This window comes from Parabacteroides gordonii MS-1 = DSM 23371 (assembly GCF_000969825.1).
Classification (GTDB): domain Bacteria; phylum Bacteroidota; class Bacteroidia; order Bacteroidales; family Tannerellaceae; genus Parabacteroides; species Parabacteroides gordonii.
The window spans coordinates 1,397,844-1,513,186 of record NZ_KQ033919.1 but is presented as its reverse complement, the minus strand read 5'-3'; the positions used below and the strand labels follow the sequence as shown (position 1 = coordinate 1,513,186).

General features: G+C 44.9%; 82 protein-coding genes and 1 tRNA gene (2 of these 83 cut by a window edge). 35 read left to right on the top strand and 48 right to left on the bottom strand.

Features of this window, described 5'->3' with window-relative positions; translation table 11 throughout:
* The 3 genes from alaS to HMPREF1536_RS06105 form a co-directional block, all read left to right on the top strand.
* Positions 1-1,779 carry the 3' portion of an alanine--tRNA ligase gene (gene alaS, locus HMPREF1536_RS06115; protein WP_028727693.1) on the top strand. Its footprint begins 849 nt before the window's first position, so only the last 1,779 of its 2,628 coding nucleotides appear in the window; its start codon lies beyond the left edge, outside the window; the stop codon is at positions 1,777-1,779.
* A gap of 259 nt (positions 1,780-2,038) precedes the next feature.
* The gene (locus tag HMPREF1536_RS06110; RefSeq protein ID WP_028727694.1) at positions 2,039-5,668 is read left to right on the top strand and encodes a glycosyl hydrolase 2 galactose-binding domain-containing protein; all 3,630 of its coding nucleotides are present in this window, start codon (positions 2,039-2,041) and stop codon (positions 5,666-5,668) included.
* Positions 5,669-5,872: 204 nt separating this feature from the next.
* Entirely contained in the window at positions 5,873-6,436 is a 564-nt protein-coding gene (locus tag HMPREF1536_RS06105; RefSeq protein WP_028727695.1) for an ORF6N domain-containing protein, read from the top strand.
* Positions 6,437-6,543: 107 nt separating this feature from the next.
* On the opposite strand, the gene HMPREF1536_RS06100 is transcribed toward HMPREF1536_RS06105, so the two are convergent.
* The 4 genes from HMPREF1536_RS06100 to HMPREF1536_RS06085 all read right to left on the bottom strand — a co-directional run bounded on the left by HMPREF1536_RS06100 (position 6,544) and on the right by HMPREF1536_RS06085 (position 14,219).
* Positions 6,544-8,100 (bottom strand): M81 family metallopeptidase, encoded by a 1,557-nt coding sequence (locus tag HMPREF1536_RS06100; RefSeq protein ID WP_028727696.1) that lies wholly within the window; start codon positions 8,098-8,100, stop codon positions 6,544-6,546.
* A gap of 34 nt (positions 8,101-8,134) precedes the next feature.
* Positions 8,135-9,646 (bottom strand): RagB/SusD family nutrient uptake outer membrane protein, encoded by a 1,512-nt coding sequence (locus tag HMPREF1536_RS06095; RefSeq protein WP_028727697.1) that lies wholly within the window; start codon positions 9,644-9,646, stop codon positions 8,135-8,137.
* A gap of 12 nt (positions 9,647-9,658) precedes the next feature.
* Entirely contained in the window at positions 9,659-12,997 is a 3,339-nt protein-coding gene (locus HMPREF1536_RS06090) for a TonB-dependent receptor (protein ID WP_225607977.1), read from the bottom strand.
* 202 nt (positions 12,998-13,199) lie between these two features.
* A complete protein-coding gene (locus tag HMPREF1536_RS06085; RefSeq protein WP_028727699.1) occupies positions 13,200-14,219 on the bottom strand; it encodes a FecR family protein in 1,020 nt (339 codons plus the stop codon).
* A gap of 123 nt (positions 14,220-14,342) precedes the next feature.
* On the opposite strand from HMPREF1536_RS06085, the gene HMPREF1536_RS06080 reads away from it, so the two are divergent.
* Positions 14,343-14,933, top strand: coding sequence for an RNA polymerase sigma-70 factor (locus HMPREF1536_RS06080; RefSeq protein WP_028727700.1), 591 nt, complete (start codon positions 14,343-14,345; stop codon positions 14,931-14,933).
* A 787-nt stretch (positions 14,934-15,720) separates the two neighbouring features.
* On the opposite strand, the gene HMPREF1536_RS06075 is transcribed toward HMPREF1536_RS06080, so the two are convergent.
* The gene (locus HMPREF1536_RS06075) at positions 15,721-16,419 is read right to left on the bottom strand and encodes a response regulator transcription factor (RefSeq protein WP_028727701.1); all 699 of its coding nucleotides are present in this window, start codon (positions 16,417-16,419) and stop codon (positions 15,721-15,723) included.
* Positions 16,416-17,621, bottom strand: coding sequence for a sensor histidine kinase (locus HMPREF1536_RS06070; protein ID WP_028727702.1), 1,206 nt, complete (start codon positions 17,619-17,621; stop codon positions 16,416-16,418). Before HMPREF1536_RS06070 ends, HMPREF1536_RS06075 begins: the two co-directional genes overlap by 4 nt.
* 152 nt (positions 17,622-17,773) lie before the next feature.
* On the opposite strand from HMPREF1536_RS06070, the gene HMPREF1536_RS06065 reads away from it, so the two are divergent.
* The 3 genes from HMPREF1536_RS06065 (at position 17,774) to HMPREF1536_RS06055 (ending at position 19,660) form a co-directional block, all read left to right on the top strand.
* A complete protein-coding gene (locus HMPREF1536_RS06065) occupies positions 17,774-18,370 on the top strand; it encodes a DUF3267 domain-containing protein (RefSeq protein WP_028727703.1) in 597 nt (198 codons plus the stop codon).
* A gap of 115 nt (positions 18,371-18,485) precedes the next feature.
* Positions 18,486-19,550 carry a 3-dehydroquinate synthase gene (gene aroB, locus HMPREF1536_RS06060; protein ID WP_028727704.1) on the top strand — a complete coding sequence of 355 codons (1,065 nt, stop codon included), beginning with the start codon at positions 18,486-18,488 and terminating at the stop codon, positions 19,548-19,550.
* A 36-nt stretch (positions 19,551-19,586) separates the two neighbouring features.
* A tRNA-Pro gene (locus tag HMPREF1536_RS06055) sits at positions 19,587-19,660 on the top strand.
* Positions 19,661-19,681: 21 nt separating this feature from the next.
* Here HMPREF1536_RS06055 and HMPREF1536_RS06050 read toward each other — a convergent pair.
* The 3 genes from HMPREF1536_RS06050 to HMPREF1536_RS06040 all read right to left on the bottom strand — a co-directional run bounded on the left by HMPREF1536_RS06050 (position 19,682) and on the right by HMPREF1536_RS06040 (position 21,941).
* Positions 19,682-20,566 carry a hypothetical protein gene (locus HMPREF1536_RS06050; protein WP_044192139.1) on the bottom strand — a complete coding sequence of 295 codons (885 nt, stop codon included), beginning with the start codon at positions 20,564-20,566 and terminating at the stop codon, positions 19,682-19,684.
* A 173-nt stretch (positions 20,567-20,739) separates the two neighbouring features.
* Positions 20,740-21,021, bottom strand: coding sequence for an HU family DNA-binding protein (locus HMPREF1536_RS06045; RefSeq protein ID WP_028727705.1), 282 nt, complete (start codon positions 21,019-21,021; stop codon positions 20,740-20,742).
* 29 nt (positions 21,022-21,050) lie between these two features.
* On the bottom strand, positions 21,051-21,941 hold the full coding sequence (locus tag HMPREF1536_RS06040; RefSeq protein WP_028727706.1) for a helix-turn-helix domain-containing protein: 891 nt from the start codon (positions 21,939-21,941) through the stop codon (positions 21,051-21,053).
* A 469-nt stretch (positions 21,942-22,410) separates the two neighbouring features.
* Between HMPREF1536_RS06040 and HMPREF1536_RS06035 the strand changes: the two genes are divergently transcribed.
* Positions 22,411-22,683 (top strand): hypothetical protein, encoded by a 273-nt coding sequence (locus tag HMPREF1536_RS06035; RefSeq protein ID WP_028727707.1) that lies wholly within the window; start codon positions 22,411-22,413, stop codon positions 22,681-22,683.
* A 79-nt stretch (positions 22,684-22,762) separates the two neighbouring features.
* Here HMPREF1536_RS06035 and HMPREF1536_RS06030 read toward each other — a convergent pair whose 3' ends face one another.
* On the bottom strand, positions 22,763-23,152 hold the full coding sequence (locus HMPREF1536_RS06030; RefSeq protein ID WP_028727708.1) for a response regulator: 390 nt from the start codon (positions 23,150-23,152) through the stop codon (positions 22,763-22,765).
* A 195-nt stretch (positions 23,153-23,347) separates the two neighbouring features.
* Positions 23,348-25,144: a 30S ribosomal protein S1 gene (gene rpsA / locus HMPREF1536_RS06025; RefSeq protein ID WP_028727709.1), complete on the bottom strand. Its 1,797-nt coding sequence runs from the start codon at positions 25,142-25,144 to the stop codon at positions 23,348-23,350.
* Between the two features lie 220 nt (positions 25,145-25,364).
* On the opposite strand from rpsA, the gene HMPREF1536_RS06020 reads away from it, so the two are divergent.
* The 3 genes from HMPREF1536_RS06020 (at position 25,365) to HMPREF1536_RS06010 (ending at position 31,035) form a co-directional block, all read left to right on the top strand.
* Complete coding sequence (locus tag HMPREF1536_RS06020; RefSeq protein WP_028727710.1) at positions 25,365-27,440, top strand: tetratricopeptide repeat-containing sensor histidine kinase; 2,076 nt, start codon at positions 25,365-25,367, stop codon at positions 27,438-27,440.
* 124 nt (positions 27,441-27,564) lie between these two features.
* On the top strand, positions 27,565-28,884 hold the full coding sequence (locus HMPREF1536_RS06015) for a sensor histidine kinase (RefSeq protein ID WP_081693318.1): 1,320 nt from the start codon (positions 27,565-27,567) through the stop codon (positions 28,882-28,884).
* Positions 28,885-28,896: 12 nt separating this feature from the next.
* Positions 28,897-31,035 carry a sensor histidine kinase gene (locus tag HMPREF1536_RS06010; protein ID WP_122146889.1) on the top strand — a complete coding sequence of 713 codons (2,139 nt, stop codon included), beginning with the start codon at positions 28,897-28,899 and terminating at the stop codon, positions 31,033-31,035.
* Here the strand turns inward: HMPREF1536_RS06010 and HMPREF1536_RS06005 are convergent.
* A complete protein-coding gene (locus tag HMPREF1536_RS06005; protein WP_028727711.1) occupies positions 30,974-31,321 on the bottom strand; it encodes a hypothetical protein in 348 nt (115 codons plus the stop codon). The genes HMPREF1536_RS06010 and HMPREF1536_RS06005 overlap by 62 nt on opposite strands.
* A gap of 2 nt (positions 31,322-31,323) precedes the next feature.
* Entirely contained in the window at positions 31,324-31,881 is a 558-nt protein-coding gene (locus tag HMPREF1536_RS06000) for an RNA polymerase sigma factor (protein ID WP_028727712.1), read from the bottom strand.
* A gap of 183 nt (positions 31,882-32,064) precedes the next feature.
* On the opposite strand from HMPREF1536_RS06000, the gene HMPREF1536_RS05995 reads away from it, so the two are divergent.
* Positions 32,065-32,469, top strand: coding sequence for a DUF6249 domain-containing protein (locus HMPREF1536_RS05995; protein ID WP_028727713.1), 405 nt, complete (start codon positions 32,065-32,067; stop codon positions 32,467-32,469).
* Positions 32,470-32,524: 55 nt separating this feature from the next.
* Here the strand turns inward: HMPREF1536_RS05995 and HMPREF1536_RS05990 are convergent, their stop codons facing one another.
* The 8 genes from HMPREF1536_RS05990 to HMPREF1536_RS05955 form a co-directional block, all read right to left on the bottom strand.
* Positions 32,525-33,166 (bottom strand): carbohydrate-binding family 9-like protein, encoded by a 642-nt coding sequence (locus tag HMPREF1536_RS05990; protein ID WP_028727714.1) that lies wholly within the window; start codon positions 33,164-33,166, stop codon positions 32,525-32,527.
* A gap of 1 nt (position 33,167) precedes the next feature.
* Complete coding sequence (locus HMPREF1536_RS05985) at positions 33,168-33,827, bottom strand: LysE family translocator (RefSeq protein WP_028727715.1); 660 nt, start codon at positions 33,825-33,827, stop codon at positions 33,168-33,170.
* Between the two features lie 132 nt (positions 33,828-33,959).
* Positions 33,960-35,510 (bottom strand): sulfatase family protein, encoded by a 1,551-nt coding sequence (locus HMPREF1536_RS05980; RefSeq protein ID WP_028727716.1) that lies wholly within the window; start codon positions 35,508-35,510, stop codon positions 33,960-33,962.
* Between the two features lie 106 nt (positions 35,511-35,616).
* On the bottom strand, positions 35,617-37,575 hold the full coding sequence (locus HMPREF1536_RS05975) for an alpha-L-fucosidase (RefSeq protein WP_028727717.1): 1,959 nt from the start codon (positions 37,573-37,575) through the stop codon (positions 35,617-35,619).
* Positions 37,576-37,657: 82 nt separating this feature from the next.
* On the bottom strand, positions 37,658-39,280 hold the full coding sequence (locus HMPREF1536_RS05970) for a RagB/SusD family nutrient uptake outer membrane protein (RefSeq protein ID WP_028727718.1): 1,623 nt from the start codon (positions 39,278-39,280) through the stop codon (positions 37,658-37,660).
* Positions 39,281-39,285: 5 nt separating this feature from the next.
* Complete coding sequence (locus tag HMPREF1536_RS05965; protein WP_044192144.1) at positions 39,286-42,651, bottom strand: TonB-dependent receptor; 3,366 nt, start codon at positions 42,649-42,651, stop codon at positions 39,286-39,288.
* A 115-nt stretch (positions 42,652-42,766) separates the two neighbouring features.
* Complete coding sequence (locus HMPREF1536_RS05960) at positions 42,767-43,771, bottom strand: FecR family protein (RefSeq protein WP_028727720.1); 1,005 nt, start codon at positions 43,769-43,771, stop codon at positions 42,767-42,769.
* A 109-nt stretch (positions 43,772-43,880) separates the two neighbouring features.
* Complete coding sequence (locus tag HMPREF1536_RS05955; protein WP_028727721.1) at positions 43,881-44,444, bottom strand: RNA polymerase sigma-70 factor; 564 nt, start codon at positions 44,442-44,444, stop codon at positions 43,881-43,883.
* Positions 44,445-44,830: 386 nt separating this feature from the next.
* Here HMPREF1536_RS05955 and HMPREF1536_RS05950 point away from each other — a divergent pair, with 386 nt between their 5' ends.
* The 3 genes from HMPREF1536_RS05950 to purL all read left to right on the top strand — a co-directional run bounded on the left by HMPREF1536_RS05950 (position 44,831) and on the right by purL (position 49,798).
* A complete protein-coding gene (locus HMPREF1536_RS05950) occupies positions 44,831-45,271 on the top strand; it encodes a hypothetical protein (RefSeq protein ID WP_028727722.1) in 441 nt (146 codons plus the stop codon).
* Positions 45,272-45,430: 159 nt separating this feature from the next.
* The gene (locus HMPREF1536_RS05945) at positions 45,431-45,865 is read left to right on the top strand and encodes a DUF6078 family protein (RefSeq protein WP_028727723.1); all 435 of its coding nucleotides are present in this window, start codon (positions 45,431-45,433) and stop codon (positions 45,863-45,865) included.
* A gap of 240 nt (positions 45,866-46,105) precedes the next feature.
* Positions 46,106-49,798 (top strand): phosphoribosylformylglycinamidine synthase, encoded by a 3,693-nt coding sequence (purL, locus tag HMPREF1536_RS05940; RefSeq protein ID WP_028727724.1) that lies wholly within the window; start codon positions 46,106-46,108, stop codon positions 49,796-49,798.
* A gap of 146 nt (positions 49,799-49,944) precedes the next feature.
* On the opposite strand, the gene HMPREF1536_RS05935 is transcribed toward purL, so the two are convergent.
* Both HMPREF1536_RS05935 and HMPREF1536_RS05930 read right to left on the bottom strand, forming a co-directional pair.
* Positions 49,945-51,663, bottom strand: a complete 1,719-nt coding sequence (locus HMPREF1536_RS05935; protein WP_028727725.1) for a RagB/SusD family nutrient uptake outer membrane protein — start codon at positions 51,661-51,663, stop codon at positions 49,945-49,947.
* A gap of 17 nt (positions 51,664-51,680) precedes the next feature.
* Positions 51,681-54,677, bottom strand: a complete 2,997-nt coding sequence (locus HMPREF1536_RS05930; protein WP_028727726.1) for a SusC/RagA family TonB-linked outer membrane protein — start codon at positions 54,675-54,677, stop codon at positions 51,681-51,683.
* Between the two features lie 512 nt (positions 54,678-55,189).
* Between HMPREF1536_RS05930 and HMPREF1536_RS05925 the strand changes: the two genes are divergently transcribed.
* The 7 genes from HMPREF1536_RS05925 (at position 55,190) to HMPREF1536_RS05895 (ending at position 68,443) form a co-directional block, all read left to right on the top strand.
* Positions 55,190-55,810 carry a porin family protein gene (locus tag HMPREF1536_RS05925; RefSeq protein ID WP_028727727.1) on the top strand — a complete coding sequence of 207 codons (621 nt, stop codon included), beginning with the start codon at positions 55,190-55,192 and terminating at the stop codon, positions 55,808-55,810.
* Between the two features lie 106 nt (positions 55,811-55,916).
* The gene (locus HMPREF1536_RS05920; RefSeq protein WP_374938063.1) at positions 55,917-56,537 is read left to right on the top strand and encodes a hypothetical protein; all 621 of its coding nucleotides are present in this window, start codon (positions 55,917-55,919) and stop codon (positions 56,535-56,537) included.
* 181 nt (positions 56,538-56,718) lie between these two features.
* Positions 56,719-59,886, top strand: a complete 3,168-nt coding sequence (locus HMPREF1536_RS05915; RefSeq protein WP_028727729.1) for a TonB-dependent receptor — start codon at positions 56,719-56,721, stop codon at positions 59,884-59,886.
* 18 nt (positions 59,887-59,904) lie between these two features.
* Entirely contained in the window at positions 59,905-60,672 is a 768-nt protein-coding gene (locus HMPREF1536_RS05910; RefSeq protein ID WP_044192147.1) for a glycerophosphodiester phosphodiesterase, read from the top strand.
* 518 nt (positions 60,673-61,190) lie between these two features.
* Positions 61,191-64,934: a DUF6383 domain-containing protein gene (locus HMPREF1536_RS05905; protein WP_028727731.1), complete on the top strand. Its 3,744-nt coding sequence runs from the start codon at positions 61,191-61,193 to the stop codon at positions 64,932-64,934.
* Between the two features lie 149 nt (positions 64,935-65,083).
* Positions 65,084-67,003, top strand: a complete 1,920-nt coding sequence (locus HMPREF1536_RS05900) for a beta-N-acetylhexosaminidase (RefSeq protein ID WP_028727732.1) — start codon at positions 65,084-65,086, stop codon at positions 67,001-67,003.
* Positions 67,004-67,156: 153 nt separating this feature from the next.
* A complete protein-coding gene (locus HMPREF1536_RS05895; RefSeq protein WP_028727733.1) occupies positions 67,157-68,443 on the top strand; it encodes a hypothetical protein in 1,287 nt (428 codons plus the stop codon).
* A 67-nt stretch (positions 68,444-68,510) separates the two neighbouring features.
* Here HMPREF1536_RS05895 and HMPREF1536_RS05890 read toward each other — a convergent pair whose 3' ends face one another.
* Positions 68,511-68,852, bottom strand: a complete 342-nt coding sequence (locus tag HMPREF1536_RS05890) for a type II toxin-antitoxin system RelE/ParE family toxin (RefSeq protein ID WP_028727734.1) — start codon at positions 68,850-68,852, stop codon at positions 68,511-68,513.
* Complete coding sequence (locus tag HMPREF1536_RS05885) at positions 68,842-69,078, bottom strand: hypothetical protein (protein ID WP_028727735.1); 237 nt, start codon at positions 69,076-69,078, stop codon at positions 68,842-68,844. The genes HMPREF1536_RS05890 and HMPREF1536_RS05885 overlap by 11 nt, the downstream gene beginning before the upstream one ends.
* 300 nt (positions 69,079-69,378) lie before the next feature.
* On the opposite strand from HMPREF1536_RS05885, the gene HMPREF1536_RS05880 reads away from it, so the two are divergent.
* From HMPREF1536_RS05880 to HMPREF1536_RS27590, 3 genes are all read left to right on the top strand, one after another.
* Positions 69,379-69,615, top strand: a complete 237-nt coding sequence (locus HMPREF1536_RS05880; RefSeq protein WP_028727736.1) for a DUF4248 domain-containing protein — start codon at positions 69,379-69,381, stop codon at positions 69,613-69,615.
* A 26-nt stretch (positions 69,616-69,641) separates the two neighbouring features.
* Positions 69,642-72,008 (top strand): DUF3987 domain-containing protein, encoded by a 2,367-nt coding sequence (locus tag HMPREF1536_RS05875; protein WP_044192154.1) that lies wholly within the window; start codon positions 69,642-69,644, stop codon positions 72,006-72,008.
* Positions 72,009-72,502: 494 nt separating this feature from the next.
* Complete coding sequence (locus HMPREF1536_RS27590) at positions 72,503-76,747, top strand: DUF6383 domain-containing protein (protein WP_028727737.1); 4,245 nt, start codon at positions 72,503-72,505, stop codon at positions 76,745-76,747.
* A 220-nt stretch (positions 76,748-76,967) separates the two neighbouring features.
* On the opposite strand, the gene HMPREF1536_RS05865 is transcribed toward HMPREF1536_RS27590, so the two are convergent.
* Positions 76,968-77,534, bottom strand: coding sequence for an ORF6N domain-containing protein (locus HMPREF1536_RS05865; RefSeq protein WP_028727738.1), 567 nt, complete (start codon positions 77,532-77,534; stop codon positions 76,968-76,970).
* Between the two features lie 235 nt (positions 77,535-77,769).
* Here HMPREF1536_RS05865 and HMPREF1536_RS05860 point away from each other — a divergent pair, with 235 nt between their 5' ends.
* Complete coding sequence (locus HMPREF1536_RS05860; RefSeq protein WP_028727739.1) at positions 77,770-78,588, top strand: phosphate ABC transporter substrate-binding protein; 819 nt, start codon at positions 77,770-77,772, stop codon at positions 78,586-78,588.
* A gap of 77 nt (positions 78,589-78,665) precedes the next feature.
* Here the strand turns inward: HMPREF1536_RS05860 and HMPREF1536_RS05855 are convergent, their stop codons facing one another.
* Together HMPREF1536_RS05855 and HMPREF1536_RS05850 are read right to left on the bottom strand one after the other, a co-directional pair.
* Positions 78,666-79,028, bottom strand: a complete 363-nt coding sequence (locus tag HMPREF1536_RS05855; protein ID WP_028727740.1) for a type II toxin-antitoxin system RelE/ParE family toxin — start codon at positions 79,026-79,028, stop codon at positions 78,666-78,668.
* Positions 79,018-79,287, bottom strand: coding sequence for a hypothetical protein (locus HMPREF1536_RS05850; RefSeq protein WP_028727741.1), 270 nt, complete (start codon positions 79,285-79,287; stop codon positions 79,018-79,020). The genes HMPREF1536_RS05855 and HMPREF1536_RS05850 overlap by 11 nt, the downstream gene beginning before the upstream one ends.
* A 205-nt stretch (positions 79,288-79,492) precedes the next feature.
* Between HMPREF1536_RS05850 and HMPREF1536_RS05845 the strand changes: the two genes are divergently transcribed.
* Positions 79,493-80,560: an NAD(P)H-dependent flavin oxidoreductase gene (locus HMPREF1536_RS05845; RefSeq protein WP_028727742.1), complete on the top strand. Its 1,068-nt coding sequence runs from the start codon at positions 79,493-79,495 to the stop codon at positions 80,558-80,560.
* 104 nt (positions 80,561-80,664) lie between these two features.
* Here HMPREF1536_RS05845 and HMPREF1536_RS05840 read toward each other — a convergent pair whose 3' ends face one another.
* Together HMPREF1536_RS05840 and HMPREF1536_RS05835 are read right to left on the bottom strand one after the other, a co-directional pair.
* On the bottom strand, positions 80,665-82,113 hold the full coding sequence (locus tag HMPREF1536_RS05840; RefSeq protein ID WP_028727743.1) for a DUF3868 domain-containing protein: 1,449 nt from the start codon (positions 82,111-82,113) through the stop codon (positions 80,665-80,667).
* Between the two features lie 15 nt (positions 82,114-82,128).
* Complete coding sequence (locus HMPREF1536_RS05835) at positions 82,129-82,695, bottom strand: DUF3575 domain-containing protein (RefSeq protein WP_028727744.1); 567 nt, start codon at positions 82,693-82,695, stop codon at positions 82,129-82,131.
* Between the two features lie 465 nt (positions 82,696-83,160).
* Between HMPREF1536_RS05835 and HMPREF1536_RS05830 the strand changes: the two genes are divergently transcribed.
* The gene (locus tag HMPREF1536_RS05830) at positions 83,161-83,937 is read left to right on the top strand and encodes a DUF4469 domain-containing protein (RefSeq protein ID WP_028727745.1); all 777 of its coding nucleotides are present in this window, start codon (positions 83,161-83,163) and stop codon (positions 83,935-83,937) included.
* A gap of 127 nt (positions 83,938-84,064) precedes the next feature.
* Positions 84,065-87,454 (top strand): GLUG motif-containing protein, encoded by a 3,390-nt coding sequence (locus tag HMPREF1536_RS05825; RefSeq protein ID WP_028727746.1) that lies wholly within the window; start codon positions 84,065-84,067, stop codon positions 87,452-87,454.
* Between the two features lie 68 nt (positions 87,455-87,522).
* Here HMPREF1536_RS05825 and HMPREF1536_RS05820 read toward each other — a convergent pair whose 3' ends face one another.
* The 13 genes from HMPREF1536_RS05820 to HMPREF1536_RS05760 all read right to left on the bottom strand — a co-directional run bounded on the left by HMPREF1536_RS05820 (position 87,523) and on the right by HMPREF1536_RS05760 (position 99,343).
* On the bottom strand, positions 87,523-88,131 hold the full coding sequence (locus HMPREF1536_RS05820; RefSeq protein ID WP_028727747.1) for a response regulator transcription factor: 609 nt from the start codon (positions 88,129-88,131) through the stop codon (positions 87,523-87,525).
* A gap of 6 nt (positions 88,132-88,137) precedes the next feature.
* Entirely contained in the window at positions 88,138-88,830 is a 693-nt protein-coding gene (locus HMPREF1536_RS05815; protein ID WP_028727748.1) for a hemerythrin domain-containing protein, read from the bottom strand.
* Between the two features lie 85 nt (positions 88,831-88,915).
* Positions 88,916-89,302 (bottom strand): type II toxin-antitoxin system RelE/ParE family toxin, encoded by a 387-nt coding sequence (locus tag HMPREF1536_RS05810; protein ID WP_028727749.1) that lies wholly within the window; start codon positions 89,300-89,302, stop codon positions 88,916-88,918.
* Positions 89,281-89,553 carry a hypothetical protein gene (locus HMPREF1536_RS05805; protein ID WP_028727750.1) on the bottom strand — a complete coding sequence of 91 codons (273 nt, stop codon included), beginning with the start codon at positions 89,551-89,553 and terminating at the stop codon, positions 89,281-89,283. Before HMPREF1536_RS05805 ends, HMPREF1536_RS05810 begins: the two co-directional genes overlap by 22 nt.
* Positions 89,554-89,602: 49 nt before the next feature.
* On the bottom strand, positions 89,603-90,748 hold the full coding sequence (locus HMPREF1536_RS05800; protein WP_028727751.1) for a Rid family hydrolase: 1,146 nt from the start codon (positions 90,746-90,748) through the stop codon (positions 89,603-89,605).
* Between the two features lie 104 nt (positions 90,749-90,852).
* Positions 90,853-91,464, bottom strand: a complete 612-nt coding sequence (locus HMPREF1536_RS05795) for a response regulator transcription factor (protein WP_028727752.1) — start codon at positions 91,462-91,464, stop codon at positions 90,853-90,855.
* Between the two features lie 10 nt (positions 91,465-91,474).
* A complete protein-coding gene (locus tag HMPREF1536_RS05790; RefSeq protein ID WP_028727753.1) occupies positions 91,475-92,167 on the bottom strand; it encodes a hemerythrin domain-containing protein in 693 nt (230 codons plus the stop codon).
* A 25-nt stretch (positions 92,168-92,192) separates the two neighbouring features.
* Positions 92,193-93,341 (bottom strand): Rid family hydrolase, encoded by a 1,149-nt coding sequence (locus tag HMPREF1536_RS05785; RefSeq protein ID WP_028727754.1) that lies wholly within the window; start codon positions 93,339-93,341, stop codon positions 92,193-92,195.
* Positions 93,338-94,045, bottom strand: a complete 708-nt coding sequence (locus HMPREF1536_RS05780; protein WP_028727755.1) for a hypothetical protein — start codon at positions 94,043-94,045, stop codon at positions 93,338-93,340. The genes HMPREF1536_RS05785 and HMPREF1536_RS05780 overlap by 4 nt, the downstream gene beginning before the upstream one ends.
* A 10-nt stretch (positions 94,046-94,055) precedes the next feature.
* The gene (locus HMPREF1536_RS05775; protein WP_028727756.1) at positions 94,056-95,270 is read right to left on the bottom strand and encodes a porin; all 1,215 of its coding nucleotides are present in this window, start codon (positions 95,268-95,270) and stop codon (positions 94,056-94,058) included.
* A gap of 21 nt (positions 95,271-95,291) precedes the next feature.
* Positions 95,292-96,719, bottom strand: a complete 1,428-nt coding sequence (locus tag HMPREF1536_RS05770; RefSeq protein ID WP_028727757.1) for a di-heme oxidoredictase family protein — start codon at positions 96,717-96,719, stop codon at positions 95,292-95,294.
* Between the two features lie 96 nt (positions 96,720-96,815).
* Positions 96,816-97,985, bottom strand: a complete 1,170-nt coding sequence (locus HMPREF1536_RS05765; RefSeq protein WP_028727758.1) for an imelysin family protein — start codon at positions 97,983-97,985, stop codon at positions 96,816-96,818.
* 29 nt (positions 97,986-98,014) lie between these two features.
* Positions 98,015-99,343, bottom strand: a complete 1,329-nt coding sequence (locus HMPREF1536_RS05760) for a hypothetical protein (RefSeq protein ID WP_028727759.1) — start codon at positions 99,341-99,343, stop codon at positions 98,015-98,017.
* Positions 99,344-100,450: 1,107 nt separating this feature from the next.
* Between HMPREF1536_RS05760 and pflB the strand changes: the two genes are divergently transcribed.
* Positions 100,451-102,691, top strand: coding sequence for a formate C-acetyltransferase (gene pflB, locus HMPREF1536_RS05755; protein ID WP_028727760.1), 2,241 nt, complete (start codon positions 100,451-100,453; stop codon positions 102,689-102,691).
* Positions 102,691-103,413: a pyruvate formate-lyase-activating protein gene (gene pflA, locus HMPREF1536_RS05750; RefSeq protein WP_028727761.1), complete on the top strand. Its 723-nt coding sequence runs from the start codon at positions 102,691-102,693 to the stop codon at positions 103,411-103,413. Before pflB ends, pflA begins: the two co-directional genes overlap by 1 nt.
* Positions 103,414-103,415: 2 nt before the next feature.
* On the opposite strand, the gene HMPREF1536_RS05745 is transcribed toward pflA, so the two are convergent.
* Complete coding sequence (locus HMPREF1536_RS05745) at positions 103,416-103,721, bottom strand: DUF4884 domain-containing protein (RefSeq protein ID WP_028727762.1); 306 nt, start codon at positions 103,719-103,721, stop codon at positions 103,416-103,418.
* A 150-nt stretch (positions 103,722-103,871) separates the two neighbouring features.
* Between HMPREF1536_RS05745 and HMPREF1536_RS05740 the strand changes: the two genes are divergently transcribed.
* The 3 genes from HMPREF1536_RS05740 (at position 103,872) to ahpF (ending at position 107,124) form a co-directional block, all read left to right on the top strand.
* Entirely contained in the window at positions 103,872-104,777 is a 906-nt protein-coding gene (locus HMPREF1536_RS05740; protein ID WP_028727763.1) for a cation diffusion facilitator family transporter, read from the top strand.
* Between the two features lie 156 nt (positions 104,778-104,933).
* Positions 104,934-105,500: an alkyl hydroperoxide reductase subunit C gene (ahpC, locus tag HMPREF1536_RS05735; RefSeq protein WP_028727764.1), complete on the top strand. Its 567-nt coding sequence runs from the start codon at positions 104,934-104,936 to the stop codon at positions 105,498-105,500.
* A gap of 73 nt (positions 105,501-105,573) precedes the next feature.
* Positions 105,574-107,124 (top strand): alkyl hydroperoxide reductase subunit F, encoded by a 1,551-nt coding sequence (gene ahpF / locus HMPREF1536_RS05730; protein WP_028727765.1) that lies wholly within the window; start codon positions 105,574-105,576, stop codon positions 107,122-107,124.
* 93 nt (positions 107,125-107,217) lie between these two features.
* On the opposite strand, the gene HMPREF1536_RS05725 is transcribed toward ahpF, so the two are convergent.
* Together HMPREF1536_RS05725 and HMPREF1536_RS05720 are read right to left on the bottom strand one after the other, a co-directional pair.
* Positions 107,218-109,998, bottom strand: coding sequence for a DUF6383 domain-containing protein (locus HMPREF1536_RS05725; protein ID WP_150115605.1), 2,781 nt, complete (start codon positions 109,996-109,998; stop codon positions 107,218-107,220).
* A gap of 143 nt (positions 109,999-110,141) precedes the next feature.
* Positions 110,142-110,930, bottom strand: coding sequence for a DUF4469 domain-containing protein (locus HMPREF1536_RS05720; protein ID WP_028727767.1), 789 nt, complete (start codon positions 110,928-110,930; stop codon positions 110,142-110,144).
* A gap of 398 nt (positions 110,931-111,328) precedes the next feature.
* Between HMPREF1536_RS05720 and HMPREF1536_RS05715 the strand changes: the two genes are divergently transcribed.
* Entirely contained in the window at positions 111,329-112,681 is a 1,353-nt protein-coding gene (locus HMPREF1536_RS05715) for a hypothetical protein (protein ID WP_028727768.1), read from the top strand.
* A 66-nt stretch (positions 112,682-112,747) separates the two neighbouring features.
* On the opposite strand, the gene HMPREF1536_RS05710 is transcribed toward HMPREF1536_RS05715, so the two are convergent.
* Together HMPREF1536_RS05710 and HMPREF1536_RS05705 are read right to left on the bottom strand one after the other, a co-directional pair.
* A complete protein-coding gene (locus tag HMPREF1536_RS05710) occupies positions 112,748-115,228 on the bottom strand; it encodes a S9 family peptidase (protein ID WP_028727769.1) in 2,481 nt (826 codons plus the stop codon).
* 100 nt (positions 115,229-115,328) lie between these two features.
* On the bottom strand, positions 115,329-115,343 hold the final stretch of the coding sequence (locus tag HMPREF1536_RS05705) for a RagB/SusD family nutrient uptake outer membrane protein (protein ID WP_028727770.1). The gene runs 1,479 nt beyond the window's last position; 15 of the gene's 1,494 nt are visible here — the last part of the coding sequence; its start codon lies beyond the right edge, outside the window — the gene reads right to left on this strand; its stop codon occupies positions 115,329-115,331.

The following is a 115,343-nucleotide window of genomic DNA, read 5'->3' as shown; positions in this document are numbered from 1 at the left end:
ATGCGTGTGATTGCCGACCATATCCGTACGATTGCATTCTCTATCACAGACGGCCAGCTGCCGTCGAATGCCAAAGCCGGTTATGTGATCCGCCGTATCCTGCGCCGTGCCGTTCGTTACGGGTATACCTTCCTCGGACGCCGCGAAGCATTCATGTACGGCTTGCTTCCCGTGCTGATCGAAACGATGGGGGATGCTTATCCCGAACTGGTTGCCCAGAAGACATTGATCGAAAAGGTGATCAAGGAAGAAGAAGAGTCTTTCCTGCGCACGCTGGAAACAGGTATCCGTTTGCTGGATAAGAAGATTGAAGAAACAAAAGGAGCAGGCAAAACCGTTATCAGCGGGGTGGATGCCTTTACCTTATATGATACATACGGATTCCCGTTGGACTTGACCGAACTGATCCTGCGTGAAAACGGCATGGAAGTGAATATCGAGGAGTTCAACGCTGAAATGCAGAAACAGAAGGAACGTGCCCGCAACGCCGCCGCTATCGAAACAGGCGACTGGGTAGTCCTGAAAGAGGGCGAAGCCAAATTCGTAGGTTACGACCTTTTCGAGTGCGAAGCCGAAATCCTGCGTTACCGTAAGATCAAACAGAAGAATAAAGAACTCTTCCAGGTCGTGCTCGACCAGACTCCGTTCTACGCAGAAATGGGTGGACAGGTTGGTGATACCGGATGGTTGATCGCCGACGATGAAAAACTGGATGTGATAGATACAAAGCGCGAAAACAACCTGCCGGTTCATTTCGTGGCCCGTTTGCCGAAAGACGTAACGGCTACTTTCACAGCCAAGATCAACGAAAAGAAACGTATCCAGTGCGAATGCAACCACTCGGCTACCCACTTGCTGCACGAAGCGTTGCGTGAAGTATTGGGAACACACGTTGAGCAGAAAGGTTCTTTCGTTTCTCCGGAAGCCCTTCGCTTCGACTTCTCACACTTCCAGAAAGTGACCGACGAGGAGATCCGCCAGGTAGAAAAGCTGGTAAGCGAAAAGATCCGTGCCAACTTCCCGCTGGAAGAACATCGTAATATGCCGATCGCTCAGGCACAGGCCCTGGGTGCTATGGCGCTGTTTGGTGAAAAGTATGGCGATGAAGTACGCGTGGTTAAATACGGTTCTTCCATCGAGCTGTGCGGTGGTACGCATATCCCGGCAACCGGTATGATCGGTTCGCTGCGCGTGGTGGCCGAAAGCTCTATTGCTGCCGGTGTGCGCCGTATCGAAGCGGTGACGGCCGAAAGTGCTGAAGAATATACCTACCATTTGCAGGACTCTTTCCGCGAACTGCGTGCCATGTTCAATAATGTGCCGAACCTGGCTCAGACCATCCGCAAATCCATAGAGGAGAATGCCGAATTGAAAAAGCAGGTAGGCGATTATATCAAGGAAAAAGTGGCGTCGATGAAGAAAGACCTGATCGCTAAGGCGGTGGTACGCCACGGTGTTAAAGTGGTTGTCTTCCGGGGTGAAGCCAGTGTGGATGCCATCAAAGACCTGGCATTCCAGATCAAGGGTGAAAGCTGTACGGATGAGAAAGTGTTCTTCGTTGCCGGAATAAAAGACGGTGCCAAATGTGCTCTTATGGTGATGTTGAGCGAACCGTTGGTTGCCGACGGTATGGATGCCAGTAAGTTGGTTAAAGACGCAGCCAAGCTGATCCAGGGCGGTGGCGGTGGCCAGGCTCACTTCGCAACTGCCGGTGGTAAGAATCCGGATGGCTTGATCCAGGCTGTCGACCAGATCCTTGCAGCGGCTGACTTACAGTAAGAAGATATATATAGAAAATATCCGACTCGGGGTGGTTCCTTTCTAAAGGGAATCACCCTTTTTTTCGGTATTCTCTATACTACAGGCTTTACTTTGTTTAGAGACTATTTAGTAACTTATTATTTTCTAAACGTCCTCTATTCACTTAACTTAATAACATAGAGGTAAAAAAATTGGAGTTTTTGCTGTATATTTGCCTGGCTTTCTTTTAGAAAGGAATAATCATGCAAAAAATACAAATCAAGTAGACTTTCATCAAATGAGAAAATGTAATGAACAGCAAGCAGTTTCCCGTACCCTTACTCTTTGTGGCGCAATGGTAGCCTCATTGTTTCTCTGGGGATGTAGCGGAGCAGGTGCAACGGACAAATCATTCGAACGATCGGATTATTATACCCGTGGTATCGGGCAGTATCCCGGTAGTCCGAAGGAGGATTTCTCTCCTTCCCTGGTTCCGGATCAGGCGAATTATCGGAATATAGCTTTGTTGCGTTCCGCTTTCAATTCGTCCAGCCACGATTATAACCTGACGGCGCAGTTGGCTACCGACGGTATCGTGACGGATAAGCAACCGCAGTATCTGAACCTTTCAACTCCTGCCGGAGATGCTCCCCGACGCGAACGCGAATGGATGATCGACGAGGGGCCTTATTCGAGGAATACGATCGAAGGGGAGGATACCTGGTTTCAGTTCACTTTGAATGAGTATAGTAAATCTGTCGGGAAAGTACATCTGATAGGTAATCTTATTTATAACGACCAGTTGGCAAAAGGCGGTTTCGAGATCGTTTGCCAGGGTTCGAACGACGGACAGAACTGGACGGAAATAGGCAAGCTGAGCGGTAACGGAATGCCGGGCGAAGCGATGCGCCGCCGTGTTCCCGTGACCGACCCGAACAAGCAGACCGAACAGATCTCCATGCCGGTTCGCAAACTGGACGAAACGATCACTTTCAATACGGAAGAGGCTTTCTCCAATTACCGCGTATTGTTGAAAATGACCGGTGCCCACAGCTGGGTATTTACGGATGTCAACTTCTATAATAAAGACGGACTGGTGGAAATGAAACCGTCGCAATTCTTTACGAGTGCCTGGATGAGTGCCACTACGGGTGAAGAATGGCTGTATGTGGATCTGGGAAGCCGGTCTGAATTCGATAAAGTGATCCTTCACTGGATCAACAAAGCCGTAAAAGGTAAGGTGCAGGTGTCTGACGATGCCACGCAGTGGACGGATGTTGCCGACCTGCCGGGCGGTGACGGCCTGACGGATGAAATTACGCTGGGGGGTGGCAAGAAAGCCCGCTACGTGCGTATCCTGATGCAGGAGCCGGCTAACGACAGCCGTTATATCCTGAGCGAACTGGAGGTGATGGGTAAAGGGGGACTGGTTCCTCAATGTGCCGCTGCACCTGCTGTTTCGGATGGTGAGATTTATTTGTCGGGAGGAAACTGGCGGCTTCAGCGGGCTTCGGAAGTGAATGCCACAGGCGAACAGATTTCTACCCCGGACTTCAAGCCGGAGAACTGGATCATGGCTACCGTTCCGGGTACCGTATTGAGCAGTTACAAGAATATCGGTGCTATTGCCGATCCGAATTATGCGGATAACCAGTTGCAGATCTCCGAGTCGTTCTTCAATTCCGATTTCTGGTATCGCGACGAGTTCGAAGTGCCGTCCGGCTTTACCCAGGATCGTGTGTTCCTGAATTTCGACGGTATCAACTGGAAAGCGAATGTATATGTGAACGGTAAGCAGGCAGGTCGTATCGAAGGTGCCTTTATCCGTGGTAAGTTCGATGTGACGGACTTGATCGTGCCGGGTAAGAATGTGGTTGCCGTGGAGATCATCAAGAATCAGCATATCGGTGCCATCAAAGAGAAGAATGTACAGAGCACGGACTTCAACGGGGGTATCCTGGGGGCTGATAACCCGACTTTCCATGCCACGATCGGCTGGGACTGGATCCCGACGATGCGCGGACGTAATATAGGTATCTGGAATGATGTGTTCCTGACGACTACCGGTAAAGTAACGGTGGCCGATCCGCTGGTACAGACCGTGTTGCCGTTGCCCGATACGACTTCGGCTAAACTGACGGCGGAAGTGATCGTGAAGAACCATGACGCGAATGCGGTAAAAGGTACCCTCGAAGGTAAGATCGGTGATATCACTTTCCAGCAGCCGGTGGAACTGGCGGCAGGTGAGGAGAAAGCGGTTGTTTTCGACGCTAAGGACTTCCCGCAGCTGAATGTGCAGAACCCGCGTCTGTGGTGGCCTAAAGGGTATGGCGAACCTAACCTGTATGATGCCAACTTTACTTTCAAGATAGACGATAAGGTGTCGGATGCCAAAGACTTTAAAGTGGGTATCCGTCAGATGACCTTCAATGAAGATAACCAGATCCTGAGCCTGTTCGTTAACGGACGCCGTTTTATCGGTCGTGGCGGTAACTGGGGTTTCAGCGAGTCTAACCTGAATTATCGTGCCCGCGAATATGATATCGCCGTGGCTTATCATGCTGATATGAACTTTACGATCATCCGTAACTGGGTAGGTATGATTGGCGATGAGGAACTCTACGAAGCCTGCGACCGTCATGGTATTATGGTTTGGCAGGACTTCTGGCTGGCTAATCCGTCCGACGGCCCCGATCCTTACTATCCCGAAATGTTTATCGCCAATGCGGAAGATTACGTGAGACGTATCCGCAGCCATGCATCTATCGGTATCTATTGCGGACGTAACGAAGGTTTCCCGCCCGAACAGATCGACAAGGAGCTTCGCCGGATCGTGAAAGACGAGCATTCCGGTATTCATTATATATCCAGCTCGGCGGACGACGTAGTGAGCGGACATGGCCCGTACCGTATGCTTCCGGCAAAGGAATATTTCACGCTGAAGACCGGTAACGATAAGTTCCATAGTGAACGCGGTATGCCGAATGTGCTGACTTACGAAAGTATGCTCCGTACCTTCTCGCCGGAAGGACTCTGGCCGCAGGGCAACCAGTGGGGGATGCACGATTATACCCGCGAAGGGGCTCAGGGGGCTACTTCTTTCAACGAGATCATTGCAAAAGGATATGGCGAGCCGCGCAGTGCCAAAGAGTTCTCCGAACTGGCGCAGTGGGTGAATTATGATGGTCACCGTAGTTTATTCGAATCCCGCAGCCAGAACCGTAAAGGCTTGCTGATGTGGATGAGTCATTCTTGCTGGCCTTCTATGGTATGGCAGACGTACGATTATTATTTCGAGCCGACGGCTGCTTACTTCGCTATCAAGAAGGCGTCCGAACCGCTGCATATCCAGTGGAACCCGGTAACCGACGAGGTGGAAGTGGTGAATTACAGCGGTGGCAACCGTAAGGGCTTGACTGCAAAAGCGCAGGTGATGAATATGGATGCTTCCGTGGCCTGGGAAAAGGAAGTGGCTATCGACAGCAATGAAGATACGACTAACAAGTGCATCAAGCTGGAATTTCCGGAAAACCTGTCGAAGGTTCATTTCATCAAGATGGTATTGACGGAGAACGGTGAGGTTGTTTCTGAAAACTTCTATCACAGAAGCCTGGAAGAAAACAACTATCAGGAGCTGCGTAACCTTCCGAAAGTGGCTCTGAAGTCGGATGTCACGATCAACAAGGAAACAGACGGCAACTGGACTGCAACGGCTGTGATTGAGAACCCAACGTCTACTCCGGCCCTGATGGTTCGCCTCAATGTAGTGGGTGGTACGGACGGATTGCAGTTCCTGCCGATGTTCTACTCCGACAACTACTTCGCCCTTCTCCCCGGCGAAAAGAAAGAGGTTCGTTTCCATTGGAAAGACGAAGATACCAGAGGAAATACACCGAGGGTAGTGGTTTCAGGATATAATGTAGAGTAAAACAAAGTAAACCTGTTGTTATAGCAGGTGAATAACTCATATGAAAAAGGTGAGCGGCTACCATAGCCGTTCACCTTTTTCTGTTATGAAGTACGACTATCTGGGAAAATCCCGTCAGGTAATAAAAAATAAGGGTTTAAATATGCTGAAAACAAATAATCGTTATCTTTACTGCATTAAGATTAATCATATAATATTAAAACTATGAATGAATTACAATTAATCCAAAGCAAGATCTATGAAATAAGAGGTCAAAAGGTGATGCTGGATTTTGATTTAGCTGAAATGTACGGAACTGAAACAAAGTATTTGAAGCGTGCTGTTAAAAATAACATCAAAAGATTTCCTTCTGATTTTATGTTTGAACTAACAAAAGAGGAGTTAGAGAGTTTGAGGTGCAATTTTAGCACCTCAAAAAGAGGTGGAACCCGTTATATGCCCTTTGCATTTACTGAACATGGCGTTGCTCAACTTTCTTCTGTATTGAATAGTGACATAGCAATAGAGATAAATATACAAATAATCCGTGCTTTCATAACGGTTAGACAGTTGATATTGAATCCCCCGGCAGATATGGTTATAGAACTTAAGCAGGAAATAAAAGATTTGAAAGAATATATAGAAGAAACGTTCACAGACTACAATGACATCAACGAGGATACTCGGATACAGCTGGAATTGATTAATAAAACACTGGCTGAGTTGCAGGTGCAAAAGAAGCTGTCAGATAAGCCGCGCAACCCGGTCGGATTTGTGAAATCAAAGTAATAATATCTATTTATTGAAACACGGACAACGCGGAATATGCGGATTAGAAGTTGTATTTTTATCTTTATCCGTGATATTCCGCGATCCATGTTTAGTAACGGTAATTTTTATCTACCGTACAAGTGTTGTGCAGAAGGAACCATGATCACGTTCAATTCCGGATCAGCCATGTCTGGATCGATCGGGAACATCGGTCTCACGATATTTTTATATGGAAGCTTCTTGAAGTCCTGATCCACTCCGCCTCGTGTAAATGCCATCACCCAATCCGCTTGTATATTGTACCATTGGTTTACAAGGTAACCTTGTTTTACCATTACGATATCCATTTCTTTCGGATCGATTCCTGAACCTTCCAGGTTCGGAGTGGGAGACGATGTACCTACTACCACATAAATACTTCCGGTTTTTACGATAGCGATATCCCTTTTGCGTCTCCAGGATTCCGCATTCTTGTCATCTTCCGGGCTGACATAAACCACGGTACCCGACAATTTCACGGGGCCTTCGTAGGAATTATCTACCATAGCACCTACCATGCCTTCTACGTGTCCGCCTACGCCGACCTTACGTGCCTGCTTAACTACCTCTTCTCCGGGGATGGAACAATAAAGAACGCTCTTTCCTTTATCGCTCTGGAATTCCGGACGCTTCAAGAGTCTCGCCAAAGTCCAAGTGACTTCACCTGAGCCTCCTCCGCCAGGGTTATCTCCCATGTCACTGATAAAGAAAGGCTTCTTTTTACTTGCTACTGCCAAATCGATACATTCTTCGAGTGAATATCCCGGAGCTTCCAGTGAGAATTGCTTACGGACATCCCAGAATTTTTGGGCGAGTTTCTTCGCCCCGGCTTTCACCTGTTCTTCATCGTCACCGTAAACCATCACGACACCCTGGTTTCTCGGGTTGTCTCCCCAAACATAACCGATCCATATGCCCGCATCTATCACTCCGGGCATGGCTTCAACCTCGGGAACCAATGCGTACAGTGATTTTGCAGGCTCGACGCGGGTACTCGACCATTCACCGGATACCAAGACAGGAACAGCAACCCATGCCTTGTAGGCCGGACGTCCTTTCCCTGATTCAAGACGTTCCAACAAATTGACGACCCCTCGTCTGTGCGATTCGCGGGAATCATCGTGAGGAGCTTTGCGGTAAGTAGTAATCAGGTCGGAGTTGAGAGCCACCAACCAAGAAGGATTTCCATGAAGATCCATCGTGGTAGTAACCAAGACATCGTTTCCGATCAAACTACGCACCTTCTCCATAAATTCACCTTCAGGATCGGCCACGCCTTCCACGCTACAAGCTCCGTGGTTATAAAACCAGAAAGCATCATATGGCATATTGGCCTTGATCATCTCCAGTGATTTTTCCACAAACGCATCGTACGACTCTTTTGTCACGGGGCCTCTTCCACCGCCGTAGCCGATTTGGGTGGGAAACCAAGTGGCCGCCTGTCCCATAGCGGAGTCAGGACTGATATAGTCCGGCATTCTTACGGGGTGTCCTACGAGCGGTTGCCTATTCGGGACGAACACGCTGTTTTCTATCTGTATACCGGCAATACCGATACGCGGTTTTTTCTTCTGTCCAAAGGCCTCTCCGACGAACGATACGGCCAGAAGACAGATTCCGAGCAATAATAGATTTCTTTTCATACTGTTATGATTTATACAAGTTGTTGTTTCTTTATTAATTCTTTATTAAACCGCCACTTATGTCAATCTCGGTTTGAGGTATAGGCAATACTTCCGCACCGGCGGCGAAAGGAGTCTTAGCTCCAAATTCTGTCTTCTTGGTTCCGTTAAAGACTTTCTCGCCCCATCCTACTCGTACCACATCAAAGAACCGGAAACCTTCCAATCCGAACTCCAGATGACGCTCGTTCATGATGTCTTCAAATAATTTATCTCCTGTATTGTTCTTAGGAGCCAGGTTGACATGACTTCTCACCTCGTTCAGATACTTTTGCGCATTAGCGATATCACCACTGGAATAACAAGCCTCGGCATAGTTCAAATATACCTCTGCGAGGCGAATAAGCCTGAGGTTTGTCGGTTGGTTATTCCCTCTGTTCTCTTCTCTCTCCCCGGGGGCAAGATACAATTTGCGATTATACCAGCCGGTTCGGTCGTCCGTAACGGGTGCCACCTCGCCTTTAGCCGCAGTCTCGATCTCTATAGCCTCTTTCGTGGAGAGGAGTGTCGTATTCTTTCGTATGATATCCCCCTCGGCATCATAAGCGTCAGCCAGGGCCTGGGTAGGCTGTGCGCAACCAAAGCCGATCGTCATATTTCGGGGCATGGACATTAATACGTGACGGTTACCGTTATTTACATTATACGAGCTTTGAGTTGTGGAAGTATACATATTTATTTCCAGGATAGATGCGGAACAGTGTTCCCCTTTCAAGGAGAATTGCCAAGCGTATTCTTCCGGGCTCACCAGGCTATATTCGCTACCGCATTCCTTTTGGAAATTCTCGAATGCCTTTTTTACCTCATCGTACTTTTTCTGATAAAGATAAACACGTGTTTGCATGGCAATGGCTGCACCTTTGGTGATTCTTCCTGCGTAGTTTGCATCGTAGTTCGCGATCTCACTTTTCTTAGGCAAAGCACTAACCGCATCTTTCAAGTCTTGTTCGATAACAGCATATACTTCCTCGACGGTCGAACGTCCGAGCCTTTCATGGGCGAGATCCAGGACTTCCGTATAACAAGGAACACCGCCAAAGGTTTTCACGAGTTCGAAATAGGTATAGGCGCGGATAAACTTGGCCTCACCAATCATTTGTTCCTTATTGTACGTCGAGAAAATGGCATCGTCGGCCGTTTCCATGTCTTGTAAAAATAAATTAGCTTTATTGATACATTGGTAAGAATACCGGTATTTGTTCAAAATTTCGGTATGATCTGCCTGATACTGAAAATTCTCCATCAACGTGAAGGTCTGTGCATCGTTCGAAGAACCGCTATAAGTTGCGTCGTTCGACAATACGTCTCCGAAACATTGCATCGACCAGGTGTAACGGAAGTCTTTCATACCTGAATAGACAGCTGTCAAACGCAAGAATGCTTGCCGTTCTTCTGTTAGCTTTCCTGCCTCCGGGCTACCTAACGGGGCCAAATCCAAATCCGCGCAACTGCTGAATCCTGTTAATATCGCGAGTGCGATTCCTATGATATATTTGTTTTTAAACATAACCTTATAAATTTAAAAAGTAACATTAAAACCACCGGTGAATGATCTGTTCTGAGGATAGATACCGTAATCTATACCTCTGGATAAAGAGCTCGACTGACCTACTTCCGGATCCATACCCGAGTAACCGGATATCGTAAACAGGTTCTGACCGCTTACATAAAAACGCACCTTTTGAAGTTTTATCTTCTGCGTGAGAGAAGCGGGTAGGGTATAACCCAGCTGGGCGTTTCTCAATCGGAAATAAGTGCCGTTTTCCACGTACATGTCTGAGAAACGGTCATTATCGTTTACGTCCGTAGCCGTCAGGCGAGGGATGTCCGTATTTGTATTGGTAGGCGTCCAATAATTCATTAACGCTCTATCCTTGTTCGTTATATCGTTCGGGAAATAGGTGTAATAACGCATCGCGTTAAAGATCTCATTACCGATCGTTCCACCGAACTGCAAATTGAGGTCGAAGCCTTTCCACCCCATACCTACAGTGATACCGTATATGATATCCGGAATAGGGTTACCGATCATGCATCTGTCACTCGAGTTTAACTTGTTGTCGCCGTTCGTGTCCACAAACAATACATCACCCAATTCGGCATTAGGCTGGAAATCAGCCCGCTTAACGGCATCCAGCTGCTCCTGTGTTTGGATAAGCCCGTTTGTCTTATAGCCCCAGAATGCGCCGATAGGCATACCTTCATTCGTGTAGGTGAGGTACATGGTTCCGTTTCGGAATGGCCCGTCGGAAATAGGCGTACCACCGTTCAATTTCGTCATCCGGTTACGGATGGTCGACATATTCATTCCCACGTTGTATTCGAAGCCGCTTTCGGTCTTGTCTCTCCATTCGAGATTCAACTCGACACCGCGGTTGTTTGCCTCACCGATATTGGTGTAGGTATTATTCGCATATCCCATATAGATAGGCATAGGAGCCGCGAGCAACATATCCTTCGTTGTCTTGTAATAATACTCGAAGCTGAAAACCATCCGGCTGTTAAAGAAGCTCGCGTCGAGACCGATGTTAAGGGATTCCGTGGTTTCCCATTTAATATCCGAATTGCCTAATCTTGCCACAGCAATACCCTGATACAAGGTTTCATTCTCCCTTGCTCCGAATAAAGCACCGTATGACGCGTTTAATGACAGCAAACTGCGATCCACATAATCGGTAATATTCTGATTCCCGATCCGTCCCCAGCCCGCACGAAGTTTTAGGGAAGAAACCCAATCGGCGTTCAGACTCTGGAAGAACTTTTCGTTATCCATTCTCCAACCCAAAGCGAACGAGGGGAAGTTACCCCAGCGGTTCTTGGAAGAGAATTTAGAGGAACCGTCTCGACGGAAAGTGGCCGTGACGAGGTATTTGTTATCGTAATCGTAGTGTACGCGGCCCAGATAAGACATCAAACCATATTCCGTAGCGCTATTGCTTGCCGTGGTCTTGTTCTTATCCAGCGTAGCGTCTACATAGTGTAGGTTATCCGACTCACCGATAAGATCTCTTGCGTTTACGCTCAGGCTTTCCCGCTTACCCCATTCGTTGGTATAACCCACGAGAGCGGATATGGAGTGTTTCTTGGCAAACTTCTTCTCATATGAAAGGGTATTCTCAAATGTATAGTAGTATCCTTTGGTCTGCGACTTCGATAAACTACTTTCCAGATTTCTCTGGCTAGAGGATACCTGATAGACAGGCGAGAACGTTTTATTGTCGACTCTTCTGATTTCCGCTCCGAAGCTACTCTTGAACTTCAATCCTTTTATAATCTGCCATTCACCATACATATTGCCGATGAAAGCAAGTCTCTCCCGTTCATTGTCCCGGTACATGATGCTTGCTAACGGGTTATAGTAGTCAATATAAGGAGAGTAACCGTACGAACCGTCCGCATTTCGGGCAGGAGTTACCGGATCGAGGCGGAGTGCGTTACTTACGACACCATAGTCGGCGTCGTACACATTGCTACTGTTGCGCTCGCTGATACTCGCATCGGTAGATCTTGCGATCGACGCGTTGGTACCTACTACCAAATGATCCTTGATCACTGTTTTTTCCGTACTTTGACGGACACTGAACCGTTCATAATTGGATTTCTTGATCGTTCCATCTTGATTGATATAATTCAAGCCCAGATTGAATTTATAGTCATTCTCTTTACCGCCGCTTATGCCGACACTGTAGTTGTGCATAAAGGCTGTATGCGTGATCTCGTCCATCCAGTTGGTGGAGACGTTACGATTGACAAGGCTCAAGTCGATGGGAACACTTCTTACGCCGTTCAACTGTTCCTGATAGTCGTACCATTCCTGACCTGACATCAAATCGATGTTATTCAATATCTTGTTCATTGACCAATACGCGTCGAACGTGACGGTGGTTTTTCCTACGGCACCTTTTTTCGTAGTGATAAGGATTACGCCGTTTGCGCCACGGGAACCGTAAATAGCGGAAGCGGAAGCATCTTTAAGCACTTCCATAGACTGTATGTCTGACGTGTTCAGGTAGTTTATATCCGTCACGGGCATCCCGTCTACGACAAACAATGGTTCTGCATCGTTTACCGTACCGACACCTCTGATACGGATCGTGGCGGCGGAACCCGGAGATCCGGAACTGGAAGTAACGGATACGCCGGTAGCCAGGCCTTGCAATGCAGAAGAAACATTGGCCACAGCTTGGCGAGCGATTTTCTCCTCGCTCACGGATGAGATAGCTCCCGTGATATCGCTTTTTTTCATCGTACCGTAACCGACAACGACCACTTCGTCCAACGTCTGCAGGTCTTCCTTCAGGACGATTCTCAGCGACTGTTGCTGTCCGACGGGTACTTCTCTGGTTATATAACCGATATAGGAGACCACCAGGACAGCCGATTGAGGAATGTTGTTAAGAGCGAAGTCGCCGTTTATACTCGTGATAGAGCCGGTCGTTGTCCCTTTCACCATTACATTGGCACCGATGACCGGTTCGCCGTTTTGATCTACTACCACACCGCTCACATTTTTGTCCTGTTGGCTGATAGCCGGGCTTATGTTTGATGCAGTTTCCTTTTTTAAAGTCAGGATAATATTCTTATCCAATACTTCATATTTTATATCTGTATTCCTGAATAGATCGTCCAATACTTCAAATACATTTTTCTGGCTGGCACGGATAGATACCAGTTTATTTGTATTCACTTGCTTCGTATTGTAGAAGAATTTGAATTCCGACTGGGATTCAATATGGTCCAAAACCGTTTGTATGGTTTGATTCTTAGCCTCGACAGATAATGAGGTTGTCTGACTATACGTATTTGCCGCGTTTACTATAGTAAGGGTGGCGACTAGCAATAATGCAGTTATTTTCATACGTAAGAGTATTTTCGTTTTGATATTACTTCTTTTTCGCATAGATTTACAGTGTTTTTAATGGTAAACAAAAATGTAAGCTTGTTGCCTCAAGCGTCGTTTTTTTTCCACACGAATAGATACGCCAATATTTATTCGTGTGTTTTTTGTTTATGGATCTCTTGCTTTCATGATCGTTTTTGATTTAAAGATTAGACAATAGTTAATATAATTCTATCTGACTTTTGGTGATTTCTCCATCCTGATCGAGCTCGTGATTTATTTTATAACGTATACCGGATGATCGTTTGAAATGCTCCAATACGCGTTCGATCTGCTGGTTGGTGAAAACACCGGTAAAAGAATGCTTATAAAAAGCGGGGTCTTTTATTGTAAACTCCACGTTGAACCGTTTGCTCAGTATCCACAAGATTTCGGATAAGGGAGTCTCTTTTAAAATGATCTGACCGTTTTTCCAGGCAATATCTTTTGGGACATACGCTTCAGATACCTGGGTCTGACTGGTTTTCTTATCGAAATAAATCTGTTCATTCGGTTCTATGACTACGGAACCGGATGTGTCGTCTTCGTTTTGATAGTTGAATTGAATGGAACCGTTGACAAGGGTTGTCGCAATAAAACCGTTGCTGCTATACGCATCCATATTGAATTCAGTACCTAAAACTTTGACGGAAGAATTTCCCGAATGAACGATAAAAGGCTTTTTTGTGTTTTCTGTTACTTTGAAATAGGCTTCACCGTCAAGGGTCACTTCACGGGTCTGCCCGGAAAAAAGGTTGGGGTATCTAAGGTAAGAGGAGGAGTTAAGCCATACTTTTGTGCCGTCGGGCAATACGGTTGAACCGATCATCCCAGGTGTCATGCGCGCTTCCAGATAGAAAACAGGGGTCTTTTCCCGGGGCTGTAACAGGAGAAAACCGGAAAGGGTGAGCAAAGGCAACAGTAAAATTACCGCAACCCGTTGGACAAAGAGATACAATTTCCGGAATTGTTTTTCCTTTATCTGCTTATTGACGTTTTCCAGTGCTTTTTGCGGAGCGGAGCGTTTGATAAACTGCAGGGAAGTAACGGCAAAAGAGAGTTCATAATAATCTTTGGCAATCTTCCGGTTCTCTTCCGAAGCATTGATCCATTCTTCTACTTCGATATATTCCTGACCGCTTAGTTCGTTATTCATATATCGAAATAAATCCAATTCATTTATATTTTTCTTCTGCTCCATTCTTTCTGTTCTTTCTAATATGACAGTTCAGGAATGAAAGTTCCTAAACAGAATTGGGAAATAAGCCCTTTTTTTTTAATTTTGCTTTATAGATGCAAAATGCGTATCAGAATAAGTCGGCTCATGACCAAACAAATGTATCAGAACACAGAAGATGAAAGACTTTTTGATTCCCTTCAGCGGGGAAACAAAAAGGCCTTTAATACTTTCTTTTTAAGGTATTACCCTGTGTTGTGTGCCTATGCGACACAATTTGTCGGGATGAATGATGCGGAAGAGCTTATACAGGATATGATGGTTGGGATATGGGAACGTAGAAAGGAAATTGTGGTCGATTCTTCCTTGAACGGTTATCTTTTCCGTGCCGTGAAGAATAAATGTATCAATCATATAGAAAAACTTCGTTTGCATGAACAGGTTCACTCATTCATTGCCGGCAACTGGCAATCACAGTTTGAAGATCCTGACTTTTATATTGTGGAAGAGTTGACACAAAAAATAGAAGAGGCGCTGGCAAAACTTCCGGAAACATACCGGGAAGCTTTCGTAATGAACCGGATCGACGGTAAGACCTATAACGAAATAGCGGAAGCATTAGGTATGTCTTCCAAAACAATCGATTACCGTATACAGCAGGCCCTTAAAAGTCTTCGCGTCGAATTAAAGGATTATCTTCCGTTAGTACTGATTTTAATTGGAGATAATATAGTATAGTTATTACTAACCAGAAAAACCGCACCTAAATAAGCCGATTACGAAGAAATAATGTGCCAATTTAGGAAATATTGAACCAATTAGTGACGCAGCGTCCCTGGAAGGGGCGAATAATATTAACCCTTTGGGTCCGACTGCGACACTATAAACAGACTCATATCTGCCAAGAACTGAAACATTCGAACCTGTCAATAACTGACTCTGTTTTATGACCTGTATTATCATTTTCCTTTTACATGATAAAAATAGCATTCATACCATTCACCCTTCACTTGTAAGGATGTAGTTATATGTAAATCAGTATATAAAGCCTGCATTTTGAGGTGAAGGGTTGTTGGAAAAGGTGAAGGGTTTGTATAAACACTTCACCTTTATCTCTTTTAGATTACTTATTTTTATTGCTTATGCTATTGATCAGTAAATAAAAGGTCAGGGTTGATTAAGCCGGACATTACCACTCGTTCGCTTAACGATCTAGGTGGGTAACCTTAACAACGGAGCTCGTTAAGCTTAATGATGTAGGTCGCAAAGCTTAACGACGATGATGTCCGGATTTATAAGTAATAACTAAAGAGTTAGTAGGCCGTAGCTTTAGTGGTAATTGATAATAAGGGGAAAGATACTTTTTAAGGTGCCGTATGGATGCTTATATATAGGAAGGTGAAGGGGTCAAAGCAACCCTTCACCTTTTTACGAAACCATTCACCCTGTATATTCGCTATTAAGTGGGTTGTAATCAGTGTATTATCACATGAAAGGTGAAGGGTGAAGGGTATATTGCCTGATTTTACCTGGATATCGTAATCATCAGTCCGATACCTTTTACCGTTTTAATAGTGACGCTTTCGTCCTGCGCCAGTAGTTTACGGAGTTTGGTAACGAATACGTCCAGGCTACGGGAGGCAAAGTAATCGTCTTCCGTATTCCAGAACTTATCAAGAATGATTTCCCGACGTACAACTTCCTCCGGTTTTCGGAATAATAATTCCAGAATTCCTGTTTCGCGCGGAGTCAGCAACTGGCTACTTCCTGATGTATGTCGTAAAGTAGCTTGGGCGAGATTCAATGTATAACAGCCTACTGTCAGTGCCTGTGAATTATCCCTTTCTGCATTTCCCAGCTTCATGCGGAGAAGTGCCCGGATGTGGGCATCCAGTTCTTCTGGCAGGAAAGGTTTTTTGACGTAATTGTTTACTCCTAATTCATATCCTTTTACGACATCTTTCGGAGAGACACGGGCTGAGGAGAAAATGATAGGTGTTTCCTGATCCGTCATCCGAATACGGCGAACCATTTCATAACCGTCCATGACCGGCATTTCTATATCGGCGACGATCACATCCGGTTTTATTTGCCGGTATGTCTCCAATCCTTCTTTTCCATTGTATGCGATAGTAACTGCATAATCACCTATCATATCTTCCAGCCCCCCCTGAATGATATAACTTAGGTTGGTATCGTCTTCTACTAAAAGTAATCTGATCATATTGTTGTTTCTTCTGTGGATACTGGCAATGAGATTGTAAATTCGCTATATTTTTCTTCTTTGCTTTCGACACTGACATAGCCGCCATGCGAACGGGTGACGTTCATTACATAGTTAAGTCCCAGGCCAAATCCGGTGATACCCTTTGCTGTATTGTTACGGTAGGCAGAGACTCGTTCGAATTTATCGAATATATGATTTTGTGCAGCAAGAGAAATACCGACTCCGTTGTCTCTTACCTTGATTTGTGTGAATTGGTTGAACATACAGGAAATAATTTGTATATCAACCGGGTCTCCGGAGTATTTGATAGAGTTATCTATCAGGTTACTGACGGCCTCTTTCAGATATTCTTCATCAGCGAATATCTTTTCCGCTTCTATATTCAGTTGGAAGGTGACGGTTTTAGTGGTCTTTGCGGCAAACATTTGTGTTAACTCTTCTACCATTGGCCGGATAAATATCCAGGACTTTTCTAATAGAAGTTCACCATGTTCCAGTTTGGAAATGGTCAGAACCTTATTGGTTAACGCCAGTAGGTGTTGTGCCTCTTCTTCTAATATATCGAAGTATTTTTCTTTCTTTTCCGGCTTACTGTCCAGCTTCCCGCTTCGGAGGATGCGTGCTCCCATAAGGATTGAGCTGAGAGGTGTTTTCATGTCGTGGATCATGGCATAGGAAAAATCTTCCCGTATGTGTGCGATCTCGTCCTGTCGTTTGATAATATTGATTTGACGTCGGATACAAATCATAAGAACAGCCAGTGCAATCGTGGTACCGAAGAAAAAATAGAGCAGTTTGCCTATTGACCCGGCCCGGGGATTGTGAATGTATGCCTGTATCCCTTGTGTGTCATTGATCGGATAGACAAAGGTAAGTCGTTTGTCGAACAGGCGCTTGTAATCCTGATAATACCGGATATCGCTGCGCTGTACTGTGGCCGGGTTATCCAGCAATACCGTGTCTATACGGAATATAAGTTTGTCAAGATCCCTTTGGTTGAGCTCTTCTCTGAAGAGAGTTGGGAGAACGGTTGTTTTGTCAGCTTCGTACCGTTCCGTTGCATGGCAGAAAGACTCGTGTATCTGACGCGCCAATTGCTCTTTGGTCAGGGTGTAGCTTCGTCCGATCCATTGTCCTGTCAGGAAGAGAGCAATAATGGCCGCGAAGGCTGTTACTATAATGTAGTATGATTTTGCCATAATCTATTGATTGTACCGGCAAATATAAACATTTCCGTTTTTTCAACATTCTTCAATTGATGTATTAACGTAAAGATAACGTTTGGATAACCTTTTGCTTCTATCCTCTCCCGTATCTTTGCAGTATAGAAATCAACTGAAAATAATACGATATGAAAACAAAAGAAATGAATTTGGAAAAATACACTCATCCGGAAGGGGTAGAGGTAAAAGTGAGTGCTGCCCGGGTAAATGTAACAATGTTAGTAGCTCTGTTCTTTTTTGTCATAGGTGGAGTTGTTTTATTCAACTATATCTGGGGAGATGGCTCGAGTTATGATGCCGGACATAAACTGGGAAACATTGCCAGGCTTCAGGCGCTTTCAATAAAAGGTGCGATTATTATGGCTCTTTGTTGTGTGGTGTATATCTTGCTTCAATATGGTCTACTGTATTGGTTTACCGGAAAAGATTGCCAGGCGCTGCGTTGGAATACGGACTGGAAGTCATGGGGGTTTCTGGTTATAAAACCGTTACCATTGAGATATTACCGTATGACACTGCTGGCTCCATTTGTTCTGATAGGTTTACTGCCTTTTATACATGGTCTTTGTACAGGGAATGATGTATGTTTTTTTATCGGTGTATTTTGTATTATGGCTAGCGGTGCCGATTGCTACTACTATTGGAAGCTTCGTTCTTTTAGTGGCAATGATAAAATAGTGGATGGAAAGGAATCGCTGAGTGCAACTATACTAAAAGATATTTAAATCACATAGATACATTTTTTTATGAAAGAAGGCAAGAGAACTCTCTTGCCTTCTTCTTTGATAATCGAATAACAAATAATACCTTTGTAACCTAAGAAGCAAAATAATAAAATATATGGCTGATCAAAAAGTAGTGATCAGTAAGGATCTGAAAGCAGATTTGCAAGAGTTCCTTGCTGCACTGAATTACGATAAATTGTTTGTTCTCACAGATACGAATACTCAGGAGAAATGTTATCCTTTGATTCAGGATGTTCCGGCTATCAAGGGCGCTCCGGTTATAACCGTAGATGCGGGTGATACGCATAAAGGGCTGGAAGCTTTATCTACTATCTGGATGCGCCTTTCAAACGAAGGGGCTTCCCGCAACTCCTTGCTGGTAAACCTCGGAGGTGGTATGGTGACTGATATGGGTGGCTTTGCCGGTGCGACTTTCAAGCGCGGACTGAAAACGGTAAATATCCCTACTACGCTGATGGCTTCGGTGGATGCTGCCGTCGGAGGGAAAACGGGCATCAACTTCAATGGGCTGAAAAATGAGATCGGTTCTTTCTATCCTCCCGAATGTGTATTTATCGATTGCGAGTTCCTTCGTACGCTGGATCGTGATAACCTGTTGTCTGGTTATGCGGAAATGATTAAACATGCACTGATCAGTTCGATAGATACCTATGCGACTGTTATGTTGTTCGATCTCGACCAGAAGATGGATTATGCCTTCCTGAATAAGATGGTAGCCCAGTCGGTAGCTGTAAAAGAGCGTATCGTAGAGGAAGACCCGAAAGAACATGGTATCCGTAAGGCGCTGAACTTCGGTCATACGATCGGGCATGCTTACGAAAGCCTTTCGTTTAAGAAGAACCGTCCGTTGCTGCATGGTCATGCCGTTGCTGCCGGTATCGTGAGCGAATTGTATCTGTCTCACAAACTTTGCGGTTTTCCGATGGATAAGTTGAGCCAGGTCGTTTATTATATCAAGGAATATTATCCTGCATTTGTGTTCGATTGCAAGGATTACGATACTTTATATGAGCTGATGACACATGATAAGAAGAATGAGGCAGGTATAATCAATTTCACTTTGCTTTCGCAAATCGGTGATGTTCAGATAAATCAGCAGGTTACAAAAGAAAAAATACTGGAGTCTCTGGATTTTTACCGAGAAAGTTTTGGCGTATAACGGAAAAATCTTACCTTTGCAGCCGTAAAAGAAAAACGGGATGTAGCTCAGCCCGGTAGAGTACGCGTCTGGGGGGCGTGTGGTCGCAGGTTCAAATCCTGTCATCCCGACGGTTAATGAGCAGAAAGGAATTAAGTTGTAAACTTAGTTCCTTTTTTTGTTTTTCGATATTTTTCGCGAAATTCTTTACCTCGCCAGAGAGGTATAAACCAACGGGAAAGGGTAGGTTGGATTTTTCCATGAATGGTGATTACATCCCATTCGGGGATTAAGTTGAAACAGGAACGTAACTCCTGTATGAATAATTGTTGTCGTTCGGAAGAGATATCTTCTTTTCCGAAGGTTATATGATGAATAATCAGGCTGTCTATTTTTCCGTCCTTTTGCGGAATCAGGCTGAATAAACATCCTACTTTTATATCTTTAAGCTCCGGGAATAAATCTTTATTAAACTGTTGTATAATGAATTGCAAGGCCTCTTCCTTAGTAATACGAGCCTTTTGCAAAGAGTTTTCATAAAATGCCTGGGAGATGACTTTCCCTTGTTCTATTTTGTATATTCTTTCATGTTCATAATCGCGCAGAAATCCGTCATGTATATATGAAACACATTTTCCGGAGACAACTTTTAATTCGCCACTGAACCAAGAGGCTGTGATGCGGCTCTCTTTTTCTTTATATCTTCCAAAAATACTATCAATCTTTAGAAAGGTTTGTTCTCCTTCATGTCTATCCGGGTAAACTCTTATCTTTTCGAGATATAATGTGTTGTTTTCCAGTTGCCAGTATCCGATATATCTCCGGTAACATCCGGTGCTGAAGTGTTCATCAGATAAGAAGGTTCGTATTTGTTTTTGTACTTCTTCGCTTATCAATGAATCTGCTTCAATAGGGCAAGAAAGCATACTGAGGGTATCATGCCCGATAATAATTATTTCACCAACCTGCCCGGTTGCTTTGACTGAAATGGTAAAGCAACTCCATAGCAGATATATTAGTAGTAGTCTTTTGATCATAGTAGTATATCTTAGTTGCGTAAATATATGAAAAAGGTTCTGGATTTAATAAATCTTTGTAGGGAAAGTGTTTGTTAAGATTTAGTAATGATAGGGCTGGCCGATAGCTATCAGCCAGCCCTATTAATTCCATTATCCTGGTGGCTGGATTTAATTATCCGGAGGATAGTTCTTTACTCGGCAGCGTTTATTTGTTCGATCAGCTGAGAGGCACATTTGAAATGGACGATGGTTCGAGGCGTGAGCATAATGACATCTCCATTCTTGGGATTTCGTGCCGGACGACTTGTCTGTAAGCGAGGTTTGAATGCCCCGAAGCCAGGTATGAATACACGGTCGCCGGCTTTTGTCTGCTCAACGACCATCTCCGTAAATGCATCGAGTATTGTTGTAATATCTTTCTTGTTAACCTCTGTTCTTGCTGCTAGTTCGTTAATTAGTTGACTTCTGTTCATCGCTTTTTCTTTTTTAGTTAGAAATTTGTTTATAGGTTTGTATCCAATTTACCTTTTCTGAATTCAGAGGGAGACATGCCCGTATGTTTCCGGAAGAATCTCGCCAGAGAAGACTGATTGGCAAAATTTGTTTTAAGTACGATCTCCTGTATGTTTAATGAAGAGTCTCTCAATAAAGCTTTGATCTCTAATATAATATACTCTAATATCCAATCTTTGGCCGACTTGCCGCTTACCGCTTTGACAATTGTCGTTAAATACTTGGGAGTTATACATAACATCTTAGCATAAAAGGAAACCTCTCTGTTCTCTTTGTAATGTTGCATGATAAGAGAAAAGAATTTATCTGTCAATTCTTTTTTATGAGAATCCATTGTCGGTATATATGGCAATGAGTCGATTTTGTAACTGTTATAAAGGTCCAAGTAGAGAATTCGTAATATATGAATGACGGATTCTCTTGGATACAGGTTGGAAGGCGATTGGGCCTTTGTGCATACCATGTTATAATAATTACCGAAGTTCATCGATTCGCTATCTGTCAGTTCATAATAGAAATGACTTCGCATGTAGAAGAAGAAATGAGGGGAAAACCTGCAAATTCCACTTAATACATCATTGAATAACGATAGTGAAATGGAAAAAGCACTTATAGTAAAGTCCTTACTTATCTCATTTAAAGAGATAAGCTGACCTGGAAGAAGTATTATCAGCTCGTTTTTTGCCAATAAGTGTTCATATGTATGAACTTTGATCCTGGCATTGCCTTCGGTGCAAAGTATTACCATTCCGTATTCTATGTATGAAGGATACGGGGGAATAGGAATTTCTTTGACATCCTTATAGAATATTAATTCGTTATTTATAAAATTCGCGGTGTCATTATTTCCTACGTATAATCTGTTTTCTTCTAAAGACATCACCCTATAATTATATTCGTGTATAAAATTAAGACATCGTTCTTTATGATATTCAGGGTTGTGGAATTATGGTATGACAATGAAGAAATATGGTACGTTTCTTGACATTTTTTGTTACAGACTATTCACTAGTGAACCATATAAACCTTATTTCGAAGATATTTGTTCATTATTCTCATATTAAAAATTGTTGTTGTATCTTTTGAATGTTACCGTTTTCTTATATATGGTTACTATTCTACTGCGTATTGGATATGCAGAACCTGCTCCTTATTCAAAACGGAAAAGTATAGAAGAAGTATGCTGTTTGGAATAATTTTGACGAAAGTTTGAAATTAAAGGTATGAAATTGTGCAATAATAAGAAGATGTTTGTATATTTAAAGCTGTAAAGAATCAGCAAGCATAACAAACTTGTCTGCTCAGTGGTTATTAATAAAAAAGCAAGTATAACTTTAAAGTCAAACATCATGGGAAAGAATCAATTAATTCACAGTAATGAGTTACACCTCATCGAAAAAGCTGAAATTCATAATGCAGCAAAAAAAATGGTAGAGTCACTAAATCTTGCCGCAGGTTCGACAGGAGGTTTTGATATTTATAAAGTGGTAGAAGTCTATTTTACCGATTTAGAAAAAAGACATCAAATGAATCAGCTTTTAGGAATTCAGGAAGATTGTGCTTATTACGGTGCAAAAGAACAAGAGGCAGAATGTGCGAAAGCAGAAGCTGCCAATGAGTAACTAAGGCTGCAATACAAAAATAGAAAGGAGATACTTGTAGAAAGCATCTCCTTTTTATTTTATCTTTATCTTATTTGAACTACCAGGTCAACTCGGGCAGAAAGCTGGATAATGTTGCTTTTAGCTCCTTGATGTTGATCGGTTTCGTGATGAATCCGTTGCTTCCGGCCTGGCGTGCCGATTCCATATCATTCTCAAAAGCATAGGCCGATTGCATGATAACCGGGATTTCCGCATCGAATTTGCGGATTTCTTTCAGGGCATCTATACCGTTCATTTCAGGCATCTTGATGTCCATAAGTATCAGGTCGGCATGTTGCTCTTTATAAATTTCCAACAGTTCCTTTCCTGTTTTAGCATGCAAAATATTGCAGTGTCTTTTCAGGATTGTTTTCAGTAATAAGAAGTTACTTTCTTCATCTTCTGCGATGAGAATTGTAATGCTTTTGTTTGCTATATTTTCATCCATGATCTTAATATTGGATTAACATCAACAAATTTCAGCATTTAATTTAAGATACGCAAGCTTATAAGGCTTAAATCTTCATGAATATCAACAAATGTAGGGGAAAGTGTCAGAAGGGGGGATATAACGGGATAAGAACATAAAAAAAGGAGCTGCTTTTATAAGCGACTCCTTTTTGTCTTATATCAGTGTAACTGATTATTTTCCAGAAAGTTTTTCTTTCAAAGCAGCCAGTTCTTCAATGTCACCCAGTGTAGTTTTTTCTACCGGACCGGTTACCATTGCAGAAGCTTCTTCGTTTTTGTTGCGTCTTGCAGCCGGCTTTTTGTCACCTGCAGGAGCATCTTTCTTTGCACCCTTCTGTTCGTCTTCGAAAATACGGCTGTGAGAAAGGATGATACGTTTTGCTTCTTTGTTGAATTCGATTACCTTGAACTGAAGTTTTTCGTCAACTACAGCCTGAGAACCGTCTTCTTTTACCAGGTGTTTCGGAGTTGCGAAACCTTCTACACCGTAAGGCAGAGAAACTACAGCACCCTTGTCAAGTACTTCGATGATTGTTCCTTCGTGGATTGAACCTACTGTGAAGATAGTTTCAAATACATCCCAAGGATTTTCTTCCAGCTGTTTGTGCCCTAAGCTCAAACGACGGTTTTCTTTGTCGATTTCCAGAACCTGAACTTCGATTTCCGCACCGATCTGAGTGAATTCACTCGGGTGTTTGATCTTCTTAGTCCAAGAAAGGTCAGAGATGTGGATCAAGCCGTCTACGCCTTCTTCGATTTCTACGAATACACCGAAGTTAGTGAAGTTACGAACTTTTGCTGTGTGGCGTGAACCAACCGGGAAACGAGATTCGATATCTTCCCATGGGTCAGCTTTCAGCTGTTTGATACCCAGAGACATCTTACGTTCGTCACGATCCAAAGTCAGGATTACTGCTTCGATTTCGTCACCAACCTTCATGAAGTCCTGAGCAGAACGCAGGTGCTGAGTCCAGCTCATTTCTGATACGTGGATCAAACCTTCTACGCCCGGAGCGATTTCGATGAATGCACCGTAGTCAGCCATAACAACCACTTTACCTTTTACTTTGTCACCAACTTTCAGGTTAGTATCCAAAGCATCCCAAGGATGCGGAGTCAATTGTTTCAAGCCAAGAGCGATACGTTTCTTTTCGTCGTCGAAATCAAGGATAACAACATTGATCTTCTGATCAAGCTGAACGATTTCTTCCGGATGAGAAACACGGCCCCAAGAAAGATCTGTGATGTGGATCAAACCGTCTACGCCACCCAAGTCGATGAATACACCGTAAGAAGTGATGTTCTTAACAGTTCCTTCCAGAACCTGTCCTTTTTCCAGTTTAGAGATAATGTCTTTTTTCTGTGCTTCAAGCTCTGCTTCGATAAGAGCCTTGTGAGATACAACAACGTTCTTGAATTCCTGGTTGATCTTAACGATCTTGAATTCCATTGTCTTACCTACGAATACGTCATAGTCGCGGATAGGCTTAACGTCGATCTGAGAACCCGGTAAGAATGCTTCGATACCGAATACGTCAACGATCATACCGCCCTTCGTACGACATTTGATGTAACCTTTGATAATTTCGTCTTTTTCAAGAGCTTCGTTAACACGATCCCAAGAGCGTGTAGCGCGAGCTTTCTTGTGAGAAAGGATCAACTGTCCTTTTTTGTCTTCCTGGTTTTCGATGTAAACTTCTACTTCGTCACCAATTTTCAGATCCGGATTGTAACGGAATTCCGCCATTGATACAACACCGTCTGATTTGAAACCGATGTTCACTACAACTTCACGTTTGTTCATTGCAGTAACGGTTCCCATAACGACTTCCTTATCCTTTACAGTGTTCAGGGTTTCGTCATACGTTTTTACAAGGTCGTCCTTGCTTACGTCACCGTAAGATTCTCCCATTTCATAGGAGTCCCAGTTGAAATCTTCAACCGGCTGAATGTTCTTTAAATTTTCCATTCTCTAATTGTTAATACTTAAGTTTGTTTTAATTAGTAAGTTAGACATTATGTTGTCATCTCTCAAAAATCGGGGCAAAGGTAACGCTTTTTTTCTGATAGACAAGCGTTTTGCTTCGGAAAATAACTTTTGTCCTTTTTGCTTTTTTTGAACAAGGTGTATTGATTATTAATGAGTTTCGGTAAAAAGTGCTATCTTTGCGGCTTATCACTGGTATATCATGTATAAAGTTTTTATCCGCCACCCGCTAAAACAGAGCTTCCTCTGTCTCTTTTGTATACTTTGCATATCTATATGTATAAAGAGTACGGCAACAAACCGCACAACACGTTTAGATAGCCTGAAGACCATTCTGTCTGCCAATCCGTCGCCGGATGTTGCCATCGGAACATTAAAAGAATTGTCTGACCTTTACAGGCAGAAACCGGAAGAAGTGGATTATTTGCATCAGTTACTGGATATTGGAAACAGGGTCGACTCGGTGCAGGCTGTATATGCAGCGGCGGCAAATCTTGCCCGTTACTATTATGATGCCAATAAATCCGACAGTGTTGTTTATTGGGCTAAATATATCGATTCCATAGGTAAAAGCAGAGGGGAACTTTCGGATGGCTTGTTTGACGCATACAGTTATGTTTGTCTGGATCATTTATGGATGGAGAATTATGAACTGGCGATGAATGAAGCCGTTCGTCTTTATAATCTGGCATCTAACCGAGATCATACATACGGACAAATACGTTGCGGGGAGAATCTGGGGCATATTTACCAGGCCATACGCCGTGACAGTGATGCCGTTGTAGTCTTTCAGGCAGCCCTGGATAAGCAGGAAGAGGTTGGAGAGAATCTGACCTTCAGTATCCGCCTGGTTTCTTATCAACTGGAGTCGCTTTTGCGTATCAATAAGCTGGATAGTGCAGAAATGCTGCTGGCTAAATATAAGAAATTGCTGGACAGGCAGGAAAAAGTAAATAAGGATACCGGCACTATCTATCCGGTAGAGCGTTACCGCTGGATCATGCATTCTTTCTATGCGGAACTTTATTTGAAAAGGGAGAATTTAGTGAAGTCACGGCAGGCCCTTGATAGTGCGGCAACGTATGTAGGGAAAGAAACTATCAGCAATGATTATGCCGTATTCGCTTATCTTTATATACAAGCCCGTTATAATAAAGAGATCGGAAATTATGCTGCGGCACATAAATATATCGACAAACTGCTGGAAAGCTGGAAGACTCCGGATTGCCTGCAATTGAAAGCTGATATTCTATCGGAAGAAGGCGATACGAAAAATGCGATCCAGGCATATAAAGAGGTCATACTGGAGACTTCAAAAATCAACAATGAAGCCTTTACCCGGCAGATTAATCAGCTTCGTACCCTGTATGATCTGAATGATAAGAAAATGCACGAAAAGGAATTGGAAATCAGTCAGATGAATGTGAATATAAAAGAACATCAACTGATCTTGTCTATGTCGATATCCGTTATTCTGTTGTTGATATTATACATCCTGTATCTGTTTTTCCGCCGCACCCGCCGGTTGAAAGATGCATTACTGAAAGAAAGAGAAGCGTTGCTCGAGTCTGAAAAGAACTTGCGTATCGCTAAAGATAAAGCAGAAGAAGCCAATCAGGCGAAAACGACGTTTATAGCCAATATCAGTCATGAGGTGCGTACTCCGTTGAATGCCATTGTGGGTTTTGCCAGCCTGTTGTCTGATCCTTCCTGTACGGAAGAAGAAAAAAACGAATTCTCTTCTATCATCAGTAATAATACCGAATTATTATTGAACCTGGTGAATGATGTCTTGTGTTTGTCGCAAATGGAAACCGGAAACCTGAGCTTCTCTATCCGTCCGGTTAACCTGGTCGATTGCTGCCTGCATTCGATTGAAACTATTCGCCATCGGGTTGCCGAAGGGGTTTCTCTGACTTTTACGCCGGAAGTTCCTTCTCTGCAATTGAATACTGACCCGCTACGTTTGCAGCAGTTATTGGTAAATCTACTGATCAATGCCGCAAAGTTCACGGAAAAGGGAGAAATAAATCTCTCATTCCGTTTGGATCAAGAGAGAAGCAGGGTCGATATGATCGTGACGGATACCGGTTGCGGAATACCGGCTGATAAAGTAGCCTTGATATTTAATCGTTTTGAAAAAATAGACGAATATAAACAAGGTACCGGTTTGGGACTTCCTATTAGCCAGGCGATTGCCGAATCGTTAGGGGGAACTATCCGGGTGGATTCTACTTATGTGCAGGGAGCCAGATTCATTTTTACCCACCCTTGCTGACGGTTATGATGAGCTGTATGCAAAGGATTTGAAAATCAAAATGACCGAAGAGAAATAAATTGAAATATCCTATCCGGTATAAATATTTATTTGTAAGTTTGCCAAACGCTGTAAGATTATATGCATGAAGACGAAAAGTCTGTTTACAAGGGGTGTAAAAATAGTATATATTGTAGTTCTTCTACTTTACGCTGTATCGGCATCCTCCCAAAACGAGAGAGGGAGAATACGGACAGACAGTTTGCGTAATGTGCTGCAAAAAGCAAAGACGCCTGAAGAAAAACTTACTGTTTTGAAAGAGTTGACTACGATCAACCGACAACAAAAAGTAGACGTTTCTTTAGGCAAGGAGCTTGTGGATATGATGAGGGTGAAAATACAGACCCTGCGTCGTGACGGGGAATTGAAAGAAGCTATTCAGGTATATAAAAATATGCTGGAAACGAATGCGGCTATTAATGATAAAGCTTTCGACCGGCAGATGACCCAGATTCGCGTCCTGAACGATTTGAACGATACCGAGAAACGAGTCCGCGAACTGAACTATCAGAATGAACAGATCGCTTCCCGCCAACGGCAACTAATTCATATTTTGGTGACGATCGGTGTACTGCTGATCCTGTTATCTCTCTTATACCGCTTGTATCTCCGTGCCCGGCGTCTGAAGAATGAATTACTGCAAGAGAAATATTCACTGGTTGAGTCGGAAAAACAATTGCGAGTAATCAAAGAGGAGGCTGTAGAAGCAAACCGTTTGAAAACTGTTTTTATCTCGAATATCAGTCATGAAGTGCGTACGCCGCTTAATGCTATTGTCGGTTTTTCTGAATTGCTGGTCGACAATTCTTTTCAGGAAAAGGAGAAAAAAACTTTTGCCACTACGATCAAACACAGTTCAGGGTTATTGATGAACCTGATAAATGATGTTCTCGACCTGTCCCGGCTTGAGTCTGGTAATTATAGTTTTACGATCAAAGAATGGGATATAGTTGTGCTTTGCCGCGAGGTGGCAGCTTTTATGGAAAATAAAGCCAGGTCGGGTGTAAAGCTGAACAGTGTATTCCCCGTAGACTCTTTTCTTTTAAACACCGACCGGTTCCGTTTGCAGCAGTTGCTGGGACATTTGCTTTCAAATGCACTTAAGTTTACTCCGACAGGAGAGGTGAATCTGAGTTTTGAAATAGACCGGGAGAATAATACTGTCCGCTTTATCGTGTCTGATACCGGTTGTGGCGTTCCGGAAGAAATGGCCGAAAAAATATTTGAACGTTTTGAAAAACTGGATGACTTTAAGCAAGGTACGGGATTAGGGCTTACTATTTGCCGGAATATCGCCGACCGTTTTGGAGGCAGCTTGTATCTGGATACTTCTTCCGGAAAGGAAGCGAGAGGCGCGTGCTTTGTATTCATTCATCCCTGCGGTTTGGAAAATAGCAAAGATTAATCCGATAAAAGTATGAGAGCCTGCAATATATATACGAACAAATGCTTCCTGGTTACATTCATCCTGTATGTAATGTCGCAGTATTCTCTTTCTGCACAACCGGATTCTCTGTTGATCTCTCATAAAATCGACAGCTTGGAGTCTCTCTTGTCCGTATCTTCCGATCCCCATGTCAGGATACCGGTATTGACCAGGCTGGCAGATCTGAATAATCAGACACCTGTCGAGGTTGCATGGCTGGAACGTTGTTATGAAGAAGCTTGCCGGATCGATTCGATTCCTGCTGTTTATTTCGCACTGCTTAATCTGTCCCGTCATTATTATAATGAATACGGGCTACGGGACAGTATATTATATTGGGGAAGAAAGATCGATTCAATCAGCAAAAGCCGGAATGAATACCCCAATGCTTTGTTCGATGCGAAAAGCTATTCCTGTCAGGACTTGCTTTGGAGCGGTGAGTATGAGGCTGCCTTGAATGAAGCATTAAACGAATACCATTTGGCGAGTGAGATCGGACATCCGTATGGTTTGGTTAGGTGTACCGAGAGTTTAGGGTTGATTTATAAACGTTTGCGTCGTGATAGTGTTGCAGTGGTCGTGTTTCAGGAGGGTATCGATATGCTGGATGATATGGATTGCTCTGAAGTAAAGAGAAGGGAGACCCGCATGAGGATGTCAGCATATCAGGCGGAATGTGCAACTAGAGTTTGTCCTTTTGAACAGGCTCTAGGTATATTTAAACGTTATGAAGCTGCTGTCGATTCCATGGCTGTGATGACTATGCGGACGGAAACATTTGCTCATATAAAAAGGGAGTATTGGTTACTTTATTCTTCTTATGCAGATTTATATATCCGTGAGGATATGCTGGCAGAAGCAAGACAAATGCTGGCTAAAGCGAACAAATATGTCGGAAATGTAGTGGTCGAGGGTGATTATGTGGAAAATACTTATCGGGCGACCCTGGCACATTATTACAGAAAAACGGGTAATCTCTCCAAGGCGGCACAACTGATGGAGGAGATATTCAAAACGGAACGTATTCCCATCGACTTGCAGTTTCAGGCGGAAGTATTGGAAGAGCAGGGGAGGTTGTCGGAAGCGCTTGTTTTATATGATGAACTGAATGATATGAGCTTACAGCGCAACAAGAAAACATTCATTCGTCAGGTAAATCTGCTCCGAGCCTTGCACGAACTGAAAAACAAGGAAGAACAAGAACACGAGATGCAGGTAAATAAGGAACGCATGGCTGAGAAACAGCGGCAAATCCTTTTCTTGTCCGTCGTCTTTATTATCTTATTGTGTCTTTTGTATGTGTTGTTACTGTATTATCAGCGTGCCCGCCGGTTAAAGAACGAGTTACTGAAGGAGAAACATTCCCTGTTGGAGTCTGAAAACAACTTGAAATGCGAGAAAGCCAAAGCCGAAGAAGCCAGCCGGATGAAAAGTGCCTTTATAGCCAATATGAGCCATGAGATACGTACGCCGTTGAATGCCATTGTCGGTTTTTCCGATTTACTGGTCGATGGTTCTGGTGACCCGGATGAGGCTGATATGTATGCTTCCGTCATAAAGAACAATACCGAGCAGTTGCTGAATCTTGTTAACGACGTACTCGACCTGTCACGCATGGAAACCGGGGATCTGAATTTTAAGTTTGATGATTATTCGTTGACGGAATGTTGCCAAAGAGCACTCGACAGTGTCCGCCACAGGATACCGGAAGGGGTAGAGCTGACCTTTACTCCGGATATTATCCCTGTTACACTTCATACTGATAAATTGCGTCTGTTGCAGATACTGACCAATCTGCTCACGAACTCGGCCAAGTTCACACAAAAAGGAGAGATCAACCTGTCCTATAAAGTCGATGAAGATGGCAAACAGGTCCATATCTCTGTGACTGATACCGGTTGCGGTATCCCGAAGGAGAAACAGTCTTCTGTCTTTCAGCGTTTTGAAAAGCTGGATGATTATAAACCCGGTGCCGGCCTGGGACTTTCTATCTGCACACTGATTGCAGACCGTTTAAATGGCACTTTTGCTATCGATCCGACCTATGAGAATGGAGCCCGTTTTATCTTTACTCATCCTTGCGGAATGCCTTCCTCAACTTGTAATCGGCAAACAGGAGAAGTAAACTAAGTATCCCGATATAGAAATAGAAACTAAGGGCGGATAGATTTATTTTCGGCCAGCTTATCTGAGGTAATTCTATATAGAAGAAAGACACGGCAGCTATTGCCAGCATCAGCAACGAGGCTGCAATCACGGCAGCCAGTCCGAACCATTCATCCCGCTTTCTTACCTTAACGGCTTCTTTGGCTATCTGCTGCATCACGTTCAGGCGAAAGGACGCAGGCAGTTCTTCTTCCGGCATCTGCCTGAAGAGGTTTTCCAGTATATCCGGGTTCTTCTTGTTACTGTCCATATTTATTGTTCCTCCATTCCTTTAATTAATACAAATAACTTTTTTCGTATACGGTGCAATTTGACCTTGGCATTAGATGCACTCAGCCCCGTTATTACGGTCAGTTCCTCGATTGTCTTTTCCTTGTGGTAAAAGAGCAGGATCAAGGCCCTTTCGTCCGGCGGCAGTTGAGCGAGGGCGATCTCCAGTTTGTCGAGTTGCTCCGATACCGACGTATGTCCCAGTATCTCACTGATTTCTTCTTCAGATACGTTGTTGATCTGCGACTCTTCAATGGCGACAAACTCCTGCTTCTTTTTCCGTAGTTCGGAAATCGCCGTATTGTAAGCGATCCGGTAAATCCAGGTAGAGAAGCTGCAATCGCCTTTGAACGACGGCAAGTTACGAAAAACTTTCATAAATACATCCTGCGCCAGTTCTTCCGCATCCTCCTTATTCCGTACCGTCTTAAGGATTAACGAATGAACCGGACGGCTGTATTTATCGAGCAGGCAGGCGAAACAACCTGTATCTCCGGCCACAATCCTTTCTATGTAATATGCGTCGCTATACAACTCCATCCTACCTTATGGACGCAAGTTCGGTAATTAGGTTACAACTTGCAACAATAATAATATAAAAAATAGATTTCCGGCAACTAATCGGCAGGTGTCGGGATATTTTCTTTCTTTAGTTGTAACCTTTTCTGTGGCGCTGCGTCAAACTAGTAAATGAATTAGTAAAAACATTTAATACTTACTGCTATGATGGATTTTATAATGGTTCCGCTTATTGTCGGGATAGTGTGTGCCGGTATTTACGGCTTGTTCGAATTGTTCGTACGTAAAAAAGAACGATTGGCAATTATTGAGAAGATCGGAGATAAGTTGGATCCTTCCGCTTTCGATGTAAAAATTGGTTTGCCCCGCCTATCGGCTAATTTCTCTTTTAGCTCATTGAAGGCCGGTTGCTTATTGGCCGGTGTCGGATTAGGGTTGTTGGTAGGCTTTATAATCTCTGTATCTACCACTAACTATGATTTGAAAAATTGGGGAGAGCGGGAAATGGTCAGTTCTATTTACGGAGCCTCTGTTCTGTTGTTCGGTGGTATCGGGTTGATTATTGCCTTTCTTGTAGAGATGAAGATTACAAAGGATAAGGATAAATAATGGGTTTATCAGGCAACAAAAAAGGGTGAAGTTCTAAACTTCACCCTTTTTTGTTTTATAAATAAATCTCCCCGAAGAATTCCGGACGATGGAAGTCTGGTGTAGGAACATCGATCGGATTCCAACTTACGTAATGGGGGAACTCTGTGTCGTCGGCACATTTGTAGAAGTTTCCTAAAATCTTTTCCGGCAGATTTTCCGGATCGAGTCCCATCAACTGGAAAGGAATGGCAACGACCAACTCCCAGGAGTATACGCCCATCTTCTCCGTGAATGGTTTGTTTTCCAGTGAAGAATATCTCCGGATGGATGCATATTCGTCTGAGGTCAGCGATCGTTTGATCTCCCGTGATTGCCGGCGGGCGGCATCACACGTCCCGATACAATTGAATTCAAAATTCATGTAGTTGTGGTCTTCCACGGTCTTCATAAAAAACTCCACACAACTATCTGTATAAACGGGAGAACCGTCGACACCATGAAGTGCCTTTAATGAGTTGCCTTTTACAAAATAGCGAATGTATAAAAAAGCATCCGAACGTGCAATGTCGAATGCCACAATCGGTTTGTAAGAGTATTTCTCCCAATTGATTACATCAATATACTCTCTGTGAGCTTTGCTTTCCAGCAAATATCCTGCGGATGATAAATCCAATACATCCAGTGTTACTAAATACGGTACTTTTAGCTTCTTCATGTTAATTATAGATTTGGAGCAACGGCAAATGGAAATATGAGGTGAGGAGAACTGATAAGACTCCTACAATAGCCAAAATAATAATGACTGTCCCTACAATCCGATTTAACAACCATATTCCTCGTACATTAAACCACTTTTTTAATTTAGCAACTATATATGTGATACCGAACCACCAAAGAACGGCACCCAAACCAATACATGCGATCCCTCCTAATAACATCCAGACCGAATGATCCGGCAACACAAATCCAAAGCGTGCGAACAGGCCTATATACAGAAGCACGATCAAAACGTTGCTAAAGGTAAGAAGAAAAGCTGTAATAAAATCCTGTGTGAACGATAACTTTTTTTCACGTTGCTTTTTTAAGTTTTTTACAGGATTGGTTTGGTATATATAGTAACCGAAAAGTCCCAGAACAATGCTGCCCATCAACTGAAGCGGAGCCTGGTTGGCTTCCACGAAATTAACAACGACCCCCATTCCCAGGCAAGTAAGAGCTGCATATATAACATCCGATAAGGCTGCTCCCAGACCGGTAACGAAACCGTGCCAACGTCCTTTGTTCAATGTTCTTTGTATACACAGCATACCAATCGGACCCATCGGGGCTGATACGAGTATGCCTATCACAATTCCTTTACTAATAAGTCCCAGCATTATCCTTTTATTTTCTGCCAAATTGCCACAAAGATAATGTCTATTCCCTGATAAAAAAAGGTAAAAACAAAAAAATGGTCAGGAACTTTTGCTCCCGACCATTGAATTTTAATTGAAATACATTGTCTTAACTTATTGCGGCTTTACCGTATTCTGTCGTACACCTTTCAGTATAGACTGTAGCTGATAGACAATTTCCGGACGTTTTAATGCCAGGTTTTCCTGCTCACCTACTTTTGTCATATCATACAGTTGAGGTGTCTTGGAATAGCCTGTTTCGATTTTCGGGCCCCAGGGAACCATATTCGGTCCGTCGCTGGTTTCGATATATTTCCAGTCTTTTGTACGGACTGATAAGGTGTGGTCGGATGCCTGTTCGATCACCCAGGGACGTTCGCTGTTGTCTGTTCCCAATAAAGTGCCCAGATAATTATAACTGTCGGGAGCTGCTCCTTTCGGAAGAACCGAGCCAGTCAATGCTGCCAGTGAAGCAAACCAGTCGACCTGCGACATCAAAGCATCCGATACTTTGCCTTTTTTTATTTCTTTCGGCCAGCTTACAATTGCAGGAATGCGTGTTCCGGCTTCGAAAGCGCTATACTTGCCGCCACGTAACGGGCCGCCCGGCTTGTGATCGCCCAGCAATTCCTCTGCCTGGTCTGCATAACCGTCATCCACAACAGGACCGTTGTCGCTTGAAAGGATGATCAGCGTATTTTCTCTTAGTCCCAGTCTGTCCAGTTCATCCAGAATTTGTCCGACACTCCAGTCGAATTGCACGATAGCATCACCTCTCAACCCCATCGGGTTTTTACCTCTGAAGCGGTCGTGCGGGAAACGGGGAACATGTACGTCGTTGGTGGCGAAATACATGAAGAAAGGTTTGTCCTTGTTCGCTTTGATGAAATCGAGGGCATGTGTCGTGATAGAGTCTGCCAGGTTCTCGTCTTTCCATAAAGCTTTGCCGCCCCCTTTCATATAACCGATACGTCCGATGCCGTTTACGATAGCCATGTCATGGCCGTGGCTATGTTTCAGGTTATATAACAGTTCCGGATGGTCTTTTCCCAGCGGTTCGCCTTCGAAAGGTTTCTCATAACTGACTTCGATCGGTGCAGACGGGTCGTAATTGGCCACTTTACCGTTTTCGATAAATACACAAGGAACGCGGTCGGCAGTAGCAGCCATGATATAGGAATAGTCGAATCCCAGATCACCTAAAGCGGCGGGCAGCGGGGCATTCCAGTCCTGTTGGGCTGTCTTATCGCCTAGTCCCAGATGCCATTTACCCAGGGCAGCCGTTGTATAGCCTGCGTTCTTGAACATGTCGGCGATGGTATAACGTTCGGGGCGGATGATCATTCCGGCGTTACCGGCAGCGATGTCCGTACCCGGCCTGCGCCATGCATATTCTCCGGTAAGCAGGGAATAGCGGGATGGGGTACTGGTTGCAGCCGTTGCATGTGTATTCGTAAAGCGGATACCACTGTTTGCCAGTTTGTTTACGTTAGGCGTTTGTACGCGGGTAGCTCCGTAGCATTCCAGGTCGCCGTAACCGAGGTCGTCGGCATAGATAAAGATGACATTCGGCTTTTGTGGAGTAGGCTGCCCCTGTTGGGCTTTCAATAGGTTAGGGACAAACAGAGTGCCCAATCCAAGCCCGATCAATAAGTTTGATTTCATGATATTTAATATCTCAGGTGAATAATTATAAATTCAGATTACAAATATCTGTTTTTTATCTGATAAAAACAATTTACCGTTTGATAACGTCGCGGTAGCAGTGCTTTTATTGATAAAATACAAGCCCGGGTATCGAAATGGTATCGGAAGTCGCTTTTAGTATTTCCATTTTTACGAATTTCGTTTTGTGTCCATCAAAAGGAATGAACTGTTCTACCGGATTGTTAACGATGTTTCCGAAACGTCCCTGTATAACGGGGTTTCCCCAGTTTTGTCCGTCATTGCTGAAGTAGAGGGCATACTCCTCAATGTGTCCAGCATGTTCAGTTTTATCAGGGAGATATGAGAAGCCTTTCAGTATATATTCCTGGTTATTGAAATTAAAAAGAAATTTGGCCGGAAGTTTTCGTATGATTCCTTTGAAACAATCGGACTCATTATTGTCTACCAGATATTGCAGAGGCGTATCCTGTACATAGATGCCGGAAGAGCTAATGATCCAATTGTCGTCTGTCAACGCTTTCCGGTCATTTTTTCTTTCCGTTTCTTTCGGAATGGGAGCCAGATAATACATGGATATGTTACTTAAAGAAACAGATACTCTGCTATTCTGGATACGGATGCGGAACTGATCGGTTTCGACCGGTTCTTTCAGCCGGATCATTTTGCGGAAACCGATGGTTGTACTGGTTGCAACTTCCTTCCATTCTCCTTCGATCAAAGCATCTATAGCAAAAGACTCTACTCTTTGCCCGTAATCACGGATGTTCTCCTGTAGTTTGATGACATTGATCGGGGCGGCAGCTTTCAGTTCGATCCTTACTTCGGCTTGTGTCACTCCGTCCGGTGTTTGCCAGGAGGTAAAAGGATCATTGTCGGTCAGGACATTTTTTTCTGAAGAGTTATCCCAACCTGAAACGGGAATGGTTTTAGCTCCCAACGCATAGTCCGTTTGCTTCATGGCTGCAATTATTTTACCGAAGTCGATCAGTCGTTTTGCATCTTTCCCGGGGATGCGGCCTGTTTTATCCGGCGAGAGGTTAGGCAGGAGGTTGGAGTTTTGACCAACGGTAGAGAAATAGCTGTTTACGAGATACTCCAATGATTTGGTCGTTTGGTCGTCGTTCGGATTATAGAACCAACCTTTACGCAGTGGTAAGCCTCCCCGCGAGGGATACCATACCAGTCGTTTTTTATTCATTAATTCATCTATACTCCCCAGGTTTTTGGCCGTCGAAGCGTGCCCTTTGATCTCTCCGCCGAACAATACATTTTCATCATCGATCCCCTGAACGCTCCATTCCGTTTCGCGTCCCTGTCCGGCCTCGTTGCCTACCCAACGTATGTCAGGTGCTGCACCGGATAACAATACATCCGGCTGAAGTTTGCGCGCTCTTTTAAAGATACGTTCCCAGGCAAAATTCATTTCTTTACCGCTGGTTTTGCTGTTTACGCCGGCGCCATCGAACCAGAGAAGATAGACGGGGCCATAATTCGTTAACAATTCTTCCAGCTGATGGATATAATAATCATTGTATGCCTCTGTACCATAAGTCTCTTCATGCATATCCCAGGGGGAGAGGTAGAGACAGAGTTTCAGATCATATTTTTTACAGGCGTCGGCCACTTCTTTTACCATATCTCCTTGTCCGTTGCGCCAGGGAGAATGGGCTACAGTATGGTCGGTGTATTTACTGGGCCATACACAAAAACCGTCATGATGTTTAGTAACCAGGATAACGCCGGTGATCCCTGCATCTTTGAATGTCTTAACCCATTCCTCAGCATCCAGTTGATCCGGATTGAAGATAGAAGGATCTTCTTTTCCAGTTCCCCATTCCGCTCCGGTGAAAGTGTTCATCCCGATATGGATGAAACCTAACATTTCCCGTTGCTGGTAATCCAGTTGGCGGTAGGAGGGACGGACTTCGGTTGCCAGTTTGATGACATCTTCCCGGGATGCATTAGCGGGTACGGAGAAGGATTTTCCTTCCTGGCGATTGTCAGACTGATTGGATGAACAGGCGCTTAGTAATAATATGATGAAAGCTAGTAAATTTCTCATGATCTTACTTTATTAAAATGAGACTGGAGAAAGATATTACTTCCTATAGGTTATCTTTCTCCAGCCCTTCGTTAAAAAAATATTATCTCAGATTCGGATTGATGTTTTGTTCCGATTGCGGTATCGGCCATACATAATCTTGCTGGCGGAAATTCCATTTGTTAACGTACCAACGGCCGTATGGATCCTGATTATTGTCACCGTCAACCTTTTCTCGTCCGGGGAAAGGAGCTCCGTATATTTTGCCTTGCAAAACTTCGTGAGCGATTCCCCAACGGCGCAGGTCCCAGTATCGGATTCCTTCCATCGCCAGTTCAACACGACGTTCATTGCGAAGAATAGTACGCAGTTTCTCCGGATTAGTTTCGGTAATAGGAGGCATCTGTACGGAGGCACGGCCTCGTACGGCATTAATCGTTTGATCCAATAACGAACGTGTAATCGCTTCTCCTCCTTCCAGTTTGGCTTCCAGATAACTTAACAAAACTTCCGGATACCGGATGATTGGGATATTAACCCCATATTTTCGAAGGTCACCATTATAAGACTCATCGAAATATTTGCGCATCATAAAACCTGTCTGGGTGGTTTGTCCACTTTGAGTAGCATCGACGCTACCACCGTCTGGGTGCGAATTGTACACTGTATTTTTAAATGTTGCACCATTATAATAGATGGTATAATCCAGACGTGGATCTCTGTTTTTTCCTAAGTTATCTTTATTGTATAACGGACTGTCGAAACTGAAGTCCGATCCGTCTGTAAACTGATAAGCTTCAAACAAACTGCCTAAAGGGTTGATGATACTCCAACCGCGATCTTTTACAGGATAGGCGTGCTGAGGTAATCCGCAACCAGCCAGGTCTGTCAGGTATTGAGATCCGATAATGATTTCTGGAGATCCTTTTTTTGCAGGATAGAATACTTCGCTATAATTATCTTCTATGCTGTTATCTCCTAGAGAAATGATTTGGTTGTATGCGTCTGCAGCTTCTTTATACTTTTTTTCGGCTAAGCAGGTTCTTCCCAGAAAAGCATAGGCTGCCTGTTTGGAGGCACGTCCGATTTCAGAAGTAGCCAGTTCTTTCCAACGAGGTAATCCTTCTGCTGCTTCATTGAACTCTTGAATAATGAAAGTGGTGATCTCTTCTTTCGTACTTTTTTTGACAGTATTTGCCTCGTTTTTTGTTAATACGGTAGTAACCAAAGGCACATTATGGAAAAACTGTGACAAATAAAAATATTGAACAGCTCTGATGAAACGGGCCTCTGATTTTAGCCTGTTTATTACTTCAGGAGATGCAGGAACCTGATCGACACCTGTCAAAAAGCGGTTGCACCGGGCTATTTTAGAGTAGGCATTCGCCCAATAATCTTTAATGAAATTAGTATTTGCTGTTAAATTACCATTTACCATCTGAAAGAATCCGGAGTTGTTACCTCTGCGGTCATAAGCATTATCACTGGCAAATTCAAGAAACATAATGCCGCTATATGACCAGAAGTCTGAAGGATTGTATTCTTCAGCATTGAACGTTATATTCCCCCTGTAAATTCCGGTTAGTGCGATCAATGCATTTTCTTCGCTTGTCCAGAATTCGTTTTCTGCAAAGTTATCCAGCGGGTTACGGTCGAGACTGCATGACGTACTGAATAGCAATGATACCAGTACACAACATACTATATAATATTTACAATGTTTCATGTTTGTTAGAATTTAAGATTTACACCAAATGTATAAGTCGAGAGGATTGGATAATAAACACCATTCCCATTGATTTCCGGATCCCAACCTTTTCTGTATTTATTCCAGCTGCAAGGATTCTCGGCGGTAATATAAAAACGTAGACGGGATATTCCGGCTTTTTTCATTACTGATGAGGGCAAAGTGTATCCTACCTGGATGTTTTTTAGACGGATGTAGGAAGCATCTAGTATCCAGAAATCAGATGTGAGTGTATTGAATCCTTCTGATCCGGTAACTTCCTGTATTCTCGGATAACTGGGATAGCGTTGAGGATTAGCCGGATCAAAACGTCCTTCATCCTGCCAGGTTTGTACATTCCCTTCTCCACAAAGAGCCCATCCTGCGAAACCGGAAAGCAATCCTTTTACACCGGCTACTCCCTGGAGTTGGAGGGCCAGATCAAATCCTTTATACTCAGCTCCCAGACTTAAACCAAATGTGAATTTAGGAATACGTGACCCCAAATATACCCGGTCGTAGTTAGGATCGACTTTTCCATCGGGAACCCCGTCTGGTCCACTTATATCTTTATAACGGACATCCCCTTTTTGTGCCTGTGGTAGTAACTGTGAAACGTCTGCCCACTCTTTTACTTCTTGATCGCTCAGGTATACACCGTCAGTTAGATAACCGTAGTACATTTCCATCGGATAATCAATGAACAGATCGCTACCATTACCTACCATTCCATTTAATTGCTCAACATTACCAAGCCCCAGACTGATGACTTTATTATTGATAATACTTAAATTACCGTTGACATTATAGGATACATCTCCGATTTTATTCTGGTGTCCTACCTCGAATTCCCATCCGGTATTTCTTAGTTTTCCAGTATTCATAACAGATATTTGTTGTCCGAGTACACTGGATACACTACCGCTGGGCTTATAAAGAATATCGTAAGTATTCCGGTAAAAGTAACTAGCATTGACACTTAACAATCCGTTCCAGAAAATACTTTCGAAACCGGCATCATACGTTTGTGTTTCTTCCCATTTGATTGTCGGGTCTGTTGCTGTAACAACCGCTGCCCCTAGTGCAAAATTATCACCAAAAGGATAATCTCTTCCTAAATTAAATACGGTTTGCCAGGGGTAGTTACCGATGTTTTGGTTTCCTAATTTACCCCAGGATATCTTTAATTTCAAATTAGATATCCATTCCAGTTTTTCATTTTCCTTGAAAAAATTTTCTTCTGAAATTCTCCATCCGGCGGCTACCGATGGGAAGAAACCATATTTCTGATTGGTCGGAAAACGGGAAGAACCGTCGTAGCGCAAGGTTGATTCAAAGAGATAACGTTCTGCATAATTATATCTTATACGACCGAATAAAGATTGAATCGCCCAGTCATATCCTCCTCCACTGGATTGCTGATTATCGGGTGAGCCTGCATTCAGATAAGGTAGGTCGTTACCAGGGAATTTGTCCCGAAAACCAGTTAACGTTCTGTATGACTGGTCTTCCCACGAATAGCCGGCCAAAACTCCGAATGAATGCTGTCCGAATGTCTTATTATATTCAGCAGTCGCTTGAAATGTTTTATAAATAGTTTTCAGCATTTCATGTTTTAATGAAGAAGTCCCGACATTCTTTCCTTCCAGTACCCAGGAGGCCTGATAGGTTCGTTGTTCCTGATTTTGATAGTTGAAACCTCCGATTGCGGACAATTTAAGATCTTTTATCGGACTATAATCCATACGGAGATTAGCATTGACTTTAAAATCTGGTGCTTCAAAGAATGAATTGGTATAAAGTGGAGTCGCTGGTGTCCCATTCGACTTATTCCCTAGTCCCAGTTCTCCATTAGAAAGCCGGGTTGCCCATAATCCGGGTGTACGTATAGCTGATCCTACCATATCCAGCATACTAGATCCTCCATCTGCAAGAGGTTCTTTTCTTGTGGCATAAACTCCTGATAAACGGGTTGTGATTGTCAGATTAGGCAGAATGTCTGTAACAAGATTCAAACGTGTATTAAAGCGTTCAAAATTATTCTTTTTGATAATTCCGTCTTCATGGAGATATCCCAGGGACAGCAAATAGCGATTACTGGATGTTCCTCCGTTCAATGTTAAATCATGTCCGGTCTGTATCCCTTTCCTACTAAATACTTCATCTAAATATCTGTGATTACCAAACTTGTCGGGATCGCTACCATCTTTCATTTTCTGTATCTCGCTTTGAGTATAGAATTCTGTCCCTTTCGCTTCATTCAACAGCTCGGCATATCGCCAGGTGTCGACAAACTCAGGAAGTTCGGTCGGCTGATTAAATCCGACATATCCGTTATAGCTGACAGTCATTTTACCTTCTTTCCCTGTTTTCGTAGTTACGAGAATGACACCATTTGCAGCGCGTGCTCCGTAAATGGCTGCGGTGGATGCATCTTTTAATACCGAAATACTTTCTACATCTTCGGCATTAATATCATTTAGGGAACCAGGTATTCCGTCGATCAAAACTAGGGCATCGGCTTTACTGGAATCATCTCCGCCAAAGGAGGCAACTCCACGAATGCGGATTTCGGCTCCGTTATTGCCAGGGCGCCCAGAGCGTTGAATAACAGTAACTCCAGCCATTTGTCCGGCTAAGGCATTTGACAGCATGGAAGTCGGCCGGTTAGTTATTTTATCCCCTCCGATCTGAGCAATGGAACCGATTACATTAACTTTCTTTTCCGTACCATATCCCACAATTACAACTTCTTCCAAGGCTTGAGAGTCTTCCAATAATTGTATATTATAGTTTGTAGTATTACCGTCGACAGTAAGCTCCTTACTCAGATACCCGATATATGATATTTGTAATTTGCTACCTTGTGGAGCTTCCAGCGAAAAGCGTCCATCCAGGTCTGATATTACTCCGGTGGTTGTTCCTTTAATAACAACGTTGGCTCCGATGATCGGATATCCTGTGGCATCCAGAATAACGCCGGCTATTTTTTGCGGGTTATTACTCGATTGGGGGGTCTCTGTCTGCTGGCTCTTTGCAGAAACAATAATAATGTGTTTTCCTTCTATATGATAAGAAAAACCGGTGTCTCTCAAAATGTCAGCCATAACTGATGATAAGTTCTTATCCTTAAAATCCTGTTTGATCTTTCGGGCTACATCCAATTTGGTTTGATTGTATGCAATGCTTAAACCGGTTTGTTTCTCTATATCTTCAAAGATATTCAGAAGTGTATTATTATTTCCTGAAATTGTTATCCGTTGATTCTGTCCCCAGCAAATAACACTTGTAGAAAAGGCTAACAATGCTAATATTAATATTTTGCGAAAATTTAGGAGTATTTTCTTACTCTTTTGATAGTTTAATTTCATACTTTTGTGAATTAATCAATGATTACTAAATTTAAGATTCTTACGATTTTAAAATGCGGGTTGTTGATTTCGGGGGTCCGGAAAAGGTGTCGCAATTTTCTCCGGTCCCTTTTTTTCATTTGAGTCCTTTCTTTTTAAGTGATTGAATAGTTATTATATTGTCTTCTATATCATACTTTAATCCTCCGACAGTCAAGGTTAATATGTTCATTATATTATCGATACTTTCCTGTTGTGAGAATTTGATCGTATATAGATCAGAGGTAAATAGACGTGCGTTTATTACAAACTGCACAGCATATTCCCGTTGTAAAGTAGCCAGTATTTCTTTCAACGGTTGGTTCATAAAGTTCAGTTCTCCCTTAGTCCAACCGGAATAATTGGCTGCGTTGATCATTCTTTTCTCAAATGCCCCGGTTCGATAGTTATATTCCAACTGTTCGTTGGGGGATAAGATAAAGGAATTTTCATCCTCCGTTGTTTTATCTACTTTCACTGCTCCGTTTTCAAGCGTTGTAATGATCTTATCGCTTTCGATATAAGCCTGTACATTGAATTTCGTTCCGAGTGCCTGCACCTTTATGTAGTTTGTTTTTACTATAAAGGGATGTTCTTTGTCTTTTTGGACAGTAAAGTTTGCCTCTCCCGATAAATAGATAGAGCGTGTGTTTCCCTTAAATTTCTTAGGATATATAAGGATACTACCTGAATTTACATTTGCTTTGGAACCATCCGGTAATATCAATTCCTTCTTTTCTCCATCCGGAACGAAGCATTGTACCAACTCCGTTTCGGTAGTGTATTTCTGTATGTATAAATAAGAACCGACAATCGATAACAAAGGTATGACCAGGATGGCCGCTGCCCGTGCTATCGTTCTGGTTATCCTGTGCAGGCGCTTTTCCTGCCGGGCGTTTTTGATTTTCCTCCGCGTTTCCTTAAATGATTGGTAGGTGCTCTGGTCTGCCGCCAACGGGTATTCGTTCCAAAGAGAAAAAAGAACCTCCTCTTTTTCTTTTTGTTTGGAAGGGGTGATCAGCCATTTCCATATATTGTTCCGGAGTTCGGGATCAAATGTATGGTTGACCAGATTATGTAGTATTTTATATGCTTTTGACATGTGTGTATATTTCCTGTTTTGTATATAAGATACGTGAGGCGGGAAGTACACACAGCCGAAAATGAATTTTTTTCAAAAATAATTTAAATCGTCCTGTGTTCGTCGGGGATCAGAGGAAAGCAAGGATGAAGAATCCTATGATTTTGCGGATATCGGCTAGTGCTAGTGTCAGATGATTTTCAACAGTCCGTTTGCTAATGGACAGGCGTGTTGCGATTTCGTCGTTGGATAGTCCGTCCACACGGCTCATCCGGTAGATTTGTTTTCGTTGAGGCGGCATCTTTTCAACAGCGACAGAAATAAGGAATTCCAGTTCTTTGGCGTATAGTTCTTCCTCTATGCTGTCATTTTCGCCGGAAACAAATGCGGCATGTTCTGTTTGTTGCTGGTAATCTTTGAATAATAGAGACCGTTCGATATGGCGGAAGACCGTATTCTTCGCTATACGGAATAAGTATGCATTCAGGTTCTCGATATTCGTGAGCCGTTCCCTGTTCTGCCACATGGATACGAATATATCCTGGGAAATATCTTCAGCCTCTTCCTCGTTTTGCAGGATTCCGCTGATGAATCCTTTAATCCGTGGAAAGTAGTGTAGGAACAATGACTCGAATGCCTGTTCATCGCCCCTGCTGACTGCCTCTATGTATCCCTTTTCGGTGGTGAAATCCATTAATAGATAGATTTATTATCTCCTTATTCAGTTGCAAAGATAAAGATCGTTTATTATTAAAAGGAAAAAAAATTATAAAACTACTATCTTATCTCTGGCAAGTTGGCGTCCAGCCGTTTTCATGTAGCGCATGGAAACCTTATTTAAAAGACTAAATCGCGGTAGTATTATTAAAATAATAGTATATTTGCAACGCTATACATAACTCAAGGGAAGGAACCTTCCGACTTTGAAGCAGCAGGCATATCTTATGTCTGCTGCCATCATATACGGTTTCGTACCCCCGTGTGGTGCATTAATGTGCCCACTGCCCTTGAGGTGTATAGCAACGGGAAAGGCGAAACCGTTCTTTTTTCGCCTGCTTTAATCTCTAATATATTAATATTATGGAAGCAGAAAACAATTCCCCCGTTGCTGACACCTCTGGTTTTGAACACATCGTTCAGCAGTTCCAACAAGACATTTCAAAAGATGCTTATTTTGAAGAAGAGTCTATGCGTATCAAGCAGGCCTTTTCCAATACGAAGCAAGGAGAGGATCAACTTCTCTATCTCCGGCATCAGTTGCAATGTGTGAAAACTTTCCTGACAAGGCTCGAACTTCCTTGGGATAAATATATCCCGCTTCTGTTTCGTGGTTTTGCCTGCTACCTGCAATGTGAAGAAAGAAAAAGCGTTCGGAGTAAGAATTATCGGCTTAGTGCCGAACTTATGGAATGCGTTGCTTTTTTATCTCAATCCGGCCGTCTGATTAATAGCATGGCTAACTATTATGATAAGCAAATCAAAGAGGTGGAAAAGAAGATTGCGGAGAAAAATATATCTTGATGTATATATCTTTTTCAGCCTTACTAACCTATTGTCGATGGCTGTCGGTAATGTAAACTGGTAATTATCGGCAATAGATTAGTCGCTTATCGTATATTTATGATGCGATTGTTTTGCAATTGGATAATAAAATGTAGTTTTGTTAAAACAATATACATTATGAATAAAGATTTTAATTACGATTTGCTGCCGTATAAGTTCGCTCACTGTGCGAACAACCAATGCAAACGAGCAGATGAGTGCCTTCGTAGTAAGGCCATGCAACATATACCGGCAGAGCGCAAGACTATAACCCTTGTCAGTCCGGCGTATGCGAATCCGGGCAATGGGGATTGCACTTTCTTTAAAGCTGACCAGTTGCAGCAGTTTGCCCTGGGAATGACAGACTTACTGGCTCATATACCACATAACGATGCGATAGTGATCAAACAACAGATGTTAACCTATTTCGGACGAACGCATTTTTATCGCCTTTGGCGTAAAGAACGTCTTTTTACTCCCGAACAACAAGAGTATGTCCGTCAGTTGTTTCTTCAGCGGGGTATTCAGGAAGCTCCCCTGTTCGATGAATATGTAGAGCAGTACGAGTGGTAAAAAGTATATTACTTCAAAAGTGTTTCATCCTAGTGAAACAACTGTTTCATATAGGAGAAACAAGTGTTTCACTAGGATGAAACAAATTGTAGACAGGAGCCTTGTCTGTCTTTTCTGCCTGTTTTAAAAAAAACTTGCAAGAGCGGTTTTAAATCTAAAATGTAAGGATGTACATTCTTATCTGCCACATATTTATTATCTTTGCAGTCTGTTATTGGAATATCTTAATAAATCGACGATATGATTCTATTCTTTCAATCTCCAACAAAGACGGTGCTGGCTGTTGAGGCCGCACACGCTTTCTCTCCTGAAGATGTTCAAAAGCTCGTTTGGTTGTTTAGTGAAGCAACTCCCGTTCAATCGGAAACATTGGATGGCTGGTATGTTGGCCCACGCCGGGAAATGATCACCCCGTGGAGTACTAATGCCGTGGAAATCACCCAGAACATGGGATTGAGCGGTATCTCACGTATCGAAGAATACTTCCCTGTTTCTTCCGGTGAGGCAGACCATGACCCGATGCTGCAACGCATCTACAACGGCCTGAACCAGGATATCTTCACGATCAGTAAACAACCGGATCCGATTGTTTATATCGAAGATATCGCAGCTTACAACAAAAAAGAAGGACTGGCTTTGAGCGACGAAGAAGTTTCTTACCTCAACGAAGTAAGCCAGAAACTGGAACGTAAGCTGACCGACAGCGAAGTATATGGTTTCGCACAGGTGAACTCGGAACACTGCCGTCATAAGATTTTCGGCGGTACATTCGTCATCGACGGAGAAGAGAAAGAAAGTTCTCTTTTTAACCTGATCAAGAAAACTTCGGCAGTAAACCCGAACAAGCTGGTTTCTGCTTATAAAGATAATGTGGCTTTCAACGAAGGCCCGGTAGTAGAACAGTTCGCTCCGCTGACAGGCGACAAACCTGATTTCTATGCAGTGAAAGAGATCAAGACGGTTATCTCACTGAAAGCGGAAACACATAACTTCCCGACTACCGTGGAACCGTTCAACGGGGCTGCTACCGGAACAGGTGGTGAGATCCGTGACCGTCTGGGTGGTGGTAAGGCTTCTTTGCCTATCGCCGGAACTGCCGTTTACATGACTTCTTATCCGCGTACCGAAGGTGCCCGCGAATGGGAAAAGATCATGGATCCGCGTCCCTGGTTATACCAGACTCCGGAACAGATCCTGATCAAGGCTTCAAACGGTGCTTCTACGTTCGGTAACCATTTCGGACAGCCGCTGATCTGTGGTTCCGTTCTGACTTTCGAACACGAAGAAAACAATAAGAAATACGCATACGATAAAGTAATCATGCTTGCCGGTGGTGTCGGTTTCGCTAATATGCGCGACGCACTGAAGGGGAATCCCGAACCGGGCGAAAAGGTGGTTGTGATCGGTGGTGACAACTACCGTATCGGTATGGGTGGTGGTGCCGTATCGTCTGTAAATACAGGACAGTACACCAGCGGTATCGAGCTGAACGCCGTACAGCGTGCCAACCCCGAAATGCAGAAACGTGCAGCCAACGTGATCCGTGCGATCGCCGAGTCTGACGAGAACCCGATCGTTTCTATCCACGACCATGGAGCAGGCGGTCATCTGAACTGTTTGTCTGAGTTGGTGGAAGCAACCGGCGGACATATCGACATGAGCAAACTGCCTGTCGGCGACTCTACGCTTTCCGCTAAGGAAATTGTAGGTAACGAAAGCCAGGAACGTATGGGCTTGCTGATGAAGGAAGAAGACGTGGCACGCGTAAAACGTATTGCAGAACGCGAACGTGCTCCGATGTATGTGGTCGGAGAAACAACAAACGACATGAAGTTTGTATTCGAACAGGCCGACGGTGTGAAGCCTATCGACATCAAGCTCGAATATATGTTCGGTAAACCGCCGAGAACGATCATGACAGACCATACGGTCAATGAAACGTATGCTCCGGTAGTTTACAAGGAATCGGAATTGCACCACTATCTGGAAAACGTACTGCAACTGGAAGCTGTTGCTTGTAAAGACTGGTTGACCAATAAGGTAGACCGTTCCGTAACAGGTAAGATCGCCCGTCAGCAGTGCCAGGGTGAATTGCAGTTGCCACTCAGCGACCTGGGTGCGGTAGCGTTGGATTACCGTGGAAAAGCCGGTATCGCTACTTCTATCGGTCATGCTCCTCAGGTGGCTATGATCGATCCGGCTGCCGGTTCTGTAATGGCTATTGCCGAGTCGCTGACGAATATCGTATTTGCTCCACTGGCTGACAAGCTGGAAGGCGTATCGCTGAGTGCCAACTGGATGTGGCCGTGCCGCAACGAAGGGGAAGATGCCCGTTTGTACACGGCTGTCGAAGCTGCTTCCGATTTTGCCTGCTCACTGGGGATCAATATCCCGACAGGTAAAGACTCTTTGTCGATGACTCAGAAGTATGGCGACGAGAAGGTGATCGCTCCGGGTACGGTTATTATTTCAGCCGGTGCCGAGGTAAGCGATATCCGCAAAATTGTTTCTCCTGTTTTGGTGAACGACAAGAACTCATACATATATTATATAGACTTCTCGTTCGATACGATGAAGCTGGGCGGTTCTGCTTTTGCCCAGGCTTTGAACAAGCTGGGTGACGAAGTGCCGACAGTAAAGGATAGCGAATACTTTGCCGATGCGTTCAACGCAGTGCAGGAAGCTATCGAAAAGAACCTGATCCTTGCCGGTCACGATATCTCAGCCGGTGGTATGATCACGGCTTTGCTTGAAATGTGCTTCGCCAACGTAGAAGGCGGTTTGCAGGTCAATCTGGATAAGTTGTCGGAAACAGATATCGTTAAGATCCTGTTCGCTGAGAACCCGGGTATCCTGGTTCAGGTGAAAGACAAGAAAGCATTCGAAAAGTTGATGGAAGAAGCCGGTGTAGGTTTCGCCGTTATCGCCAAGCCGACCGACGAACGTCATATCCTCGTCGACAAAGACGGTGTGGAATATCACTTCGGTATCGACTATATGCGTGATGTATGGTATGAATCTTCTTACAAGCTGGATGTAAAACAGTCGGGAAGCGTATGCGCAGGCAACCGTTTCGAAAACTATAAGATGCAGCCGCTGGAAGTGAAGTACAACAAGAACTTCACCGGAAAGCTTTCTTCTTATGGCTTGTCTGCCGACCGCAAGACTCCGAGCGGAATCAAAGCGGCCGTAATCCGTGAAAAGGGAACACAGTGTGAGCGTGAAACGGCTTACGCATTGTATCTGGCAGGTTTCGATGTGAAAGACGTTCACATGACCGACCTTGCTTCAGGACGCGAAACGCTGGAAGATGTAAACTTCATCGTATTCTGCGGTGGTTTCTCCAACTCCGACGTACTGGGCTCTGCCAAAGGATGGGCCGGTGGTTTCTTCTACAACGAAAAGGCGAAGAAAGCGCTCGAAAACTTCTATGCACGTCCTGATACGATGAGTATGGGTATCTGTAACGGTTGCCAGCTGATGGCCGAACTGGGACTGGTTTATCCGGAACACGAAAAGAAGCATAAGATGTTGCACAACGACTCTCATAAGTTCGAGTCTAACTTCGTCACATTGGAGATCCCGAAGAATAACTCAATCATGTTCGGTTCTTTGAGCGGAAGCAAGATCGGTGTTTGGGTGGCTCACGGAGAAGGTAAGTTCTCTTTCCCGTATGAAGAAAAAGAATATCACATTGTTGCTAAATATAACTATGATGGTTATCCTGCCAATCCGAACGGTTCACCCTGGTCTGTTGCCGGTGTATGTTCGAAAGACGGTCGCCATCTGGCCATGATGCCTCACCCGGAACGTGCTTTGTTCCCGTGGCAGTGCGGTTACTATCCGAACGATCGTAAGAACAACGACGAGGTAACTCCGTGGATCGAAGGTTTCGTAAATGCATACAAGTGGATTGAAGGAAACAAGAAGTAAAAAGAGATAGATCTTTTAAATGTAAAAAGGTTGCAATGTACTGAACATTGCAACCTTTTTTTATGAATAAGCAGCCAGGGATATTATTATTAAGTGCGAAATAGTTAGTTAGTGCGGCTGCTTATCCATTTTGTTTTATGAGGTCGTTACCAGCCTTTTGTCGTTTGCTTTAACAATGGGTTGGCATCCATCTGGCGTTTTGGGATCGGGAAGATCGTGTATTCCTTGTCCGACGGATCGACGTCTTTGTCCCACCAGGCATTACCGAAGCGTCCCCAACGGATCAGATCCGGACGGCGGCGGCGTTCGCCGATAAACTCACGTCCCCATTCGTCTACAAACTCCTGGTCTGTCAGCATGGCCGGGTTTTGTGTGTAGCTGTATTTGCTCCACTTGTCTGCCGGATAGTTCCTGATGCGTACGAAATCGAGTAGTTCGGCAGCTTTCGTCTTGTTGCCGCTTCTGTAATTGATCTCTGCCAGCATGTAGTAGATCTCTGCCAGGCGGATTTCCGGTGCAGACTGGCACATATACAGTCCGTCGCCTTCCTGCAGGTAAGGGAACTTATTAAAGCGAACTCCTGAGTTCTCTTCCCCTGTCGTCACACGCGATCCTTTTTCTTTGGCAGTGGCCAGGCCTTCGGAGAAACGGCCTACCTGATCTACATAGATCAGCGGTTCGCCTTTGTACTCTTCTGTTCCTTTCACTGTCTCATCCGTATAACCGTATCCTTTTGTATAATCGAACTTGTATTGTGTACCGATCATAAAGAAACCGTCATAGTCGCCGTTTGCGCTGGTGATCCGGAAAGGTTGTTTGCGGTAATCGCAGTCTGCAAACTTTTCGTACGGGGTTCCCAGTTGGCTGGCGAATTTGTAGACGTTGCCGTCGAAGTCCCTTGAAGGAGTCATGTGGATACCGTTGTTACCGCCGTCGGGATTACCCAATGCCTGTCCGGATGTGTAGTGCAGGAAGGAGTCGTGGAAACCGCCGAACTGGTACACATTACGTTTGTGGGGGAATTCGAATAGAAGTTCGGGTGACCTGTAGCCTTTGATACCGGAGCGGAATGGATCGCGGTAGTCATTCTGGTTGATATGATATTCTCCGTATTTACCAGCAATAATATCTTCGCAGAAGGTCTTGCAATCGGCCGAACGGTCTACGTTAAGCCATACTTGCGAATTGAAATAGATACGGGCCAGCAGTGCAGCGGCGGGAGCCTGGGTGAAGCGACCGACGATGTTTTCCTTTTTCAGTTGGGGCAATACTTCTTTCAGTTCGCTTTCGATATAGTTGAAAACTTCTTCCGGGGCAGATTGTGCGAGCAGTTCGTCGGGTGCGTCTTTCTCCGTAAAGATAGGAACATTGCGATAGAAGTCGATCAGGAAGATGTAGAACCAGGCGCGTAAGGTACGCAGCTCGCCGATGTAATTGTTCTTTTCCTCGTCGGTAATACCCATTGCCTGGAAGTCGAGGATATTGAAGTCGCGAAGCAGCGAGTTGATCTGCTGGATTCCCTGATACGGGCCAACCCAGCCACCGTTGATCTGGTTCATGTCATAATTCCATTTATGCTCGTGCAGGCGAACCCATTGTCCGTCATCGTAGCCATGACGTCCCTTCTGTGTCCATACGAAATGGTCGCCGGTGAGTTCCTGCAACTGCCAGCGGTCGCCGTCCCATCCGCACCATTGTGCATGTTCGTACGGGCGGAGTACGGTGGCTTCAACAGAAGCCTTGTCGGTGAAATAGTTGTCGCTTGTCAATATATTGAATGGCTCTTCTGTCAGATCCGTACAGGAAGTAAAAGCCATAGTCGTTGCCAGCAGGCTGACTGCACAAAGTGATTTTATATTTTTCATGCTGTTTATGCTTTAATTTAGTAACTGATTTGAACTCCGAATGATACATTGCGGGCTGTCGGATATAAGTCCATACTGCCTCTGCCGGCCCATAAGCCTGTCACGTCGACGCTCGACGGATCCATTCCGCCCGAATATTTGGTGATGGTAAACACATTCTTCATGGTGGCATAGATACGCAGGTTCGAGATCCATTTCGTGTTCAGCTTGGGTGTCCATCCCAACGTGATATTATCCAGTTTCAGGTAATTACCGTTTTCGAGGAAGTAATCGCACATGATCTTCTCGCCTTTGATATGGGCATTCTCCTTATAGGCAGATGTCAGTTTGTTGATACCGGTTACACCTTGCAGACCGTAATACATCTGATACTGGTTCAGGATCTGGTAATCGAAACGTCCGCGAAAATAGAGCGACAAGTCAAAGCCTTTGTAAGTGAAGGTATTGCCCCAGGCCATTTCCCATTTGGGAGTACCGTTGCCGATATAGGTTCTGTCGGCTTCTCCGGCATCGCGGCCACGCAGGGTTTCCCCTCCTTTTTCCCCGCCTTTGTACACCATGATATTTCCATCTTCATCGACACCTGCATAACGGTATCCGTAGAATGAACCGATCTCGATGCCATCCTGCAAACGTTGGCATGGGCCGGGGTTTCCCGGTGAGGGCAGACCGTCGCCTTCCATATAGCCTAGCTCGTACTTCTCGTTGGAGAATGATTTCAGCTTCGATTTGGTATAGGCAAGCGTAGCGTTGGTGGAGTAAGTGAATTTATCTGTCTGTACGGCATCCCAGTTAATCTGCAATTCGAAGCCTTTGGAGCTGGTCGTACCTACATTCGTCATGATCTTTTCATGCAGATAGGGAGGAACCGGCACCTGGTATTCTCCGATCACATCTTTCCCTTCGCGGATGAAAAGATCCAGGCTACCGGACAGGCGGGAGTTGAATAAGGTATAGTCGATACCCAGGTTGTAGGATATCTGTTTTTCCCAAGACAGATCCCTGTTCGGGTTGTTTCCCGGCCCGTATACCTGAACCCATTTACCTTCGCTGTTCGGCATCCATCCGTAGCCGGTATATTTCGCCAGGGAGATATATTTGTCGAAGCCCGACCGTCCGGTCTGTCCGTAAGAGAAACGAAGTTTCAAATCGTTCACCGTCTGTGAGTCTTCAAAGAAGGATAGACGGGAAACGCGCCAGGCGGCGGAAGCTGCAGGGAAAGCACCCCATTTATGATCGGTACCGAATTTGGTATTCCCTTCGTAGCGGATAGATCCGGTGAACAGGAAAGTATTATCGAAATCGTAGTTGACACGTCCCAGGAAAGCGATTGTCTTTTCCTTGTTCTTATCCGACTCCATTCCGAGGCGTCCGTCCGCTTTGTTGTAATCGCCTGCTCCCAGGTTGTTATACAGGAAAGCGTCTGTCGGGAAGTTCATGTTTTCCGCATTGAACTTTTCCCAGTTGAATTCCTGATACGAATAGCCGCCCATCACTTTCAGGTGGTGTTGGTCTATATCCAGTGAATAGTTGCTTAGCCATTCCAATGTATAATCGACCCACTTTTCGTTTTCCAGGCGGGCGCGTCCGTTACGGCTGTTGTTGATAGACTCGCGGTGGTCTTTGAAATAATACTCGCGTTGCTTTTTGTCGTGTCCCTGGCGGCCGAGCTTCAACTCCGTATTCAGGTTCTTCAGGATGTTGAGTTTGATGTTGAAGTCGGTGGTCAGGTATTCCTGTGTAGCTCCGTTTTCCCGTCTTGTCAGGTTGAAGATGGGGTTGTAGCTGTCGAAGTTGTTGCGGAAGGCATCCATTTCATCTTTTGAATAGGTCGGGTTCAGTTCGACAGCCTGTTTGAAGCTACCGTAATCCGTGTAATCTTCATCGGCATAGCGATAGGAAATGTTTCCTGTCACTTCCAGTAAGCCTTCTAAAGTTGTTTGTTTGAAGCTGGCACGTAAACCGTATTCTTTGCGGTCGGTCGCAATATCCAGTCCTTCTTTGGAACGATAGTTGGCTGAGATACGGAAGATAGTAGACTCGCTACCTCCGGATAGAGCGAGGTTGTGGTTTTGTCCGAAGTTATTTTTGTTGAGCAATTCGTCATACCAGTTGGTGCGCGAACCGTAGTCTTTTCCGATATTGTTGGCAACAAACTCTTCCGGGCTCAGTATTTCCGGCCGTGCGGCCACGAAGTCATGTTCGGCGTACCCGTCATATGTGATAGATACTTTACCGGCTTTTCCCTGTTTGGTCTGAACCAGGATAACACCGTTTGCACCGCGTGAACCGTAAATAGCTGCGGCGGAACCGTCTTTCAATACCGTGATCGACTCGATATCCTGTTGGGCGAGGTTACGCAAATCCCCACCGGGCATACCGTCGATAACGATCAGCGGCCCGTTTCCTGCTTTCAGGGAAGAGGCACCGCGCACCTGTATGCTGGGACTGGCATTCGGGTCGGCAGCGGCTGTGTTGGATACGGATACTCCGGCTACCTTACCGTCGATCATCTGTAAAGGACTGTTGGATGCTCCTTGCAGGAAGTCTTTACTTTTTACACTTGTCACGGCTGTTGTCAGGTCTTTTTTCACCGTACTACCGTAACCGACCACGATAACTTCCTGTAGATTTTCTGAATCCTCTTCGAGGGTGACCTCTACTTTCGACTTGCTCCTTACGGCTACATCCAGCGTTTTATAGCCGATGTAAGAGATTTGTAAAATAGTGTTTTCAGGAACGTTCTCAATTGTAAATTTACCGTCGGCATCCGTGATGTTTCCGTGGGTTGTGCCCTTGACCACTACGTTGGCACCTATTATAGGAATCCCGTTAGTGTCGACCACCGTACCTGTGACTGTTTTGTTCTGTTGTGTGATGTTAGTCACCGGTAATACTTCTGAACTATAACTGTTTACCTCTTTTGCATTTGCAGGAAATGCAGAGAGTAACAGACAGAATGTGGATACATAAACTGTATCTCTGAAAGAAATCGATTGAATTGCTTTCTTCATAATTTAATTAATACTAGTTAGATTTAATAAATTGAATTGATTAAAAATTACGTATCTGGTACGTATTCAGGTAAACGATACTTTTTTTACACCATAGGCCTCATTATTAGATATTAGAGTTATATTAGATTTTGTGTTTCCATTGAAATACATACCATAGTTCTGTACGAACTGTTTTATTTTATGCAGGGTAGACAGTCTTTTGCCAGGGAGGAAGCGGCCTTTGGTGGAGGTTTTTGTCTTAAAATATGTAATCTGTCTGGCTGCCGTGTGAAAAAGTATTTTATAAACCTTGCGGATATTAGAATAAAAAAATGATATTTTATCATTTTGTATTCCTTTTTTATTATTTTTGCACAGTGTTTTTCTCAGTCTGATCTATTCCGCATAGTTCGTACAGAACTATGGTAATTATAGCTCTCTATAAATCTCCCGCTTATTATTTTCATAATCCGTTGCAACATTTCCTTACAAAGAATCATCATATAGGTATACATAAATAAAATACTGATATGAAAAGATGGATAATGTTTGTTGTGGTACTTCTGGTTTCCGTTCAGGTAAATGCCCAGGAGTTTTCTTTTATACCTAAAGCCGGGCTTAATCTGGCTAACCTGACTCCTTATGGAGCGGATATGCGGCCGGGGCTTAATATCGGTGTGGCCGGTGAGTATCGTTTTTCGTCGCGGTTTGCCCTTGAACCGGGGTTGTATTATTCTATGCAGGGGTATCAGTATGATGATAAAGGCGTGACCTCCAAACTGAAATGTGATTATCTGAATATTCCGGTCTATGTTAAAGCCTATCTGTTTAAAGGATTTAATGTTTTCGCCGGCCCCCAGTTGGGAATAAATGTAAGAGCGAATGTGAGCGATATGGTTGTTTCCGATATGCCGGGGTACCGGAAGCAGATAACCGGTAATATAAGGGAAAATGTGAATAAAGTTGATTTCTCCCTGGGAGTGGGAGCCGGTTATCTGTTCGATTGCGGTCTGGTGGTTTCTGCCAATTATAATATCGGGCTGACGAATATATTTAAAGATGCCGGAGGTCTGAGCGACTCGATGTATGATAATACTTCCAACAATGGTGTGATACAAATCAATGTCGGCTGGTGTTTTCGGATGAAATAGGAACTTTATCCCTTTGTAACAACGCTGCAATCAGGCGGCTTTACCTTTGTGACCAAAATCAATGATGAAAAGAATTATGAGAAAGTTATTCAATGTTCAGGTTATTATGATGCTGTTGCTTGTACTGGGTACTGTAGTAACAGCTTCAGCAAAAGGAAATAAAAAGGATGAAAGCAACAACTATCATGCCAAGCAGATCCTTATTGTCGGCTTGCATGATAATGTGAAGTCCAACTATTTCTATAACGGAATGATCGCGGAAGAAACCGGTATGCAAGCCGATCGTATCGACCGCGAATATAATAGTATTATCGCAGAGAATATCGCAGCGGCGGTAAAGGAAGGCGGTTGTAAATTTATCCCGGCAACGGATAATCTGGTAGACGGACAGGTGCTGAATGAGATCAAGGTAAACGGAGAAAGTGAAGACAGCTATTCCGACCTCTCGGCCGTGCCTACGGAAGAACTACAGAAAGTCTTGAACAAGGCCGGAGCCGATTACCTGTTGGTGCTGAACCAACATTATCTGAAATGGCAGGAACAGCCTCTTCGTACTTTATTCCATATCGTAAGCTATTCGCTATATGATAAGGATAAAAAGGAGATTTATCGCGGTAATAATTACTTCACCTGCATGAATCTGGAGAACCCGGATAAGGTGCGTAAGATCAGCCGCAAAAGTTCATCGAAGATAGCCTCTTCAATAATCAAGACCCTGGAAGACTGAACTCCTCTTATAGACATACGCTTAATGTAGCCCGGTGAAGCAACTTGCTCATCGGGCTTTTTGTTGCAGAAAAGTAAGCGGAATGTTAATGAATATACATTTTGTTGTCACACCTCTGCAATATACCGGGGCTACTTTTGCGACATCAAACTTATATGGAAATAAAATTAAAAGATTGTTTATGAAACTATTTACCAGGTTAGTCACATGGGTGATGCTACTTTGTTGTTTCTCTGCGGCTGTCAATGCACAGGGAAGTACGCAAGCCATTATTACCGGAACGGTCGTGGATGAGTTCGGCGAAACAGTGATAGGAGCCACCATCCAGGTGAAAAATGAGTCGACCGGTTTCTTCACCGGTTCTATGACGAATGAGAAAGGAGAATACATCATCAAGCAATTGCCGTTGGGATCGCCTTATACGGTGACTGCATCTTTTATCGGTTATGGCGAACAAAAGAAAACAGGCTATTCGCTCAATCAGGGTGATATGCTCCATGTGGACTTTAAGATGCAGGAAGCATCGGTCGAGATCGAAGCGGTGGAAGTGGTAGCCAATTCGTTAAAGAATACAGTCCCGAAGATTGGGGCGGCCACTTCGGTAACGGCAAAGGATATTACCAAGCTGCCGGTGAACGGGCGTAACTTTACCTCGTTGGTGGATCTCTCCCCGTTGAGTACGGGAAGCAGCCTTTCCGGGCAGTTGGCCTCTTCCACTAATTTTACGATCGACGGTATGTCGGCAAAGAATCCGACCTCGGGCGGTACGACCAACCGTAACGGAGGGCCTTACGCGATCTCGATGGAAGCTGTTCGCGAGTTTGAGGTTGTGACCAACCAATATGATGTCACTTACGGACGCAGTGGAGGTGGGGCTGTCAGCACAGTTACTAAATCGGGAACGAATACCCTGACGGGAAGTGCGTTTGTATACGGTCGTGCCGACTGGCTTTCAAGTCCTTATGATATTCGCGGTAATGATCGTGATGCCAGCTTCTCTACTTATCAGTATGGAGCGACACTGGGCGGGCCGATCATCAAGAACCGTGCTCACTTCTTCCTGGCTTGGGATCATCAGGCGGACTCCCGTCCGTTGCAGATTGCCGATATCAAAAGTGCAGCCGATGAAAAGCGTTATAACGTAACACAATCCACATTGGATCAGTATCTGGAGATTGCACGCAATAAGTATGGAGTAGCCAATTCGCCTCAGTTCGGTTCCTTCGATAAGAAACAGGCTACGGATGCCGTTTTTGCCCGTATCGACTGGCAACTGAATGCCACCAACTTATTGACCATACGCGACAACTATGTGAACGATCGCAACAAGCAGGCACTGGGTGACAACAGTTCTATCAACTTGTATGAAGTGTACGGTGATGTGCATTCCATCGACAATAGCATCCTGGCAACTTTGCGTTCTGTGTTGGGGCCCCGTATTACTAACGAGTTGAAACTGCAACATTTGTACACTTCGGAAGAGAGTACGCCGAATAAGCAATTGCCTTCCGCCAATATCCCCCGTGCTATTGTGGAACGAGTGCAATCCACAGTAGACGGTAAGGATGTTTATACAACCATCCAGTTAGGCGGCCAGCGTTATTCTCCGGAGAATTTCTATAATAATGTACTGCATCTGGTAGATAACCTGTATTATACGACCAATAAGATCAACTTTACTTTTGGTGCCGACCTGATGTACACCAACATGGACTCCCGTTATGGCAGCGAGGCGAACGGCCGTTTCTACTTCACCGGGATGGATAACTTCAATAACCTGAAGCCTTACCGCTATGTGCGTGAAGTATATCTGGATCCCGATCAGCGTGTCAAACAGAATATCCTGAACACAGGGGTGTACGGCCAGTTGCAGACCAAACTCTTCCCGGGATTTGAAATGACTGCGGGACTTCGTATCGATAATGCCAATTACTTTAATAAAGGGAACTTCAACCAGACGGTTTACGATGAATTAAGCTTGCGTACAGACAATGGCCTGACTACTTTCCAGGTACAACCCCGTTTGCAATTCACCTGGGACGTGAATGAAAAGCATACCGACATCATCCGCCTCGGCGGTGGTATCTTTGCTTCCGATATCAATAACTATGCAATGATTAACAACATGGTATTCGACGGAACCAAAGTATTATCCGTCGACCTGACAGGCGACCTGGTGCCGACCCCCGATTTCGAATCCTACCGTAAAGACCCGTCGACAGCTCCCGGTGCCGATCTGTTTAATAATCCGGATATCCCCAAGCTGGCAACGATCAATATGAACGGAGCCGATGCAAAGGTGCCGGTTGTTTATAAAGCGAACTTCTCGTATACCCACTTCTTTACAGACCGCCTGAAAATAGGAGTAAGCGGTTTTATGACGCTGGGACGTAATAATTATATGTACGTAGACCGCAATATGGCCGACGAGCCTTTCTTCCGCCTGGCAGCCGAAGGAAACCGCGGGGTCTATGTTCCTGCCGAAAGCATCAACCCGGCAAACGGTTCAGCCGACTGGACGCAAGGGCGCAAGACGGATAAAATAGGCCGTGTACTCGAACTGAACAGTGAAGGAAAGGTGAACCAGTTTGCATTCGTTGTCGACGGAACCTGGCGTTATCTGAATGATGGCGAGATCGCTTTCAGTTACACCTGGAATGATACAAGAGATAATACTTCATATAACGGGAATGTGGCAAACTCGGCCACCCTCTCCAAGATGGTGGTCGACGATCCCCGTGATTTGAGCCGGATGAGCTATTCCGATAACCAGTTCCGTCATAAAGTCGTTTTCTATGGAACAGCTCCTACTTTCTGGGGCGTCAGTGTCGGTTTACGCTTCTCCGGATTGGGCGGAACGCGCTATTCACTGGCTGTGAACGGAAATGTGAACGGTGATTTTGTCTCTTCCAACGACCTGGCTTACATCTATGATCCGAACGACGCGGCTACTCCTCAGTATCTGCGCGAAGGTATCCAGTCCATACTCGATAACCCGGATGTAGAAGAAAGCACCAAGAAGTATATCCGCAAGAGTTTCGGTAAAGTGGCTGAACGCAACGGTGGCGTGAACGGTTTCTACGGAACGTTCGACCTGCGTATTGCCAAGAAATTCAAAATCTATAAAACACAAAACATCGAATTGTCGGTGGATATCTTTAACGTAGCCAACCTGTTCAGCAAGAACTGGGGCTCCGGTCATAACCTGGGTAAACAAAATATTTATTCGATCAAAAGCTTCAATTCCGAACAAAAACAGTATGTTTACAATGTTAATGCAAATACCGGTGTTTCTAATCTGAATGGTAACCCTTATCAGGTACAGATTGGTCTTCGTTACGGATTCTAATACATAACAGATAAAACAATGAAGAAAAGATTGATCTTAACGATGCTGCTTACCGCCTTCCTTTGCGGAAGCAGTGCATTTTCCCAGACAAAAGTAATTGCCCACCGTGGCTATTGGGACTGTGAAGGTTCTGCGCAAAACTCTATCGCAGCGTTGAATAAAGCGCATGAAGTAGGTGCTTATGGTTCGGAATTCGATGTTTGCCTCACGGCAGACGGTATCCCTGTGGTCAATCATGACGACAGCATCCAGGGATTCTGCATCGAAACTTCTCTTTATGAGCAGATAAAAGATTTGAAACTAAAAAACGGGGAAACACTTCCTACCCTCGAAGAATACCTGATACAAGGTAAGCAGAACCGGGGAACACAACTGATCCTTGAAATAAAGCCCCACAAAAGAGTGGTGAATGAAGACCGGGCGGTAACTGCCATCCTGGCCCTGGTTCAGCAGTATCAGCTGGAAGAGCAGGTGGAATATATCTCCTTCAGTATGAATATCTGTAAGGAGCTGATCCGCCGTGCCCCTGCTGCACAGGTCGCTTACCTGCGTGGTGAAGTATCTCCGGCCGATCTTAAAGTGTTGGGCTTTACCGGACTGGACTATCATTATAAGGTATTCGACAAACATCCCGAATGGATCCGCGAAGCGAAAGAGGCCGGACTGACCGTTAATGTCTGGACTGTGGATGACCCGGCTGTCATGCGGTCGATGATCTCACAGGGAGTGGATTTTATCACTACCGACAAACCCGAAGAGCTGAAGGAGATTATCAGGAAAAACTAAAATAAGGTAGACAGAGTCTTGTGGGAGTAGGAGAGTCCCGGCATGACATACTGTCGCGTCTCAGTTTCCTGCTAAGGAAACTGGAGTTTCTTCAGGAGGAAACGCAAGTTTCCCGCCTAGGAAATTACAGTTTCTTCCGCAGGAAACTTGCGTTTCCTTCTTGGGAAAATTTAGGAGACTGCAATAGGCTGGTTATTAACTGACTGGCCTATTTTTTTGTTTTGTGCTATTTAGTGATAAAAGCTACTATTATTGCCTGTCACAATGTCGGCATGCCGAATGGTTAAAATCGGGATTTTGTAATGAATATCCTCACCTTTGATAATAGAACTGACCGTATGGTTAAAAAAGTGTAATGGCAGAGTTGCTATTAAATTGTTATTTATATCTTTGTACCATTCCCCTGATAAGTTGGTTGTAACCATCTTCGGATAAATTCTTTATCCGGATGAATAAGTGAAGATTATAGAAAAGGATTTATATAGAACTTTATTTTAGTATTACTTAATTTAGAATTTATGAGTAAAACAATTACCTCGTTAATTGCCGGCCTGTTGTTGTCGGTGTGTGTTTCAACTCATGTATATGCCCAAAATTACGGCGGACATAAGATTACGTATCGCCCGACGGAAGTAATGAGCAGTGATGAGATTGATAATGAAGTAAACCATTTTGAAGCAGACAAATGGTACCAGTTGGTAGATGAAGATGGCAAGCTATTGGTGCAGTATCGCGACCTTAGTTATGATTATGGGACCAATGGGTTGATCTTGAAGCTGGTAGAGCCGAGTTCTGGTTGCCCAATCAATTATTCTTTGTGGTCTATCAAAGCTACCGATGATGGACGTAGCGGGAAAAATTTCGTGTTTGTGAACAAAGAAACAAATATGGAGTTGGAGTATGGGCATGTGAAAGCTTATACTCAGGAAGGCTTAGAGAATGGCCTTTACGATTATCCATACAGATCTTTTCTGGGTGGTTGTACACAAAACTGGGCTTGGTACACGACTGATAAGCAGGTGGATGATTTCGACTTTGCTCCTTTGTATTCTTATTTCAGCAATCAGGACTCGGTTCTTGTTTTGCAAAAGAACAACGATTATGGATACAATGAGCTTCAGGCCTGGAAGTATTCAAAAACAGAAGCCGGTGATGCTATGGCCAATATCATTGGTGATATCATTAAGGTAAAACCTATTCTTGCCGGTGGTATCATATTAAATGCCAAAACTGTTAATCAAATGGTCGATTTCCAGTATACAAATAACTGGGGAGCGGAATCTCTGCCAAAAGATAAGAACTTGCAGTTCGACGCAACAGTTAAGCCGACTGTGGCTAGCCCGTTGCTGACCAATCAATTTATCGCAGTGGAGAATGACGACTCTTATTTCCCTTCAATAAATAGTGCCGATGCGCTTCTTGGGCTTGAATCCGGTGATGCATACCAGTATGTAAGATTACAGGTTCCGGGAGAAAGAGATAGAGAGGGTGATTATGAAACTTACAGTACTTTATATGTAAGTACCGAATACTTCCCCAATAGCAGTAAAGATCTGAAATTAGACCTTATGGAAGGCGATCTGGATGCAAGTAATATGCCGGACGATATCACTGGATTGACACCAAAAGCATGGATTGCCCGTTCTCTCTTCAAGTTCACTTATTATCCTTCACAAGACAGTCTGGTGATCGAGCCGATGAATGCTTTGCAGAAAAATGCACCTTCCGGCCAATGGGTAAATGCTCAATATGCGTTCAACTCTACCAATAATGATATGGCAGCGATATGGGCTGCCAATGGAGTAGCTGCTCCGGAGCATAACGACACATACGGTCCGGTAGTTCTCCGTTTGGCTTACCTGACTGATAAGACGTCTGTACTCACAGCTAAGAATGCTGAATTGGATGGCGGCTATGAGCTCCCAGGCTCTCTACAGACCCGTTTCTTCTTCAAGAACCGTGACTTCGATTATCTGACACGTACCACATTGCCGGAAGGAATTTACTTTATCAAGAGTGCCGACAACGGTAAGAATGTGGTGGCTAATCTGGCAGGACGCATGATGTTCGATGCTCCGGAAGACGATCAGAACTATGACGACATGCCTGCTACCATGTGGGTTGTTAAGCATACCGGTTGCGGTGACCGCTCTACCGTTGCTATCTATAACCGTGAATATGCATTCGATTATAACACGTTGTTTGAAGGTGAAACTCCGTCAGTAGATCTCAGGAGGTATTATGATAGAGATTATTACTGGGATATATGCCGGGATACTGTTCCGGTCTTTGAAGGCCAGTTATATAAAGATAAAGACGGTAATATTTTCCTGATCAATGAAAACTATACCGGATTTGAATACAACAGTTGTAGCTCATGCAGTCTCTGGATGTTAGACCACCTGCATAACTATAACTTCATTCCGGTAACAGATAACGAAGCACTGACAAGCGAACATCACGGATACAAACACCTTGATCCGGCATCATTGCTTTACACCAAGTATCGTTTGAACTATAACCTGTTCGCTAACGGCAACCTCTATCTGAATGTAGTAGACAATACCTTCATGCCGATAGAAAGCCAGTCTACCACTTATGAACTGGAAATTGCTCCGGAAGACTTTAAAGCAACCAACTATGAGTTTGGTTACGGTGCAGGTGTTGCCGGCTTACCGCAATTATCTCGTACTGCTTATGTGTTGAAAGTGAGCGATAAGAACCTCATCGATAACGATAAGATGTATATCGCCCTGGTAGAAGAATTCGGTAAGACTGCTTACTATCAGCCGATGAGCCGCGACGATATTGAAGCCGGCAAAGGCAAGCTCGGTGTATTCTATCTGAAAGCCGACCAGCGTAAAGACGATGACAAATGTTATATCCTGATCGATATCTTCAATAACAAGATGAATTGTGATGAGTGTGAGTGTCCTGAGTGTCCTGAAAATCCAGATGATAATGGTCCTTATCCTGCTTCTTTGACTTTACGCAATACTCCTGCTCCTGATCCGGGCGATTGTGACGATTGTGAAGAATATGAGAAATGCTACATCCCGAAATACTCTTACGCATTCAACGGTTGGAGACAAGCGCATTGCATCGACGGTATCGGTAAGTTAAGCATCACCAAACTGGATAAAGAAGCTGAAGACCGCTCATCCGCCTTTGCCGTTATCACCGACGACCGTCCATTGTATATGGATCTGGGCGAAGAAGGTAAGACGATCAATCTGTCCCGTGCAAGAGGTGCAGGAAAGGAATTCCTGTATGAAGACTCTAATAATGCAGTAAACGTACCGGGTGCTAAGGACGAATTCAACTTCTTAGGCTTGACAGCAGAAATGATCAAACCGGGTGAAAACAGCACGACTGCTATCTATGCAGATTATGTAGTAAAATCTACCGACCGTATGCCTCAGTACCTGTTGGTTGTACGTCCGGATTCCGTAGCAGACGGTAAGTGGTGTAACACACACGGTTACAACCCGGGTTGCGAGCACGAAGGTGATTACAACGGTTACCTGGCCGGTAGCTTCCTGATCAACCTGACTGACTCTGTAAAGGGCGGCACGAACATGTTGAACAATCCTGACGCTTACAAATGGCAGTCTTACACCCGCCTTGGTTTCGTGGATGGTGTTCACCAGGTAGATGCAGACGGCGAATACTTGTATATTCTGAAGAACGGTAAGAAATTGGCAGACCTGAGAACTAAAGACGGCGTTCTTGATCCTCGCGACCTGTACAATGAAGAGCTCTTCGAAAAGAAACCGGTAGACGGCCTGCATAAGAACTATGCATTCTCTCTGCGTTACACAGACGACGATCATAAGGACTTCTTGCTCGAGTCTAACCTGGACGGCGTATCACAGATCGCTTCCTTCAAGGGTGCATGGGTGAAGATCCACAATGGCGTGCCTGTATTGGCTGAGTTTACTGTAGAAAACGGAAATCATGAAGATGACGACAAGAACATGCAGGAACTGATCAACCAGTCTCAGATCTTCAACCTGGAAGATACCGACGACTTTGCAACTTCCAACGATGAAGTTTCGACTTCAACCATCAGCGTAGTTGCCGGTACCGGTTCTATCAGCATACGCAATGCAGGCGGTAAGATGATCGTTGTTTCCAACGTATTGGGTCAGCCGCTTGTAAACCAGACTGTCACTTCCGACAATGCAACGATACCTGTACCTCAGGGAGTTGTAATAGTAAGTGTGGAAGGTGAAAAGGCTGTTAAAGCTATCGTGAAGTAACCAGATAAATATTAGTAATTAAATACCCGGGCGGTGTGTCAGTTATGCAGGAATGCATACGGCACACCGCCTTTTTTGTTACCAACCCTGTCCGGTTTTATCAGCTAATGCTTATCTTCGTGCAGAATTTCAAACATAAACTTATAATAATGAAAAGAACACTGTTGAGTCTTGCTACTGCCTCTCTGTTGCTGGCTTGTGTATCCTGCGCAAACAAGTCGGGTGTTACAGAGAACGGAGAAATTGCTCTGATCCCTGTTCCACAGGAAATGACTGTCGGTTCAGACTGTTTTACCCTGACACGTAACGCCGCAATTACCCTGGATCAATCGAATGAAGAACTGAAAGGCATCGCCGATTATCTGAATGGTAAGATCGCTCCCGCCACCGGTTTCACGCTCCCTGTGGAGAAACATGGAAAGATCGAATTCAAACTGGTGGATGATGCCGCTCTGGGAGATGAAGGTTATCACCTGAAAGTGAAACAAGGCGATATCCTGCTTACGGCGAATAAGCCTGCCGGAATCTTCTACGGCGTACAAACCTTGTTGCAGATGCTTCCGGCAGAGATCAAAAGCGGGACTGCACAACCCAAAGATAAGAAATGGACAATCCCCTGTACGGAAATTACCGATAAACCCCAGTTCCCCTGGCGTGGCCTCATGCTGGACGTAAGCCGCCACTGGTTTACGAAAGAGGAAGTAATGAAGTACATCGACGAGTTGGCCGAATATAAAATGAACGTTTTCCACTGGCACCTGACCGACGACCAGGGTTGGCGTCTGGAAATTAAGTCACTACCTAAACTGACCGAGGTAGGTGCCTGGCGTGCTCCCCGTGTGGGCGACTGGTGGGGACGCGAACGTCAGCAGCCGGGTGAGGAGAGTACTTACGGCGGTTTCTATACCCAGGAAGAGGTGAAGGAAGTGCTGGCCTATGCCGCCCAGCGTTTTGTACGCGTCATCCCTGAAATCGATGTTCCCGGTCATGGTGTAGCCGCTCTGGTTTCTTATCCTGAACTGGCTTGTATGAAAGCCCCCGATGCACTCAATGTAGGTAATAAATTCTATGGCGAAGATGAGAATACGCTATGCATCGGCAAGGAGTCTACTTTCGAATTTATGGATAAGGTGCTGACGGAAGTAGCCGCCCTTTTCCCGGACGAGTATATCCATATCGGTGGCGACGAATGTTTCAAAGGCTTCTGGCATAAATGCCCCCGTTGCCAGGCACGCATGAAAGCGGAGAACCTGAAGAACGAAGAAGAATTGCAGAGCTATTTCATCCACCGCATGGGCGACCTGCTGAAATCGAAAGGCAAGAAGCTGGTCGGCTGGGACGAGATACTGGAAGGCGGCCTGGCACCCGATGCCAACGTCATGAGCTGGCGCGGTATGGATGGCGGTATCAAATCGGCTAAAGCCGGGCATCATGTGATTATGACGCCGACCGAACATTGTTACCTGGATTTGTATCAGGGAGAACCTTCCGTAGAACCGGCCACCTATTCCATGTGCCGCCTGACGGATTCGTATAGCTTCAACCCTGTACCCGAAGGCGTTCCGGCCGAAATGGTACTGGGCGGACAAGGTAATGTCTGGGGCGAAGCGATCCCTACTTTCCGCCATGCCGAGTATATGACCTGGCCGCGCGGCTGGGCGTTGGCTGAAGTATTGTGGAGTGGGCCTGCCCAAACGGATTGGGAAAAGTTCTGGCCCCGTGTAGAACGTCATTTCGTTCGTGCCGACCAAGCCGGCATCAACTATGCCCGCAGTATGTATAATGCGATCGTTACCCCGTATCTGCAGGACGGCGTGTTGCAGGTGGAACTGGGAAGCGAGATTGCCGGTACGGATATCTACTATACATTCGATAATACAGACCCGGATTGCTTTACTCCGAAGTACAGCGAACCGCTGAGCATACCGAAAACAGCCAGCCGCCTGCGTGTCATTACTTATCGCGACGGTAAGCCGGTCGGTAAACTCATATCCCTGACAATAAAAGAGCTGGAGAAGCGTGCCGAGAAGGACAAACGAACCGGCCACGGTAACCTGACTGTTGACTGATAGGATTTTAACCAAGTTGTTCGTAACCTTTTTGTAACAACTTGGTTTTATCTTTGTAACAAGACTGAAATATGTGTGAAATAGAAAAGCGCTTTCTTTGCTGCCGGAAACAGTGATGTAATACATTTTTCACCGCAACCAACAAAGTTAGGAATGAAAGTAATCAAATTTATGGCGCTCTCCCTGTTGGCGCTGCTTCCCTTTCTCGCGGAAGCTCAGAACACGGAACAGTTAGATGCCCGCATCGATTCGCTTGCGGAAGAGACAGCAACGCTGGATAAGATAGTGAAGGGACTAAGCAAGTTTAAAGTCTCCGCCTATATCCAGGGACAATATCAGTATGGACAGGAGGATGCCACCCTGAAAGTGGGCGACAAGAACGAGCACGAGGATAAAGGCTTCAACCGTATCGGTATCCGCCGTGGTCGCCTGAAGTTCGAATATAACGACGGCATCGGTACCGGAGCCGTGCAGATCGAAGCCAACGACAAAGGTGTCAGCTTCCGCGACCTGTATATCGGTATCAAAGATCCCTGGACGAAGCGCAGCCAGTTGATGGCCGGTGTTTTCAACCGTCCTTTCGGACATGAGATCGGGTATTCCACCAGTGGCCTCGAGTCGCCCGAACGTGCCACGATCATCCAGTACTTCTTTCCCGACGAGCGCGATCTGGGAGCGATGCTGACCCTTCGTACCAAGAAGGATAGTCCGCTGGGCTTTCTCCGTCTGGATGCCGGGTTGTTTGCCGGTAACAGTATCAACCGCGAAACCGACAGCCGCAAAGACTTCATCGGACGCCTGGGTGCCGACAAGGAAATCGGCAACTGGGGTAAATGGGGTGCAGGTGTATCTTACTACAACGGAGGTGTCTACAACCCGACAACGACCGCTTATGAAATGGACGGCAAACGCTTTATCGAAGTGGATAAAGGCAGAACCGGTACTTATATGAAGCGCGAATACATCGGTATGGACGCCCAGTTCAGCTTCCTGAGTTCATGGGGAACAACCTCGTTGCGTGCCGAAGGTCTTTTAGGTACACAGCCCGGAATTGCCGGAAGCAGTAAAAGCCCGAATACGGGAACACGTCCGGAGGATCTTCCCGAAAACGCCCTGTTCAAGCGTCCCTTTATCGGTTATTTCTTTTATCTGGTGCAGGACATCGGCACTTCCCCTTTCTCTGCCGTATTCAAATACGACGTCTACGACCCGAATACGAAACTGAAAGGAAACGAGATCGGTGCCGAAAACACATTCACCTCTAAAACCGACCTGGCCCAAAGCACATTTGGTATCGGCGGTCTGTACCGCTTCAACAAACACATCCGTGTGCAGGCCTATTACGAATTTAACTTCAACGAAAAGAGCGACTTCGTAAAAGGCTACGAACAAGACCGCAAAGACAATGTGCTGACAGTGCGGTTGCAGTATAAGTTTTAAATAAGGAATCCCCATCATCTGTTAATAAGGATAATGGGGATTCATATAAAATAGATACTATATACTCTTAAATAAATCCATTCTTTCGAAGTAAATCTTCCAGTTCTTTTTTACTAATGGAAGAACGTTCAGACTTATCATAAATAAGTAACAAGTTAAGTACTGCGTCTTGTGCGGAAGCAATCACAGTAAAAGAGATTACTCTTGCGCCACCACTTTTACCTTTCCCTTTCGAAGCAATCTTCATTCGAATTTTGCGAAGTCCGTTACCCAGATCAGTTCCCAGTTGAGGATTACTACTCAGTTCGTCAAGTAATATTTCATAATCATTTTTGAATGAAACATAATGCTTACTTAGCCGTTTAGCTTCTTTGTCAAACGAGGCTGTAGTCTTAATATCATAATTCATCGAGCAACTCTTTTGCAGATCTTGTTTTGCCGGCTTTTACATCTTTCAGTCCGCTGTCGATACCTTTCAGGATTTCTTCTTTACTGATTGTCTGGTCTTTTACCGCTTGGCTTTTTAATTTCTCATAAGCATTCTGGAGCTTTTTCAACAGATCCATATTATCGACTTCTGTCAATATCTCCCGTACTAACTTTGCTTTATGAGCTTCCAGTTCCATCGTTGTCATATTAGTCTCCTTTCTTTTTTGGAATACTAATGCAAAGATAGTAAAAACCTAATCATCTTCACTATATCCCCCCCCATACTCTATTGGTATCCCCTTAATAGCATAAGGGATAATGTATTATATATTTATTAATTGCTTAATATTTTATATTCCATACCCTTTATCAATTGGCTGATGCCTAAAAAACTGCTATCTATCCATCATGTATTATTTATTTGATAAATATCCCTCAAAAACCTAACAACCTATTAATATTATTCTTACATTGTGGTATTCTAATTATTTAAATATCAGAAAAATATGGAAGACAAAAAAACAGAACCGTCTCCCTGGAGGAGAGCGTATGGGGTAACGGAATTTGCCCAACTCTATTTTCCCGGCCGGACGCCGGTGGTTGCCTATAAACGTATGTGGGAATGGATACGCACCTCGCGCGAACTCAAAGCCAAGCTCGAAGCCGCCGGATGGGTGAAATTCCAAAAACTCTACACGCCGAAGCAAGTAGGCGTACTGATCGAACATCTGGGGGAACCCTGATAAAGTTTAAACTAAATTTATTTACAATGAAAGACTTAATCAGTCAAGACGTTGAATGTACCCTGTTCAGAACAGCATTCGACACCCTTTCTTACACACCGGTCACCCTCGGTGGCTATTTAGCCGACGTGGTGAACGGTAAGTACAAACAGCAGGTAGAAAACGTTCGCGCCCTGGTAACCTCCGGCAGTGAGGAAGAAGCGGGTATCTGTAAAAAGAACCTTCCCCTGCTCGTGGCAGGCGGACGGATGGAAGGCGGCCGCAAACGCGAACACCTGGTAGGTTACTCCGGCTGCGTAGTGGGCGACCTCGACCATGTGCCGGGATCACCATCGGAGTTGCTCGCCCGTGCCCGTGAACTACCTTATGTGAAAGCAGGTCATATCAGTCCTTCGGGTACCGGCCTTAAACTCTTCGTGCTGGTAGACAGCGATATGGAACACCACGCCCAGGCCTTTGCAGTGGTAAGCCGCCTGCTTGAAGCCGACTTGCCGGGCGTGAAGGTAGACCCTTCGGGCAAAGACCCCAACCGCGGTTGCTTCGTCAGCTACGACCCGGCGGCCTTTTATAAGATAGAAGCCGAAGTGGTATGTGTCCCTGTTGCCCCCGGAAAGTCCGGTGTCTTTTCTCAGCCCGAACCCCGCTCGTTGTCCAACTACATCGACAAGTTTGAAGCAGGCAACCCTTTTACCGACGGCAGCCGCCACAGCTACGTGGTGAAGCTGGCTTCGGCGCTCAACAGTGCCGGTTTCAGCGAAGCCGAAGTGACGGCAGAATGTCTCTACCGCTACACCGCTCCGGGTTTCGATGAAAAAGAGATCCTTGCCACCGTGGCAGACATCTACCACCGTTACCAATCTGCCCACGGCAGCAATTCCGGCCGTCAGGCACCGGGTATGGCGACGAAAAAAAGTGTCAGAAATCTCAAAAGTTCCACCCCCGTTCCCGAAGATGCACTTTTGGACGATGGTTCCCCTATGGGGCCTGATTATGAACCCGTAGAAGGTGATTTTCCGCACTTCGACAAGTCCCTTTTGACAGGCCTTCCGAACCTCCTCGCGGACGCTTTGAAGACAGCTTCCGACGACACGGAGCACGACCTGACATTGCTCGCTTCACTCACCATGATCAGTACCGCCTTACCCAAGGTGAGAGGCATGATGCAGGGCGAAATGTATTATGCCCCGTTCTACACCGTCGTGACCGGCCCCTCGGGCAGTGGTAAAGGATGTGTCAGCCGGGTATTTAAGATGATAGAACCCTGGCAGCGTTCCATCTACGACAACTCCGCCCGCAAGGTGGAGGAATATAATAAGGAAAAGGAAGCCTACGAGCTCGACAAACTGAAGCAACGCCAGTCGAAAGCTAAAAAGCCGGCCGGTACTCCCCTTGAATGTCCCCGCTTGGTGCAGCAAAGGCAGCTCCATATGGCAGGCTACACGACGACTGCCCGTATGATTGCGCAGTTGGAGATAAACGATCCTTATTCATCCCTCTTGTTCGAAACCGAACTGGAATCGTTGAACAACACGATGGCGCAGGATTTTGGCGGTTACGGATACGTTCTCAACCAGGCATTCCACGGCGAACGCGTGAGCTGTGCTTCGAAAACCAACGGTACCTTCATTGTCGAACATCCGAAGCTGGGTATGTTCGTAACCGGTACCCCCAGCATGTTCGCCAAGTTCGTGCCCACTACCGAAAACGGCCTCTACAGTCGTTTGCTGATCTACCATATTGCCGGAGGTGGCGTTTATCGTTCTCTGACTTCTGCTGATAATGATCCGAAGAATGCGTCCTACTTCACGGAGCTGGGCGGAAGATTGCAGGATATGGCCGTGTTCCTCGAAAAAACGGATACGTTTGTCAGCTTCACCGACCGTCAGCGTAAGAAGCTCGACCGCTATTTCTCACGCGAATATTATAATGTACGCGTGTTCGGTAATGAAGATGTTACCTCGGTCGTGTTGCGCCACCGCCTGATCATCTTCCGTATTGCAATGGTACTGACAGCTTTGCGCAAAGCGGAGGAAGAAGTAGAGACAGTGCATCGCATCATAACGGATGCCGACTTCGAAGTGGCTTTCCATATCGGTACTGTTTGCCTGCGTCATTCGATGTTGGTAAGTACCACCCTGAAGCATAGCGATACGGAGCAGCATTTTAAGATGCACACAGCCCAGCGCGACCTGTTTGCCGCCATGCCGGATAAGTTTAAAACAGCCACCCTGGTTGAAGAGGCGGTTGTCCGCGGAATCAGCCGTTCGAGTGCGTTCCGTATGCTGAAAAAGGCGCAGATGTATGATTTATTAATCTCATTAGGTGCGGGTTACTATGATAAAACGGACTCGGGGAAAATGTCACTATTTCGAAAAAGGGGTAGAGACTTTTGAAACTATTGAGACTTTTTATCGTATTCTTCCTCCTTGCCGATTCCCTCTGAAATGGGTAGGCACCGGACGCTCAACGGGTAGTTACCCGTAGAAAATGAGTAGGCATCGGAGGTGAAACGGATAGTTATCCATCTAATAACCGATTATTTTTAACATTTGTTGGAAATAGTACTCTAAACTATGAATAGCAAGGCGAGAGATCGAAAAAAGACTGACTAAAAAAAAGGATCGTTTTTTCTCGTCACAAAGGTAACTCATCATTTTGAAATACCAATCATTTCTTCTAATTTTTTTTCTTTTCCTATCTTCTTTCTTATCAACAGAATAGCAAAGCGAGTACGAAATTACAACTTTTTGTCATCAAATCAAAATTCCTCGAAAACAGTGACGAGAAAAAACGATCGTTTTAGCTAGTCATTAACATTTGGAAGCCTGCCGAGAGTAGGCTGTGAGCGAGTTTTTATAACACTATTATTAATATTAAATTTTAAATTATGAACAAAAAGTTTTCTACGTTAGTGGCTGTCCTTCTGGCAGCCGGTGCTTGGACGACGCTGGATGCGAAGGTGGTAGTGACACCTACACCTGTTGCAAACAGTGCTTATGCTATTGGTTCGAGTCTGAATGAAAAAAGTGCTCAAACATTGGGGCTTAGCACATTCTATGATGCTGAGGATGCTGTGAATGAAGTTTCCGTTGTGGCTGGTGAAGGTGGACTGAACTTTGGAAGTGTTTCCAGTGATGCAAAGTGGCAGTTTATTGGTACTATTAGCTCATCAGCAGTGCTGCAAGTGACAATAAAAGGTACTCCTTATTATCTTTGTTATGATGGAAGTGTATTTTCGTTGAGTACAAGTGAGGACGATTCTAATGTTCTGCATGTTAAGGATGCAGCTGCGGGAATTACTATTGTTGGTGGAAAATATAATAATAAATTTTTGTCTGTAACCTCTTCTGGGTTGTCTGTTGTTGATGGGACTCCTGCTTTGGCTGTTACAGCTACCGGAGGTGCAGCTGCATTAGGATCACTTTCCGCGTCAACTCTTTATGTTTTTTCTTCAGCAGCGAACTTAGCAGATGGGGGTACTTACTACCTAAAAGGTGCATTTAGCGCAGCAGTTCCTGCTTACTATGACTTGCTAAAAACAGGTGCCGCTGAAATAACTGATGCTTCAAAGGATATCTGGACTGTTGTGGCAGGTTCAGACGAAGGCCAGTTTAAGCTGAAGACAGTAGTTGAAGGTGTTGATTATTTTATTGTTGCTGACGGGACAAATCCTCTTGTTGCTTCAAATGTAGCTGCAGTTGCAGCTACTGAATTCGAGTTGGTAAAAGGTGAATTGGTAGCTGTTGAAGGTGGAAAGGAATTAGCTTGGTCTGAAGGTGTAAGCATGGCAGAAGCTACTCCTACTAATTATGACAATGCTATCCAATTCGGTAAATATGAACAAGATGTAGAAGTATCTGTTCCTGGTTACGAAGACTTGACACAAGATGAAAATGGAGCTATTATTGTAAAACCCAATGCAGACATAGACGCTCCTCTTTATGTGGCTGTAGGTGAAACTTACTTGTCTGTAGATGCTGACGGTAATGTAGTTGAAAGCGAAACTCCTTCATTAGGTCTGGGCTCTGCTTGGGGTGTTGAAAATGGTGTGTTCTATTCAATTGCAGCAAAGAAGGCTGATCCGAAGAATACGAAGATTTATTTGGTGGCAAAACCAAAGGTTGGATATAGTCTTTCAACTACTTATGCCTTAGGAGAGAAGACTGTAAATCCTGTAGCAACAGCTGATGTTACAGCCACTGTTAACACAACTGTTCCTGTTACTGATTTGGTAGATAATATTAGTATCCTTAGCCAGTCTGTAGCACGCGTTAGCTCAATAGATAAAGATGAATATGTTTTTGTTGCTTTGAATACTGACGGAACTGCTGGTAGTGTTACTGTTTTATCAAAAACTGGTGCCTCTGCAGCGTTAGTTAGTATTGAGGAAGCCCAACTTGATGATTATCTGTGGAAAGTAACAGAAACAAAGAACAAGCTCGGTAAGTATTACTATACATTCGAAAATAAAGCAACCAAGGCTTTGTGGTCTGTCGATGGTAATAATACAGAATTCTACGCTACAGGTCAATATGCCAATAAAGTAGACCTTTATTTAAGCAATAATGGTAAAACGATTGGTGCAGGCTTCGCTGCTGCAGAACCTGCTGTTGCTATTTCTCTTTATTCTTCTCCGCTGATCGGCAGAACGAACACTTATCTGAAAGACCTTAAGGGTGATGGTTTCAATATGACTATCAAGATGAGTAAAGATAGCAAAGCTGAAGTAGAGTATATGGATGCATTTGCCGGTAAGTTGGTTCCGCAGGGTTCTAAAGATGCTAAGCAATTCCAGATCAAGTCAGGTGATAAATTCCTGGTATTGAATACTACTAAGTTGACTAATATCACAGGTGTAAATGGTGCATTCGAATTGGTTGACGCAGTAGATGCAAAAGATCATTTGTCTTACTTCCAGGTAAATTACCTGTATGGTGGCAAAGATGCTGATAGAGTAGCCGAACTTCTTGTTGCTAAAGCTGCCGACATGGTTAATGCAACTAAAGCATTCATCGTAGCAACTCCTGATGCAAACTATCTGACAACAAAGAAAACTCTTACAGAACAAGAAACTCTTCCGTACATCACTTTGGGCGAAGACAACATCTATTCTGTTAAGAACCTGTTAGGTAAATTCTGGAATATCTCTTATGCAGAAACAAAAGAAGCTGCTAAAGAGCAAAGCGAAGAATACAAACTGAATGGTGTATTGGTTCCGACTAATGAATATGCACAGAGTGAAGCAGCTAAAGATGTAGCTGATTATGTGGATGCCGGTACAGTATTGCTGTCTTCTCCGGAAACTCAGTGGGCTGTAGTTGAAGCGGATCTGGCAACTAATAAGTTTACATTGCAGAACCGTGAAACAGGTGTAACTGTAAAAGATATTGTTCTGCGTGCAACTGATACTAAGGACGTATATTCTGTAACAAATGTTGCTACTGGTGCTGCAATCGAGGGCGACTTAATCAAAGTTACTGCTGTAGCTGAAGTTAAAAAGTTCGACGGTTATAAGAGAGCAGAAGTAAATACATTGAGAAATCAGGTATTTAATATTGGTCAGTTCCATAACGCAACAGGTAATGTGGATGCTTACTGGGCAGAAAATCACCAGACGAATGGTACTCACCAGTTAGGTATTGTAACAGAAGGTGCTGTAGATTGGAGATTGTCTCTGGATACAAAATCTGACGCGAAGAAAAAGACAGAAGTAGATACAGTATATGTAATTACCAAGATGGCTACATTGAAAGATGGTAAGATCCTGACTGGTGATGCTGAAGGTGTAAAAGCAGATACTTTGGCTATCCTTCCGTACTTGTTCCAGAATAAGTCTAATCTTGAATATGTTAAGTTCAAAGCTGAAGGCTTTAACTACTATGTTTGCGACGAAACTCCGGACGTAAAAGATAATGGAACACGTTTCGCATTGAAGGTGAAACCGAACGGTTACAATATCGTTGTATTACCTGAAGCTGGTGGTGTGAAGACATCTGTAGGTACTGATAAAGTCTTTGCAGGTAATAGCGTACAATGGGGTGCTTTGAGCAACATGAACACATATGCAAAAGATGATAACTCTATCATGGTTGTTGAAGAAGTAGACAAACCTGAATACCGCAAGGTTGTTAAAGAATGGGGCGACATCGTTAAGATCTTCCGTCAGGAATATCCTACAGAAGCATTGTTCGAAAAACGTGATGCTAAGTCAGTTGTAGAGAAAGATACATTGAGCTTCCTGAATGTAAACAATAGCGTAAGCGGTGCAAACCCTGCATTGTTTATCGATACAGCTTATGTAAATCGTGTGGATGCAGACGGTATCGCAAATACTTGCTACCAGTATCTGTTGGGTGTAAATGTTGATAAGGATGATACTTATTACTGTCCTTACAACCCAGAACACAACTCACAGGAATGGAGAGACGAACATAATAATGGTAAACCTTGTGCTGATGCAATGGAACACAAAGCTGTAAAAGGCCGCTTCCTGATCAACCTGATCGACACTGCAAATGTATATGGTGCAACTCACCTGCATAACAACCCGTATGTAAACGGTGTTGAAGCCGGCGAAAAACTGGCTAAGCTGTCATTCGTAGAAGGTATTCATGCTAATGATACATTGTATATCACTCGTAAGGGTGGCGAAGTTGTTAAGTTGGCTATGGATTCTCCGGAATTCAATGTGGCTAAGTTTGCCTTCCGTTATGTGAATAATGCTGATGGTTCATTCAAGATCCAGACTCGTTACAAAAACTACAATCCTGCTGCAACTCAGAAACAGATTGAAGATGCTGCAACAAACGATGGTTATTTGAAATGGATCAATGGTACAGTAGTTGTAACAGAAAAGTTCATTAACGGTGAAACTTTCAACATGGAAGAAAACTACGATGGTCAGGCAGTCGCTAACGAAGATGTTACAGTTTCTTCTATCAGCGTAATTGCTAAAGAAGGTGCAGTAACTATCAACGGTGCAGCTGGTAAGAAAGTCGTTATCACTAACGTTCTTGGTCAGACAATCGCCAGCACAGTTCTTTCTTCTGACAATGCTACAATCGCTGCTCCTGCAGGTATCGTAGTAGTAGCCGTAGAAGGTGAAGCTGCTGTAAAAGCAATCGTAAAATAATAGAAACTATTTATAATCAATAAATTTAAATTTGACTGCGCGGTTGTTTTCTCTATGCAATTTTAATCAACCAATTACCCCGTGAGGGCGAACAAGCGGTCGTATTAATACTAAAGTAATGAAATAAAGTTCTTCTGTTCAACCTCTGTGAAGAGCAAAAACAGACAAAAACAAAGCCGCGGTAGAGCAATCTACCGCGGCTTTCGTTTGTAGAACACTATTACTTTGGTTTTACAAATCCTACCGGATTGCGTGGTTTATCTGATAACTTTCTTTGAACCTGTAATTCTGCTAGTGTTTTATTGATCAGATCCAGTTGTATCCGGGTATCTTCATTGATATCATTGTAATCGGTGAAAACCTCTTCGACGTATTCTTTCAATTCCTTCAATTCATGTTGAAATACTGTTATTTTATCAACTGGAGGAACTAACTTTTGACGAATTGCAACGAATGCACGCATAATACTTATATTAACCTGTATAGCTATATCTGAATTTAGTATACCAGAGAGCATTGCCAATCCCTGTTCAGTAAAGGCATACGGCGGTTTGCGGGTTCCTCCCCATCTTGATGTTCCATTTTGGAATATCAAGTTTAATTCATCGAACTCCTCTTTTGTTAGTTGAAACATAAAATCTGTAGGGAAACGTTTGATATTTCTTTGTACAGCTTTGTTAAGATTGCTTGTCGTTACCTGATATAATTCAGCTAGGTCTTTATCAACCATAACGTTTTGACCTCTTATTTCGTAGATCTTACTTTGAATCATTTGTATTTCATTCATAGTCGGTTTGTTTAAAGATAATTATTAATATTAGTACTAATTGCAAATGTAATGATTTAAACGAAATTATCCCGATTATCAGAAAAACTTTTTATAAACAAAACATGAGCCTTCCCATAACACTTGATGTCGCAATTTGCGACATCAACATTTTCATACAAATGTAATACCTGTTTCATGTGGTTGAAATACCAGTGTAGTTACTTTGCATCAGGAAATTAATTCAATAAGCGTAATGAAAAAGACAATTGTTTTGGCTGCTATGGCCGCCTGTTTATTTACAACAAATGTATTTGCACAGAAGATTAAGGGGAGTGATACTTGCCTGCCGGTCACACAGACGGAAGCTGAAAACTTTATGAATAAGAATAAAGGTACTAAAGTAACTGTAACAGGTGGTGGTTCCGGTGTCGGCATTTCCGCCCTGATGGAAGGAACGACCGATATCGCCATGTCTTCCCGTAAGATGAAATTCGACGAGAAAGTCCGCCTGCAGGAAGCTAAGAAGAATACAAAAGAGGTTGTGATCGCCTACGATGCCCTGGCAATCGTAGTACACCCCTCTAATAAAGTAACGAACCTGACCCGCGAACAGTTGGAAGGTATCTTCACCGGAAAGATCAAGAACTGGAAAGAAGTAGGCGGAGCCGACCTGAAGATCGTTGCCTATTCACGCGAAACCTCTTCCGGTACGTACGAATTCTTTAAGGAAAGCGTACTGAAAAATAAGAACTACATGAACGGCATCCTGAGTATGCCTGCCACCGGAGCCATTATCCAGTCGGTAAGCCAGACAAAAGGAGCTATCGGTTACGTGGGTCTGGCCTATGTAAATAAGGATGTAAAACCGATCCATGTCTCTTACGATGCAGGCAAGAGCTTCGTCGAACCCTCTTTTGCCAACGCAAAGAATAAGACCTATCCGATCGTCCGCCCATTGTTCTATTATTATGAAGTGAAGAACGAAGGCCCTGTAAAGCCGTTTATCGATTATGTCTTGTCGGCAGAAGGACAGGAAACAGTAAAGAAGGTGGGATATATCCCGGTTAAATAGTTAGAATCAAGTAGTAAAAACGCAGACAGTGTTTGATGCATTGTCTGCATTTCTTTATTGGTAGGTATAGTGATAATTCATAATTTGCCAGTGTCAGATAACTTTAGTCCGGCGGCTTTTAACAGATTCTCAATCTCTGCCGGGGAAATAGTATCGCGATCAGCTTTATCGTAAATATATAAAAGGTTGATTTCTGCATTATCTTCATCTAAAGTGATAAGAACAGTAATTACACGAGCTCCGTGACTCTTTCCACGTCCTTTACTACCAATAGCCATACGTACTTTATGAACACCGTTTCCCAAGTCAACTCCTGCATTAGGATTACTCAGCAGTTCCTGTTCCAGCAAACACAGGTCGGATTTCAACGAATGATACTTTTTATTCAACCGTTTTACTTCTCTGGCAAACGGTTGGTTAAATATTATATCATAATTCATTGATCAACTCTCTTAAAGTTCTGCCTTTGGTTCCAGTACGGCGGCGTTCGGCTACTTCGTTCAAACCTTCAGCAATACCGGCAAGAATTTCCTCTTTGCTTATCGTATCTTCTTCCGATATCACGTTGGTTGTACCCTCTTTACCACTATATAAATGTTTCAGATAATCCTGAAGCTTTTCCAGTATATCCCGACTATCTATATTGAGCACCTGTCGAGCTAGTTCGGCTTTGCGTGCTTCAAGTTCTATTGCTGTCATAATTAACTCCTTTCTTTTAGAGGTTTATCTCTTTATGCAAAGATACGATTAAACCTGGAAAAGAGTGTAAATCTGTGGCTCCTTTAATACTAGAATTATAAATACTGCACAAAAGTACTATACCTGTGCAATAATATTGGTTCTTTTTGCACATCATTTGGTTTATTGTGCTACCTTTGCCGCGTATTTAATAACAATATTTTTCATGAAGACATTAACAATCGGAGATTTGAAACCTCGCTTCCCTATTATCCAAGGCGGGATGGGCGTAGGCATTTCTCTATCCGGCTTAGCCTCAGCCGTAGCAAATGAAGGTGGGATCGGCGTTATCTCCGCAGCCGGTCTCGGACTCTTATATAAAAAACTATCACCTAATTACACGGAAGCAGGCAATTTAGGCCTCGCCGAAGAGATCCGCAAAGCCCGTGAAAAGGCAAAAGGTATCATCGGTGTGAACGTTATGGTGGCACTTTCCGATTTCGCAGAACTGGTGAAGACAAGTATCGCCGAAAAGGTGGATATCATCTTCAGTGGTGCAGGCCTGCCGCTCGACTTACCTTCTTTCCTGAAGAAAGACAGTGTAACGAAGCTGGTGCCTATCGTATCGAGTGCACGTGCCGTACGTATCATCTGTGAGAAATGGAAGAACAACTACGACTATCTTCCCGATGCCGTTGTACTGGAAGGCCCGAAAGCCGGAGGTCACCTCGGTTATAAGGAAAACCAGTTGGAGGACGAACATTTCTCACTGGAAGAGTTACTGCCGCAGGTAGTACACGAAGTTTCCCTGTTTGAGGAGAAATACAACAAGAGAATCCCGGTAATTGCGGCAGGAGGCATTTATACGGGTGAAGATATCAAACGCATGATGGATCTTGGAGCATCGGGCGTTCAATTAGGAACCCGTTTCGTCACTACCACCGAGTGTGATGCTTCCGAGGCTTTCAAGGAAAGCTATATCAAAGCGGAAGAGAAAGACATTGAGATCATCAAGAGCCCGGTCGGAATGCCCGGACGTGCGATCCACTGTAATTTTCTCGAAAAGGTAAAGGCCGGCATCAAACAGCCGAAGGCTTGCCCGTTCAACTGCATCAAGACGTGTGATATCTCGAAAAGTCCTTATTGTATCGTGACGGCGTTGTATAATGCGTTCAAAGGAAACTTTGAAAACGGATATGCCTTTGCCGGAAGCAATGCCTGGAAGACCAGCCGCATCATGTCGGTGAGGGAGACGATCAACGAGTTGATCAACGAATGGAAATCGAAAGAATGATTTTTCTACTTATATGAATACAAAAAGCCCCGGTAAGCATCCTGCCTATCGGGGCTTTCTTTATCTGGTGGCCTGTCCCCGTTATTGACGCGGGGAGGGAGGTCTTATTGTTCTTTCAGCCAGTTGCTCAATTCTTCTCCGTTCTGTGCAGCAGCTTTTACGCCTGCGCTGGCAGCCTTACCGAAATAGTCGAGCGCTTTCTGGTACTCTTTATTTCTGGCATAAGCCACACCGAGGTTATTCCAGGCTTCCGGCGTATTGATCTTCTGTAGGCGGGCGATACCGGCATCGGTAGCTCCGCGTTCAATTTCGAGGGCGGCAGTGTTCTGCTGTGCCACCGGGTCGGTCGGGTAGAGGCGTACGGCGATGTCGAATACTTCCTTGAATTCAGGGCTGTCTTTCGGATAGGTGTTGGCTACCACGAACATCTCGTTCAGGCTCAGGTACTGCGGTTTCGTCTTGATCACCTGTTTGGCTTCGTTCACGTCGAACGGACGGGCGATGTAAGCCAGCGTATAGTCGATACGGCGCAGGGCAGGATAATAATCATCCAGTAACATACGGTAAGTCTTGCCGCCATTCAGCGCTTTCAGCTGTGCTTTACGTTTATTGATATCGGATACTTCCAATACTTTCAGGATCTCATCGCGGTTGGACAGGTTGGATACCTTGACGGCGTTGCGCAGGCCGATCCAGTCTTCACCTTCCCAGTTCACCTTCATCAGGGAAGCCGGCATGTCTTCCTTATCCTTCATATAAGCGGCGAATGCTTTGGCACGGCTTTCCGACAGTTTCATATTATAATCGTAGCCACCTTCCGGTGAAGCATATCCGGTGATATTGAATTCCGTAAACTTCAGGTTCTTGTCGTTGCGTACTTCGCTAACGATCTTGCTCACCTCTTTCAGCTCGGCAGCATTGTTCTTGAAGTCGTGCAGCAGGACAGACTTGCCCACTTCGAAGTTCAGGTAAGCCGAATGGGTTTCGCTGCGCTGTTTAACCGGTTCTGCCGGAGGAGTGACATAGCTCAACTCGTAAGTCGGTGCAACCACCGGCGGCAGGATACGTGATGACAACGGAGTGATATTGCTTGCCACGTCGCACGAAGCGCATCCGGTCGTATTGGCCTGCATCACCAGTGAGGCGTTGCGCATCCAGCTTTCGTACGGAACGGTCAGCGTCATAGGGATAGACTCCGCCTGGTTCTTTTTATGGCGGAAGATCACGGTCGGTGTTTGTTCAAACGGTTCTGCCCCGAAGCCCATCTCGCGGTCGAGTGCTTTCATACGTTTCTTTCCGGTGATCACGAACGGGTCGAACTTCACCGTGTGCGCTTTGTCGGCCGACTGAAGTACCGGCGTGATGATGACCATGTTCTGTGATTTCAGCTGCATGTTGTTGAGGTTGGCGGTAGTCGACAGGCTTACCTGGCTACCCTCTTTCTTTACCTGCAGGTCGCTGTATGCTATGCCGTCGGGACTAACAGTCTGTGCCTGCATGCTCCCATAGGCGGAGCATAATAAAACGGTTGCTATATAGAATAACTTCTTCATTTTGTTTACTTGTTTTTAGTGGATGAAATAGATGAAGGAAAGGGACGCTTTAGTCACTCCCCAGTAATTGTGGTTGCCGCTGCGCAGTTTAGGCATATCTTTGCCTTTGGCATATTCGTCGTAATGCATGCGGGCATAACCTGCACCGATCTCGGCTTCGATTCCCCAGCGTTTAGATAATATCCATTGATGGCCGATACTGACGCCCCCGCCATACAAATAACCGTCGTAACGATGGTTTTCCAGTTTCTTGAACATATCGAACGGCAGCTTGAAGCCTGCCACGTCGTATTGGCCGCCCAGTGCGTGAACGCCGATAAATGTCCCGTTGAACTTCTCGCAAGTCCAGAAACGTACGCCTGCATGTGCCAGCCAGTGTTTCGCCTGCTTGTCGTTGCTAAACTCAAAAGGATTGTAACCCGCTGAAAGATCCATTGTGACTTTCTTCCCCAGCCCCACTTCCAGACCTAGGTTGGGAGTGGCGGTGGCATCATAGATGATATTATTCTTTAGTGCTACATGTTGTGCACTTGCATAAAGGGAGAATAATAACGTTGCCCCTATTAAAAAGAATTTCTTCATGTGATATTCATTATTAGTGATACTCTTTGTTCTTAACAGGAAGGTTTCGGATATTGTTTGCCCCGTTTTGAAAAAAAGGTGAAATGTTAGGGTTAATTATTAAGAAAGAAACAGGTTTTGGGATTTGTTATGTTAATCGGGGAAAAAGAGGGGACAAGAGGACTTAAAATAACTTAGTTCGTAGAGAACTATGTTAGTAATGCTGGCAAAGATAGTAATAATCAGTAAATATGGTATCAACATAGGGTAATTATCAAGACTTAACCGTCAGATATCTGTTTGTTTCGTCTTTTTCTCTGTAGGAAAAGGTACTCTGAGGGTATCAAGAAGAAAATAAATGTTCTTCTTAAACTCTAGCATATCAGTCTTTCTATACTGCCTTCAATAATAGTGATGCGTGTTTGGCTATGAAAATCAATACAATAACCACAGTTCTCTACGAACTCAATTAATCTGATAAAGCTTATGGCATCAAATGAACCCAAAAAGCGTAGCATCGTCGCCAATCTTGTGGCTAACATGCTGACAGAGCGTGAAGATGACTTCACTGCCAACGTTACTTACGTGGCAAACCGCTCGATCGAAGACCTTTGTAATATTGCCGCCAACGGTAAAAGTAAGTTCTCTGCTTCCGAATTACTGGCCGCCCACAACGATCTGAAGGCGACTGCAAAGGATGAATTGTACTCCGGTTCTACCGTAGAATTTGGACTTGTTCACAACTCCCTTGGAATAGACGGTTCCTTCATCGGGCCGAAAGCCAAATTCGATCCGGCAAAGAACAGTGTAACCCTTCGCAGCATGCCTATTATTGATGTGAAGAAGGATTTGAAAGAGGTTGGTGTGATTATAGGTGAAGTGGTGGAAGGACTTCCTACCCTTAGAAAAGTAACCGATGTATTCACCGGTGAAGTAAATGGAAAGATCACTCCGGGAAATACCCTCAATGCGGAAGGTAAACGGATAAAAATCGTAGGGACGGAAGGTAATACAGTTGGGCTTTTCTTTATCAAGTCGGATGATGATGCAGAAACAGCTGTTCCGATGACTGTCGTTTCGCGTAACGATCCTTCTTTCCTCTCTTTCATAATCCCGGCTCTGGCTGACGGAAAATATTATCTTGAAATAGCGACCCAATATGGTGGCAACCGTACAGTCTTGCTAAAGGACGTACGCCGTAACCGTTTCCCTTATGTGCTGACGGTAGGTAATGGTGAGGATGACCGCCCCGTAATAGAATAAACTTTTTTGCGCAGGCATTGCGCATTACCGTGCGCGATGTGTGAGCAAGGGAATGCGCGGCCGATGCGCAAGCTCGTGCGCAATGCCTGCGCACGAATTGATTTGATACATACAAAATAAAAACAATATGAATACAAAAATTACTTTGGTTACAAGCAGGTTGTTATATATGCTTGTTTTCTTAATTATTTCGCACGTAGCGAAAGCACAGGCTGACGTATGGGATGGGCTAACCGCTACTGAACCTGCCGGATGGACAGCCGGGGATGCAGCCGTCAATATCAGTTCGGCCGCCGAGCTGGCCTGGGTAGCCCAAATGGTAAACGAAGACCGGCAAACAGGAAATACGGCCAGTGATAAAATGTTTATCAGTTGCACGTTGACACTTACAACCGATATCGATCTGGCAGGACATGAATGGACACCGATAGGGATAGGGCTTAGTAATACTGACCTATATTCTATAAAGAAAAACTGTTTTCGCGGTACCTTCGATGGACAAAACCATACTATATCCAATTTGAAAATAAGGGGTACACATACTTTTGCCGGTTTGTTTGGTATAATAGGGGATGCAAGCTTTCCTACTCCCGGTAATGGTGGCCTTGTCAAAAATCTACATATAGAGAATGCCGATATAGAGTTAACGACCCCTACTGGAACCGGGTATTCTTATGTCGGAGCTTTAGCCGGATTGAAGGGCGGTGATGTTATGGATGGATGTAGTGCCACCGGGAAAATTGTAACAGGAGAGAAAGTTTATGCCGGAGGATTGGTCGGGATGAATTATGGAGGGTATGGTACATGCAGCATTATTACAAACTGCTATGCTTCTGTAGATGTGACAGCAGGGAGTGGAGTTGTTGATACTTATACTTATAAAAGTTATATTGGTGGCTTTGTCGGACAAAACGGAACGACATCCGGAGGGCATCCGATCATTTATAATTGCTATTCAACCGGAAATGTAAAAGGAGGAGATTATGCATATATCGGCGGTTTTGTCGGACAGAGCGTTTTTAGTTCCAATGACTATGAAGCCAACGATGTACATTCATGTTATTCGTTGGGAACTGTGGAAGGAGGTTCTACTGATACCAAAGTAGGCGGATTTGCAGGAAATGCCGGTACACGATCCACATTACTGAATTGTTATTGGAATCAGGATGCCTATGCAAAAGGCACCGGAAATGATGCCGAAAGAACTACTGAAAACTTGCTGCCTGTTCCTGCTGATGTCAGTAAAAACAATTTCCTGGTTCAAAGGATGAATCAGGGTGCCTATAATTATAGTACAACTAAAGGGACGACGCAAACGTTATTGTTGAAAAAATATGCCTGGGAATTGTTTCCCGGCAGCGAGCACCCTACACTGACGCAAACAGAGCTTACCGCTGCAATTGATTTAATCGGCACTACAAATGCTGATCCTTACGAGATTGCCAGCCCGGCCGCTTTGAAAACATTTGCCAACGTGGTAAATGCCGGAAACGATTTCGATGGCAAATTTGTCAAACTAACTGCCGATGTTGACCTCGATAGTGAGGAATGGACACCGATAGGAAATAGCGACTCAAATCCTTTCAAAGGAACATTCGACGGGAATGGATATCAGGTTCAAAACCTGTATATCAATAAAATATCCGGAGAAAGTATAACTTCCGGTCTATTTGGTTGGCTGAATAGTGGAACTATCCAAAATCTGGGAGTTGTGATTTCAGAAAAGGGGGTAACCATGAAAGTAACCAATAGTGGTGTCGGGGATAGCCAACTTGGAGGAATTGTCGGCCTGGGTCAAAAGGCTACTCTAAAAAATTGCTACGTTACAGGAGGTGCTATTTCGGGCAATGCTATTGGTTCTGCTTCCTATCTTGGTGGCGTGGTAGGATCTTGGAAAACAGAGTCTTGGTTTACAGCAACTATCAGCAATTGTTATTCGACTGTAGATATATACAACGGGGAAGAAACAAAAGGACTTCATTCCGTTTCAGGTGGAATAGTTGGGTATATGGATAATTATGATGGGAATGCTGGCATAGCTAATTGCTTTTCATCCGGGATAATCAGTGCTAAAGATCCTTCCGACACAGGAGGTGCCGGAGGTATTCTCGGATATGCAGTTCGATATGGAAGCAATAGTATGTCTATAAAAAATAGCCTTGCATTAAACTACAAACTGATTACAAAAGATGGAGATGTGGCTTGTTTTGTTGGCAGGATATTAGGTGAAAGTCCTGACAATGGCGCTGTTTCTTTTAATTTCCAAGACAATCATGCTTATGATAATATCGTTTGGGACGACCTGACAAATAGTACATCTAATCCAATCACCGGATCTAATGCTGCAGATAAGAATGGTGCAGGCTGGGATTGGAGGAACAATGACCCGATACCTGCCAGTATACTGGATAATACCAGTAACTGGGAAACCGGAGTATTACCCGTAATGCCCAAGCTGAAAACAACTACCGGCGTCTTGATGGCTGACCAACCGGATGTCTCAATTCCCTATCCGTTGGAATTTGCAGCAACAACACATGGCGCTGTACGTGCAAAGTATTATAAAACGTATGCGGGAGCAGGTACACAGGTTGAACTTGTCATAACTCCGGATCAGAATTCTTTACTGGGAAGTCTGACTTATCAGCCGGAAGGAGAAAATGCAGTTGCTATAACAGAGAATGCCGGACATTATTACTTTACCATGCCAGGTAAAAAAACGACGATTGCAGCCGTGTTTAATGTTAAGTCGGACATAACAATAGCAAGCGTTACAAATGGTGCTATCAGCATAGAGGGGAATAAAACGGAAGCTTTGGACGGTGATAAAATCACCTTTACTGCTACCCCGGCAAACGGTTATAAACTTAGCGGATTACCAACTGTTACAAAAGCCGGAGGTGGAAATGTAACTGTCAATAGTGAAGGCAATAATAAGTATTCATTTGACATGCCGGATGATGCTGTTACGATTGCTGCGACATTTAGCAAAGATAATCCTGATCCTCAACCGCCGGTGACTCCTGATCCTGAACCAACAGTCTATTATACGGTTGCACTTCCGTCAGTGGAAGGTGCAACCACCGATCCGGTTGCCGGAGAATACGAGGTAGAAGCATGGGGTAGTTTCCGTTTTTATCTCACCTTGGATAAAGGATATGATCAATCCGAACCTATTATCACGACCGATCGGGGCGAAGCCATCACCCCGCGTAGCAGCGACGGTGCTTACATCGTGAAGTATGTGCGTCAACCGGTTGAGATAAGGATCGACGGTGTCGTGAAGAACCCTGATCCGGTAGCCAACGAGACGATTGCTGCCGACGGTATAGGAGTTCGCACGGCTGATGGTTGCCTGTATATCAGTGTCACTACCGAAGTGCGGGCAGCGGTTTATAACTTTAACGGCAGGTTGCTGAAGCAAGCGCGTATCCTTCCGGGGGAAACCCGCTGGCAGTTCCCTTCCGGTGCCTATATTGTGGAAGTGGACGGTAAACGCTATAAAGTGATGTTATAGTGGCGGACAGATAAGAAAAGGGGATCATTGCTGAATGATCCCCTTTTTTGTATGGTATGAATGATTGTTTATGCCTTGTTGATATCGCTAAGTTCCACCAGCTTATTGACAATCGCATACACCGTGAGGGCGCTGGCACTATGTACCTGTAGCTTGCGGGCGATGTTCCTTCTGTGCGTAATGACGGTATGGGTAGAGAGGAACAGGCGGTCGGCTATCTCGCGGTTCGTCATGCCTTTTACTACGCATACGACGATCTCTTTTTCGCGCGAACTCAGGGTTTGTTGTTCGTCGCCGTCGGCTTCTTCTTCCGATTTGGCATGCAGACGTTCGAGTTTGAGACCTATCTCGTCGACACTGTCGAGGATATTGATCTGGTCGTCGTAATAATGGAGCAGGGAGTGGTCGATCGGCGAATAGACCAGAGCCAGGCATTTCATATTCGGGCAACCTGTCATTTCTTTCAGGTGGGGAATAGTGAAATATCCTGGAATGGATGGATTGATGAGGAGGATATCCGGCATGTGTGTCCGGAGATCCTCGGTAAGCGTTTCGATAGTCGCTATTTCAGAAAACTGGATGCGCAGGCCGCCGGGCAGGCGCTTCAGTATGGCTTCCAATCCGTTGCGGACGATGGCGGAAGGTTCAGCAATAACGATTTTCAGTGTGGTGCTCATAAGGCATCAATTAATTGTTTTTTCTAAAGCTAAAATAGCGGGCATGAAAAGGTAATCTTCCACATGGTTGTGTGATGCCAGATCCTGCTCGGTGGCAAAGATGTCGAACAGCACGCTGTTCAGCAGGTTACTTCCGGGACCCGGGTAATATTTGATCAGGATATTCTTCAGTTCCACGATCTTCATTTCTATCTGGTCGTGACGCTTGCGGAAGATCGAGATATTATATTTCGGGTCTTTCTTCCCGGCCAGCAATCCGCGGACGTAAGGGAAGACCACTTTTTCTTCGTATGACATATGCTTGTTCACCTCTTCGGCATATTCGTCGAAAAAGTTCTGGATCACGAAGGCTACATCTTTCGGGCATTCTGCGATCGCTTCCACCAGTTTCCTGCGCAGATGCGGCAGGCGGAAGTTGAGGAAGTAATCGTGTGCATTATGCAGGTAGGTGATCAGCGCGTCGATAGACAGGCATTTGTTGACATCGGTGACAGGGGCGGAAATATCTTCCGTCAGGAAGTTGACCACTGTCAGGAAGGTACAGGCATCTACACCGTTCTGGCGGCATACCTCTCCGATATTCTTTTCTCCGAATCCCAAGGCGATTCCAAAACGACTCATCACAAGAACCATCGGGTAGTTCTCGCATATCAAATCGCTCATCTTGTCGGTTTCCCGGTATTTCCCGTTTTTATACATAAGTTTTACTATTCCTTTCTAAATTGTTTTGGTGTTATTGAATGTTCAAAGGTAGTTCTTTTTAAGCGAACAATTTCGAGCGTTATTATTCTTTCACGTTTGTTGAGGACGTTTGCTTTTCATAAGGAACCGTTGGCTCGTTCAGATATTGCGAATCCTGATTACGTAAAGTATAAGCCAGACGCGCTGGATTACGGCGGTTGTCCCATAAAACGAGAACGGTTATCAGGTCATCGCTGTAATGGTAGTATATGGAATATTTAGGAATGACAAGTGCATGACGAATATGTGGATATTCTGTCGGATAACCAATCGTAGGTTGTGTGGCAACCAGTTTCAACGTCTCATTAATTTCTTTTCTTAGAAATTTACTGTACCGTGAGTTTCCGTTACGCTTTTTGTAGAAATCGAAAATCTCATTTGCTTCGGCTAATGGATTTTCTGTCCATTTTATTTGTCGTCCTTTAGCCATTCATCAAAGAGTTTATCTACTTCTTCTTCCGTATAAGTCTGTCCGTTCTTCATCTGTTCGAGGGCTGCATCTATTCTTCCTTTTAATTCTGGGGAGAAGTGAAGGACGCCGTCTTCTATATAGGGACGTTCTGTATCAGCTTCGACACTATCCTGTTTGTTGAGGATTTCTTCGATCTTATCCAGGATATCTTCGTCATAGGTGTTTTCCAGACGATCTATCAGTTTCTGTTTGCGTTGTAAGAATGTCATATCGCTCTTGTTTTAAAGGTTCTGCCACAAATATAGTAATAATAAATGATTACAGCGACGGATATTCCGGTTCATCGACGGCAACTACAGCGATACATTCGATTTCGACCAGCCAACCCGGGCGGCATACCGGAGCACGGACGATCAGGTAAGGGATGTCAGGATGGTTAGCCTTCATATATTGTTCGACGCGGGTAAAATCGGCGGTATCACGTATGTAGACGATTGCTTGCATAATATCGTTTAAGTCGGCTCCGGCTTCATTCAGCAATGCGGTGATGTTTTCGATCATGCGCTCGGACTGTTTGATCACATTTCCCGGATGGACGATCTCACCGTATCGGTCGATACTGGCGGTACCGGAAACGAATACGTGGCGACGGTCGCCGTAAGTGATGGCTACGCCTCTTTCAAAAGTCACTCCGTACTCGTATGTCCGGCTCAAATGATCGGGAGCGTATAGATATTGGATCTGTTCCTGTCCGATCCCGGATACGGCATACGTATCCATTGTGACGAAAACGTTGGTGTCCTGATATCTGCCTTCTATCGCGGTACTGGCAATGAAGTGCGTGTTTTCCGTGAGGTTCTGTGTTGCAAATACTTCCTTGCGGGCTTTAACCACTCCCGGATAGTTGACGTCTACATTCTGTACGAATATCCAGGTACGGATACAGTTTGCGGCCAGCGTGCACTTGGCATCGGTCAGTTGCATGATGTAATCGCGGAAGATAAGCCGTGTCTGATATTCGGAATTGGCAGCACGGTTGCAAAGGTTGGCACCAAAAAGCTGGCGGTAATTTCCGTGACGGGCTTCAAACAGATTGCTCGGAAGCACTTGTGTCTGTACGCCTGTCTGGAGCCATGCCCAGAGTGCTATTTTAGTTCCGTTCATTGGAGCCTGTTGTACGATGGATAGGGCACAATAAGGATTTGAACGTTCCTCTTCCATTAGCAGAGCTGTTTGGTTGGTCACGTCACTCAGGAAGTAACGGCGGAATACGGCGGTCGGATTTCCGGGAAGTTCTCCCACACACTGGTTGTAAGCCTTTAGCAAGTCCTGCAACTGGGTTGTATAGTCATCCAGACAATCCGTTTGTTCGAAAATGATATGATATTCGGTGATCCCTTTTTTAGTTTCAAAGGAAGTGATCTGTACTCTTGTCTTGTTGTATTGTCTTGTTATTAGATCCATGGTAGCCTGATATATTTTTTGTTTCCCAAAGATACAGTATATCAGATTGAAGCCAAATTTTGTTATGTGAAAAGAAAACAAAAGCTGTGAGAAAATAATATTTGTCAGGCTTTCTTTATATCATTTAATTCAACCAGTTTATTTACAATTGCATACACAGTCAGACCGCTGGCACTGTGAACCTGTAGTTTCCGGGCGATATTCCGGCGGTGAGTGATTACGGTATGAGTGGAAAGATATAGCCGGTCGGCTATCTCCCGGTTTGTCATTCCCTTAACCACACAGACAACGATCTCCTTTTCGCGTGAGCTTAATGTTTGTTGTTCTTCCTCTTCTTCCGGTTCGGGGGACGCTTCTTCAGCATTCAGCCGTTCCAGCTTATGTTTCAGTTCGTCGGGACTATCATAAATATTGAGCAGATCATCGTAAAAGCGAAGCATGCTATGATCGGCAACCATGCAGGCAATGGCCAGGCATTTCATATCGGGACAGCCGCATTCTTCTTTCAGATGCTGTATCCCAAAATATCCGGGAAGTGAAGGGTTAATGATCAGTACTTCCGGCCGGTGCATGCGAAGGCTATCCACCAGATGCTCTGCTGTGGAGATTTCTGTTAACTGGATGTGTAATCCGGGCAACCGTTTCAGGATGGTGATCAATCCGCAACGGATAATGGCAGAAGGTTCTGCAATAGCTATTTTGATGTTAGTGCTCATAAAACAGCAGTCATTTTATTGTTTTTTCAATTGCTAGTACGGCGGGAACGAAGAGGTAATCTTCTACCCGGTTATGAGAAGCCAGATCTTGTTCGGTGGCAAAGATATCGAACAGGACACTGTTCAGCAGGTAATTGTCGGGGCCGGGATAGTATTTGAGCAGGATGTTTTTGAGCTCAACGATCTTCATCTCTATCTGGTCGTGTCGTTTGCGGAAGATGCTGATATTGTATTTGGGATCTTTCACCCCTTCCAGCAGGTTGCGCACATAGGGGAAGACGATCTTTTCTTCATACGACATATGTTTATGGACTTCGTAGACATAGTCGTCGAAGAATTTGGTGATAGCGAAAGCAATATCCCCCGGGCAACCGGTGATCGCTTCCGTCAGTTTCCGGCGGATATGCGGCAACCGGAAGTTCAGGAAATAATCGTGTGCATTATGCAGATAGGTGATCAGTGATCCGAGGGAAAGGCATTTGTTGATCTCGTTGATCGTAGTCGAATTCTCTTCCGAAAGAAAATTGACAACGGTGAGGAATGTACAGCAATCCACTCCGTTCTGCCGGCATACATCCCCGATGTTTTTCTCCCCGAATCCCAGGTCGATACCGAAGCGACTCATTACGAGAACCATTGGATAGTTCTCGCAGATCAAGTCACTCATTTTATCTGTCTCTTTGTATTTTCCTTGTTTATACATAGTTGTTGTATTTATGGTGTTTCATTTATAAACAGGGGTATTGCGGAAGGTCTGCCGGAATAATGGCAATACATTCCGTTTCAATCAACCATCCCGGACGGCATACCGGCGCCAGTACAATCAGGTGTGGCAGGTGCGGATAATTCTTACGGATATAGCGGTCTACTTCCACATAATCGGCCGGGTCACGGAGATAGACGATTGCCTGCATGATATCATCGATGGAGGCTCCGCCTTCCTGCAGCAATGCTCTGATATTTTCCATCATCCGTTCGGTCTGCTTCAGAATATCTCCGGGATGAACGATCTCTCCCCGGTTGTCGATACTGGCGGTACCGGAAAGGAATATGTGTTTACGGTCGCCGTAAGAAACAGCTGTTCCCCGTTCGAACGTAACCCCGTACTCATATGTAGGGTTCAGGTGAGTAGGGGCGTAGAGGAACCGGATTTGTTCCGGTTGCAGGCCGTCGACGGTATAGGCATCCATTTGTACCAAAACGTTCGGGTCGGCATGACGGCCCTCTATCCCGGTACTGGATATATAATGTGTTTTCTCCGTCAGGTTCTGAGTGATGAACACTTCTTTACGGGCTTTTACAACACCGGCGTAATTTACATCTACATTCTGCACGAAGAACCAGGTACGGATACAATCGGCAGCCAGCGTACAATGTTGTTCGGTGAGCTGCATTACGTAGTCGTTGAGCAACAGGCGGGTCTGATATTCGGAAGTGGCAGCCTTGTTGTGTGCTCCTCCGTTCCATAAATGACGGTAACCGTTGTGTGCTGCTTCGAACATCCCTGACTTATAGGTTTCTGTCGTCATGTCGGTTTGTAACCAGACCCACAAGGCGATCTTGGTTCCGTTCATCGGAGCCTGTTGTACCACTGACAGTGCGCAATAAGGATTTTCACATTCCCGTTCGATCAGCGACTCGGCCTGATTGGCTGCATCACTCAGAAAATAACGGCGGAAAACGGCTACGGCATTCTTTAAATCTTGTTTAGTCAGTGTCTCGTAGGCAGCCTGCAACCTGTCCAATTGTTCGCAGAAAGGAAGCGAAGGGCTTGCAACGGAAAACATAATATGATATTCCGTCACCCCTCCTTTCCCTTCAAAAGAACTGATTTGAGCGTGTATGGAGTTTTGTTCGTATGTTTTAGTGAGAATCATTCTTTGGCTCCTCCTTCGATCCAACTTTGTAATAGAGTTATTTTTTCGGGCATGACTGACAATATATCACTGTGATCGTGTCTTGTCGTATTTGACAAAAGGATATCCAGGATAAAACTGTCATTCGTGTTACCCGGATTTACCAGCATTTTCCCTTCCGGTGATAAATCGGCTTTCACATTAACAAGAGCCTCATAGCTTTTCCCTTCCGTCAGGTATAATCCTCCGGCAGCAGAAGTACTGGTCCCATGACAGGCGATGCAATGAGAATCGAATACCGTTTTTTGAATACTGTTGAACATGCCGGCATTGATTGTTCCTGCATTTAAAAAGACAGTGTCATCCTGTGCGGTGAAGTCTGCTTTGTAGAAGGTGGCAATGCGCTTTCTCAATCGGTTGATGACGCATACTTCGACTTGGCTGACTTCTGTCGAGATTCCTGACAAGATGACATCGACCGTTTCTCCGTCTTTTTCAGGGGCTGGTATCCCTTTGGAAATGGTGGCATAGTCAGTATTGTCAAATCCGGCAATAACAACGCTGTAACCTTCCGGCCAGTCGTTGATACCGCAGATGTTGGTCGTTATTCTCAGAACACTTCCTTCGGTGGTGGTAATATTATTATTTGTATATATTTTACCGTCGTCACAGGCGATCAGCCCGAGTGCTGACAGTAATAGTATTGAAAGAATTTCTTTTTTCATATTCTTCTCGTTAGAATGTATATTGAAGCAGGACTGTGCCGGAATGCATGGCAAGCCCGAGGTCGTCGTTATCGCGGTCGAGTTGCGTATCATGACCGGTACGTCCGGTAAACTGGTACATGGCCTGTAGTTTCAGGTTACAACCTTTGAAGAAATAGTTGATACCTACTGCCGGCATGTTGAGAAATCCGTTCGTGTCGAGTCCGTTGCGGTTCATGAAATCATAACGGGCAGTAGCCTGTAGGCGGTTAGTAACGAAATATCCCCCCTGTACATATCCTCCCAGATAGTTGTAACTTTCGTCAATTTTCTGACGCTTAGTGAATCCTACATTCATATAGTAAATTTCTGCTCCGAGGTACAGGCGTTTTTTCAGCATGGCGAATTCCGCCCCGGCACGATAATCGTTTGTACTTTCATTTTCACTTTCCACATTAAGAGATGTGGAAAGACCGAATAACATTTTGTCTTCGTTCAGAAGGTTGGGATTACCCTGTGTGGCAGGCATTACCCCTTTAGGCATATAGGTTACGCGTCCGGCATAAAGCAAGGAAGGAATATGCCAGTCGTCACTAAATGTTTTGGATGCCACATTAACGGAACTTCCCGTGCCATTGAATATTCCGACTTCATATCCGAATTTTTCTTTTACCACACCGTGAATTTCAACACCGAGGTCAAAGCCTGTTCCGATGTTTGGGGTTACAGCGTTGAGCGAATGAGGTAAAATAACTGGTGCTGTAAGTGATATAGGCATTACCGGCATCAATGTTTCTCCCAATGTAGTCAGGTAAGCATGGGTAAACGGTGTTTTAAATTTACCGACGCGTACGGCGAACTGCCGTTTCAACTGTACGTCGAACCAGGCTTGCTGAAGAAGTGCACCACCTGATGCAGCCGCATTGATGGAAAGGTTGAATGTTATCATATTGAAGGCTTTTCCGGTAAATCCCAGAATAGCATAAGGAATAGAAAATCCTGAATTGGCAATGTTGTCCTGATTGTAGGCGGGGTCCAGTCCTTCATCGTCGTAGTAATTGAGATTGGCTGCTGTCTGCACCAATAAATAAGGTTTGAATATGAAATCACCTTTTTTTGTTCCTATCGTGAATCCTTCTTTTCCCGCTAAGGATACGATACCATTTTCCATATCGTTTTCGTGTTGTGCGATGGCTGCAACAGGCAGGAGTAACAATAGTGTGATAACTGCTATTATTTGTTTCATAATTATATTATAACAAGTGTGTTAAAGTGAATTTAAGAATGTAATCAGAGCATCGCGATCCTCTTTGCTCATTTTCTTGAATAAATTTTTGGATGCTTCTCCTTCGCCCCCGTGCCACATGATGGCTTCTACCAAATTGCGGGCACGTCCGTCATGAAGGAAATAAGTATGTCCGTTGACTTTCTCCTGAAGTCCGATACCCCACAGCGGGGTAGTACGCCATTCGTTTCCGCGGGCCAGACCACTGACGTAGTTGTCGTTCAGGCCGACTCCCATGATTTCCGATCCCATGTCATGCAACAGGTAATCGGAGTAGGGATGGATAGTCTGACTACCTAACCAAGGAACTTGGGTATTATTCAACAATACCGACCCACGTGATTTTGTGTGTAAAGTTGTGACATGGCATAAGTGACATTTGGCCTGATAGAACATCTCTTCCCCGCGTATTACCTGCGGGTCGTTTACATTCCGTCGGGCCGGAACCCCAAGACTTTGCATGTAGAAATCGACATCTTCCATATCTATTGTTGAAATATCCAGTTGATCGTAAGAAAGTCCCATCATACTGCCTTGATTCACCTGTATCTGGCCTTCACAAATTTCTTCCGGATAGCGGCTGTTAGTGACACCCATATCACTGGAGAAACCCAACTCGACTGTCAGATCTGCATGTTGAGCTTTGTTTCCTGACAGCCCCAGACTCATGACTCCCCGTTCAGAGATGTAGTTGCAACGTCCGCTGATACCATATTCCGGGTAGTTGCTTTTAGCGGCCAATGCTTCGATTTCTTTAGGATCGAGTGCCATCATTTGTCCCATTCCGACATGGCGTAAAGGGATACGAACTGTACAGAATAAATCTTTAGGAGCAATACTGTCGGCATACCATTCGGTAATGGAGTAGTCCGGTTTACATAATTCATAAGTCTCCCCATCCGGGAAGGAGAATGTCTCATGAGTATATTTTACTGAAAGTTTTCCTTCCGGTTTGACTCCGTAAATAGCCTGGTCGTGAAGCACCCGGCCGTAATCCCTGAAGAAGGCTCCGTTTCTGCGGCTGATATAAACCAGCATGGAAGAGAAGCCATAATTACCAGAACCGCCTTCGCTCCAAAGAGTCGGACGGGTACGACCTGCATTGCGGTGGCAACTGCCGCAGGAGTAACCGGCATAAACTGGCCCTAATCCTCCTCCTTGACCATTAGAACTAGTACGCACGTCATCATATAATTTGTCTCCCCGGTAAAAGCGTATCAGGTTATTTCCCGTAACCCAATCGGCATTAGAGTCGTACGCTTTCGATGAATTCACGAAGATGGTGGAAGTGCCGGCGGAGAGTGCATATCCGTTAGCTATTTCAACATCGTCTATATCAAATCCGTCTTCACACGCGCTTGCAATGAGCAATAAAGTAAAAGATAAAAACAGATTGTAATATTGTTTCATTTTTATGTCTTGTTGTTGTTTAGGTATACGAACAAACAAGTCAAGAGGGTAGGTTTGACATCCTGCCTCTTGACTATATAAATCAATGGAATATTATTATTGGATGGTGCGAGGCTTTCCATCTTTGAAAAGCAAGAATTCCAATGTGTGGAAACCACGGGCACTCTGAGCTTCTTCCACTGCATCGTCATCATCTCCTGTACCCCATTCCAAATCGCTGAAGTTGCCGGAATCCAGAATTCCTACGATTCTAACCTGGTCGAGAGGCCAACTGTCCATATTGGGGTCGAGGCCTAAATGATCTACTGGGCCAAACAGGAAGGCTTCGCTCTTTTCCCATGGTTCACGGGCTACCAACCATGCATCGCAAGCATTACTGAAATTAATATCGCTCGGATTATTTCTGAATGTCGTAATTGAATTGAGCAAAGCCGTATTTTGTTCCATGAGTGATTTGTAAGTCGGTAATACAACCCCATCTACATAATTATCAACGATGGCATCCAGTATGCTGTCGTATGAATTGGCTTTATAGGCATCGTCAGCATAGCCTTTCAAGCTTTCAAATACATTTGTTAATGTTTCGCAGGCATCCATGGCAGCACGAGCTTCGTTGCTGTTGATGTTGTTGCGGAAAGGTTGCGGGATAGCCTGGATTGCGGTTGCTGCATTTGCGATAGCCGTTTTTACTTGTGTATCGAGATCGGCATTGGTTGTAGCAACCAGAGCTGACAACGAATTTTTATGAATTGTTCCGTCCAATGAACCATAATAAGCGTTACGGATAGACCAGATATTATTCGTATAGTCGTCGCGTGAATGCCAGCTATACCATGACTCTACGGCATAAAGGGCCTCTGTCGTATTACCTGCAACGTATTTGCTGTATGGATCACCGATCTTAGCGTTACCAACTTCATCTGCAATTGTAATGCATCCTTCTATAAGTTCGTCTACACAATTAAGTGCACTGGTGTATACAGAGTTATGATTTTTGAAAAGAGAAGCGAAACTTTCACCTCCTGTATAACTTTCACTTTCATACTTTGTATTCCATGCGTTGTAAAGGGTGGTAGCATCATTCTTTAATAAGTTTGCTACATTATACATGTAATTGCCCCAACTTACTGCATTTTCAGCAGTATATTCAATGTTAGCTGCGTCTGGCTTGTCATCCGGTTTCGGATCATCGTTATCACTGCATGATATGGCTGTAAATAACAGCCCTAATGCACAAATAGCTGAATAAAAGAATCGTTTGTCCATGTGTCTAATTATTAATATATTATTGCTCTTTATTTATTTATAAACCAACCGATATAAGCTATACCGAGGCTAAATTCATTTTCGCTGTTATATTTCCCTCCTCCGATCTGGCGGGTTGCATAATCCGCTTTTACTACCAGGTTAGGCAGGGCATACCAGTTCAAACCGGCGGTCCACATGCTTACTTGGCATCTTTTTTCCATCGTCTGTCCGCTTTCACCTTTTTCCTGAGGGTTGTAATATTCGTAGCGGGCAAAAGGATAGATGGTCGGTATTTTGGCATTCTCTTTAAAGAACGAACGGATGTTAATACCCACTTCTCCACCGTAGCTGACTGCGTTTTTGGCAATAGGTGTCAATCGGCTGTAAGGCGATTTGCTGGATTGTTTACCGTTCCAGTTACTAAGTTCTTTGGAGTTTCCCAGGTTCCCGTAGAGGATGTTTCCACGGGCAGTTACATATTTGTTGCGGAATTGCAGGTCTGCTGTATATATGCGGACCGGTATTCTGCCGACACCTGCATAAGTCGTTGTTTTGTCGGAGTTGGCTCCGGCATCATTGCAATAATACATGGAACCTCCAATCTTTAATCCGGGGATACCTTCATAATTCAAACGGCCTACATAAGCCGGTGAAGTGAAGTTGTCCGCTTCGAAAAGGCCTTGTTTTCCACTGGCAACCCATGTGTCGCGATCAAAGCCGTTTGCATTCAGACCGGCAACAATGAGTGCCTGATAACTGAATTTGGTATAGTTTTTACCGAAAGTACCGAAGAACTCAATACCGTTTTCATGCCAGGTAGAGGGCAGAAGGGTTGTTTCACCTTCCGGACGTGAGGTTCCGAAGAAGTTGATCGGCTCATGATGTTCGTTTGTCAATCCGACAGGTACGATAAGATGTCCCGCACGTACATTGAAGGCTGGGTGAATCAGGCGGGTGATATGGAATTGTTCAAGAGCGACTTCTCCACCCTTTTCTATTTCCGTTTCATATTCGCCGTTTTCTTTTTGTTCAAGTTCGACGGCTGAGCCTGTACCACCTGCTTCAAATTCTATTTCGGCTCCCAGTATCCATTTGGAATTGAATTTGTAGTCGAATGCTAAAACGAAGCGAGGGATAGATATCGAATTCCGGTTGTCTTTTGTATTACCATAGGTAACTCCGGAAAAACGATTGATGCCATAATCCATAAAATTAGCCAAGATCTCTCCATAACCGCCGAAGCGAAATTTTTCATAACCGCCGGCATAAATTTCAGCCGATTTCTCTGATGCTGTAGGTGTTTCTTCGTTTTGTGCCAGGGCCGTTGCGCAAGACCCAAGTAGAGCGACAACCAGTAAGTTTGTTAATTTTCTCATTGCCTTTTTTAATTTTGGGCAAAATTAGGGCGGTTAAAAAGTATGCGCAATCGCATATTGTAGGTAAAATAAGGACAATCTTACCTATTTGTAGGTATTTATGGGTGTTTGAATAGATATTTGTTATCTGATCTAATGCCTTGTAAAGGCGTAATGAATACAAGGAGATGTTAAAAAACATAGCTGGTAATTGCTTGCCGACAATTGTCTGCAAGCCTGCCCACAACTATCTGCAAGCTTGTTGACAATTATAGACAAGCTTGCAGATAATTATCAGCAACAAATCTCTTAGCAGACAATTTTATCCCTTCTCGTTTAATAGTCTTTCAAGTAAGGCTTTCTCTTTTCCATTAGTCGGCATACGTTTGTATAAGGATGCATTTTTTGTCTTATAATCCCTATTAATAGTTAGAAACAGGTGCGTTTTACATATATATAGGTATTGCGTGCGTCTTTACGTGCTTTTACCTTTGTCGCATCAATTAAGTTTTACTATTAGTATAATCGTCCGACCAAAACCCGATTTGTTGATTTTTATGTACACCTATTATTTAAGGTAAATACCCGTGAAAGGGATTTTTTATTGGTTGTCCCTTTCATATATAAAGATGAGCCATCCTGTGAAGAATGGCTCTTTTTTGTTTGTCGAAGGAAGCATTTTTCTTCATTATAACACGGAATAGGTAATGGAACGCTCTTTTTTACTATATAATAGGTATTGTGTACTCTTCCTGACAGCTCTATCTTTGCAACATAGAAAAGAAAGTAACACTATTAGTATAATCGCTATATCAAAACCTTTTGCTAATTATGTAAGCATATAAGATGATTAAACGTGTGTCGGAATGTTTTATTGGTTGTTTCCGACATAAAAAAGGAGCCCGCCTGTGAAGGATGGTTCCTTTTTTATTTTTTTGAAGTTATTTATGAACCTTCCTGTTTGATACCTATATCAGGCGATAAGCCACAGTATATCTGCTGTTTTAGTAACTATTTGTAGGGATTTTGACCGTTGGGAATACATGATGTATTTACTGATTGTTTCGCATGACATATAAATAACGTACCTTTGCATCGAAATTAAAACCGAAGTAAACAAAATAAGGTATGAAGTTTGAAAACGAGAACTGGGCGCAGTTCAAAGGCGAAATTTGGAAAAGAGAGATTAATGTAAGGGATTTTATCCAAAACAACTACAAACCTTACGAAGGGGATGACTCTTTCTTGAAAGACTCCTCAGACAAGACGAAGAAAGTTTGGGATAAATTGACCGAAATGTTTAAGGTTGAAAGGGAGAAGGGTGTTTACGACGCTGAAACAAAATATCCTCAAGGTATAGATACTTACGGGCCAGGTTATATTGACAAAGAAAACGAAGTGATTGTCGGCCTGCAAACCGATGCCCCCCTGAAACGCGGTATCTACCCGAAATGTGGTACCCGCATGGTGGAAAACAGTCTGGAAGCTTACGGCTACAAACTGGATCCGATGACAAAAGAAATCTTCACGAAATACAGAAAGACGCATAACGAAGGCGTATTCTCCGCTTATACAGATGAAATGGTCGCAGCACGCCGTTCCGCCATCATTACCGGCCTGCCGGATGCTTACGGACGCGGACGTATCATCGGTGACTACCGTCGCGTGGCCCTGTACGGTACAGAGATCCTGATCGCAGAAAAGAAACATTATCTGAAAAGACTCGATATCCAGGAGCTGACCGAAGAGATCATCCAGAGCCGTGAGGAAATATCCGAACAGATCAAGGCGCTGAAAGCATTCGAAAAGATGTGTGCCGGTTATGGTTTCGATGTGACTAAACCTGCTAAGGATGCACGCGAAGCCGTTCAGTTCGTATACCTGGGGTATCTGGCTGCGGTGAAAGACCAGGACGGTGCTGCCATGTCATTGGGACGCACTTCTACTTTCCTCGACATCTATATTGAAAAAGATATCCGTGAAGGCAAACTGACGGAAGAAGAAGCACAGGAGTTGATCGACCAGTTTATCATCAAACTGCGTATCGTTCGTTTCCTGCGTACTCCGGAATATAACGACCTGTTCTCAGGCGATCCTGTTTGGGTGACTGAATCGTTAGGCGGACAGGGTGTCGACGGCCGTTCATTGGTGACGAAGACATCTTACCGTTACCTGCATACATTATATAACCTCGGCCCGGCACCGGAACCCAACTTGACGGTTCTGTGGTTCAACAACGCTCCTGAAAACTGGAAACGTTTCTGTGCAAAGGTTTCTATCGATACTTCCGCTATCCAGTATGAGAACGACGACCTGATGCGTCCGGATTATGGGGACGATTACGGTATCGCCTGCTGCGTATCTCCGATGAAGATCGGTAAGCAGATGCAGTATTTCGGTGCACGTGCCAACCTGGCTAAGTGTCTGCTGTATGCCATCAACGGTGGCCGTGACGAAAGATCAGGTGTACAGGTGGCTCCGAAGTTTGAACCGATCACCAGCGAATACCTGGATTACAACGAAGTGATGGAGAAATACGAACAGATGATGCGCTGGCTGGCTAAGGTCTATGTGAACGCACTGAAGATCATCCATTACATGCACGATAAATATGCTTACGAAGCATTCGAGATGGCTTTGCATGACGGTTCGGTGGAACGTATCCGCGCCACAGGTATTGCCGGCCTTTCTATCGTGGCAGACTCGTTGGCCGCTATCCGCGATACAAAAGTAAAAGTGATCCGCGACGAACGTGGCTTGGCTGTCGGTTTCGAACGCGAAGGCGATTATGTTCCTTTCGGTAACAATGACGACCGTACAGATAGCATCGCTGTCGATATCACTGAAAAGTTCATGGAATATCTGCGCCAGCACCAGACATACCGCAATGCCACTCCGACACAGTCTATCCTGACTATCACCTCTAATGTGGTATACGGAAAGAAAACTGGTGCAACTCCCGACGGTCGCGAAGGCGGTACACCGTTTGCCCCGGGTGCCAACCCGATGAACGGACGTGATACCAAAGGCGCTATCGCTGCACTGGCATCGGTTGCTAAACTGCCGTTCCAGCATGCACACGACGGTATCTCTTATACATTTGCCGTTTCCCCTGCCACATTAGGCAAGGAACGTGATATCCAGATCGCCAATATGGTCGGCCTGCTGGACGGTTACTTTACGCCTGACGGCGGACAGCATCTGAACGTGAACGTATTCGACAAGGAACTGTTGCTCGATGCTATGGATCACCCGGAAAACTATCCGCAGTTGACGATCCGTGTATCAGGTTATGCCGTGAACTTTGTGAAACTGACACGCGAACAGCAGTTGGATGTCATTTCAAGAACAATCAATCATTCACTTTAATGATTGGACGCATACATTCACTAGAGAGTTTCGGGACCGTTGATGGTCCCGGAATTCGCTTTGTTGTTTTTATGCAAGGCTGTCCGCTTCGTTGTCTGTACTGCCACAATCCGGATACCTGGGACAGCAAAGGCGGTGCCAAATATCAGATGACACCGGAAGAACTGTTGGCAGAGGTTTTACGATATAAGAACTTTATCGCCAAAGGCGGCGTGACTGTCACCGGGGGAGAACCCTTGTTGCAGGCTGAATTTCTCAAGGAGTTTTTTCGTCTTTGCCGGGAAGAAGGTATTCATACGGCACTCGATACTTCCGGCTATATCTGTACCCCGAAAGCGTTGGAGATATTGGAATATGTCGATCTGGTTTTGCTGGATATAAAAACGATAGACCCCGAACTGCATCCCCGTTTAACAGCAGTGAAACTGGATAATACGTTACGTTTCCTGGATGAACTGGAGAAACGCGGTATTCCCGTATGGATACGCCACGTCATCGTTCCCGGGCTGACGGATAACGACGAAGCTCTGGATCAATTAGCAGAATACATCAGCCATTATAAAACCGTTCAAAAAGCAGAACTTTTGCCTTACCATACGATGGGTACTTACAAATACGAAGCACAAGGGATCGACTACAAATTAAAAGATGTAGACCCTCTTTCCGCCGAACGTCTGGCAAATGCGAAAGAGATCTTTAAGAAACACGGTATAGTTATTTGACCTTACTCGATCGGTTCTCTGCGAATCTTTACCGGTTCCCTGCGGATTTTATTGACATAACGGACACTGTCATTCTCAATGCTGCTGACATCTCCCTGGCAGTTGGTGAAGTATACATAGTGTCCCATATCCATGAACCGGTATACTTTACAACCGTCGTGTTCAAATAAATACTCGACCTTATAGGTGGGATTATTATCTGAAGCCGATTTGGCAATGGGTGTTCCTGCCAAACCACAAGCGGAAAAACCGAGGGCGCATGATAACAGCGCACCGGCCGATAAAGTTAAAAAGCTAATTCTCTTCATATTTCTGTCGCTTTTAGTTGATGCCCAAAGATAGCGATTTTCAAAGAATACAGTATTAAAGCGTGATAAATTACCTATAATCAGGTATATTTTTATTGCCGGAAAAAACATAGCTTTGTCCCATATTGTTACTCTGATAAAAGAAAGAATATGGAACAACATCATCACGATCATCACCACCACGAGATAACCTCCCTCAACAAGGCTTTTATTATAGGTATCACCCTGAACCTGGCGTTTGTCGTAGCCGAGTTTGTGGCAGGCTTCTGGTATAACTCGCTGGGACTGCTGTCCGATGCGGGGCATAACCTCGGGGATGTGGCCAGTTTGGTACTGGCTATGCTGGCATTCCGGCTGGCGAAGGTACATCCTACCGGCAAATACACGTATGGCTACAAGAAAAGCACCGTGCTGGTTTCTTTGTTGAATGCCGTCATCCTCCTGGTGGCTGTCGGGATCATCATTGCTGAAAGTATAGGGAAACTGATGCACCCGCGTCCGGTCGAGGGCGACGCTATCGCCTGGGTGGCAGGTATCGGGGTTGTTATCAATGGGATTACGGCATGGCTGTTTATGAAGGACAAAGAGAAGGATCTGAATGTGAAAGGCGCCTACCTGCATATGGCGGCTGATGCGTTGGTATCGGTCGGTGTGGTGGTCTCCGGTATCGTGATAGCCCATACGGGATGGTATATTATCGACCCGATCATCGGATTGCTGATCGCCATCGTCATTATTGTTTCCACCTGGGGATTGTTGCGCGACAGCCTGCGTCTTTCACTCGACGGTGTGCCTATGGGGACGGATATAGACAAGGTGGAAGAGGTGATCCATGCGGTAGAGGGAGTGAAAGGAGTGCACCACCTGCATATATGGGCGATCAGCACTACCGAAACAGCCCTGACTGCACATATTGCCATCGAAAATGTATCGGATATGGAACGCATCAAACAAGAGATAAAACACAAGCTTTTGCATGCAGGCATCCAGCATGCCACGCTCGAATTTGAAATGTCCGGCATCAAGTGCAATGGCCGTTGTTGTTCAGAGGAATAGGGTGGGATAATAAGGTTGATTTACTGATACTCAAAGATTTTGTCTATGACCACATAAAACCTTTCGATTGGATTTTTTGTTCTTACCTCGAATCGGCAACTTATCTTTGCACCAGTAACAAAAACAAATAGTAATAACAATAAAATAGTAAATCAAATGGAACCTATTATCAATTCACAAGCACCCGAGTTTAAAGTACAGGCATTTCAGAACGGAAGTTTCAAAACTGTAAGTAGCGACGACATCAAAGGCAAATGGGCTATCTTCTTTTTCTATCCGGCAGACTTTACATTTGTTTGCCCGACTGAACTGGTAGACATGGCCGACAAATATGCACAGTTCCAGGCTATGGGCGTAGAAGTTTATTCTGTAAGCACAGACTCACACTTCGTACACAAAGCATGGCACGACGCTTCTGAAACGATCCGTAAGATCAAATACCCGATGTTGGCCGACCCCACAGGCGCTTTGAGCCGCGCATTCGGTGTAATGATCGAAGAAGACGGTATGGCTTACCGCGGTACATTCCTGGTAAACCCGGAAGGAAAGATCAAATTGGCAGAAATCAACGACAACGGTATCGGCCGTAACGCAGACGAACTGCTTCGTAAAGTGGAAGCTGCTCAGTTCATCGCAGAACACCCGAGCGAAGTTTGTCCGGCTAAATGGAAAAAAGGCGGCGAAACGCTGAAACCGAGCATTGATCTGGTCGGTAAGATCTAATAGTAAAAAGGGAAGGCCGGCAATCAAATGTCGGCCTTTTTTGTTTGGAAACAATTAAAACAAAGGATTTATTATGTTAGACTCAGCGATGAAAGACCAGTTATCCGGCATCTTTGCAGGATTAACGACAAACTATATATTTGATGTCACAGTAGCTCCGGAACATGAAAACCGCCATGAGCTGCTCGAACTACTGAACGATGTGGCCTCCTGTTCCGACAAACTGTCCGTGCAGGTAACTGATGGCGACGGCCTGGAATTCTCCTTGTTGAAAAATGGCGAAAAGACCGGCATTAAGTTCCGCGGCGTCCCTAACGGCCATGAATTTACTTCCCTGCTGCTGGCCATCCTGAACAGTGACGGCAAAGGAAAGAACATTCCCGACGAGAGTATCTGTAATAAGGTAAAGGCGCTGAACGGCCCGGTCAAACTGACCACTTATGTGTCGTTGACCTGTACGAACTGCCCCGATGTGGTGCAGGCTCTGAACGTGATGGCAACGTTGAATCCGCAGATCACCCACGAAATGGTGGACGGCGCGATCAACCAGGAAGAAGTGGAAGCCATGAAAGTGCAGGGTGTCCCTTCCGTATTTGCCGACGGCAAGCTGATCCATGTAGGACGCGGGGATTTCGGCGAACTGCTGGGTAAACTGGAAGCCCAATACGGCGTGAAAGAAGAAAACCTGCCGGTGGTGGAGAAGAACTATGACGTAATCATTGTCGGTGGTGGCCCTGCCGGAAGTGCGGCTGCCATCTATACCGCCCGTAAAGGGTTGAACGTAGCGGTCGTTGCAGACCGTATCGGCGGGCAGGTGAAAGAAACTGTCGGTATCGAGAACATGATCTCCGTGTCGCAGACGACAGGCCAGCAACTGGCACTCGACCTGATGGCGCACATGAAGGATTATCCGATCGACATCCTCGAACACCGCCGTATCGAAAAGGTGGAACTGGGAGATCGTGAAAAGCTACTGACCACCTCTACCGGTGAAAAGTTGATTGCCCCGGCCGTTATCGTAGCCACCGGAGCCAGCTGGCGACGTTTGAACGTCCCCGGCGAAACGGAATACATCGGACGCGGCGTAGCTTTCTGTCCGCATTGCGACGGCCCGTTCTATAAAGGCAAACGTGTGGCTGTTGTCGGTGGCGGTAACTCCGGTGTCGAGGCGGCTATCGACCTGGCCGGTATCTGCTCGAAAGTGACGCTACTGGAATTCGCAGACGAATTGAAAGCGGATCAGGTCTTGCAAGACAAAGTAAGAAGCCTGCCGAATGTGGAGATCTTCATGCATTCCCAGACGATGGAAGTGTTGGGTAACGGGGAGAAAGTGACCGCTATCCGTATAAAAGACCGTAAGACAGAGGAAGTGCGCAACATCGAACTGGATGGTATCTTCGTCCAGATCGGCTTGGCAGCCAACAGCGGCCCGTTCCGTGACGTGGTAGACACGAACCGCCCCGGCGAGATCGTGATCGACAGCCATTGCCGTACGAGCGTTCCCGGTATCTATGCGGCCGGCGACGTTTCTACCGTACCTTACAAGCAGATCATTATCTCGATGGGCGAAGGTGCGAAAGCGGCGTTGACTGCTTTCGAAGACCGGATGCGCGGCATTATCTGATAAATATTATTACGTAAATAAAAAGGTGTCCCTGATAGTCTGCACCACAGACTAAAGGGACACCTTCTTTTTATGCACGGAATTTCGCAGTTACTATAAGATCACTTTATACCGCGTATCGGCTATCTGTACGATATAGATACCGGAAGGCAATGGCCACAATGTATCTCCTGCCGGAATCTCCGCCTGTTTAACCAGTGAGCCTGCCAGATTGTACACCCTTGCCGTTTGCCCGGTTACGGTACTGATATGCAGATTGCCTTTGGCAGCCCACACCTTGACCGCATCCGTTGCGACTACTTCGTTGCCTACCGGATCAGGGTTCTTCACGATACCGTCGATAAAGATCTCCACATCATTACGCACATACTTCACGATATAAGCACCGTCGCTGCTGCGTGGGGTGATGGTTTCGCCCCGGTCGGTCGTTATTACAGGTTCGGATTGATCGTATTCTTTATCTAGTGTGAGATAGAAGCGGAAGCTGCCCCATGCTTCTACTTCGTATTCCCCTGCTACCGGATCAGTCGTAGCCCCTTCTACAACGGGAAGAGTCACCGTGTAGTAGACTGTCGGACTTGGATCAGGAACGGGGTCAGGATCGGGAGTGACAGGTGGTGTTGAAGTTGATTCGAATGTAGCCGAAAGGGTAACATTCGCAATGACCGTATGCGTATTATCGATCGGAGCATCATCCGCTGTAAACGTTTTAAGTTGGAAGCCGGCGGCAGGAGTGGCTGTTAAAGTCAAAACGGTGTTGCTTGGAATATGACTGTTTTCTCCATCAACCAATGAACCTCCCGTATAAGTGGCAGTAATCGTTCCGTTTGCAGTCGGTTGGGTAAGCGTCACCTTAAAAGTTTGATAAGTTGCTTTCTTTAGATTATCGGCCGGTTGCTGAGTCCCTTTATCGATAAAGGCTTGCAGGCGGGGTAATAAAGTCGGGTCTGTTGTCATATTCCAAACAGTTGTAGAGCGTGTGGCAGGGAAGGGATACATGTTGCCTTCCCATACGGCTCCATCTGTCTGGTCTGCACCTTCATTTGTCCATGTGCCGGGGATAAACAGCGTGGCATAATTGTTGGTCAATATCCCGGTGTTTTCACCCGTGATACGGCCTTGTCCGGTTGTACCTGAAATGCCCTCTTTGTTTAAAGCCAGACAGTTTTCGATAGTTCCGGTATTTGTGCCCGAAATACCTCCGGCTTTATTGCTTGCATCTGTTTCTGCAATCTTTCCGATAGCATAACTGTTTTGAATAGTACCCGTGTTACTGCCGCTAATACCTCCTATGGATGCATTGGTTGCTCCGGCGATCTCGGTTGTGGCATAGCAATTGGTTATTGTTCCGGCATTGCTTCCGGTGATACATCCGGCGGATAGACCGGTAATTTGGCCGCCCGTAACGAAGCTGTTTTCAATTGTTGCCCCTGACTCGCATTTACCGGCTATACCGCCGCTTTCTGCTGATCCGCCCTCGGCGATTACTTCATCTTTAATCATAACTCCCAGATTACTGACTTTTGCACCGGATTTTAAATTTGCAAACAATCCGGCTGCTTCTGCACTCTTGCTTTGCGGAATCTTCAGCCCTGAAATAATATAGCCGTTGCCATCGAAAACTCCGGCAAAGTCTTTAAGCGGTGTCCAGTCAGAAGTCAGTTCAAAACTGTTCATCATTATGAAGTATTTATTCTGATAAGAAGAACTGGTAATCATTTTCAGAAGATTTTCATTCTTTACCTGATAAGGACTACCTTGACTTCCGTCTCCAGTCCATATAAATTCGTCTTTTGCCGGACTCTCGGCTCCGTTTATCAATGTCGGCAGATTATCGCCGTTCAAGTACCATCCGGCGGTACCCCAATCCGCTAAGGCATTACCGGGGGAGTCGTTGAAATTATCCTGTGTCAGGAGTATGCCGTTTTTATCGTTTCCGCCGGGGACAATCAGATAGGTCGTTTTAGGGCCTGGGCCTGCATCTGTGGTTATTGCTGTCAGAGGAGAAGAAAAGCAATTTGTATAAATAATGCTTCCGCCGCTTTCTAATGCTACAAGGTTACCTGCTTGAGGTGAGTTGCTGTTTGGTGCATAGGCTGATATGTTTTTACAAAGCGAGAAACAATTAGTTAAATTGAGTGTTCCATTATACTGCCGTCCGATAATTCCCCCGGCAGCAGCATGTGCTGCACCATAATCCGTTCTGGCTGTAACTGTATTTATGCAGGTATAACAATTCGTAATATTGATTGTAGTGTTGAGTATTGAGATCCATCCGATCAATCCACCTGCCAATGCGTCATCCGATGTGTATTTACTATCTATCAAACTACCGGTAACAAAGCAATTTTTGATAGTGATTGTTAGAGAACCGGAGCTATCAATGTTTCCTGCTAATCCTCCGACATACGTTCCGCTTATACCGGCTTTGCCGATTGATATGCCCAGGTTTTTGATCGTCCCATCCGAATAGAATGTGCAATGACCAAAGAGCCCGGCATAATAGTGTGCGGTTTCTTTTGATATGTATAGATTACTAATCGTATGGTTATCTCCGTCAAAATTACCTTGAAAGGAATTACTTGCTCCTATTGGTGTCCATGCTTTATCATTCAAGTCAATATCATTAGTCAGCTTAAAGTGTTTTCTGGTAGTATTAAGAGAGTTTTCATTGACCCCTTTTGCCAGATAGGCCAGTTCCGCGCCGGAACTGATTAGATAAGGAGTAGCTTCGTTTCCATCACCTCCGCTAAAACCATTGGCAATGCTTCCATCCCAGACATCCGCCTGCCCCCATCCTGTAACCGGCAGCATGCAGCATGCGACCGCTATTAACAGGCAGCGGCAAACCATTCGTGTAAAAGTTGTTTTCATTCTGAATTATGTATTATTATTTAGTAGTTGTTTATTTTCCGGTTAGTGCGCTCACCGCACCCCCTCGGGTGCGGTGTCTGCGCATTAGTTAGTGCGGTGCGTGCGCACGAGTGGGTGCGGAGGCCGCACCTTACCGGGTGCGATCATTCGATTACCGGGCGGTCATCCTCACCGCTACCGCCGCCGTTACCAACCGTGAGTAAATAAGGGAAACGGTTGCGGCGAACCTCTTTGAGCAGCGTCTGCCGGTTGTTTCCGTATTGGGAAGCGATTTCCAGATAATACTTACCGTCAGCCAGTGACGGAATGATAAAGGAGAAATAAGAAGGATCGTTGCGGGAAACGGCTGTCATCGGAACGGCTGTTTCCGTATCATCACCCTCTTTCACAAAGAAGAAACCGACCGTGCTGCCTTCGGTTCCGGCAATCTTAACACGTTTACCTTCGCCATTGAGGGTATTTCCCGGAGTGATCTTTCCATTTACTTCACCGGTAAATATATCGGTCACTTTCGTGATGGTAGGAAGGCCTTCCACCACTTCACCAACGATTACGCTGATGCCTTTCATATCCTCTTTCACTTCTTTGATAGGTGTGCTGCGGAGGGTTACGTTATTCTTTGCCGGATCGAATTTGGCCTTCGGGCCGATAAAGGAGCCGTCTATCCCGAGAGAGTTGTTTGTCAGGCCGAACTCTACGGTAGAACCGGAGTACAATTCTTCCTTGGCGGTCGCTTTCAAATCGTTGTGGGCGGCCAGTAATTCGGAAGCGGAGAATTTACTTTTACCGCTTGCGGCGATATTACAGAGGTCTTCGATCGAGCGGCTTGCCACGTAAGTAACGTTGGCAGTGAAGTCGTCTTCACGCTCTGTCAGCATGTTAGCTACTAAAGTGGCCACAATGCTACGCTTTTTAGGTTCATTAGATGCCATAAGCTTTATTAATTTTAATGAGTTCTGTATGAACTACGGTAGCAGTCTTGATAATTAAGTTGTGTCGGTTGCGAATCTTGTTGAAAGTTCTATCAATTTGGGAATATGTCAGTTTATCGAAGTTTGATCTGATTACCTTATGATACCATAACGGTACCTTTAATAGGAGTGAAAAGCAGATAAATAGCTCTGTTTTTTTATGGGAACCTTGATTATTAGTTTATAATAAGTGTTGTGTTTGTCAATAATTCTTATCTTTGCCTCAAACAAACAGAGTTCATACAGAACTAAGTTATTTTTAGTAAGAATAATACACGAAATTCTCCTGTATCTTAGCGAAGAACGTTTAACTTTGTTGCCTTTAAGGAAACTATTTTATTAATTCAATCCGTATAATTATGTCGATGCATGCAATAGAAAGCCTGGTGGAGTATTCTGTAAAAACAGTGGCAACCGCTTCTCCTGTTCCCCCTTTAGCCCGTAATATTTGTTTCAGCCTTTACGAACTCCAGAATCTACTGGATTGTGGATATACCGTTTTGCGGGTCAAGGATGAACTGGTAGCACTTGGTTACCTTTTCCTGCTGCCGCCGGAACAGTTGCCGGAGCCTGAATGCAAGGCTGCCAAGAAACTCGCCAAAAAAGGGGGCTTTCTGAATAAAGAAACTTATTTCGATCTGCGTTCCGGATGTTGCTGCGTCACCGCCGGTTCGAAGTTATGGAAGAAACTGCTCGATCTGGGGATCCTTCCTGCATCGGCCAAGACTGAACTGCGCAAACTCGATCCGGTGGAGCTGGCGGAGCTTATTATCCCCCTGGCTTCAAAGGCTCTTGCCGAAGGTGATAAAACGGCGGCTGATACGATGGGGCTCTGGTATGCCTTTTTCCCTTTGTTCTGCGTAGTAGCCGGTATCGACGATAGTAATGCACCGGCACCGGAAAGGATACAGGCATTGCTCAAACAACTGGCCATCCCCGAAGTCTTTAAAGCGGCGGGAGTTTATGGTGACGATATGGATTTCGAAGACGGTGAAGGAGACGAAATGACCTTCCTCGCCGATTGGGCTACTCCGTTTAACGAATGGAGGAGAGAATCGCCGGATTCTTTACATCCGGAAACCTGCAAGCAGATGGTCTATGATTTTATTATGAAGCATGAGTATGTTGAGGCCGACCGCTATGCTGCCTTCCTGCCGGACGGGCCGGATTGCACGAGGCTTATGCATCGCTGCCTGATCACGATGGCCTGTTATAACTGGCTGAAAGCGAAAAATCCGGAGCAGCCCGTGACCCTTCCGGAAAGTATTCTTACCCTTATCCAGGCAAAGGAAGGTTTCGAATATATGATGGAGAGGTTTCCTGCCTCTGAAATGAGGACGATATGTAATATGAACCTTATCAAGTCTCATTTTTTGCTGGGAGAGATTACCACGGCGATCGATTTGCAGCGAGCCATGTTTGCCAATGTCCTGCCTTCGATCAATCGCATCCGCAACATGAACGAAAAACGGATAAGGCAGGCGTCACTGGCGGTTAACTATTACCGGGAGCTCAACGATAACATCCCGAATGACTATCCAGGGAAAAAGGAATTGGTACTCAACAGCATGCCTGATCTGATGGATCTCTTCACCACCCGCGATGTGCTCAGTGAATTCCTCCCCCTGCGTCCCGATATGGCAGAAGACCTGGAGGAATGTCTCAGCATGGCCAACCAGGTTATACAGCAGTTGGAAGAACTGGCTGATTAGTGGGATTGTTGTTTATATCATAATAAAAGAGGGCTGATTCCGATTGGAATCAGCCCTCTTTTATGTTTACAGACTTTTCTGTGGATAGAGTGCTTCCCACCATTCAGGCTGTTCTTTCAGCCATTTGGCGAACCAGGCGTAGATGGTGTTGTTCCATTCTGCGCGTTTCTTATAATCGAATATCTGATGGTTTTGTCCGACTACCTGGATAAAGGCGGTTTCCTTACCGAGCAGTTTCAGGGCGGTAAACATCTGGATACTTTCTCCGACAGGTACGTTTGTATCGACGGAACCGTGCAGGAACAGGATCGGTGTGTTGATCTTGTCGGCATGGAACAGCGGACTTTGTTCTACATATATATCACGGGCATTCCAGGGATAGCTGTTGGCGGTGGCCAGTGAACTGTAGGAATATCCCCAGTAACCCTCTCCCCAGTAGCTTGTAATATCGCTGATACCGGCATGGGAGATCGCGGCGGCGAACAGATCTGTTTTTGTTTGCAGGTATTGTGTCATGAATCCACCGTAAGACGCTCCGATACAACCGATCTTTTTGGTATCGACGAAGCTATGTTCTGCGCAGAACTTCTTTGTGCCCTCGATAATCTCGTCTCCTGTACGTTTTCCCCAGGCATTGACGTGGCGTGCGGAGAATTCCTGTCCGAAGCCGGTTGCCCCGCTGGGCTGGATGATGTAAACGATGTATCCTAATGCGGCATATGCATGCGATGGGTAACGGTTTTCAAGCGAACGTTCCGTCGGGCTTGTGCCGCCGTAATAGTTCACGATCAGCGGGTATTTCTTATTCGGGTCGAAATGCGGGGGCAGATAATAGCGTCCGTAGATCGTGTCACCTGCGGCAGCCCGGAAGTTCCAGTCGCGCACTTCGCCCAGCGTAACATCTTTCAAGATCGTTTCCGACAGGTCTTTCAGGCAGACAGTCGTGTTCTTTTTCAGGTTGACGGAGTAAAGGCGCTGCGAGTTGGAAGCACTTTCGCCGAAGTAAACCAGTTCGGGAGCCGAGGTGGCGATCGTGAAATCCGACAGGATATCTTCTTTCAGCGGAATGGGGTTGATCTTTCCGTTGGACGGGTTGAGTACGTACAGGCGGACACAGTCTTTGTCTTCTCCCTGAAGATAGATTTGCTTGTCGTGTATGTTCCAGATGACGGACTGGATAGACGGGTCGAAGTCTTTGCTTACCGGGGTTACTTGTTTGCCGGCCAGGTCGTAGATGAACAGTTGACCGTCGGCAGTATTCGATGTCTGTCCCGGTGCGATGTTCAGTCCGATGCCGCCGAATGCTTCTCCCGAACCTTCAATAGCCAGTTGCGTCCCGTCGGGGGAGAAGCTGGCGGAACCGATGAACGGGTCTTTCAGGATCTCTTCTGTCTGCATCGTCTGCAGATCCATCCGGTAAAGAGTCGTCGTGCTGAACGGGCGTTGGGTCAGGGTGCGCTCGCGGCTGGTGAACAGCAGGTAACGGCCGTCTTTGGAAATATCGTTGATGGCTGTCGAGTTATGTCCGTAAGTGAGACGTTCGAACAGACCTGTTGCTAAGTCATACTTGTGCAGGAAAAAGCGGTTGCGCCATCCCGGTTGACGGTCGTCGGGGACGATGATTTCTTCCATATCCTTGTCTTTCTTGGGGCCTTCTTCCGATACCATAAAGATCAGATAATCTTCGGTCGGGGCGAAGACGAACCATCCGTCGGGTAGATTGGCGGAGAGGATCGTTTCTGTTTTTGTAACCGGGTCGATGCTTACCAGTTCCTTGCCTTGCAGTCCTTTGCGGGTATAATACAGGCGGTTGCTTTGGGGCATCCAGCTATAATTGTTAGTACTGCTTTCAACCAATACCTGTCCGCTGGCCTTGTCGGTAACCTGTTGGTACGACGCTGTCTCGCCGCCGGGGAAGGTTGTCTGGTAGGAAGTCAGCAAATATTTACCGTTGGGGGAGAGGCTTACCGAGCGGAAGCGGGTTCCGTCGAACACCTCGCTGATGGTGTACCGTTTCTCCGGGTCGGTGGTGGCTGTGACGGTGGCTTCGGCTTCTGTGTCGAAAGTCACTTTCAGGGAACCGGCTTTGTCTTTTCCGGCAAGGTATTTGATCACGACCTCGTAACGGTGGGGTTCGAGCGTCAGCGCAATCTTGCCGTCGGCAGGCGTTTGCTTTTCATTATTAATATATACCTCGTATGTTTCCGGCCCTTTTACCTGCAGGTTGCCTTTTACGTACCGGTCACTGTTCAGGTAGAAAGAGGCCAGTCCGATCTGATAGGGCAGGGAAGAGGCGGGGAGTAGTCCTTCTCCGTTGGCGTTGGCTTCCAGTATTTGTGTGCTTTGGCGAACGTTACTGAACGGGATGGCTGTTTTAAGTAGTTCTTTTTCCGTAAACTTCTTGCTGTTTACATCGAGACTGTCGTTGAGGAACGGCTTCTTTACTTCGTAGGGGCCGGCATGTCTGAACTGTTTAACAATGACCTCTTCAGCAAAGAGGTTGCAGCAGGAACAGATAGCGGCCAAAAGTAACATGTTTCTTTTCATGGCGGATGCTGTTTAATATTTCCTGCAAAGGTATTTATATTATATGTAGTAGTAAAATAAAGTCCGGACTTTCACAAGCCCGGACTATCGACTAATTTATTTATCTCGGATTCGG

Coding starts and splice junctions, on each gene's coding strand:
- HMPREF1536_RS06110 (WP_028727694.1), top strand. CDS start 2,039: ATGAGAAAATGTAATGAACAGCAAGCAGTTTCCCGTACCCTTACTCTT.
- HMPREF1536_RS06105 (WP_028727695.1), top strand. CDS start 5,873: ATGAATGAATTACAATTAATCCAAAGCAAGATCTATGAAATAAGAGGT.
- HMPREF1536_RS06100 (WP_028727696.1), bottom strand. CDS start 8,100: ATGAAAAGAAATCTATTATTGCTCGGAATCTGTCTTCTGGCCGTATCG.
- HMPREF1536_RS06095 (WP_028727697.1), bottom strand. CDS start 9,646: ATGTTTAAAAACAAATATATCATAGGAATCGCACTCGCGATATTAACA.
- HMPREF1536_RS06090 (WP_225607977.1), bottom strand. CDS start 12,997: ATGAAAATAACTGCATTATTGCTAGTCGCCACCCTTACTATAGTAAAC.
- HMPREF1536_RS06085 (WP_028727699.1), bottom strand. CDS start 14,219: ATGGAGCAGAAGAAAAATATAAATGAATTGGATTTATTTCGATATATG.
- HMPREF1536_RS06080 (WP_028727700.1), top strand. CDS start 14,343: ATGACCAAACAAATGTATCAGAACACAGAAGATGAAAGACTTTTTGAT.
- HMPREF1536_RS06075 (WP_028727701.1), bottom strand. CDS start 16,419: ATGATCAGATTACTTTTAGTAGAAGACGATACCAACCTAAGTTATATC.
- HMPREF1536_RS06070 (WP_028727702.1), bottom strand. CDS start 17,621: ATGGCAAAATCATACTACATTATAGTAACAGCCTTCGCGGCCATTATT.
- HMPREF1536_RS06065 (WP_028727703.1), top strand. CDS start 17,774: ATGAAAACAAAAGAAATGAATTTGGAAAAATACACTCATCCGGAAGGG.
- aroB (WP_028727704.1), top strand. CDS start 18,486: ATGGCTGATCAAAAAGTAGTGATCAGTAAGGATCTGAAAGCAGATTTG.
- HMPREF1536_RS06050 (WP_044192139.1), bottom strand. CDS start 20,566: ATGATCAAAAGACTACTACTAATATATCTGCTATGGAGTTGCTTTACC.
- HMPREF1536_RS06045 (WP_028727705.1), bottom strand. CDS start 21,021: ATGAACAGAAGTCAACTAATTAACGAACTAGCAGCAAGAACAGAGGTT.
- HMPREF1536_RS06040 (WP_028727706.1), bottom strand. CDS start 21,941: ATGTCTTTAGAAGAAAACAGATTATACGTAGGAAATAATGACACCGCG.
- HMPREF1536_RS06035 (WP_028727707.1), top strand. CDS start 22,411: ATGGGAAAGAATCAATTAATTCACAGTAATGAGTTACACCTCATCGAA.
- HMPREF1536_RS06030 (WP_028727708.1), bottom strand. CDS start 23,152: ATGGATGAAAATATAGCAAACAAAAGCATTACAATTCTCATCGCAGAA.
- rpsA (WP_028727709.1), bottom strand. CDS start 25,144: ATGGAAAATTTAAAGAACATTCAGCCGGTTGAAGATTTCAACTGGGAC.
- HMPREF1536_RS06020 (WP_028727710.1), top strand. CDS start 25,365: ATGTATAAAGTTTTTATCCGCCACCCGCTAAAACAGAGCTTCCTCTGT.
- HMPREF1536_RS06015 (WP_081693318.1), top strand. CDS start 27,565: ATGAAGACGAAAAGTCTGTTTACAAGGGGTGTAAAAATAGTATATATT.
- HMPREF1536_RS06010 (WP_122146889.1), top strand. CDS start 28,897: ATGAGAGCCTGCAATATATATACGAACAAATGCTTCCTGGTTACATTC.
- HMPREF1536_RS06005 (WP_028727711.1), bottom strand. CDS start 31,321: ATGGACAGTAACAAGAAGAACCCGGATATACTGGAAAACCTCTTCAGG.
- HMPREF1536_RS06000 (WP_028727712.1), bottom strand. CDS start 31,881: ATGGAGTTGTATAGCGACGCATATTACATAGAAAGGATTGTGGCCGGA.
- HMPREF1536_RS05995 (WP_028727713.1), top strand. CDS start 32,065: ATGATGGATTTTATAATGGTTCCGCTTATTGTCGGGATAGTGTGTGCC.
- HMPREF1536_RS05990 (WP_028727714.1), bottom strand. CDS start 33,166: ATGAAGAAGCTAAAAGTACCGTATTTAGTAACACTGGATGTATTGGAT.
- HMPREF1536_RS05985 (WP_028727715.1), bottom strand. CDS start 33,827: ATGCTGGGACTTATTAGTAAAGGAATTGTGATAGGCATACTCGTATCA.
- HMPREF1536_RS05980 (WP_028727716.1), bottom strand. CDS start 35,510: ATGAAATCAAACTTATTGATCGGGCTTGGATTGGGCACTCTGTTTGTC.
- HMPREF1536_RS05975 (WP_028727717.1), bottom strand. CDS start 37,575: ATGAGAAATTTACTAGCTTTCATCATATTATTACTAAGCGCCTGTTCA.
- HMPREF1536_RS05970 (WP_028727718.1), bottom strand. CDS start 39,280: ATGAAACATTGTAAATATTATATAGTATGTTGTGTACTGGTATCATTG.
- HMPREF1536_RS05965 (WP_044192144.1), bottom strand. CDS start 42,651: ATGAAATTAAACTATCAAAAGAGTAAGAAAATACTCCTAAATTTTCGC.
- HMPREF1536_RS05960 (WP_028727720.1), bottom strand. CDS start 43,771: ATGTCAAAAGCATATAAAATACTACATAATCTGGTCAACCATACATTT.
- HMPREF1536_RS05955 (WP_028727721.1), bottom strand. CDS start 44,444: ATGGATTTCACCACCGAAAAGGGATACATAGAGGCAGTCAGCAGGGGC.
- HMPREF1536_RS05950 (WP_028727722.1), top strand. CDS start 44,831: ATGGAAGCAGAAAACAATTCCCCCGTTGCTGACACCTCTGGTTTTGAA.
- HMPREF1536_RS05945 (WP_028727723.1), top strand. CDS start 45,431: ATGAATAAAGATTTTAATTACGATTTGCTGCCGTATAAGTTCGCTCAC.
- purL (WP_028727724.1), top strand. CDS start 46,106: ATGATTCTATTCTTTCAATCTCCAACAAAGACGGTGCTGGCTGTTGAG.
- HMPREF1536_RS05935 (WP_028727725.1), bottom strand. CDS start 51,663: ATGAAAAATATAAAATCACTTTGTGCAGTCAGCCTGCTGGCAACGACT.
- HMPREF1536_RS05930 (WP_028727726.1), bottom strand. CDS start 54,677: ATGAAGAAAGCAATTCAATCGATTTCTTTCAGAGATACAGTTTATGTA.
- HMPREF1536_RS05925 (WP_028727727.1), top strand. CDS start 55,190: ATGAAAAGATGGATAATGTTTGTTGTGGTACTTCTGGTTTCCGTTCAG.
- HMPREF1536_RS05920 (WP_374938063.1), top strand. CDS start 55,917: ATGATGCTGTTGCTTGTACTGGGTACTGTAGTAACAGCTTCAGCAAAA.
- HMPREF1536_RS05915 (WP_028727729.1), top strand. CDS start 56,719: ATGAAACTATTTACCAGGTTAGTCACATGGGTGATGCTACTTTGTTGT.
- HMPREF1536_RS05910 (WP_044192147.1), top strand. CDS start 59,905: ATGAAGAAAAGATTGATCTTAACGATGCTGCTTACCGCCTTCCTTTGC.
- HMPREF1536_RS05905 (WP_028727731.1), top strand. CDS start 61,191: ATGAGTAAAACAATTACCTCGTTAATTGCCGGCCTGTTGTTGTCGGTG.
- HMPREF1536_RS05900 (WP_028727732.1), top strand. CDS start 65,084: ATGAAAAGAACACTGTTGAGTCTTGCTACTGCCTCTCTGTTGCTGGCT.
- HMPREF1536_RS05895 (WP_028727733.1), top strand. CDS start 67,157: ATGAAAGTAATCAAATTTATGGCGCTCTCCCTGTTGGCGCTGCTTCCC.
- HMPREF1536_RS05890 (WP_028727734.1), bottom strand. CDS start 68,852: ATGAATTATGATATTAAGACTACAGCCTCGTTTGACAAAGAAGCTAAA.
- HMPREF1536_RS05885 (WP_028727735.1), bottom strand. CDS start 69,078: ATGACAACGATGGAACTGGAAGCTCATAAAGCAAAGTTAGTACGGGAG.
- HMPREF1536_RS05880 (WP_028727736.1), top strand. CDS start 69,379: ATGGAAGACAAAAAAACAGAACCGTCTCCCTGGAGGAGAGCGTATGGG.
- HMPREF1536_RS05875 (WP_044192154.1), top strand. CDS start 69,642: ATGAAAGACTTAATCAGTCAAGACGTTGAATGTACCCTGTTCAGAACA.
- HMPREF1536_RS27590 (WP_028727737.1), top strand. CDS start 72,503: ATGAACAAAAAGTTTTCTACGTTAGTGGCTGTCCTTCTGGCAGCCGGT.
- HMPREF1536_RS05865 (WP_028727738.1), bottom strand. CDS start 77,534: ATGAATGAAATACAAATGATTCAAAGTAAGATCTACGAAATAAGAGGT.
- HMPREF1536_RS05860 (WP_028727739.1), top strand. CDS start 77,770: ATGAAAAAGACAATTGTTTTGGCTGCTATGGCCGCCTGTTTATTTACA.
- HMPREF1536_RS05855 (WP_028727740.1), bottom strand. CDS start 79,028: ATGAATTATGATATAATATTTAACCAACCGTTTGCCAGAGAAGTAAAA.
- HMPREF1536_RS05850 (WP_028727741.1), bottom strand. CDS start 79,287: ATGACAGCAATAGAACTTGAAGCACGCAAAGCCGAACTAGCTCGACAG.
- HMPREF1536_RS05845 (WP_028727742.1), top strand. CDS start 79,493: ATGAAGACATTAACAATCGGAGATTTGAAACCTCGCTTCCCTATTATC.
- HMPREF1536_RS05840 (WP_028727743.1), bottom strand. CDS start 82,113: ATGAAGAAGTTATTCTATATAGCAACCGTTTTATTATGCTCCGCCTAT.
- HMPREF1536_RS05835 (WP_028727744.1), bottom strand. CDS start 82,695: ATGAAGAAATTCTTTTTAATAGGGGCAACGTTATTATTCTCCCTTTAT.
- HMPREF1536_RS05830 (WP_028727745.1), top strand. CDS start 83,161: ATGGCATCAAATGAACCCAAAAAGCGTAGCATCGTCGCCAATCTTGTG.
- HMPREF1536_RS05825 (WP_028727746.1), top strand. CDS start 84,065: ATGAATACAAAAATTACTTTGGTTACAAGCAGGTTGTTATATATGCTT.
- HMPREF1536_RS05820 (WP_028727747.1), bottom strand. CDS start 88,131: ATGAGCACCACACTGAAAATCGTTATTGCTGAACCTTCCGCCATCGTC.
- HMPREF1536_RS05815 (WP_028727748.1), bottom strand. CDS start 88,830: ATGTATAAAAACGGGAAATACCGGGAAACCGACAAGATGAGCGATTTG.
- HMPREF1536_RS05810 (WP_028727749.1), bottom strand. CDS start 89,302: ATGGCTAAAGGACGACAAATAAAATGGACAGAAAATCCATTAGCCGAA.
- HMPREF1536_RS05805 (WP_028727750.1), bottom strand. CDS start 89,553: ATGACATTCTTACAACGCAAACAGAAACTGATAGATCGTCTGGAAAAC.
- HMPREF1536_RS05800 (WP_028727751.1), bottom strand. CDS start 90,748: ATGGATCTAATAACAAGACAATACAACAAGACAAGAGTACAGATCACT.
- HMPREF1536_RS05795 (WP_028727752.1), bottom strand. CDS start 91,464: ATGAGCACTAACATCAAAATAGCTATTGCAGAACCTTCTGCCATTATC.
- HMPREF1536_RS05790 (WP_028727753.1), bottom strand. CDS start 92,167: ATGTATAAACAAGGAAAATACAAAGAGACAGATAAAATGAGTGACTTG.
- HMPREF1536_RS05785 (WP_028727754.1), bottom strand. CDS start 93,341: ATGATTCTCACTAAAACATACGAACAAAACTCCATACACGCTCAAATC.
- HMPREF1536_RS05780 (WP_028727755.1), bottom strand. CDS start 94,045: ATGAAAAAAGAAATTCTTTCAATACTATTACTGTCAGCACTCGGGCTG.
- HMPREF1536_RS05775 (WP_028727756.1), bottom strand. CDS start 95,270: ATGAAACAAATAATAGCAGTTATCACACTATTGTTACTCCTGCCTGTT.
- HMPREF1536_RS05770 (WP_028727757.1), bottom strand. CDS start 96,719: ATGAAACAATATTACAATCTGTTTTTATCTTTTACTTTATTGCTCATT.
- HMPREF1536_RS05765 (WP_028727758.1), bottom strand. CDS start 97,985: ATGGACAAACGATTCTTTTATTCAGCTATTTGTGCATTAGGGCTGTTA.
- HMPREF1536_RS05760 (WP_028727759.1), bottom strand. CDS start 99,343: ATGAGAAAATTAACAAACTTACTGGTTGTCGCTCTACTTGGGTCTTGC.
- pflB (WP_028727760.1), top strand. CDS start 100,451: ATGAAGTTTGAAAACGAGAACTGGGCGCAGTTCAAAGGCGAAATTTGG.
- pflA (WP_028727761.1), top strand. CDS start 102,691: ATGATTGGACGCATACATTCACTAGAGAGTTTCGGGACCGTTGATGGT.
- HMPREF1536_RS05745 (WP_028727762.1), bottom strand. CDS start 103,721: ATGAAGAGAATTAGCTTTTTAACTTTATCGGCCGGTGCGCTGTTATCA.
- HMPREF1536_RS05740 (WP_028727763.1), top strand. CDS start 103,872: ATGGAACAACATCATCACGATCATCACCACCACGAGATAACCTCCCTC.
- ahpC (WP_028727764.1), top strand. CDS start 104,934: ATGGAACCTATTATCAATTCACAAGCACCCGAGTTTAAAGTACAGGCA.
- ahpF (WP_028727765.1), top strand. CDS start 105,574: ATGTTAGACTCAGCGATGAAAGACCAGTTATCCGGCATCTTTGCAGGA.
- HMPREF1536_RS05725 (WP_150115605.1), bottom strand. CDS start 109,998: ATGAAAACAACTTTTACACGAATGGTTTGCCGCTGCCTGTTAATAGCG.
- HMPREF1536_RS05720 (WP_028727767.1), bottom strand. CDS start 110,930: ATGGCATCTAATGAACCTAAAAAGCGTAGCATTGTGGCCACTTTAGTA.
- HMPREF1536_RS05715 (WP_028727768.1), top strand. CDS start 111,329: ATGTCGATGCATGCAATAGAAAGCCTGGTGGAGTATTCTGTAAAAACA.
- HMPREF1536_RS05710 (WP_028727769.1), bottom strand. CDS start 115,228: ATGAAAAGAAACATGTTACTTTTGGCCGCTATCTGTTCCTGCTGCAAC.